The organism is Flavobacterium sp. GQ95, assembly GCF_059758655.1.
Genome location: NZ_JCAXEB010000014.1, coordinates 1 through 115,343 on the forward strand (window position 1 = coordinate 1; position 115,343 = coordinate 115,343).

Consider the following 115,343-nt stretch of genomic DNA (forward strand, 5'->3'; position numbering starts at 1 on the left):
AACCACAACTGTACTGGTTGTAGCCAAACATGTAACGGCACTTGGAACAATACTTGCAATTGTTGGTGGGTTTAATTTTGCCAATGATACTGAACCATTGAACACACATAAATTCTTATCGCGAACAGAATAGTTAATTACCTGATCTGTTCCGTTATCATTTACTGTTAAAGTATTTGCTGTTAAAGAATAACCACCTCCATTGAAGCTGTATTCGTATGGCGCTGTTCCTGTAGTCGGCAGCGCTATAGTTACAATAGTTGATTGTTTTGTATTTGTTGTACTACATGTAAATGCCGGAGCACTTGCTGTAGTAGTTAGAGTCGATGGTTGTAAAATAGTAACACCAATGCTTCCTGTACATCCTTTACTGTCTTTTACATAGAAAGTATGAAGACCAGGAGTTAATCCTGTGAATGTATCTGTAGTTGAAAATCCTGTTGTTGCATTATTACTATAAGTATAGCCACCAGAACCTCCGGCTCCTTTTAACTTCACTGAACCGTTTGCCGCTCCATTACAAGTTACATCAACCTGAGTAACAACGCTAACCGTTGGATTAGAAATAGAAAGTATATCAGTTGTTGTAACAAATGTACAACCGTTAGCATCTGTAACCTTAATTAAAAATGTCCCTGCCGTTGCTGTTGTATAAACATTTGAAGCCATTAAAGTATATGTAGTTCCTCCGTTCGTTGAAACTTCATATTTATAAGCAGTTTTTCCTCCATTAGCAGTAACTGTAATAGTAGCATCCTTAGAAGCTGAACAATCTAATTCTTTTACAAGAGTTGTTGCTGTAAGTTGTGGATAAACTGTTATTGGTGTAGCTGAAGCTGTACATAAGTTAGCATCTTTTACCCAAACTGTATATGGAGTTACACTTGCAGTAACATCAAATATATTACTTGTAGAAAATGCTCCTGTAGGACCATTAATACCATATTGTAATGTTCCAACACCTCCAGTACCCGTTGCAGTAATTCTGAATTTATTTCCAGAACCTGTACATTGATTGTCTAGAGTTGCTGTAACGCTTGGTACCTGATCTTTTAAAATTTCAATTGTAACAAAATCAGTACATCCGTTAGCATCTTTAATGTAAACATCCCATTTTGTAACAGTACCATTAACCGTGTTTACGGACATTTTTGGATCTGGTTGGAATGTTGTTGGAGCAGTTGCACCTTGAGTTACTACAGCATAAGAATAGCTTGTTGTTCCTCCAGCACCAACTGCGGTGATAATAGTGGTACCATTATTACAGTTGATATTTGGAGCTGTTGCAGTAACATCTAATGCGTTAGCTGGTTGTGTTAAACTAACAGTATAAACAGCATTACACTTTGTCAATCTGTCTGTTACCGTAATAGTATAATCACCCGCAGGCACAGCAGAGGTAACTGTTATAGTAGTTGTGGCTGCAGCAACGCCTGTAGCTTGTTGAATAGTTGTTCCACCAGCATTTTTAATAATATAATCGTATCCGTTAGCTTTTGCTCCATTTACAGTAAACTGAATATTTCCTGTTGCGGCATTACATTTAATTGTTGTAGTGATAGATCCACCAGCTACAATATCTGACGTTCCTTTTACATCATGGCTTATAGTTAGAGAACAACCTGTTTGACTGTCTGTGGCTTGAAAAGTATAAAGTCCAGGTGCTAATGGTTTAAAATCTCCTGTAGTATTACTCGCATTGTTATAACCTGCAGGTCCAGCAATAATTTGATAAGAAACGTTTGTTAAGCTACCTGCTTTTACAGCTGTTATTGTCACATGTCCTCCTTGAGGAGTTGTTGAACAATCATAACCACTATCAACTAAATTAATTGCTGTTATTGGTTGTAAAGCACCAATTGTTATAGAAAATGGTCCTGCCTGACATCCATTGGCATCTTTCACATAAGCTGTTACTGGTCCTGCAGTACTTGTAGGATAAGTATTAGTACTTGTAAAGTTGGCCGTGCCGTTAAAGCTATAAGTGTAAGCTCCTGTTCCTCCTGAACCAACAATTGTAACTACAGCAGGAGTAGTTCCTGTTGCGCCACATTTAATATCAGTCGCAGAAATAGTTCCTCCGACAGCAGTTGGTTCTGTTAATGTAATAGATCCGATAGCTGATTTACAGCCTTTACTGTCCATTACCTGATAAGGATAAGGAATGCCTGCTTTTAATCCTGTGTATTTTACAGTATTGGTAAATCCACTATTATTAAAACTATAAGTATAACTTAAAGAACCTCCTAAGGCAGACAAAGTTACTTCACCTGTTGATCCACCATAACAGGCAACCTGCACTGGTGTAGCATTAACAGTTGGATTCGTAAGTGCATCAACAGTTGCCGTAATTTCAACCTTACAAGCTGTTGGGCTGTTAGAATCTGAAATTTCAAAAGTGTAAAATCCAGCACCTGGAGCTGCATAATTAAATGTGTTTCCTGTCACAGGTATACTTGATCCATACAAATTAGAACCTTCTTTAACTTTATATGTAAATGCTGCTTTACCACCTGTAATGTCAACTTTAATAGTTGCACCTGCGGTATTACAGTCTAATGTTTTAGTTATTTGCGGCGTCGCTTTAATCTCTGTACCCACTACAATATTAGCAACTGTTGCCGTACAACTATTACTATCTGTTACTACAACAATATGCGTTCCTACTCCAACATTAGTGAAAGTATTATTTGTAACACCAGGTGCACCATCTAAACTATAAGATAATGTTCCTGTTCCGGTAGCTGTTACCACAATGGTAGCTTTATCAACAGAATCAAAACATAAATCTGATGTAGCGGCTAAACTTGCCGTAGGTGCCGTTGGATCATCTACGATTACAACAGTAGAAGCTCCTGACGGGCAATTATTAATATCTTTGGCAACCACAGTATAACTTCCTTTACTAATGTTTGGAAATACTGCTAAATCCTGGAATGGAACTAAAACTGTTGTACCATTAGCTCCCCTAAGTTCATATTTATATGGACTTGTTCCTCCACCAGCAACGGCAGTAATTGTTGCTTTAGCAGAACAAGTTGGAGGTGTTGTAACTGATGCTGTAACCGTTACAGGACTTCCTGCACCAATTGTTTTGCTAAATGATTTAGAGCAAGTACCTGTTGCATCACTACGTACGTCAACAGTATAATTACCTGCTATTAATCCACCTTCAGTTACAGGTGATACCGTTGAAGTTTTCCACGTTCCACCATTGATAGAATATTGGAAACTTCCATTAAAGTTTTGAGCTGTAATAGTAATAGAACCTGTATTACCTCCACTACATGCAACATTTTGAATGGTTGGTTCTAAAACTGTAAATGCTTTATCAGTTCCTACTTCAAAATCAAATTCTTTTGACGACAAACATGATTTAGGCAATTGATAAACTGAAATATCATCAATTAATAAATCATTACCATCATATTCTAAACTTCCTGAACGAATTACAAATGTTAAATTTGTATTAGGCCCTGGATTTAGAGAGATCGTTGGAATATTAATCCATTTTGTTCTATTTGGATCATTTGATGCCTCAGCAATTTTTCCGGTATCAACACGTGCTACAACAACTCCTAACGGGTTAACTAATTCAAATCGAACAATTGGAGCTGCTCCGCCCTTACCAGCATTTAATAAATTGGCAACCGCCAAATCTACTTGTACTGGTTGATTAGGAATAACATCTGCAATTGGTTTACTATATAAAATACCATAATCTCCAGCTGCAGAACCAATATTTACTAATAAATATCTTCCGTCAGCTACGGTACCATTTGAAGTATGATCTTTAAATGGATACCATGATGTATCATTTCTCCAGAAGAAACTTGCTACAGAATATTGATTATCCTCTACAGATCGTGTTCCACATTGATAAGGTGAATTTACTCTTTGATCATTAAAACAATATGCCGAAGCAATACCCGGACTGGTTGTTGGAAGTCCCCTTCCAAAATCTTCTTTTAATAAATTACTATAAGTAGCAGCTGCTACCAAATTATATTTTACAACAATTTTATGTGGACCTGATACAATATTATTAAAAACATTATTCGTAATAGGCGTATTAGCAACACCATCCAAATAATACTCATAAGTATAATTTGTTCCACCAGTATTAGTTACTGTCGCCGAAGTTTTTCCGGTACCATCACAATTATAGACTACAGGAGCTATGTCAATAGTTGGATCTGCTGGTTTTGGATCAAGCTTAACGGTATAAGGAATTATAAAAGTACATCCTAAATTGTCTTTTACTACTAAAGTATAACTTCCGTTCAAAACATCTTTTTCAGGAGATGTCTGCCAGGTTGATCCGCCATCAAAACTATATTGATAAGGAGCCGTTCCTCCAGTTACGTTGGTGATTCTTAATTTACCTCCAAGGCCTGCTAATGTACAACCCGCTAATTCAGCAACACCTCCGGAAGCTGTTAATTCTGAAGTTGGCGAAGCAATTACTTTAACCTGAGCTGGTTCTGTACAAGTATTTCCAGATAAAGTATATCTAACAACTACATTATAAGTTCCTCCAGCCAAATTAGAGAAAGTTGGATTAGTACTCCATGATCCTCCATTATTGATACTGTATTCTAAAGTGTATCCGTTTTGTGCTGTAACATTAATTTTGATCTCACCTTTGTCAGAGTAACACTTAATATCTGTCGTGCTAATGGTATATTCTGGTTTTGGATTTGCCGTAACCGTAATAGAATTAGTCACTTTACAACCATTTGCATCTGAAACAATAATATTATAAATACCGCCTGCAGGTAAAGTTGCAAAAGTTACCGGTATAGTTGATGTTGTTGTGTGTAGGACATAATCTGCACCATTAACAGAATAATAATACGGTGAGACTCCTCCTCCTATTGTTAATTTAATGGCTCCATCCTGACAGGCTGTTAATGCTGGAGAAAGAGATGGTGTAAGGGTAAGTTTTGCAACACTATTAATTGTTATATCTTCTGTCGCTTTACAACCATCGTCAGTAATTACTTCTACTGTATAGGTTCTACCTGTTGTTAATTGTTCGTATAAATATTGGTTAGGTGTAATTTTTCCAGAAGTATTTACAAGATTACCGTTCGATTTTCTATAAATATTAAAAGTATATTGAGCATCAGCGTCATTTGCCACAATTAATACCTTACCCAGATCTCCATTACATAAAGGCTGAGATGCAGTAACAGTAATACTGAAAGCTCTTTTTCTAATTACGATATCTTTAATATTAAAAATACAAGGATTAGTGTTTACTCCAACTTGTTTAATAAAAATGATATATGTTTTTTGTGTTACCCCTGCACCCCATCCAGCTCCTGTAATTGGAAATACTGGACTTGATTGGTAAGCACCTGGTACCGGATTAGCAGTTTGTTCTGCAATTGCATATTGATATTGCGCAGATCCACCGCCAACAGTAATACTTCCCGCTTTTCCACACATAATATCTTTATGTGTTTCAGTTGGGTTAAAGACATTCTTATATACATTAAAGTAAAAACGGTTAAAACAGCCGCCAGTATAGTTTAATGTTAAACGGAATTGTCCAGACTGATCAGCTCTATAATCAGGTCCTTCACCAACTTTAGTCCATGTACAAGAAGTTCCTTCATTTGCACAATTCTGACTAGTCGATGCCGTACAGCTTGACTCATTTAATTTTTCCCAAATAATAACGGAGCTATCATTAATTCCAGTTAGGATATCTTTATAATCATTAGCACCGCACAAGAAAATATTTGGCAACATTTTACCATTGCTTGTACATTGTACAACTTGGCTAGCGTAAGGAATAACAGGATTTGTTGCAATTCCTCCAAAAGGAACAACAGTAATTTCCTCGACATAATCTGTACAAGGCTTATTACCAATTCCAGCTACTTTATAAACTCCAGGCTGTGTTACTGTAACAGATTGACCTGTTGCTGTAAAATTCCCAGGACCTGTCCAGCTATAGCTGGCATATCCGTCAGAAGCTTTAATAACCTGGCTTGCGCTACATAAAACTACGTTTTGTGTAAACTTACAATCCTTAACTCCAACTAAGAAGTTTGTAGATTGTGGTGTTCCAAGATTACAAGAAGTATAAGAAGATAAACTTGGGTCATCTGTAATTTGTGTTTTATTTATATCTCCTTTATAAGTAGCGTAAGCTGAATTTTGAATAATAGGATCGCAAGCGTCACTTAACTCATTACAGGTAGGAACAACTTTAACACTAAATCTAATTAAACTACGAACAAAAGGAGGTCCGGGAATTAAGTTCTTTTTAACTAATGCGTCAGGAATTTTGAAAAGAAGTGTTCTGGTTGCTGCATCGTAAATTACATCATTTGCAATAGTCATTCCTGCAGGTAATGAAGTAATATCACCCGGGAAATTGAAATTAATGTTTTTTGGCAGAATGTCTTTAATTACAAATTCTTTGGTATCATCGTTACCTTGATTTTCAAATCCAATTACATAGTTTAGTTGCTCGCCTAAGGTTACATCTTTTAAACTTGCATCTGCACCATTAGCATCAAAAACCTGTTTAGTCAATAATATAGTAGGCTCAATAATTTCAACTGCAAAAGTTGAAAGAAAAGCACCATAACCATCACTGGAAGTCGTTAGTCTTAACGTCGCACCTTTTTCATCATTAGGAACAACACTGTTAAGAGCACCTGAACTTGATGGTGGATTTGGTATAATAACGTGATCAATATCAAATCCCATAGTATTAGTACTATTAGGAGTTCTTGAAAGATAATCTGCACCATTATCTGAAATGGTCGCGTTAAAAAAGTTTCCTACTGGGTTAACAGCATCATTTATTATTGTAAATGCAGTTGCTTTATCTGCTTTAAATTGTAGATTATCACCTGTTTTAAGGTTATCTCCCTCAAGAGCACCAACTCCAATTTTTGCATTTACAGGAAACGGCGCTGGCAAAGTTTGAAAACCATTAACTGTATAATCTACTTGTGTTACTGCACCTGCATCTGGGTTAACACCAACATATCCGTCAAAAACAGATATAAATTTACTTGGCATTGTAGGGCTTTCATAAATCACAACCAAAGACCATCCTCCTGCTCCACCACCATCACGTTTTCCTAATGCAGCACGTACATTAGCAACGGTGTAAACACCATCGGCATTTGTTAAAGCTTGTAATGTGGTCGTTACATTTTTATAACAAACGTATGGCGAGTCTTTAAATGAGTTTTGAACATTGGTATAATTGTATCCATCAAAAATAACCTCGTCTGCTGTTACATTTTGATAGGTCCCTCCCGGAACTTTAAGCTTAATGGTTTTCCAACTATTAAGAGGTCTTAATGTACCATCGTATTTTTTACCCGTATTTGTACTTCTCTCATACGGATAAATAGCAGACCAATATAAACCCGCATAAACAACTTTTTTACAGCTGTTATTAATCTTTAATTCTGCAGAAGAAGAACTAAACACCCCTGTTGCAGGATCAACATTGATATATTCAACATTATAATCATTGTTATCTCCAAGAACATTAAAAGGTGTATTTGCCTCAGCAGTCAGAGTGGCTAAATTGCTAACAGTTCCTGTAAAAGTAACTCCTGTTGTAGGTGTACCGCCAGAAAAAGTAGGAGCAGTATCAACTTTGCTAATTACAGTGTTACCAATTAAAACAACATCTCCTTTAACTTTTATGTTTCCACCAGTAAGTCGCGGAGCAAAAGCTTTTCCAATCTGAGCATTTACGGAAGTAAAACTTAAAAATAAGAACAGAATAAGCGTCGCATAATGCGATGCTTTCTTTCTATTTAAACTCATCATTTTTTCTAAATCAAAATCAGAAAAATTGCGCTTTAAATCCTCCAATCGGCCTTTGGCATATGAACCTAAGTTCGAACCAAAAGTAATCACAGTTTTTACACTTTTAAAGATAGTAGGTTTTTTCATGGTCTTCATTTTGTTTTTAGCTTCTGCCTATTTCTTAAGGGGCATTAAAAAATAAATTTTAGCAATCTGAAACATTTATTATTAGGTTCTTCTCAATTTTTAAGAAGGACAAACTTTCTTTTTTTATTCTATTAGTTCTCCACTTTTACGATGGCCATTTTGCCATTATACGGTTTATTCCCTTTTGCCTCTAATGCCTTAGTTGCTTCAGATAAACCATCAAATTTCTCGTAATAGATATAATATTTACTTGTTGCTATGTTGTAGAAGAAATTAACATCTGAACGTCCTGAGGCAACTGCCTTGGTCAGGAACTCATCTCTTTTTTCAACACTGCTATGAACGGCAATAATCATATAATATCCGCTATCAGAGTTTTTAATATTCTTGATAATCTGCATATTTGACTGGTCTTCACCAAAATCAAAATCACTTGCTGTTAATGGTGTACTACTCACTTTTGTAGTTTCCTTAATACGTTTAAGAGCTGCAAGATCCTGGCTATATCTTCCCTGATCATTTTCATAAGCTGCACGCTTGATTCTACGTCTTTTCTCAATTTCAGTTTCAGCCTTAATACGCTCTAAATTTGCTAATAACGCTGCACTGTCTTGTTCCATTTTTAATTGAGCTGCTTTTAACTCATTTATTTTTTCAAGATAAGCTTTGTTTAAAGCGTCATTTTTATTTGGCACTTTTCTAAGTCTCTCATTATATAAACCTGTAAGCTTAGCAAGTTCCTCTTTTGATGTTTTATTTGCATCCGCAAGCTGCACTTTGAAAGCTTCTAACTGACTGTTTTCTGCTGCAACACTTTTAAATGGCTTAGGCTCTCTATAGATTCCTTTTTCACTTAAATCATTTTCTTCTCTTAAGTCATCTAAGTCTTTTTGCTTATTGGCCACTGTTGCAGTAAACTGGGCAAACAATTCTTTTTGTGTTTTAATAGCTGTTTCAATAGCTTTAGATAGCGCCTCTATTTCTTTTGCTGAATCATCTTTTGGTGTCGCAGCCAATTTCGCTGCTGCATCAGCATCGGCTTTCGCTTTAGCATCTGCCGCCAATTTTGCTTTTAACTCAGCTTCTTCAGCAAGTCTTGCCTGTAAGGCATCGGCTTTCGCTTTGGCATCGGCATCTAATTTCGCTTGACGTGCTTCTTCATCTGCTTTAATTTTTGCATCAGCAGCTAGTTTAGCCTGCAATGCTTCTGCATCGGCTTTTGCTTTGGCATCGGCAGCTAATTTTGCCTTTAAAGCTTCTGCATCAGCTTTCGCCTTGGCATCTGCTGCAAGTTTAGCTTTTAGAGCATCGGCGTCTGCTTTTACTTTAGCATCAGCGTCAAGTTTAGCCTGTAAAGCTTCCGCATCGGCTTTCGCTTTTGCATCGGCAGCTAATTTTGCTTTTAAAGCTTCTGCATCAGCTTTTGCTTTGGCATCGGCGGCTAGTTTAGCTTTTAAAGCATCAGCGTCTGCTTTTGTTTTAGCATCTGCAGCAAGTTTTGCCTGTAAAGCTTCCGCATCGGCTTTCGCTTTAGTATCTGCAGCAAGTTTTGCCAATCGGGCTTCTTCCGCTAATTGTAATTGTTTTGCTTCGGCTTCAGCTTTCAATTTGGCAGTTGCTTCAGCATCAGCTTTCACTTTAGCATCAGCTAATAATTTTGCCTGCAATGCTTCCATATCTGCTTTTGCTTTAGCATCAGCAGCTAATTTCGCTTGTTGTGCTTCTGCATCGGCTTTTGCTTTTGCATCTGCAGCTAATTTTGCTTGTTGTGCTTCTGCATCAGCTTTTGCTTTCGCGTCAGCAGCAAGTTTTGCCTGTTGTGCTTCTGCATCAGCTTTTGCTTTCGCGTCAGCAGCTAATTTTGCTTGTTGTGCTTCTGCATCGGCTTTTGCTTTTGCATCAGCAGCTAATTTTGCCTGTTGCGCTTCTGCATCAGCTTTTGCTTTCGCATCAGCAGCTAGTTTTGCTTGTAGAGCTTCTGCGTCAGCTTTCGCTTTTGTCTCGGCAGCTAATTTTGCTACACGTGCTTCTTCAGCTAATTGTATTTTTTTTGCTTCAGCTTCAGCTTTCAATTTGGCAGTAGCTTCAGCATCGGCTTTTACTCTTGCATCAGCAATTAATTTTGCTTGTAACGCCTCCATGTCTGCTTTTGCTTTGGCATCAGCAGCAAGTTTTGCTTGTTGTGCCTCAGCATCTGCTTTTGCTTTAGCGTCAGCAGCAAGTTTTGCCTGTTGTGCTTCTGCATCAGCTTTTGCTTTAGCATCGGCAACAAGTTTTGCTTGTAGTGCCTCTGCGTCCGCTTTTGCTTTAGCATCTGCAGCTAATTTTACTTGTAATGCTTCTGCATCTGCTTTCGCTTTAGCATCTGCAGCTAATTTTATTTTCAATGCTTCTGCATCAGCTTTTGCTTTTGCTTCTGCAGCGATTAACGCTTGTCTTGCTTCAGCATCGGCTTTCGTTTTAGCATCAGCAGCTAATTTTTCTTTTAAGGCAGCTTCCTGAGCCGCTTTTGCTTTAGCATCAGCAGCTAATTTTGCCTTGTTTGCAGCATCAATATTTGCTTTAGTTTTTGAGTCAGCAGCAGCTTTGGCTTTTGCTTCAGCAGCTAATTTCGCCTGATATGCATCTGAGTCAGCTTTAGCTTTTGCATCCGCAGCTAATATTGATTGTAAATCCGCAGCTTCAGCTTTAGCTTTTGCATCGGCTTTTCTTTTCGCTTCAACAGCATCGGCTTTTGCTTTCGCATCGGCAGCTAACTTAACTTGTAATGCTTCAGCATCTGCCTTAGCTTTTTCAGCAGTTAATTGTGCTTGTGTTTTTTGAGGTGCAGCTGGTGTGTTGGCTGTTTTCACTTTAGCAGCATTTTCAGCATCGGCCTTAGCCTTCGCATCAGCAGCTAATTTTATTTTTAATGCTTCTGCATCAGCTCTTGATTTGTCTGCAGCTAATTGTGCCGCTGTTTTTTGTGGTGCAGGTTTAGCTGTAGCAACTGTTTTTCTGGCAGCAGCTTCAGCATCAGCTCTTGATTTATCCGCAGCTAATTGTGCCGCCGTTTTTTGTGGTGCCGGTTTAGCAGCAATAGCTGTTTTTCTGGCAGCAGCTTCAGCATCGGCTTTTGCTTTTGCATCAGCAGCTAATTTTAATCTTTGTGCTTGTGCTGCATCGGCTTTAGCCTTATTATCAGCTAGTAATTTTACCCTTGCAGATTCAGCGTCTGCTTTTGCTTTTTCTGCAGCCGCTAACCTTGCTTGTTGTGCTTCTGCATCAGCTTTTGCTTTAGCATCAGCAGCTAATTTTGCTTTTTCAGCACCATCAACTCTGGTAACTGGTGTCGTTGTTTTTTTAGCTATTACAGCTTTTGGTTTAGATGGATCTATAAGAGAACCTTCGTCATCATCTCCGTAATAGTAATTTTTGTTTTTGAATTTATAAGCAATTACAAATTCGTGCGAACCACCCAAATTAGAGAAATTACCCATTCCTCTTTCGTAGTTATATTCAATAGCAATACTTGGTGAAATATTTACACCAAGTCCCGCTGATACTCCATATAAAGTATTGTATCCTGCCTGTGCCCAAACTCCCTGTGGAATAGCAAGCATCGCAAGACCAGAAATAACTGTTTTATCCTGTTTTATTTCCGTTTTTACAATTCCTGAGAATTTACTTCTGTCAAAAAAACCATAACTATCAAGATATCCAGTATACATTGCATGAAGTTCAATTGCTCTTTCCGGGTCTTCTTTTATCATTCCGCCACCGAAATTGTACAGAATAAGATTGTTTACCGATACTCCAAAATCAAGGAATGCAGTACCGTAGTTAATACCCGGATTTACTGTAAGCATTGTGTTTGAAGGATAATCTCCATTCAAAATATTTGGGTCATCAGAAATTATTTTTCCTTTGTCTAAACCACTTTGATAAGCGCCTACATTTAAACCAAAAGTTAAATTACTGTCTTGCTCTAAAACAATGTTATGAGCAAAATTGACTACTCCGCCAAAAACGGTCATTAGACCATAATTTTGTTGAAACAGTCCAATAGCAAAAGCTTCATTCTCTCTGAAACGGCCTGAGTAATTAAATAAATAAGTATTTGGTGCATCATCAAATTGTACAAATTGTCTTTTATTATAAAAACTTATGTATGGATTTGATTCGCGAACAAAACTAAATGTTGGGTTAATTAAATATCTATTAAACTTTAATGAATTTCTGATAGGTAACGAAAACGAAACAACTCCATTCTCAGTAGTTTCCTGGGAATAGAGTAAATTTGAAAAACCGTAAAATAAAGTTATGAATAGTAGGATTTTCTTCATATTATTTTATCACAGTTATTGATCCTTTTTTTTCACCTGTGTCTGATTGAATGACGTAGTAATAAACTGGATTGACATTTTTAAAATCTTTAATAAACGAATTGACCTGGGGGTCATAATTACTTCCAACATCATCAAACATAATTTCTCCGTTTGAACTTATAATGATGACTTTAGTACTTGCGGTTTTGTATGCCTCGGGGATGTTCCAATACGGATAACTACTTAAGCTTACTATGTTTGGAATTACTGTAGTTGGAAGTGACTCTCCGGTAACTTTAAAAAGAAACTCTTTTGTTGCAATACAACCCGCAGCTTGTGAAATTTTAACTTTATAATTACCGATTGTCGCTACCAGATAAGTATTTGAGGTTGCGCCTGAAATTAAATTATCGTTTAAAAACCATTCAAAAGATGGACTTGTAGCATCGGTTGTTACGCTAACATTTATAGTTTCTCCTTGCTGAAGTTCAACGGTATCAGCAACATCAATACTTGCATTAAAACCATTACTTTTAAGATCAATTGTTCCTGTCGCAGCACATCCTCCAAAATCTACATCTACTGTGTAAACTCCAGATTCATTTGTTGCATAAGTACGGTTAGTTGCACCTTCAATTACAGCTCCGCCTTTTTTCCATTGATATTTATTTCCAGATGTAGCTGTTAGTATAGTTCCGCTTCCTGTTGCACAAAATGGATTTCCTAAACTTGAATTAATAGTTACGGAAGAACCAGATGTAGAAGTGGTTACTGTAACACGATTCGAGCTTAAATTATCTTCAGAACATAAGCCATAATCTAATTTTGCAAAATAAACACCTGTAGTACTTACTAATAACGTTGTACCGCTTTGTCCTGCAATTAATACATCATCTTTATACCACTTGTATTTTAGATTTGGATAATTTGCTGGCGATGAAGGCTGATCGGTAGGTGTTGGATTATAAATAGAAAGAGAAATATTTCCACCCGAACAAATTGTTGCTGTTGGAGATTTTTCATTAATATAAAACGAACTTACATAAGTACTGTAATAGGCTGGAAAAGAAGTATTATTTGCAAGATTTTTAAATCTCACACTATATACCGGTACTGTTGTAACGCTTTTTACACGAAGACTATAAATGTCTGATCCTTTTAAATTAGTTGGGACAGCAAATCTAATTGTTTGCTGTTTTAAAGTTGGATCATCGGTAAACGAAATTTTTGTAGTTGCCGTGGGAGTCGTAAAGTTTCCGGCATCATCAGAAAGTTCTACTTCAAAAGCAGTTCCTGCAGGGAAATCTACATAACTAAAAGTGGCCGAATATTGATTAAAAGGCGCACCATCAACAATAAGGCCAGCACAAATTCTATCAAAATTAAGCTGCTGAGGCACTATTGTCTGGGCATAGGTATTCATTTTAGTACAAAGTATTATACTAAAAAAAAGGAAAAAACGAATTAAAGATAAAGTAGTTTTTCGAATCATATAGTACGAGTTCTGGCAAGATCTATATTTTCAAAAAACAAAATATCAATAAATGTTTCAGAAAAGTCATATTTATAGTTCTCAATAATATCCTTTGCAAGGACAGAATAAGAACCAGATAGTAATGAATTTTCCTGACAGTTTGCAGAAGTCTGACTATTCGTTTCAGCTGCCATAGAAAGGCTATCCTTGGGGATGGATAGCCCTGCTATTAACTGATTAGAATTATCATCTAATTTACTGATACGGTTATCAGCTATATCATTCTTTTGGTTCAAGGTTGTTGACGAAGTTTTCCCGCAATTTGCAGTACAAGAAACAGTTTTGTTTGCTTCAGTACTTTGTGCATGTAAACTTAACGCAATAGGAGAAACCAAAAATATTGTATAAATAAAATACTTTTTTATAGTTGGGGCCATTATGTTTTGATCTTTATTTAGTCCGATGTAAGACGATACATAAATTGTGTCTGGGGACTTTATTAATAAAATTTACGCTGTAAAATAAAAATCTAAATCAATCTTATTTGCCGCTTGACGCTGTGATTTTTCCTAATTGTAATCTGAAATCCGGCTTTTTAGCATTGAAAATATCAATGAATGTTTCTTTGTTATCACTTTGTGAATAAACATTGAAAAACACACTGTTTCCGTACCAGCTTTCTAAATCTTCATTGTTAGAATTGTACTCTGTAAAGATGTTTCCGTTACATAGGTTAAAGTACATTTCTTCAAATTTGATTTTCTTTAGGTTAGCATCATTAATCTCTGTTTTGCTGTCTAATAATACAGCAGGATTAAATCCAGAGATTACACTTCTTTTCATTTCTAGTGAAGCAGTTTCAGCAACATAAATTGCCTCTTTTACTAAACCAGCCTGAATATCAGCTTTGATGTTCTCACTGTCGTTAAGCATTGTAATATTTGTAGCTACAACTAAAGTTTGTTTTTTAGTAAAATCAGTTTCATTTTTTCTTTCAAATGATTTCACTTCCATGCAACGAGACCCGTCTTTATTACTAGATAAATAAGAAGATCTTACTGCTAATGAGTTATATAAACGACATTGTACACCTTGAGTAAATTTGTAATCGTCGTTAATTGATTTATAAGAAACTAATTTAGTAGCGTTTAAGTCACCACCAAAGAAAGCAAATGAGTCACCACCTGAGTAGCTTACCATAACGTTTTCTAATATAGTTTTGTTTCCAACTGCTGCAAGAGTTAATCCGTTGAAAGTATCAGCTCCTTTAACTTTTTTTCCAGCAAATTCGATTCTTACATATCTTAAAACTCCAGAGTTTCCAGCAGCATTGTCACCACCATAAGTAGTAAGCGTTGGATCAAGATCTAAGTTATAAGAACCTACATTTCCAAATTTATTGATCGGAGCATCACCAAGAATTACAACTCCACCCCAGTCTCCAGCTTTTTTCTGGCTGCGGTTTGAAGTAAATACAATTGGGTCAGTTTCTAAACCGTCTGCAACAAGTTGTGCACCTTTTGTAACTACCAATGTTCCTTTTGTTTCGAAATCACCAATAATTAAAGTTCCAGGCTCGATTGTTAAAACAGCATTGTTTGTAACATAAACATTTCCTTGCAAAACATAAATATTCCTCTTAAGCAGCTTAGTATTAACAGAAATGTTTCCTGCTAAAATTTGATTTGCTTCTCCATACTCTACTTTGTTAGGCTTAAATTCGGTCCAGTTATTCAACCAATTAGTGTAGCCCATAATTCCTTTCTCTTGTTGAGCATTCATACTCGTAACCGTCAAAAGAACGCAGATAATTTGAGTAATTTTTTTCATGATAAGGGGGTATTAGGGTTAATAATAATAAATTTGGGTATGCGTAAATGAAAAAACTCATCTCGGTTTTCTGATAATTTCAGAATACATCAAGAACGAGTTCTTTTTTATATCTTTTTCAAATGACGTTATGAAGTCTAGTTCATCTACGTAAACATTCTAAAAAAGGTTTTAAAAAATATTCTGTTTATTACATTTCGTTCAAATCGTTGAACTCATGTAGTGATTTCAATGTGCTTTCGTAGAATAAAATTGCAGCGATTAAGTTACCCTTATCAGAATAAGGCATCATTTTACGCTGAAAGTCTACAGTAGTATCCAGAAAAGTTGTAGTACCAACCGCCTGAGCGTCTAACACTTTTTTGTGTTCAGAATCGTCCGGAATACCTAAGTCTGCCATTGTAACACCTGGTTTAGTAACCAATGCAATGTAAGGAAGGGTTTTCACTAAAACTTTAATACGCTCAATGTATAATTCCAAAAGTTCTCCCTTTTGCATACCACTCAATTCTTTTTGATCATGGTATTTACGGATTAGAGCTGTTGTACTAATAATACTTCTAGGAGCATTTTTCGCCTGTGCTGAAATAGCACCAGTGGTCAAGAAAAAAAGTGCGCTTAATAAAATAATTTTCCCTTTCATAGATTCTTATTTATAATTGGTTGTTATGAAAACAAAAATATATAAATTAACTTAAATTGCAACTTTATTGATTTCTTTTTTCAAAAAAAAATCTTAAAAAAATCTTAAAAGCGAGTCCTATGTCGAGAAAATCTGCGTTTTAACGGGGTTTTTGTTAAAATTGTTAAAACAAATTCTGTAAGATATTACACAATAAAAAAGAAGATTTCTACAAAATAATAGCCAAAAAAAAACAACGATTATCGCTTTTTCAAAAAAACTATTAACAAAATCTTCTTAATATCTCTCCCGAATAATCCCTTTATTAACAAAAGCTGACATCAAAAACGAAAAAAATTAAGTTAAAAACCTTCTTAAAAAACAAAAATAAAAAGTACTCATATAAACTTTTTCACGAAAATTTTTGACTACATCATTTTCTTATATCTTTGCTTCATGCAATTTTCACAAATTTTAGGTCAGGATTACATCAAAAGTCACTTGATAAAAAGTGCTGCTTCAGGACGAATTCCGCATGCACAATTATTCATTGGACCAGAAGGAAGTGGTACATTATCTACCGCCATTGCTTACGCGCAATATATTTTATGCAACAATACCGGTAAAGAAAATGAAAACGGAAATGATTCCTGCAATCTGAAGTTTCAAAACCTTTCGCATCCCGACCTGCACTTTATATATCCGACAGTTACTACCGAGGATGTAAAAACAAAACCAAAGAGTTTAGATTTCATTCAGGACTGGCGCACTTTTATTCAGGAAATGCCTTACGGAGGTTTATTTGACTGGTATAAATTACTTGGCGTTCAAAACAAACAAGGGGAAATTCGTGTCGAAGATGCTCAGGAAGTTTTAAAATCACTATCATTAAAATCATATGAAGGTGGTTATAAAATTATGATTATCTGGATGGCCGATAAAATGAATATTGCCGCGTCAAATAAATTATTAAAACTTCTAGAAGAACCTTCAGATAAAACTATCTTTATTCTGATTTCTGAAAATGAAGAAGACATTATACAAACCATACGATCACGTTGTCAGGTAATTCACTTTAATGGTTTACCTGAAAAAGTAATTGCTGAAGCATTGGTTTCAAAAGAAAACATCGATTCGAACTTAGCAAAAAAAATCGCACATCAGGCTCAGGGAAATTTCAATAAGGCACTTTCTTTATTAAAAGAAGATGATACTGAATTTCCTTTTGAACAATGGTTTGTCAATTGGGTTCGTGCCGCTTTTAGAGCAAAAGGAAACGCCGCCGCCATTCAGGATTTAATTTCCTGGAGTGAAGAAATTGCCGGACTTGGTCGCGAAAGCCAGAAAAAATTCATTCAGTTTTGTATCGAAATGTTCCGACAAGCACTTTTACTCAATTATGAAGCACCGACATTGGTTTATATTGAACCAAAGGTTGAGAAATTCAAATTAGAAAATTTTGCACCTTTTGTAAACGGAAATAACATTCACGAAATCTTCAAAGAACTTTCGGATGCGATGTACCATATTGAAAGAAACGGAAATGCAAAAATAATTTTAACTGATTTATCTATAAAACTGACTCGTTTAATTCATAAAAAATAGTTTTCAATGAATAATGTTGCCTCCATTTTACTGTTAGCTTTTTTAGCCTTAACTTTTTTACAATCAGGCTATGAGAAAATTTTTTACTGGAAAGATAATGTCGAATGGCTAAAAGGACATTTCGCCAAAACACCATTAAAAAATCAGGTATCTCTGGCCTTATTTCATCTTTTAATTTTAGAGTTAATTTCTGGAATTTTATCCGTCGTTGGTGCCATACAATTATTAACAAACAGCGGTCGCGAATTTGGTTTTTATGGCGCTATTTTTTCTTGTATTTCTTTGTTAATGATGCTTTTCGGACAACGATTGGCTAAAGATTATGATGGCGCGAGAACCATTGTAATTTATTTTATTCCAGCTGTTATGGCTGTTTATTGGTTAAATTAAAAATATACCACAATTTCACAGATTGGAAGGATTAGAAAAAATCTGTGAGAATCTGTGAAATCTGTGGCAAAAATAAATTGTTCGCTTAGCGGGCAACATATAAAATTTTATTATTAAAAAAATGAATCCAAAACATCCTTCAGAATCTCTGACAATTTTAACAGATTTAGTTTTACCGAGCGAAACAAATCCTTTAAATAACCTTTTTGGTGGCGAATTATTAGCCCGTATGGATCGCGCCGCCAGTATTGCGGCCCGCAGACATTCACGCCGAATTGTAGTGACAGCTTCTGTAAATCACGTTGCTTTTAACAGGGCCATTCCACTTGGAGCAGTAGTAACAATAGAAGCAAAGGTTTCCAGGTCTTTTAAAAGTTCTATGGAAGTTTTCATTGATGTTTGGGTAGAAGACCGTGAATCCGGAAGCAGAACCAAAGCCAACGAAGCCATTTATACTTTTGTTGCAGTGGATGATAGTGGAAGACCTGTTGAAGTACCCGCAATCATTCCGGAAACTGATTTAGAAATACAACGTTTTGATGCTGCACTTCGTCGTAAACAACTAAGTTTACTACTTGCCGGAAAAATAAAACCAGCTGAAGCCACAGAATTAAAGGCTTTGTTTTTATAGTACAATTTTGATACAATTTGGGACAATCAAACTTCAAAAAAAGAAGTATTTTTACAAAATTACAAGCCTGATACAAATCTAAATCAGTAAGTTATTTAATTTCTGGTTTGTTTTGAGAATGAAAGAATTATAAAGATATAGATGAAAGAAAAAGAAAAAAAAGAGATGAGTTCAGAAAAAGAAGCCAAATTAAAAGCGTTACAACTTACGCTTGACAAACTAGACAAGACTTACGGAAAAGGAACCGTAATGAAAATGGGTGACAAAGCCATCGTAGAAGTTGAAACTATTTCTTCTGGTTCTCTTGGTGTTGATTTAGCGCTTGGAGTAAACGGTTATCCAAAAGGAAGAATTATCGAAATATACGGACCGGAATCTTCTGGTAAAACGACTTTAACATTACATGCAATTGCTGAAGCTCAAAAAGCGGGAGGAATTGCCGCTTTTATAGATGCTGAACATGCTTTTGATAGAAATTATGCCGAAAAATTAGGCGTTGATATCGAAAACCTGATCATCTCTCAACCAGACAACGGAGAGCAAGCTCTTGAAATTGCTGAAAACTTAATTCGTTCAGGAGCAATTGATATTGTAGTTATTGACTCGGTTGCTGCTTTGACTCCAAAAAGTGAGATTGAAGGTGAAATGGGAGATTCAAAAATGGGTCTTCATGCACGTTTGATGTCTCAGGCTTTGAGAAAATTAACAGGGACAATTAGCAAAACAAATTGTACTGTTTTCTTCATCAACCAGTTGAGAGAGAAAATTGGTGTTATGTTTGGAAATCCTGAAACTACAACGGGTGGTAACGCCTTAAAATTCTACGCTTCAGTACGTTTAGATATTCGTCGTTCTTCTCAAATTAAAGATGGAGAAAACGTAATTGGAAACAGAACTAAAGTAAAAGTGGTCAAAAATAAAGTAGCTCCACCTTTTAAAACTGCCGAATTCGACATTATGTACGGAGAAGGAGTTTCTAAAACTGGAGAAATTTTGGACTTAGCAGTTGAATTTGAGATCGTTAAAAAAGCAGGATCCTGGTTTAGCTATGGCGACACCAAATTAGGACAAGGTCGTGATGCTGTTAAAGCTTTAATCAAAGATAATCCGGAATTAGCTGATGAATTAGAAGCTAAAATTAAAGCACACATTAAAGAATTAGCTAACGCTTAAACTTATATAAGTCTATTTAAAACAAGACTTTACATATCTACCCGACAAGATTTAAATCTCGTCGGGTTTTTTATTTTAAAAATAAAATTAAAAATGACGCAACCTTTTTAAAACAATTCCATCTTATAAAAAGACATAAGATTTGGTACCGCCATAGGTGTCCAATTCGAATGGTTTTTAGAATAAATTTGGTTCATTTGTTTTTAATAAAAATCCGTTGGTTTATTTGGTGCTAACGGGTTTTTATTGTTTTTAAAGAAAATAATTTTCGTTTCAACGCAACCTTTTTCATTTTTAGCTCTCTATAGTATTGTGACGTTAACTTGAGTTTGACCAAACTCTTTATTATCAACCTTAAGATTTTTACCATGAAAGAGAAACTAGAAGTGTTGTTGAATAAAAACCGTAAAAAAACCAGATTAAAATTTAAAAAAGTATTACGCTTTATTTCAGAAAAAATTATCCACAGATAAGTTTTTGAATATAAAATGGGGGGTTTTAATTCAAAAGGAAAGCCGACTAATTAATGTAATTAGTCGGCTTTTATATTTTAAACTATGCTTTCTTTTTTGGTTTGTGAAATTCAATTAAACTATTATAAATCAATAGTCTGACTTTGTCCCGAAGTTCCTTTCGGTTTTCTCCGGTTAATCCTTGGGTTTCAATAAAAGGCAATACTTTTACACGCATTTTTCCGGGACTTCCACTTAAAAAAGTATAGGAGAAACGTTCTTTATTATCAGCAAAAACAATCGGAACAATAGGAATTTGATGTTCAATTGCCAGGCGGAAAGCACCATCTTTAAACTCGTCCAGCAAAACAGTTTCGTCGTCCGGAACACCGCCTTCCGGGAAAATACAAATACTAAGCCCCTGGTTAAGTCTACTTTGTGCTCTCTTGAAAACTTCGTTTTTACTTCGTGAAGAATTTCTATCCACCAAAATACAAGTTCTTTTATAGAAAAATCCAAATAAAGGAATCTTAACTAATTCTTTTTTGCCCACAAAAACAAAAGGATTTCTAACAATCGCCAGCGTTAGCATAATATCTGTCATCGATGTATGATTGGCTACTATCATATAGCTTTTTCCCTTTTCCAGTTTCTGCTCACGTTTAACTATATAATAAAAACCCATTCCGAAAAGGATAAATTTAGCCCAAATGCGGGCCATTTTAAAGAAATAGGGGTATCCGCTTTCTGTTATAATAGAAATAAGCAAAAACGGCAGCATAATCAATATCGGAATAGCCATTACGATGTAAAACCAAATGCGCCACAAAACCCAAAAAACAATCTTAATTCCTTTCATAGTTTCAAATGTAAGAAAACAGAAGAGAATTTAGATTTTTAGACTGTTAGATTTTTAGAATATTAGACTTTTCTGAAAATAAAACTTCAAATGCTCTGCGAACTTTGCGTAAAACTTTGCGAACTTTGCGGTTAAGAATAAATTAAACTTTTCGGATATTGTAAAAACTTTGCAATCTTTGCGATTAGAAATAAAAAACTAGAATGGCAAAAATACTAACTGGTGTTCAGAGTACTGGAACGCCACACTTGGGAAATTTATTAGGGGCAATTATTCCTGCGATAGAATTATCGAATAATCCAGCAAACGAATCTTATTTGTTTATCGCTGATTTACATTCGATTACACAAATTAAAGATGGTAAAACATTAAGAGAAAATACTTATAGCACTGCAGCAGCCTGGCTTGCCTGCGGTTTAAATCCAGATAAAGTTACTTTTTACAGACAATCGGATGTGACTCAAACAGCAGAATTAACCTGGTATTTAAGTTGCTTTTTTCCATTTCAAAGATTGACTTTAGCACATTCTTTTAAAGATAAATCAGATCGTTTAGACGATGTTAATGCCGGACTTTTCACGTATCCGATGTTAATGGCTGCGGATATTTTATTGTATGATGCTGAATTTGTACCAGTTGGAAAAGATCAATTACAGCATTTAGAAATTACCCGTGATGTTGCTTCCCGTTTCAACCATCAGATGGGAGAAACTTTTGTAATTCCAGAAGCTAAAATTCAGGAGGACAGTATGTTGATTCCGGGAACTAACGGTGGAAAAATGAGTAAATCGGCCAATAATATTATCAATATTTTTCTTGATGATAAAGTTTTACGCAAGCAGGTAATGAGTATTGAAACGGATAGCACACCGCTTGAAGAACCAAAAAATCCAGATACCTGTAACGCTTTTGCGATCTATTCTTTATTAGCAAACGAAGAACAAATTGCCGAAATGAGAGCTAATTATTTAGGTGGAAATTACGGTTACGGACATGCAAAACAAGCTTTGTTTGAGTTAATTACGGAGAAATTTAAAACCGAAAGAGAAAAATACAATTACTATATCAACAACCTTGAAGAAGTAGATGCCCTTTTGAAAAAGGGTGCCGAAAAAGCTTCAGTAGTTGCGGATGGTGTTTTAGCCAAAGTTCGAGAAGTTCTTGGATTTGGAAAATAGTTTTTTGCCACGAATTACGCGAATTTTCACAAATTAAATTAGTGGAAATTCGAGTAATTTGTGGCAACTTATTTTAAATTAAATCGCCTCAAACAGTTTCCCTGGTAAAGGCCGAATTACTCCTTTAAGTTCCATATTTAAAAGGATACCTGAGATTTTATAAATAGGAAAATCACATTGAAGCGCAATAACATCCAGCAATTCTTTTCCATTTTTCAGTAAGAAATCATAGATTTTCTGCTCCTCCAATTCTAATTCTACAAACAATTGTTTCTGTACTGGTTTCGACTTCTTTTCAATGTCCCAATTCAACACATAAACCAAATCAGCCGCGCTTGTCAGAACGTTTGCTTTTTGTGTTTTGATCAAATCATTACAGCCTTGGCTATATTTGTCTGTAACACGCCCGGGAACGGCAAAAACGTCACGATTATAGTCGTTAGCTAAATTGGCAGTGATTAGCGAACCTCCTTTATCTGCAGATTCGATTACAATGGTTGCTTCAGTCATTCCGGCGACAATTCTGTTTCGGCGTACAAACTTTTCTTTGTCCGGGTTTGATGAGCTCCAAAACTCCGTTATAAATCCGCCATTTTCTTCCATTCTGGCGATATATTTTTTATGCGTTTTGGGATAAATCTGATTCAAACCATGTGCTAAAACACCAATGGTTTGCAAGTTATTATCCATCGCCAATTGATGTGCGACAATATCGACTCCGTAAGCAAAACCACTAACAATTACCGGATCAAGCGGTGCCAGATCTTCAATAAATTTTTTGCAGAATTCCATTCCATACGAGGTAATCTGCCGCGTTCCTACAATACTGATTAATTTTTTGTTTTTTAAATTAATATTTCCGGAAGTAAAAATCAAAACGGGCGAATCGATACAATGTTTGAGACGATCCGGATAACTTTCATCCTGAAAAAAAGAAATATTGATAGCATTTGATTTAATGAATTCTAATTCGTTATTGGCTTTTTCAAAAACAGTTTTATCTTTTAGATTCCGCAACAAAACCGAACCAACACCATCAATTCCAGATATTTGATTGCTTTTCGTTTTAAAAATAGTCTCAGGGTTTCCAAAATGTGTCAATAGTTTTTTGGCCATAATATCACCAATGCCATCTACTTTTAATAAGGCTAATAAATAAAATAATTCTTGATCTGACATGGCTTCGAAAAACAGTTTATTGAGAGAATAAAAATATCTTTTAAAACAAATCTTTATGAAATTAAAAGAACGCAAATATATAAATTAGAAGTAAATTCTTATAAAAATAAAAGATTAAAGATTTTGCATGACTTTTTACGAAAAGCTAATTTTATTTAACTATCTGGAAACGAATTGTCTATAAAATTATAAGAATTGTTAATAAAAATTGTGAATAAAATTTTGATAACTATATTGGATGTATAACTTTGTTACTATGAAAATCGAAACTTATATAGCACAGTTATTGTATCGTTATCAGTGTGTAACGGTTCCAGGGTTTGGAGCATTTTTAACCGAAATTCAATCGGCGCAGCTTAATTCTAACACAAATTCGTTTTCTCCACCGCGAAAAACGATTGCATTTAATAGTCTTTTAAAAAACAATGATGGTTTGTTGGCAAATCATATTGCGCAAACAGAAAAAACATCATATGGATTTGCTGTAAGTGCTATTGCCTTTGAAGTTTTAAGCTGGAAAAAAACATTAGAAGAATATGGTGTTTTAAATATAAAAAACATCGGTGATATTCGTCTAAATGCCGATAATAATATGGTTTTCACTCCAAGTGATCAAACTAATTATCTAACGAGTTCTTTCGGCCTTAGTCCGTTTGTTGCTCCAATGGTAAAAAGAGAAATTTTTGAGAAAAAATTACAGGAAATCGAAGAGTCGAAGGTATTTGAATTGCAAGATGCTGAAGAAGAATCAAGGTCTTCAGGTTCATTTTTGAAATACGCTGCTATTTTTGTTTTAGGTCTTGGAATTACCGGAAGTATCGGTTATCCTTTATACCAAAATCAAATTACTACAAAAACGCTTGTAGTAGAAAATGCGGTTCAGAAAAAAGTAGAGAACAAAATTCAGGAAGCTACATTCTTTATTGAAAACCCATTACCTGCTGTAACTTTATCTGTCGATTCAGCAAAAACTGAAGTTATAAAAGTGATGCCTTATCATATAATGGCAGGTGCATACAGAAGCGAAGAAAATGCAAGAAAAGCCTATAATCAATTAATTAAAGATGGCTATGAGGCCAGAATGCTAGGCGAAAACAAGCATGGTTTATTTCCGGTTTTATACGGAAGTTATGCAACAATGTCTGAAGCTCAAAAAGCACAAAAAGAAATACAAAAAGGCGAAAATCCGGATGCCTGGATTCTGGTCCAAAATCTATAAAACTTAAAAGCCTAATCTTGCGATTAGGCTTTTTTTTATTTGGCAATTATCTTAGCGTTTTGCGAAAGAATCACTTTATCACCCTGATAAATAGTTAGTTTCGCTGCAGGCGGATTTTTTTCGCCAGCTACTATAAATGCACATTCATAAGTATAATTTTCCTTTTTAAATTCATATTGGTGGTTGCCTCCGCTTCCTTCGACTACGAAATTACCTCTGTATATGATCAAATCAGGTTTTTCACTCATGGCTTTATCAATTGACCAAGAGACATATCGATAATTTTTATTGCCTAAATTATCAATTCTGATTTTGAATTTATCGGTCTCCAAAATGCAAATGGGTTTCTGAAAAAAGGCAATGCTGGAATCCAGTTCCTTTTTTTGAGCCTCAATCAGTTTCTTTTTAAGGTCAATCTCTGCTTTTGATTGGTAATTTACACTGGTCAAACGTCCGTCAAAGTCCATCCAGACAATTCCCTGATTCAGCATCATACCACGCCAACCCATATCAGACCAGTCTTTTGCAGGATTAGATTTTGCAATTTCATTTTTTAAGGTTGTATCGAAAATTTCATCATAACGTTTGATAAAATCCGATTTGTCGACAACATCCGGTATTGGATATTCACGTTTTAGAGGATAAGCAACCATCTCTGCGATGGCGTCTTTTTTGTCACTTTTCAAAGTATCAATAAAGCTTTTGATACATTTTTGATACTCGGGTTTTACAGTTTGAGCCGAAACGAAAACGCTCAAAAACAGTACTAAAACCAGAAACAGATTTACTTTTTTCATATTAAAAACACTTTAATTGATTATTAATCTGATTATTAAGTTCCAAATATAAAAGTAATTAATTTATAGTTTCGTTGTGCATTTTTACTTCATTACAAGCAAATTCAACCTCAGTATTATTTCTTTTAAAAACCAAAAATCCTGTTCCATGTGGAACAGGATTTGCTTATTTAGTCACTATTTTCGCGTCCTCACTAAGTATCTCTTTATCATTCTGAGAAATTGTTAATTGCGCCGGTGGAGAATCAGATGTGCCAATTACAATGATGTAACATTCATACAAATAAGCACCTTTTTTGAATTCGTAATGGCTGTTTCCTCCACTTCCATCTGAGATCCATTTTCCATTAGTTATTATCAAATCAGGTTTTTCACTCATTGGTTTTTTAATAGACCAGGAAGCATATCTGTAGTTGTCATTTCCTAAATCATCAATTCTTATTCTGAATTTTGAAGTTTCCAAAACGTAAACGGGAGCTTTAAACGTAGCAATTGAAGGATGAAGTTTTCTTTTTTCGCTGGAAATCAATTTATTCTTAAGATCTTTTTCTGCCTGCGATTGATAATTTACGGTAGTTATTTTTCCGGTTGTATCTATCCAAATATCGCCCTGACCCAACATTATGCCGCGCCAACCCATTTCGGACCAATCTTTTGCTGGATTTGAGTTTATGATTTCCTTCCTCAGCGTTGCATCAAAAATTTGATCGTATCGTTTTATAAAATCGGCTTTATTTTTAACAGCAGGAATTGGATATTCTCTTCCAAGCGGAAAAGAAATAAAAGCCGCCACTCCATCTTTATTGTTACTTTTTACATTGGCAATAAAGCTTTTGACGAATTTTTGATACTCAGGTTTCAAATCCTGACCTGAAGTATTTTGAATGCAAAAGACAATAAATATGACGTAAATTAACTTTCTCATAATTTTCTATTTTACATAATGTTTAATTGGTTAATTCCAATTATCTAACACTAAGTTACAAAATAGAAAATCAATTAATACTGGCTTTAAACATTTTAAGTTCATCCCACGTAAATTCGTCGCCGTGTTTTTCTTTCAAACCATTCAGAGATTCTTCCTGGTAAAATTCAAAAGCTTCACGCAACGCCAGGATTTTGTCGTACGGTAACACATCAGAAATATCAACTTTCTTCGCCTGAATTAATTTAACCAAATGCAATTCAATAGTTTGAACATTAAGTTTTCTAATTCTGGCAATATCCTGAATCGAATTTTTTTCCACCCACAAATCATGCGTTTCTTCCACCGTAGTTTTCTTTACTTCTTTTGGCGCACTTTTATCTAATTTTCTGGCTGTATAACGAACTGCAGGCTCATCCAATCTAAAAATATCGGTATTCGACATATTAAATTCCTCTCGGATCTTATTAACCTTATCTGTTTTATAGTTTTTAATCGCTGTAGACGTCAATTTCTCTTTACAGATGGTTTCACCTGCCACGACAATTTCTATGAGCAATTTGGCTTTCATTAAGCGTAAAACAGCTTTGGTCTGCAAATCGTCTAAAAGAGCCAGTTCTTCGTAAAATTCCTTTACTTTTTTAAACTTCTGAATTTCAGCCATTTTCTGTAAAAGATCTGTTACCAGCTTGTCCATCGATTTGAAAAAGTAATCATAGGCTGCCACTACCCTTTCCTGTACAAAAGTTAAATCAACCGTTTCTTTACTGAAAATTTTATTGAGTTGCTGAACAAATTTTTGAGAAGGATCAACCAGCGAATCAATTGTTTCCAAACGTTTATGCGCCCAGACTGAATGTTTTGCTTTTTCTGAATTTACCGCATTCTCGTTATAGCTAAAACGATGATTTCGCCATTCCTGAGCCAAATCAGCCCAATTAAAACTGTTAATCAAATAGTTATGAATAAAATTTTTAGTTTCGAAGTGCAATGAATTTTTCAGGACCTCTTCTGTCGCTTTATTCAAAGCATAGTCCATTACATCCTGATCGTTCGAAATACCATTCATTTGTAGCGGAGAAAGCAAAATAAGCCCGTTTAAGGACGTTAAACGCGACAATGCCACATATGCCTGTCCGGGAACAAAAACTTGCGATACATCAAGCGCAGCTTTCTCAAAAGTTAATCCCTGACTTTTATGCACCGTAATTGCCCACGCCAATTTAAGCGGATAATGCGCAAATGTCCCTAAAACTTCCTCTTCGATTTCTTTTGTCAGCTCATTTACTTTGTAACGAATGTTTTTCCATTCGTATTTCTCGACTTCAATAGTTTTATTTTCTTCCGGAAAGTGTACGAAAATTTCTTCGGGCGAAAGGGATTTGATGACGCCCATTTTTCCATTAAAATAGCGTTTCTCAAAAGACAAATCATTCTTGACAAACATCACTTGTGCGCCAACCTTTAGCTTCAGATTTTCTTCAACCGGAAAGATTTTTTCAGGGAAATCTCCCACCACAAAGGGCTGATAAGCGTGTTCATTTCCTGCCAAATCGCCTATAGCCTGTTCATTCATCGAGTCGGCTTTAGCATTATGTGTGGTTAATGTTATATAACCAGGATTATTTTTTAGATCAAAATCAGGCTTAACATATTCGTTCAAAATCTGAATATCCTGTGGTGTAATCTGATTATTTCGAAGATTGTTCAAAACCGAAATGAACTTATCATCACTCTGACGATAAATCTTAGATAATTCAATATATAAAGGCGGATTTTGCTGAATTACATGCGAATGAAAGAAGAATTTTCCTTTGTAATAATTGCGCAAAGTTCGCCACTCTTCATCGCGAATTACAGGTGGCAATTGCAGTAAATCTCCAATAAAAAGTACCTGAACACCCCCAAAAGCGCGAGTATTTCTACGAATCGTCTGCATCATAAAATCAATAGCATCAAGCAAATCCGCACGAAGCATACTAACTTCATCAATAATCAGCAATTCCATGTTTCTGATCACATTACGCTTTACATTATTCATTTTGAAATGCCTGCGCAGCGATTCCTTATTCTCGAATTTTACCGTTTCCGTAAATTGTGAACTCTCTTCATAAGTCGGTAAAAAGGCCGAAAATGGCAGCTGAAACATCGAATGAATCGTCACTCCGCCTGCATTCAGTGCGGCAATACCAGTTGGGGCCACAACAACGGTATTTTTGTGTGTGGTAGCAATGATTTCGCGCAATAAAGTCGTCTTTCCAGTCCCGGCTTTACCAGTTAGAAATATAGATTTTTGCGTTTGATTGATGAATTGTAAGGTGTAAGCAGCAGCTTCTGAAACGTTTTGCATTGGGCGTGTATTGAAATACCAAAAGTATCGCCTTTTTATAAAAGAAAAAACCCAAATCTTTACAGATTTAGGTTTTTAATTTAGTTAGTTAGTTTTGGTATTATTTTTTAGCTTCTTCTTTAACCGGAGCTTCTGTTTTAGGCTCAGCTTTATATTTATCGTTCAAAGCTTTAATAATATCTTTTGTGATATCATATTTCTCTTCAGCGTATAAAATTGATGCCGCATCTCCTGTTCCGTAGATATAAGAATAACCGTTTTTCTTACCGTAATCTTTGATGAATTTTTTAACTCCGCTTATAAGAGAATCCATTTCAACACCACTTTCTTGTTGCAATTGTTGAGATAATGCTTGTTGAGCATAACCCAATTGTTGCTCTCTTTTTTGCAACTCAGCTCCTCTTTGTTGAGCCCATGCCTGTCCATTAGCTTGTGCCTGACTTTGAAAATTAGCAGCGTCTTGTTTAAAACGAGTAATTTCCGCTTGTAGCTGTCTTCCTTTTTCTTCTGCCTGAGCTTTGTATTTAGCTTCAAGATCTTTTGCTTCAGTGTACTCTTTCATTAAAACCGAAGTATCAACGTAAGCTGTTTTTACTTCCTTAACCTCTGTTGCTTTATTACACGAAACAACCAAAATTGAAAGTGCGATAATTACTAATGCTTTTTTCATTTTCTAAATTTCTATTTTTTTTAATGTATTGAAGACAAAAATATAAAAAAATAAATAGCATCGACGTAAAGTTTAAAAAATGCTATAATTTTATGATATTGTTTTTATTTATGGAAAGAAAAATGTCAATAATTTAACACTATTAAAACCGGCCTTAATAGCTTTTATTAGAAACATTATCTCAAAAAAGACATAAATTCCCTTCGGTTAGACTAAAAAAACGCCAGAAACGCGCTTAAATTGCGTTTTAGTTGTTTTTTAAGACATAAATGTGGGATGAGTACTCTTTTGTACTGCTCGCTTTTAAATTTGATTTTAATCCGACGAAAAATGCACTGATATAATTCATTTTTCCTGTTTTGTATTTTTCGGATAATAAACTCACATAAAAAGAATCAAATTTCATTGGAAGCACTTTTTCCAATTTCATATCTACTTTTTCAAAAAGCGATTGTATGGCTTTTTTTGAGAAATGCCAAAAATGAATTGGCACATCATAAGCTGCCCAAAATTCATTATAATATTTTGCGTCGTATGATTTGAAATTTGGAACCGCAACAATTAATGTTCCAGTTGGTTTTAACAAACGCTTCAATTCCTGAATTTGAAGTTCCAAATTTGGAACGTGTTCCAAAACATGCCACATTGTAATTACGTCAAAAGAATTATTTTTAAGCGCATCAATTTCGTTCACAAAAGAAATTCCTTTTTGTATCGCAATATTTTTTGCTCTCTCGCTTGGTTCCACTCCAACAGTTTCCCAACCGTCATTTTTTGCAGTCAATAAAAAATCTCCTGTTCCGGCACCAATGTCTAAAATTCTTCCTTTATGAGATTGTTCAGAATTGATTAAATTCAGTTTGTTTTTCAGCGCTATATTTTTTACAAAATGATATGCTTTTTCAAATAAGGAACGTTTATTGTCCGTATGCGAAATGTAATCTTCACTTTCGTAATATCTTCCCAGATTTTCCAAAGCGGGTTGTGGAGATGTAATCAGCATGTCTAAAGTTTGATCATGATACAACTCAAAAATTTCTTTCGAAACAGAATGGTCTTTTACAGTAAGAAAATGTTTTTTGTTTAAAACGTCCATTTTATAATTAGTAGGTATTTGGTTTAATTTTATGGCAAAACCTAAAAGTGAAAAATTCATTTTTAGGATCTATTTTTTTAATATATTCTTTAGTGTTTCCAATTTATCTTTACACCCGACATCTTTTCATTTTCAATTCTTATTTCTGTCAAAATTGTAAAGCCGTTTTTAATATAAAACGGCATTGGAGATCTATAATGTTTTGCATTTTGTTTCACTTCATTTTCACGATCAATAACCCAACCATTCAAACTCGTATTATTCTTTTTTAATTTATTTATCAAAAGTGAACCATTTCCCTTTCCTTGTATTTGATGATCCAAAATTATAGCAAACCAATCTTCGCCTTCCCTCAAAAAAGTAAATGCCCAGCCGTTAATTTTATTTGCATTATCAAACAGCAAATAATGTTTTGTATTAGAAAGTCCTTTTAAGTACAATTCAAAATCTTCACTATTTTTCAAATGCAATCTCGCTGGATATTCCTCGTTCCAAAGTTCACGCAAAACTTCTTTTTCTTCTAAAGAGAGAATTTCTTTTTCTACAATCTTCATAAATAAAAAATCAAATTTAGAGTTTAAATCAGGATTTACAGAAATAGTTTCACGTGGAACAAAAATGATTTTAGATTTATCAAAAAACAAAAAAAATTATAATTCGTTTCACGTGGAACAATTATAGTTTCCAAATAATTTAAAATCTAAAGTCAGAAATCTAAAATCCTTAACGACCCATGTAAATCAAAAGCACAGAAATATCACTAGGAGAAACTCCGCTGATTCTTGAAGCTTGTGAAATTGTAACAGGGCGAATTTTACTTAATTTCTGTTTGGCTTCAATCGACATCGATTTGATTTTGTTGTAGTCGAAATTTTCCGGAATTTTCACATCTTCTAAACGGGTAAGTTTGTCAGCGTTGTTTCTTTCCTTTTCGATATAACCAGAATATTTAACCTGAATTTCGGCTTGCTCTAAAATTTCCTGATCTACATCATTTGCCTCGATATACTCTTTTACTTTTTCAAATTTCATCATATCCTCTAAATCAATTTGTGGACGAGAAAAAACTTTGAACATTTTATCACCTTGTGTAATTGGAGCTGTTTCTTTCGCTTCTAAAATTGGATTCGTTTCTACAACTGAAACACTTGTTTCTTTAAAGAAAGCAACCATCTTTTCAGACTCGTTTAATTTCTTTTCCATTCGACGCAAACGAGCTTCAGAAGCCAAACCAATTTCATGTGACATTGGCGTCAATCTGAAATCTGCATTATCCTGACGCAACAATGTTCTGTATTCTGCTCTTGATGTAAACATACGATAAGGCTCTTCTGTACCTTTCGTAATTAAGTCGTCAATCAATACTCCAATATAAGCTTCATCACGTTTTAAAATCAATGGCGCTTTTTCGTGCACTTTTAAATGCGCATTTATTCCGGCCATCAAACCTTGCGAGGCTGCTTCTTCATATCCTGTCGTTCCATTTATTTGTCCGGCGAAATACAAACCTTCAACTAACTTTGTTTCTAAAGTATGTTTCAATTGTGTTGGTGGGAAATAATCATATTCGATTGCATAACCTGGACGAAAGAATTTCACTTTCTCAAATCCTGCAACAGAACTCAAAGCTTTAAACTGAATATCCTCCGGAAGCGAAGTTGAAAATCCGTTCACGTAAACTTCACAAGTATTCCATCCTTCCGGCTCAACAAAAAGTTGATGACGTTCCTTATCAGCAAAACGATTTATCTTGTCTTCAATCGAAGGACAATATCTTGGCCCAAGACTTTTGATTCTTCCGTTGAACATTGGCGAACGATCAAAACCTTCTCTCAAAATATCATGAACATCCAAAGACGTGTATGTCATGTGACAAGATCTTTGATGCGTCAATGGCGTTGTCAAATCAGAATAAGAAAACTTATCTGGTTTTGCATCTCCTTTTTCTTCGTTCATTTTAGAATAATCCAAAGAACGACCATCCACTCTTGGAGGCGTTCCAGTTTTCATTCTTCCAGATTCAAAACCTGCTTTCACCAAATCTTCCGTAATTCCGGTTGCGGCACTTTCGCCTGCTCTTCCCCCTCCAAATTGTTTTTCTCCAATATGAATCAAACCATTCAAAAAAGTTCCGTTTGTCAACACAACAGATTTAGATCGAATCTCTACTCCTAACGAAGTTCTGATTCCTTTTATCTTTCCATCCTCGATAATCAAACCTTTTACCATCTCCTGGTAGAAATCCAAATTTTGAGTTCCCTCCAACATCATTCTCCATTCTTCAGCAAAACGCATACGGTCACTTTGAACTCTCGGCGACCACATTGCAGGTCCCTTTGACTTATTCAACATCTTAAATTGAATTGCAGTTCGGTCTGAAACAATTCCAGAGTATCCTCCAAGCGCATCAATCTCACGCACAATTTGTCCTTTTGCAATTCCACCCATCGCTGGGTTGCAAGACATCTGTGCAATGTTCTGTAGGCTCATCGTAACCAATAAGGTTTTTGATCCTAAATTTGCGGCCGCTGCCGCGGCTTCAGATCCAGCATGACCTGCACCAACTACTATAACATCGTATTCTTCTAAAAACATTTTATTTTTTATTCTCTGGGAAACCGTTTAAGTCGGTTCTCAGAATTAACTTCTTTCTTCTTTTGTTCCACGTGGAACAGTTAAAAAGATTTCAGGTTTCAGGTTCTCATTTTAACAAAAGTTCCACGTGGAACATCTAACGATTCCTTTCTAAAACTTCAAATCAAAACTTCAAATCTAATGTTCCACGTGGAACGTTCTGAATCATCATTAAAAATTAAATATGTTTCACGTGGAACGTTTAACTCATTTCTTAACCTGAAACTTGAAACCAAAAAAACCTGAAACAAATCTTCTACTGTTCCACGTGAAACATTGCAATCTTTTCGTCTTCTTTTGAACGCATTAATTCAGCGTCTTTATCTGATTTATCTTTGTATCCACAGTAATGTAATATACCGTGCGCTAAAACGCGTTTCAATTCTTCTTCAAAAGAAACATTAAAATCCTTTGCGTTGTCTTCTACTCTTTCAACAGAAACAAATATATCTCCGTTTAGTTCGTTACCAACTGTATAATCAAAACTGATAATATCTGTTAGCGTATCGTGATCAAGATATTCTACATTTATTTTATGAAGATATTCATCATCACAAAAAATATAATTTATCTCTCCTTCGTTTTTATTTTCAGAAACTATTACAGCACTCAACCAATCAGAAAAGGCTTGTTCGTTGTCTAAAGTAAATTCGGTTTCGTAATTAAAATTGATCATTTTGTATTAAAATATTCTTGAACCTTTTGATTAAAATTCGAGCGCAAAGGTAGTGATTGTCTATTTAAAATCTCTACACTGTTTAAATATTCCAAAAGTGAACTTGGTAAAGCATTCGAACGATTAGAAAATTCAGCTTTGTTTGTTTCAGATTGTCGCTTTGTATCCTGACCTTGTTGCTGAACTGCATTGTTTAATTTTAATAATTCTTGTTGAATATTTAAAATCCTTTGAAGGTTTTCATTCTTAAAACCTTTATTCAAAAGTTGTTTTTCAGATTGTTTCATTTGATCAATTACAGATTTTCCCTGAGAATCTAAACCTTGTTTAGCCAATTCCTTTTGCAAAGCTTCGCGAAGTTTTACCTGCTCTTTGTATATTTCCATAATAGCTTCGGCATCTCCTTCTCCATCATTTCCTTCTTTATTTTCATTTCCTTTTCCACCAGATTGATTTCCCTTTCCATCTTTGCCCTGTCCGTCTTTTCCCTGACCTTGTTTTCCTTCTCCACTTTGACCTTGTCCTTGTTGTCCTTCACCAGGCTTATTGCCTTCCTTCATTCCCTGCTTCATTTTATCAGCTAAACCTTTTTGCTTTTGAATAATATCTGGCAATTGCATTCCCTGTCCGTCTCCCGGTTTTGGTTTTCCAGATCCTGGTTTCGACATTGACATTTGCATATTGTTTAATAAATCACTTAAAAAGTCAGCCAATTTATTTGCAGATGAAACAGCATATTGTTGATGCGAAACTCCTTTCGGAACCTGAACGTCTGTCAAAGATTCGATAGCTTTATCTATATTGTATTGTACATTCCCAATTTCCTTTGTTACATCTTCCGCTACTTTTGGATTTCTCAAAGACAAAGCAAACAAACTATCATCTACATGTTTGAACTGTTGTTTCAAATTCTGCTGTACTTTAATGTTTTTGGTATAAGCAGAAGAACCTAATTTCATCGATTTAAATTGTTTCATCACATCTTCCTGAGATAAAGAGTAAGCTAAAAGATTATCCAGAACTTGTCGAAGCATTGCAACATCTTCTTCTAATTGCTCCTGATCACCACCCTCCATACTAGACTCCATTTGTTTCGCCATGCTTTTCATTTTTTGAGCAGCGCTTTTTTGTTTTGGCTTAGCCGAAGAAGTATTTTTTTTAGCTAATTCTTCAGAAGCTTTTTGTAAATCAGAATCAACATCTTTTTCCTTTGAAGCATCAGAAGGAATATCCAAAGGTGCTTTTAAGGTTTTATTTTCTTCTTTCAAATCCTTCAAATCTTCCTGAATTTTATCAAAAGATTTATTGATTTCATCTTGTTTGTCTTTTGTGTTTTCACTTTCTTTATTTGAAAGCTTCTCTTGTTGCTCTGCTAACTTATTTAATTTTTCAGCAACCTGATCTGCTTTCTTCTCAACATAAAAACGTTTTGTCAACTCCACCAATTGTTCTAAGTTGCGAGATTGGTTCTTACTGATCTGTTTGAATTTTTCCATCTTGTCAAACAAATCTTCACTATTCAGTTTATCGTTAAGATTCTTTAATTCATCTAAAAGTTTTTGGTTTTTCTCCAAATCTCTCTCTGCATTGTCTAAACGCTTTTGTAAATCCTCAGCCGTTTTGTCTTTCTTGTCGTCTTTGAATTTATCTAAATTCTGGTTCATTTTCTCCGCAAACTGTTTCATCAATTCGTCTTGTTGTTTTTGACGTTTGATAAAATCATTGATTTTCTGCTGATCTTTAAACTCTAAATTATCCTTTTCTTTTCCGGTATTTTGAATCTTATCCATTTCAGAAAATTGCTTGTTCTGATTTTTTAAAGATTTTTCAAGACTATTGATGTTTTGGTTTTGCTGTTGCAATTCCATATCCTGAACTTCATCTGTAGTAGAAACTCGGTCTGAAAAAACAGAAGACTTTGTACTCTTAAAACGATGAGGGGCATCATTATCGAAAACCTCAAAATAGTATTCATAAGATATTCCTTCTTCTACAGCAAGATTACTTGGAAAGTTAAAAACGAACTGATCAAATACTGCTTGCTTTACAGGAATGGTTCCACGCTTCGCTGTGTTTGGTTTGTTACGTTCGTAGTATACAATTTGCAGTTTTGATAATCCATAATCATCGCCCAGTCTTCCCAAGACATAATTCTTATCCAATTTTAAACTGTCCGGTGCAGGCGAAACTGTGATGGTTGGATGCTGATCTTTGATTACTGACAGCTGATAATCCAGTTTTTCGTAGTTTTTGACCTTATTATTTGAAGTAAGAATTTGATATTCTGTATTTTGACTGATATTTTTAGCCAATTTAAAATCGTTTTCGGCTTTATTAAACTTAAAAGTCGCATTCTCATCTTTCCAAACAATCTCCTGAGTCGATTGTGTATTCATTTTCCAGGTTACCAAAGTTCCTTCTGGCACAATTGCATTTCCGGTTCCCTGAATAGTTTCTGATTTCTTTTTTAAATAAGATGGAAAATTCAATACCATTTCGAAGTTGGCAATTGATGGAACTGTAATAACTTTTAATTCGTATTCCTCAGATGAAACCGAATTTCCTTCAAACGAAAACGAAACATTTTCAACTGGTTTTTCAATTTTGAATTCAAACTTTCCTGGCTGAAAAGATTCCATAAAATAACTTTCATTTCCAATATGGATCATCACATTCCCCGGAACTACCTTCCCAACCGATTCCATTTTGATAACGAAATCTTTGTTTTGTTCTGTTTGTAAATTCGAATTTAAAACCACGAACTTGAATGGAGCCGGTGGTAAAAATGTTGCATTGAAATGCACTACTCTATTAAAACTTTGTGAAATAATAGTACTGTTTCCAGAAATATAAAACACGGCAAAAAGCAAAATGGGAATCAATGCTAATGGTAAATATTTTTTATTTGCTTTAAAATTGATGGCATTCCCAAACGGAATTGGCTGCAACGAGTTCGCTTTTTGTTCTATTGAAGCCAACATTAATTCGGAACTTTCTGCTGAATTTTCAGAAGATGATAATTGCAAAAAGTTTGTTAGTTTATCACTTACTTCTGTAAAATGGTTTCCAATAATTTTGGAAGCTTCATTATAATCAATTCCTTTTTGAAGTTTGAACAACTTGAAAACTGGAAACAAGATAAATCGGAATAAAAGGAAAACTTCTACTCCAATAAATAGCCAAAATAAAACTGTTCTTCCTACTGGTTTTAACCAAAGAAAATATTCAATAAAAAGCGTAAAAAGAAAATACAATAATCCAAAACCAATAAAAAGAAGTCCTCCTTTTATCAATTCATTGGTGTAATATTTCTTTATAAAAGCTTCTAACTTTTGATATATAGCAGATGTCGTTTTCAAAATAAAATCTCTTTTGATTATAACCTATAAAAGTACTAATTTTAATTAGATAATTCTCAATGAGAAAATTAGTCAATTGAGCTACAAGCAAGGCATTATCTAATTAAAACTCATTTTCTAATTCTCTAATTAGAATTGTATCTTTGCATCAAAATTTAAACAAATGTCAAAGCAAGTTCGCGTGCGTTTTGCACCAAGTCCGACTGGACCATTACATATTGGCGGAGTTCGTACTGCCCTATTTAATTATTTATTTGCCAAAAAAAACAATGGTGTTTTCTACTTAAGAATTGAAGATACAGATCAGACTCGTTTTGTTCCTGGTGCCGAAGCTTATATTATGGAAGCATTAGAATGGTTGGGAATTGCTCCTGAAGAAACCGTTGGGAAAAATGAAAAATTTGGTCCGTACAGACAAAGTGATCGTAAAGATTTATATCAATCTTATGCCGATCAATTGATCAATTCAGGTTGGGCGTATTATGCTTTTGATACTCCGGAAGCTTTAGATGCACATAGAAAACAACACGAAGCAGAAGGAAAAACATTTATTTACAACCATCATAATCGTGAAAAATTAGATACCTCTTTGGTAATTTCTGCAGAAGAAGTTGCTAAAAGAATTGCTAACGGAGAACATTATGTAATTCGTTTTAAAACTCCGGTTGATGAAACTTTACATTTGAAAGACATCATTCGTGGCAATGTAAAATTTGAAACGAATCTACTTGACGATAAAGTATTATTCAAAAGTGACGGAATGCCAACGTATCACTTGGCCAATATTGTTGATGATCATTTGATGGAAACTTCACACGTAATTCGTGGAGAAGAATGGTTGCCATCGATGCCTCTTCACGTTTTATTGTACAGAGCTTTTGGTTGGGATGCACCGGAATTTGCACATTTACCTTTGATATTAAAACCGGTTGGAAACGGAAAATTATCAAAAAGAGATGGAGACAAATTAGGTTTTCCTGTGTTTCCATTAGAATGGAAAACAGAAGAAGGTGTTTCATCTGGTTATAGAGAAAAAGGATTTTTTCCTGAAGCGGTTATAAACTTCCTTGCCTTATTAGGTTGGAATGACGGAACTGATAAAGAATTATTTTCTTTGGAAGAATTAGTAGAGTCTTTTGACCTGAACAGAGTTCATAAATCGGGAGCAAAATTTGATCCGGAGAAAAACAAATGGTTCAATCATCAATATTTAATCAAACAAAATGATGCAGATTTAGCAAAGGACTTCACTCCTATTCTTATTGAAAAAGGCGTTGATGTTTCTAAATATGATGTTACAAGAATTGTTTCCTTGATTAAAGAAAGAGCACATTTCGTTTCTGAATTTTGGGATTTAACTGATTTCTTTTTCCAGGCTCCAACATCTTATGATGAAAAAGCAAGCAAAAACTGGAAGGAAGAAACACCAGCTCTAATGCAGGAACTGATTTCGACTCTTGAATATATTGATGGTTTTGATTCAGCAAATATTGAAGCAATCGTAAAAGATTGGTTAACGAAAAACGAAATTGGAATGGGTAAAGTAATGCAGCCTTTCCGTCTGAGTTTGGTTGGAGCTTTGAAAGGCCCTCACCTATTTGACATAGTTGAAATCATCGGAAAACAAGAAACAATTTCGAGAATTCAGAAATCTATAAGTACTTTATAATATAATTTACTTTAAAATGTCAAACGCTAAGAAACATCTATAAAATGTTCTTAGCGTTTTTTTAATGTTTAAAAATTGGAATTGGAAGAATATTCGTAATTTACCCATTCATAAAAACTAAACTATATCACCATGAACACAGCATTAATTATCCTTTTAGTCTTCGGATTATTCATTTTTATGTCTTCATTTTTTACCGTGAAACAACAATCTTCTGTTGTAATCGAAAGATTCGGTAAATTTTTGAGCGTTAGAAATTCAGGTTTACAACTTAAAATTCCGATTGTCGACAGAATTGCCGGGCGTGTAAATCTAAAGATTCAACAGTTAGATGTTATCATTGAGACGAAAACCAAAGACAACGTTTTTATCAAAATGAAAGTTTCGGTTCAGTTTAAAGTGATTCAGGAAAAAGTATACGATGCTTTTTACAAACTGGAATATCCACACGATCAGATTACCGCTTATGTATTTGATGTTGTTCGTGCTGAAGTTCCTAAACTAAAATTGGATGATGTTTTTGAAAGAAAAGATGATATCGCCATTGCAGTAAAAAGAGAATTAAACGAAGCAATGACTACTTATGGTTATGATATTATTAATACTTTGGTAACCGATATTGATCCGGACATCCAGGTAAAAAATGCCATGAATAGAATCAACGCCGCCGATAGAGAAAAAACTGCTGCCGAATTTGAAGCTGAAAGTTCAAGAATCAGAATCGTGGCAAAAGCAAAAGCTGAAGCTGAAAGCAAACGTTTACAAGGTCAAGGTATTGCAGATCAGCGTCGTGAAATTGCAAGAGGTTTAGTAGAAAGTGTTGAAGTTTTAAACAATGTTGGAATCAATTCTCAGGAAGCTTCTGCCCTAATTGTTGTAACTCAACATTATGATACTTTACAAGCAATTGGTGCTGATGCCAATTCCAATTTAATCCTGCTACCCAATTCTCCACAAGCCGGAAGTGATATGCTGAACAATATGGTTGCTTCATTCACTGCCTCAAATCAGGTTGGTGAAATGATGAAAAAGAACAATAAAAAAGTAGAAAAACCAAAACCTATTCAGCCACAATCTGGTTATGAAGATGATATTCAACCCGAAGTAAAAGAATAATACAAATAAAAAAGAGGCTTAATTGCCTCTTTTTTTATTTATAAACCAACTAATAATGTGTGGTAAAATGGATTGTAAAATCTTAGGATAGTTATTGGAGAAATAATCTTTATAAGAAGAAAAGAATCCATTCACAATTTTCTGCGGTGTAATTCCTTCCTTGGTTCTCTGAAAACTTAAAACTAATTTCTGATAATTAATCTCTTTTTCTAATTTCAGAACTTCTAGATCTCTTTCAATTTCAGCATAGGATGAGTATTTTTTAGGTTCCATAATTAATCGTTAAAAAAGATTTCTGAGAATTTTTCCAAAATAGGTCCTTCCACAAACTTGTCTTTTATAAAGAAAAGTAAAATGGTAAATACAAGATAGATCCCTCCTACCGCCAAAAAACCAAGTGCTGTACTTTCAAATAAAGAACCAAAAGCGTAGGCTGCAGCGAAAGATCCAAAAATCAAAACCATACTAAAACACAATAAAATCAAAGTAAACTTGAAAATCAAAGTGGTCGATTTCATGGCAACTTTAAAGCCCCAGAGTTTATAATAAGCTAAATGACTGTCCAGATATACTTTAGCCTGATCCTGGATATTTTCGGTATTTTCTTTTAATTCTTCAAAAGCCATAGTAGTAGTTTGAATAAAAAAGCACAAAACTTGCTTAAAAATTAAGCAAGCTTTGCGCTTTGTGCATTAATATTATTTCTGAAGTTTAGCGTTCTGTGCTTTTAAATCAGCCAACTTAGATTCTAAAAAAGTAATAACCTCTTCTGTTTTATGACTTACATTTGAAAGTAAATCATCTAAAGTTCCATCAAGATTTTGTGTGGCACCTTTAAATTTTTCTCGCAGTACTTCAGAACTGGCTGCAAATGAATCTTTCAAATTATGTTTTGTATCATCCAAACCTTCCTTAAGTTTAGCACGAGTTTTTGATCCTTTATCCGGAGCAAACAAAATTCCGATCGCTGCTCCTATCGCAGCGCCAGCTATAACAGCCGCAATTGCATTTGATTTATTTGACATGATAGTTTTATTTTAAATGATGAATAAAGATACTTCTTTTTTAAATTATAAAATATTGGTTAAAAAATATTTAACAATACAATTAATACACATAAGCAACTGCTTCATATTTGCCGTCATTTTCAACAATGCTTACAAACGGATAACCCTTTGAAGCTGAATGTGTTTTGATTCTAATAGCAGTATGATTTTGGTTCGCCATTGGCGGCTCCCCTTTTGTCTTCGTCGATATTCCTGTAAAATTAGCTGCTTGTTTTAAACCTATTGTCTTCTCCTGAGGTAAAACTGTTACCATTTTATAATCTGATTTTGAATCAACTATAACTTTATCTGATATTTTTTGAGTTTGATTTGTTTGTTTATTGGTAATTTTTGAAACAGCATACTTCGTAATTTTGTGTTCTTCGAAACTTCCGTTTACAGAATAATGAATTAAATCATTTTCATGTTTGATAAAATTGACATCCAATTCTTCTCCGTTGTGTTTTGAGATTTGATGTGTCTGAGAAATTGCAATGTTTGCAAATAAAATAGCCAGAGTAAAAAATACATTTTTCATGATAATTAAATTTAAGGATTAAAAAAATTTCTTTGATCAAAAATGAAAATCAAAATTTATAAATCACAAAACCAATTTCATGAAATTTGAAAATTATGAAATGTATTGAAAAATACTTTTAGTTAAGAATTATCAAAAACATCAACACAATTAGAATTGACCATAAAACCAATTTCCGGAATCAGACTTGGAATAAGTTCTAAAAACAAAAACTAATTTTTGAATTGTAGAAAAACTCAGATTCGATTCCTAAAGTGTCCTTTTTAAAATTAAAAAATTTCAGATTTGACCTTTGGATAAAAATAGCAACTTTATAAACAATTGTGTGTTAATAACCCGTTAAACTCACAAAAACCATGTCTAAAACTAAAATAAAGCTCAAAAATCAACAATTATTCAAAAGATGAGTTAAGAGATGGAAGAAGTAAAAAAGGGTCTTAAAATTAAATTATGAAGGTCACTTTTAGTTTAAAATATCTATTAAAATTAAAAACTAAATAGATTTTATATATAATAATTATAATCTTTTAAATTTATACAAATGATCATTTTTATTTATATAATAAAACTTCATTTTCTATTTTGAACAAATTGACAGAGTTTTTAAAAAGTAGATATCAAATAACAACTTTATAAACATTCCGTTGTTAATAAGCTCTAAAGACGGCTAAAATGAGACCTAAAATTAAAATAAAGCCTTAGTTTTAATTATTTTATGAAAGATGAATTCTATATCGGAAGAATTGAAAAAATCGTTTAAAATCAATTTATACAAGTCACTTTTAATATAAAATATTTATAAAAATTTTATTTTCTATAGAAAATATAAATAATAAAAAAAGCGCTTATAAAAAGCGCTTTTCAATAGATTTTAATTATATTATTTCTTTACCATTTCAGAAAGAATTTCAATTTCTCTTTCTGAAGCATTTTTTGAAGGATTTGAATATAATTTTAAAATTTCATCTTCAAATTGAGTTTTGAAACTTTCATTTTCTAAATCTCTTAAATTCAAAAGTGCTTTTGATCGAACATAAGTTGATTCACTTCTAAGAGACATGGTATATAATTTTTTAATATCCTCTTCTTCAAAATCTGCAGATTGCAAATGAGAATACTTCAAAATAAATTGTGCAAATAACAACGAAGCTTTATTATTGTTGATATTCTTCTTTAATGAATTTTGTAACAATGAAAAGGTAGAAATAGTTGCGATGCTAGCTCCTATCGCACTTTCAATTGCGATACGTTCTGGTTTAGTTTCAACTTTAAAATATTTATTAATATCTTTTAAAGAATTATTGATGCTGTTTTCTTCTTTTTTACCTTTTTCTTCCCAGGCATCTTTCAACCCAACCGTTTTGTTAAATACTAATTTTGAAGCAGTTGAGTCTTTATCAACAGTAAAATAACCTAAACGTTGAAACTGAAACTTATCTTCATTTTGAGCAGTTGCTAAACTTGGCTCCACAAATCCTTTGATAATTTCTAACGAATTTGGATTCACAAAATCTAAGAAATTTTTCTCTTTATAACTGTCCGGAGCTTCATCTGTAAACAAACGATCGTACATACGAACTTCTGCTTCAACGGCATGCTGAATAGAAACCCAATGCAATGTTCCGGATACTTTCCTTTGGCTTGCTTCTGTTCCGCTTCCACTTAAAGAATCGGTATCATAAGTAACATGAATTTCTGTAATATTCCCTGCTGCGTCTTTTATAACACTTTCTCCTTTAATGATATATGCATTTTTAAGACGTACTTCTTTTCCTAAAGTCAAACGGAAAAACTTTGCTGGAGCTTCTTCTAAAAAGTCTTCTCTTTCAATGTATAATTCACGTGAAAAAGGTACTTTTCTAAAACCGGCGTTTTCATCTTCCTGATTATTCTCTGCTTCTAACCACTCTTCTTTTCCTTCAGGATAATTTGTAATTATCAATTTTACAGGATCTAAAACAGCCATTACACGAGGTGCAATTTTGTTCAAATCTTCACGAATACAGAATTCTAAAACCGATACATTGATCAAATTATCACGTTTTGCAATACCAATTGTATTGGCAAAATTTCGCAGTGAAGCAGCTGTATAACCACGTCTTCTTAACCCTGAAATGGTAGACATTCTTGGATCATCCCAACCGTTAACATGCTTTTCTTTAACTAGTTGCTGTAATTTTCTTTTACTCACAACAGTATGCGATAAGTTACGTCTTGCAAATTCTCTTTGCTTTGGACGAATCTGATTTTCATCAATAATCTGGTCTAAAAACCAATCGTATAATTCACGGTGAGGCAGGAATTCAAGTGTACAAAAAGAGTGTGAAATCCCTTCTAAATAATCACTTTGTCCATGGGCCCAATCGTACATTGGATAAATTTTCCAATCGTCTCTTGTTCTATGGTGATGTCTGTGCAAAATCCTGTACATGATAGGATCACGCATCAGCATATTGGTAGATTTCATGTCTATTTTGGCACGAAGAATATGAGTTCCAGCCTCAAATTCACCGTTTTTCATTCTTTCGAACAAATCTAAATTTTCTTCAACAGAACGATTTCTGTACGGACTATCAGTTCCAACAGTAGACGGAGTTCCTTTTTGAATCGCCATATCTTCAGAAGATTGACTATCAACATATGCTTTATCTTTTTTAATTAATAAAACAGCCCAATCGTACAATTGTTGAAAATAATCAGAAGCATAACGTTCTTCTGCCCAGGTATAACCCAGCCATTCCACATCTTTTTTAATAGCGTCAACAAATTCCTGTTCTTCTTTCTCTGGATTGGTATCGTCAAAACGTAAATTTACAGGAGACTGATAATCAATTCCTAAACCAAAATTTAATGCAATAGAACTAGCGTGTCCGATGTGCAAATAACCGTTTGGTTCTGGTGGAAAACGAAAATGAAGTTTGTTTTGTGAAAGACCTGATTTTAAATCTTCCTCTATGATTTGTTCAATAAAATTGAGTGATTTCTCTTCTGATGCCATTATTTTATAGTAATTTTAGCAAAGATAAAAAAAAGGTTTCAGGTTTCAGGTTTAAAGTTACTTAAGTGGCGTTAAACGTGAAACTTTAGACTTTAAACAATTAGAAAATGGGAGTTATAAAACTAAAAAATATCCGTACTTTTTCCTACCATGGATGTTTAATTGAAGAAGGAAAAATTGGATCAGATTACACTGTTGATCTAAAAATTAAAACCAATTTACAAAAATCAGCACAAACAGATCATCTTCTTGACACGGTTGATTATGTACATTTGAACAAAATTGTTACCGAAGAAATGGCAATTCGTTCGCATTTATTGGAACATGTGGCGAAAAGAATCAATATCCGCGTACTTGCAGAAATAGAATCTATAGAAAAAACAACTGTTTGTGTTTCTAAAATAAATCCGCCTATTGGTGGTGATGTTGAATCAGTTACTATAAAAATGACGGAAACGAGAAAGTAATTATTTCTCGTAGAAAAACTAATTTTTTAAAATAGTTACTTTTAAAGTTTTGAATTTTAAAGATTTTAGTTACTTTTGCCATCCGTTCAAGCAATGGCGTCGTGGCCGAGCGGCTAGGCTGGGCTCTGCAAAAGCTCCTACTCCGGTTCGAATCCGGACGATGCCTCAAGAAGAGATACAGCAATGTATCTCTTTTTTTTGTTCTTTACTTTTCGTATTTGTTGTCTTTGCGAGGAACGAAGCAATCTCACTAATATTTGACATACGTAATGTGATTGCTTCGTTCCTCGCAAAGACAAAGCACAGGCTTATAAGCACAAAAAAACCTCTGAAATTCAGAGGCTTTAATTTATATCTTCAGTTATTAACAACTACTTATCAATCTTCTCAAAAGCATTTCTCACCATTTCTTTTTCTTTTGGAAACCATCCCTGAGTTATTAACACCACTCCAAAAACCATTAAAACAATACTAATCGCTTTTTTAATTTTTAGAATATTAGTTGGTGTCATTTTAGATTTTAATTGTTTGGCTAATAGTATTTTAATACAATCTACTAATAAATACGTAATAATAACGGATGCAAAAAAAGTAATCATTCTGGAGTTTTGCATTTCTAATTTTGGTCCAACCGAAATGATTACAGCTAACCAAAAACCAAGAACTCCAATGTTGATAACGTTCAATAAAAAGCCTTTTATAAACAAGCTTCCGTAATTTCTTTTGATTATATCACGATCAATTTCTTCATCATCAATTTTTTCTTCATTCCTTAATCTTACAAAAGAAATAATGCCGTAAGCCAGCATAATTATTCCACCAAAAATAAATAAGGCCGGTTTATCTTTTAAGCTCTGAATCAATCTGTAACTACCTAAATAGGCGACTGCTATAAAAAAAATATCACCTAATACCACACCAAAATCAAAGACAATTGCAGCTCTGAATCCTTTTGTAATACTGGTTTCTAGTAATATAAAAAATACTGGACCTACCATAAAACTTAAAAAAAGTCCCCATGGCAGTCCAGCTAAAATATCATTTATCATTCAAATAGAATTATTATTTCACTTCTTCGATTTTACCTCCAAAAACCGTTTTTTGATTAATTTGTTTTGGTTTTCCATAAATGTAAATAGAGCCACCTGCGCTAACTTTTGCTTCAACAAGGGTCGATGCATTAACATCTGCTTTTCCTCCCGCAGAAACGCTTACTGTAGTTTGTGAGGTAACTAATTTACTTGCTAACAAGTAACCACCAGCTCCCAGACTTGCATCTTGATTTGTAGCTTTTCCTGTCAAAGTAATTTCTCCACCTGAAACAGAACTAACTTTTAGTTTATCAACATCCAAATCTACATTAATTTTACCGCCTTCCTGAGCACTTACTTTAAATGAAGTTGCTTTTACAGTTTCTTTGCTTGAAACCATAGCACCTTCATTAACGTCAATAAGTTCTATGTGTTTGTAATACAACGTAATATCTAAATCATCTCCAGATAAAAGCTTTGGAAAAGGCATTCTTAATTTAAGTATTCCTTTTTTATTAACAACTTCAACTTCTGATTCACGAGCTCCTTTTATAACAACTTTATTGTCTGAAGATGCTACTAATTTAACATGAAGTTTATCAAAAACTTTTACTTCATCAAAATCTCCAACTTCTTTCGTTACCTGTGCAAATGTCATTTGAACAAACAAAATTGCAACACCAATTAATAACTTTTTCATATCTCTCTTTTTTTAATTAACAACTATTCTGCTCTTCTTAAAAAATGAAAATCCAATTGTTTTTTAACTAAATCCGCATTTTTTACTTTAACATAAATTTCGTCTCCTAATTGCAATATACTGTTTGAAGTAGCTCCAACCAATGCATATTGTTTTTCATCGAAAGTATAATAATCATCTTTTATTTCTCTGATTCTCACCATTCCTTCACATTTATTAGAAACAATTTCAACATAAATTCCCCATTCTGTAACTCCTGAAATAACTCCCAAAAATTCCTCGTCCTGGTGGTCCTGCATGTATTTAACTTGCATGTATTTGATACTGTCACGTTCAGCATTAGTCGCTAAACTTTCCATATTGGAGCAATGCTGGCATTTTGTTTCGTAAACTTCTTCATCAACAGATTTTCCTCCATCAAGATAATACTGCAGCAATCTATGTACCATAACGTCCGGATAACGACGAATTGGCGAAGTAAAATGGCTGTAATAATCAAAAGCTAATCCGTAATGACCAATATTTTCCGTAGAATATTTGGCCTTACTCATACTTCTAATCGCAAGAGTATCAATTAAATTCTGCTCTTTTTTACCATTTACTTCTTCCATCAAAGCGTTCAATGATTTTGAAATATCACCTTTGTTTCTGAAATCTATTTTATAGCCAAATTTAGCAATTACTGTTGCCATTGCAATTAATTTGTCTTCGTTTGGTTCATCGTGAATTCGATAGACAAATGTTTTCTTTTGTTTTCCAATGTATTCAGCTACTTTTCTGTTTGCCAATAGCATGAATTCTTCAATCAGATGATTCGCATCTTTTGAGACTTTAAAGTATACTCCTTCTGGTTCTCCTTCAGCATCCAGGTTAAATTTTACTTCTACCTTATCAAAAGAAATTGCACCATTGGCCATTCTTTTCTTTCTCAAAATCTTCGCTAATTCATCTAATTTTAAAGTAGCTTCCACAATTTCATCAGAAACTACATAAGATTCTCCTGTAATTGAAATATCAACCGGAATTGTATTGTCTTTTGTTTCAATGATATATTGTGCTTCTTCGTAAGCAAATCGCTGATCTGAATAAATTACTGTTCTGCCAAACCATTGGTTAATAACCTGCGATGTTGGAGAAACTTCAAAAACGGCAGAGAATGTATATTTCTCTTCATTTGGACGCAATGAACAAGCAAAATTTGATAAAACCTCCGGAAGCATTGGCACTACTCTATCGACCAAATAAACCGAAGTTGCTCGTTGATAAGCTTCGTCATCTAAGATTGTTCCTTCTTCCAAATAATAGGAAACATCGGCAATATGAATTCCAATTTCATAATTTCCGTTTTCTAACTTTTTGAAAGACAAAGCATCATCAAAATCTTTTGCATCTTTTGGATCTATCGTAAACGTAAGCGTATCACGCATATCACGACGTTTTGCAATTTCAGCTTCCTGAATTGAAGTATCTATTTTTTGTGCATATACCTCTACTTCTACCGGAAAATCTGCCGGTAAACCATATTCAGCTAAAATGGCATGAATCTCTGTATTGTGTTCTCCAGGTTTTCCTAAAACTTTAATCACAGATCCAAACGGGCTATCCGCCCTTTTTGGCCAATCTTCAATTGTAACCAAAACAACATCTCCATTTTCTGCTTCACCAATTTTATCTTTCGGAATAAAAATATCCGTATACATTTTAGGATTTGCTGTTGATACGAAAGCAAAATTGGCCTGAATATCTATTACACCAACAAACTCTGTTTTATTTCTTTCTATAACTTCAATTACTTCGCCTTCAGGTCTTTTCCCTTTTCTTCTGTTATAAACGTAAACTTTTACTTTGTCTTTATCTAAAGCACGATTCAAATTATTGGTCGGAATAAAGACATCTTCAGCAAAATCTGGACAAACAAAATAAGCTGTTTTCCTGCTGGTCATATCAATTGTTCCTTCGTAATAATCCTGACTTTCTACTTTTACTAAATATTTTCCTGGTTCTGACTCTATAATTTTCTTTGAAGAAGCCAGTATTTTTAAATCTTTTATAATCTGATTTCTGCTTTTTGTATCGTCAAGTTCAAGCTTTGCTCCTATCTGTTTATAATTAAATGCTTTATTTGGGCTTTGCGATAAAATTTTTAAAATCTTACTTGAGAAATCACTCTCATTTTTTATCGGCTTTCTAATTTTCTTATTCATATATCTTTTCTTAAAAAGTTAAAATTACAAATAAGATATCAGATTATAGATTTTAACAAATAAATTATTAAAAAAATAACGTTCAAAAGCAGATATTTATTGATTCAAAAGCTCATTTTGTACTTCGAATTTAAAATTAATTATGGCGACATTTAGTGATACCCATTTCGTATCTTTACGAAAAGACCTTGTATGGAAAGCTTTAAAACCATCGCCATATTCAATTACCTGCACGAAACTGTTGTTTTGAAACATTTATTGGAACAAGAAGAGATTCCTTATTTTTTTGAAAACGAAATGACACTCTCTGTTGTTCCGATGTACACGACAGCGCTCGGTGGAATCAAACTCAAAGTTCATCCGGACGATTTCGAAGAAGTTCAACAAATTCTGGACAATCTCAACAGTCCACTCAAAATCGTTTAAACCGTTCTATTTTTTCAATTTCAAATTTTTTTTTCTTTTTAAACTTTCAAAGTTGTCAACATATATTAAATACGACAAAAAGAAAAATTTAATTTAAATTAATTTATGGTTGTTATTATAGCTTGTTAATATGTGCAATAATTTTATTTTTAAATGTATTGAAATGAAGTTTTAGTTAGTTATATAGAGTTATCAACATACTTATATTTAGCTAAAAGATTAATTTATAAGACTTTTTGTATTTTAATTAACAACGGTTGACAACCAAAAACAGATTCATTTTGTAGATAAGTTCATATGTTGATATTTGTTGAAAATGGCATTTTTGATATTGATAACTTTTCTAAAAATTCATCAAACTTTATTAGGATTTTTGATTCCGGTTTTGGATTAGGTTTTTTTATGACACAACCAAAAAAAACTTCTAATTTTCTATCTGAACTTATTAACAAATAATGTTAATTTAAAGTTAACTGAATATCAACGAATTAGCTTTTAGTATTAACATTCTAAAATTTTAACAAAATATATATTTATTTCTAATTGATCTTCAGCTAATTATAGAAATACTAAAATTGTTCATAACGCTAAGTTTTTGATATAAAGTGACTTAAAAATAAGGTGTATTTAACCGCAAAGTACGCTAAGATTTACGCAAAGTTAACAAAGTCTTACTCTGCATATTTCTATATATTTTAGATAAAAAGGTCGCAAAGTTTTGGCCACGAATTACACTAATTTTCACGAATTAAAATTGATCCGGCAAATTAGTGGAGATTAGTGTAATTCGTGGCGAACTTTTCCCTTCAAATAGAATTACTTCAAAATTCTTTGGTTAAATTTGCAGTACACAACTAAATAGTATTACAATGAAAATTTCGATAGGAAACGACCACGCAGGACCAGATTATAAAAAAGCAATTGTTGCCATGCTTAAAGCAAAAGGATATGAAGTAACCAATTATGGAACAGATTCTGAAGATTCTGTTGATTATCCGGATTTTGGTCATCCGGTTGCAAATGATGTATCTGAAGGAAAAGCAGATTTTGGAATTGTTATTTGCGGAAGCGGAAATGGAATCGCAATGACGGTTAACAAACATCCAAAAGTAAGAGCTGGTTTATGCTGGACTAAAGAAATTGCTTATTTAACACGTTTGCATAATGATGCAAATATTGTGAGTATTCCGGCGCGTTTTACTTCTATTCCGCAAGCAGTAGAAATTGTTGAGACGTTTTTAACAACTGCATTTGAAGGGGGAAGACACCAAAATAGAGTGAATAAAATCGCCTGTTCGTAAAAAGTCAAAAAAATCGGGTGCTTCGCACCAATAAAAATAAACACACCGGGCGGATTTTTAAATTCATCCGGTTTTTTATTTGATGTTCTTAAAATTTATTAATAACTATTTGATAAATAGACTTTTGTGTAGTTATTAACAATGTAAATGTTTAAATCTTATTTGTGAATTTAAGATAAACTAATATTATCTGAATTAAAAAAATCCCGGAAAACTTCACAATAAAAGAGGTTTTACTCGTTTTATGTCTAAAGAACAACATGGCAAGTAATAAACCAATTGTTCCACCGACAGCTTCCAGGAAAAACAAGGTGTTTTCAGGAATTCTTCGTTTATTTTTTCTTGCTTGATGTTTATCATATGCCGCCAGAATAAAAACGAAGATGTTTATAAATAAAAAATACAATAATAAAATTTCCATTGTCTTAAAATTAGAAACAAAGATATTATTTTGGCTGTATAGAAGAAATCATTAATTTCAACAAAGGATTAAATAATATAATTCCTAAATAATATGAGCCCAGTACAACTATTTGAACAAAAGAAAGTAAGAAGTCATTATGATGCCGAGAAAGAAATTTGGTATTTCTCGGTAATTGATGTTATTCAGATTTTAACTGGAAGTACAATTCCTAAGAGGTATTGGACTGATTTAAAAAAGAAGTTAAAAGCAGAAGGAAGTGAAGCGTACGATAAAATCGTACAGTTGAAAATGCTTGCAGATGATGGAAAAAACAGACTTACAGACACTGCAGATACTGAAATATTATTACGGTTAATTCAATCTATTCCTTCTCCAAAAGCAGAACCTTTCAAACAATGGTTGGCGAAGGTTGGTTATGAGCGAATCCAGGAATTGGCAGATCCATCTCAAAGTTTAGATCGAGCTCGCGAAAATTGGCAAAATTTGGGTCGCAGTGAGAAATGGATTCAGCAACGAATGACAGGGCAGGAGACTCGCAATAAATTGACAGATTATTGGAAAGAATCTGGAGTAGAGAAAAAAGATGAATTTGCACTTCTTACCAATATTATTCATCAAGAATGGACGGGATTATCTGTAAAGAAACATAAAGAAGTAAAAGGATTAAAATCTCAAAACTTGAGAGATCATATGTCTGAAGCCGAATTAATTTTTACAGCTTTAGCAGAACTATCTACGAGACAAATTGCTGAAAGTGATGAAGCAAAAGGACTGTTAGAAAATGCAAAAGCAAGTAAAAAAGGTGGATCAATTGCAAAAAATGCACGAATAGCTTTGGAAGACAAAACGGGGAAAAGCGTTGTAACAGGAGAAAATTTTCTAGCTCCGGATAAAAAGAAAATAGAATAAATTAGAATTAAAAATTTAGTTTATTTTTGGCCAAGTTAAACTAACAAATAACACAAACCCTTTACAAATTTTGCAACACATTGCATCTTTGCGGTTAAAATAAAAGAAGAATGACTAACATACAATTCATTGCAAAGACTGTTCAAACAGCAGCGATTAACATTCAAAACACGGTAAAATTATTAGAGGAAGATTGTACGATTCCGTTTATTTCCCGTTACCGAAAAGATACAACCGGAAACCTGGATGAAGTTCAAATTGAACAAATTGCAAAACTTCAAAAGGAATACGAAACGATTGTAAAACGTAAAGAAGCCGTTTTAAAATCGATTGAAGAGCAGAAAGCGCTTACACCAGATTTGAAACAAAAAATCGAACAAAGTTTTGATTTGCAGGAAATTGAAGATTTTTACCTTCCCTACAAAAAGAAGAAAAAAACAAAAGCCGATGTGGCGCGCGAATTTGGTTTAGAACCATTGGCGAAAATTATCATGTCGGAAAGTAATGTTGATGTTGATTTTATTTCGACACAATATATAAATGAAAATGTAATTAATGAAGAAGCCGCCATGCAAGGCGCGCGCGATATTGTTGCCGAATGGATCAATGAGAATATTTATGTTCGTAAACAATTGAGAAGATTATTCCAAAGAAAAGCAACAATAGGAACTAAAGTTGTAAAAAAGAAAGCTGAAGAAGAAGGAGCACAAAAATTCAGTCAATATTTTGATTGGGAAGAGCCTCTGACAAAAGCACCATCGCACCGTTTATTAGCTATGCTTCGCGCAGAAAATGAAGGTTTTGTGAAGATGAAAATAGATGTTGATTTGGATGAAGCTTATGATGTTATTGATGAAATCATTATTAAAAAACAAAACAGCACAACGGCACATTTGCAATTAGCGATTGAAGACAGTTATAAACGATTATTGAATCCGGCAATTGGAAATGAAACGTTGCAGGAAGCAAAAGCAAAAGCTGATGCCAACTCAATTCAGGTTTTTGCTAATAATTTAGGACAGTTATTATTAGCTCCGCCGTTGGGAGAAAAAAGAATTTTAGCGATCGATCCAGGATTCAGAAGCGGTTGTAAAGTAGTTTGTCTGGATGAAAAAGGAGATTTACTATACAATGAAACGATTTATCCGCATGCACCTCAAAATGAGGAAGCAATGGCGATCAAGAAAATCCGTTCGATGGTAAATGCGTATCAAATTGATGCGATTTCTATTGGAAACGGAACCGCTTCGAGAGAAACTGAATTCTTCATCAAAAAAATAGCATTCGACAAACCGTTGCAGGTTTTTATTGTTTCTGAGGCCGGAGCTTCGGTTTATTCAGCATCAAAAATTGCGCGCGAAGAATTTCCAAATTATGATGTTACGGTTCGTGGATCAGTTTCGATTGGAAGACGACTTTCAGATCCTTTGGCCGAATTGGTTAAAATTGATCCAAAAGCAATCGGCGTAGGCCAATATCAGCATGATGTTGATCAAACGAAATTAAAAGAAGAATTAGATAATACGGTAATTCGCTGCGTAAACTCGGTTGGAATTAATATTAACACAGCAAGTAAACATTTGCTAAGCTACGTAAGTGGAATAGGAGAGAAGCTGGCCGAAAATATTGTTCAGTATCGCTCAGAAAACGGTCCGTTTGAAGACAGAAAGCAATTGAAAAAAGTGCCGCGTTTAGGCGATAAGGCATATCAGCAAGGTGCGGCTTTTATTAGAATTTCGAATGCTAAAAATCCGCTGGATAATTCGGCAGTACATCCGGAAGCTTATCCGGTTGTGGAGAAAATGGCAAAAGATTTGAAATTATCTGTAAACGACTTAATTGCAAACAAAGAAAAAACAGCGCTTATTAAAGCCGAAAACTATATTACACCTGAAATCGGTTTACTGACGCTAAAAGATATCATTAAAGAGCTTGAAAAGCCTGGATTAGACCCGAGAAAGTCTGCGAAGGTTTTTGAATTTGATGCAAATGTAAAGTCGATCAAAGATTTAAGAACAGGAATGATTTTACCGGGAATTGTGAATAACATTACCAACTTCGGTTGTTTTGTTGATATCGGAATCAAAGAAAGTGGCTTAGTTCATATTTCGCAGTTAAAAGCTGGTTTTGTGAGCGATGTAAATGAGGTTGTGAAATTGCACCAACATGTTGATGTGAAAGTGACAGAAGTTGATGAAGATAGAAAGAGAATTCAGTTGACGATGGTATTATAAAATTCTAAAAAAGAAATTGCTTCGCCTGTTCGCTATCGCTCGATTCCAAATTTCAAATAGAAAAGTCTCTATAAAAATAAAATCCCAAGCTACAATTGTAACTTGGGATTTCTAATTTTTTATAAAGTTGTAAATTTATTTTACTTCTTCCTCTTCTTTTTTGGCAGCAGTAGTTTGGTCGTCTTTGGCTGCGTTTTTAAATTCCTTAATTCCGCTTCCTAAACCTTTCATTAATTCTGGAATTTTTTTACCTCCAAAAAGTAATAACACAATACCTACTATTACAAGGATTTCTGTAAGACCTAATCTTCCCATGATTGTATATTTAATGCCGAAGCAAATTGTTTTCTAAATTGTACCGCAAAGGTATATAGAAATATACGAACAAGAAGTGTTTTTGGATTAAAATATTTAGCCTTAGCCACGTTAAATATTTTATAAAATCGTAAATTAAGCAGATTTGGTCAAATTTGGGTCGCATCAACACAACTATTAATTATTATATTTGCTCATATTAAAGAACCGAAATGGCTAAAAAAAAACGAAATTTCAGAAAAAAATTATTCATCAAAAACCGATTGGTAATTTTGAATGAAGATACTTTTGAAGAAATTTTTTCGCTGAAACTCACCTTAATGAATGTCTTTGTCGTTCTTTCATTAGGCAGTATATTTTTAATTTTAATCACCACTTTCATTATTGCTTTTACGCCATTGCGGGAATTTATCCCAGGCTATTCTTCATCACAATTAAAAAAGAATGCAACTGAATTAGCGATAAAATCAGATTCTTTGGAAAGAGCTTTAAAGAAAAACGAAGCCTATATTCATGGTGTTCAAAAAGTATTGAGAGGCGAATTAGAATATGCCAAATTCAATAAAGATTCTATTTTAGCAGAAGTGGACGAACCTTCAGAAGTAAACATGAAAGCTACTGAAGAAGAAATAAAATTAAGAGAAGAGGTTAACAAAACAGAGAAGGAGTCAGGCGAAAAAACGCGGAGTAAAAACAAAAGTGACAAGAAATAATAGTATAAGAAATGTCGATTAAATCTGTAGCAGCAAAATTATTTGCCAGCAAAGTATATTATCAAACGAAGGCTTGGGCCAATAAACCAGTCGAAACGCAACAAGAAGTTTTTAAGGGTTTAATAAATAGTGCAAAGGAAACCCAGTTTGGTATTGACCATCATTTTGATAAAATAAAAACGGTTCATGATTTCAGGAAACGTGTTCCGATTCGTGATTATGAAGATTTAAAACCCTATATCGACAAAGTTCGAATGGGTGAAAAAGACATTCTTTGGAAAGGAAAACCGCTTTATTTTGCTAAAACTTCAGGAACAACTTCTGGCGCAAAGTATATTCCGCTAACGAAAGAATCAATGCCATTTCATATTGAAGCTTCGCGGAATGCGATTCTTCATTATATATATGAAACTGGAAATGCCGATTTTGTAGATGGAAAAATGATTTTCCTGCAGGGAAGCCCTATTTTAGTTGAAAAATACGGAATAAAATTTGGAAGACTTTCCGGAATTGGAGCCCATTTTGTTCCGAAGTATCTTCAAAAGAATCGAATGCCTTCCTGGGAAACCAATTGTATCGAAGATTGGGAAACCAAAATTGATGCTATCGTTGAAGAAACAATAGAACAGGATATGACCATTATTTCTGGGATTCCTTCCTGGGTTCAAATGTATTTTGAGCGTTTACAGGAGAAAAGCGGGGGCAAGAAAATTAGTGAAGTATTCAAGAATTTTAATTTGTTCATTTACGGTGGTGTGAATTATGAGCCGTATCGAGCCAAGTTTGAAAACATGATCGGACGAAAAGTCGACAGCATTGAATTGTTTCCTGCCTCTGAAGGATTTTTTGCGTATCAGGATTCTCAAAAAGCAAAAGGAATGCTGTTGTTATTGAATTCCGGAATTTTCTACGAATTCATTAAAGCCGATGAATTTTTCGAATCAAATCCAAAAAGTTATACTATCGGAGAAGTTGAGGTTGGAGTGAATTATGCGTTGATCGTTTCGACAAATGCCGGACTTTGGCGTTATAATATTGGTGATACGGTGCAGTTTACCTCTTTATTTCCTCATCGTGTGATAGTTTCGGGCCGAATCAAACATTTTATTTCTGCTTTTGGAGAGCACGTAATTGCAAATGAGGTCGAGAATGCGATGAAAGAAGCTACAGCAGGAACTAAAGTCGTTATCAACGAATTTACAGTAGCACCACAAATTAATCCGTCAAGCGGATTGCCTTATCATGAATGGTTTGTTGAATTTGAAAATGAACCGGAAAATATGGAGGCTTTCGCCGAAGCAATTGATGCTTCAATGCGAAAACAAAATATTTATTATGATGATTTGATTACCGGAAATGTTTTAAGAAAAGTGATTGTTACCAAAGTTTCTAAAAATGGTTTTCAGGAGTATATGAAATCGCAAGGGAAATTAGGAGGACAGAATAAAACACCAAGATTATCTAATGATAGAAAGATTGCGGATAATTTGACAAAACTTTAGATAATTATTTCCAAGGTTAAAGCATTATCATCCTTATGAATAGGATGCAGAATTATTAAAAATAATGAGTCAAGGAAAGTTTCAAAATAAATACCGTATTTCTTCAATAAGAGCTCAATGGTGGGATTATGGTTGGAATGGAGCCTATTTTATAACAATTTGTACACAAGACAGAGAACATTATTTTGGAGAAATTCAAAATGATAAAATGGTTTTGTCAGAGGTCGGTATTATTGCCGATATATTGTGGCATCAAATCCCAATACACCATAAGAATGTTGAATTAGGTGATTTTGTGGTCATGCCAAATCATATTCACGGAATTTTAATTATCGATAAAAAATTGCATGATATAGATGTTGATAATGTAGAGACAGGGCATGCCCTGTCTCTACCATCGTTACCATTATCACCTACAGACACATTTAAAAAACCAGGTTTACAGCGTTTTCAAAACATTGGAAAAAATACCATTTCGTCAATTGTTGGGTCATATAAATCTGCGGTAACCAAACATGCTAATAGATTAGGATATCCACATCAATGGCAAAAATTATTTTATGACAATATCATCAGAAACAATAATGATTATCAAAGAATTTCGGATTATATTGTTTCAAATCCGGAAAATTGGGCAAAGGATAAGTTTAAAAGAGAAGATAAATAAAAATGATTTTTTAAAAAATTATGTGGTAGATACAAGGTATGCCTTGTATTTGCTTAAATTTGAGTTTACAAAGTAAAAAAGAATGAAAGAAACCAAACATATATCAAGATCAAGAGCGCAGGAATCATCTGCAGCGATAGAAAAAATGTACATTACAATGCGTCACCTGTTCAACCGTGGTTTTTATAAACCAATGGGAGTTTCCGGCGATAGTTTACGCGAATCATTATTGGCATTACGCCCTGAAATTTACGGAAATATAGGCGAAGAAAAAGTAGAACTAAACGGGCTTTTATACGTTATAGAACGTCTTCCGATAGGAATTGAGCAATGCCGTTTTATCAACTTAACTTCAGATGAAGGGTATTCAAAATCGCATTTTCAGGCCATTGTTCCTCCAAAAAGAAGAAGAAATTGCTACAGAATCGACGAAGAACAAATGAATGTTGAAATCACACGTGGACGTTCAGACATCTACGATATTTTGACGCACTTGACTTTTATTTTCATCGAATCGCATAAAATTAAAAACAGAGTTTTATTAGATGATGGAGGAGAGGTTTCACGCGATTGGCTGAAATTGGAACAAGCGGTAACGCAAACTAAAAAACTGGCTTTAATAGAAAAAGAAAAAGCGATTTCTCATGTTGCCAATATTTTAGGAAGAACTTTTGAAGAGGTTTTAGATATTTACGACGCCTTCGGATCTGAAAATGCTCCTGATCGTTTCCTGCATGTTATTTATTGGTTAGGGAAATTAGCAATAGAAGAAGTCATTGAAAACAATAAAAGAACAATTACGTTCAGTCCGGTATTAAGAGAACGTTTAGGACACCACATTCACGGAGAAATCTGGGCGACCAATATCAAGGAAGTTCTAAAGGCTAATAATCTTTTAAAAAGACCAATTCACGTAATTAGTGCGAACATGCATAGCGTTATGAATTCGATTTTTGCAACTCCGTTGTTGAAAACGAAATTCAAAGACAAATCAGATTTCTTTATTTATGAAGAATTAAGCAAATCTGGCGCAAAAGAAGTTAGAGCTCACGTTGAAGAATTGGCTTTGAAAAACGGAATGATTTCGTTACCGGATACTTCAGGAACTAACATCGATGTTCAGATCTTTGATACGGCCAAAATTGACTGGACAAAAACCGCTTTTACATATGCGAATGTTGACGAAGAAAAACCGGTTATTATTGTAATGGATTATGCGTTTGGTGAGCAGGCATACGAAACCATCGACGAGCTTTTAAAACCCTATAAAAAAGACACTTTATTAAATGTTCAGTCGGTTTCGATTATGGGAAAAGCCGGAATTTTGGAAGGCGGAAAAGGAGATATTATGATTCCAACGGCACATATAAACGAAGGAACGGCTGATAATTATTTTTTCGAAAATGAATTAACAGGCGCTATGTTTGAAGGAAACGACATTGCTGTCTTTGAAGGCGCAATGGTTACTGTTTTAGGAACATCATTACAAAACAGAGATTTGTTGAAATTTTTCCATGAATCAACCTGGGGAGTAATTGGTCTTGAAATGGAAGGCTCCTATTATCAAAAAGCGATTCAGTCGGCATCAAAAATTAGAAAAAGCGTACCACACGATATAAAGGTTCGTTATGCGTATTATGCCTCGGATAATCCATTGGAAACCGGAAGTACACTGGCTTCAGGCGGATTAGGAACTACGGGTGTAAAACCAACTTATTTGATTACCATTAAAATTTTGGAACAAATTTTCAACGTAAAATAAAAGATAAATGAGTACAAAAGTACCCCAAAATAGTTCTGATCAGGAAATAGATATTTTTCAACTTTCAAGAAGCATTAACAGTTTTTTTGATCGTGTGAACAGGTCTGTTTTTAGAGTGATTCAGTTTTTTATTCGAAACTGGATTGTGGTGCTGGTTTTGGTGGTGCTTGGAGCTGCACTCGGGTTTTATTTAGACTCGAATAAAAAATCATACAATAATCAGGTTGTTGTAACGCCAAACTTTGAAAGTGTTGATTATTTGTACGCAAAAGTAGATTTGATTCAATCTAAAATTGCTGCCGGAGATTTGGATTTCCTGAAAAACACAGTTGGAATGCCGAATCCGCAGACAATTCGAAAAATTGAAATTAAACCGATTGCAGATGTTTATAAATTTATTGAAGACAAGGAACAAAACTTTGAACTCATAAAATTAATGGCTGAGGTTGGCGAAGTAAAAAAGGTTTTAGAAGACAATGTTACCAGTAAAAACTATACGTATCATACAATTTCATTTGTTTCAAGTGGAACGACAAATGAAAAGGAAGTTGTGGAACCTTTGTTGAAATACCTGAATAATTCTGCTTATTTTAATTCCATTCAGAAAATCGGATATAAAAATCTGGAACGTGAAATTGCTCAAAACGATACTATAATTGCGCAAATAGATCATGTTTTAGACGGCCTATCAAGTACATCAAAGAACAGTTCGAAAAACGAAAAATTGGTTTATTACAGTGAAAATTTACAACTAAACGACATTATAAAAACCAAACAGAAGTTAGTTACAGAACAGGGAAAAAACAGATTTAGACTTATTAGTTTTGATAAAACAATCAAAGAAATTAATGCAACTCTCAACATAAATGAAAGCAAAACGGTAAATGGCCATTTTAAAATATGGCTGCCACTTTTCTTTATTTTTATTTTTGTTTTGGTCAGCATGTTCAAAAAATTCTATCGCAGACAGCTTGCAATATTAAAAGCGAATCAACTTTAAAGCAATTGAAAACCAATCCTATTTATGAACGCCTTTCGCAAAATCCATTTTTAAGACAAAGTTTCGGTACCTTGTTTTTAAGAATTTTGGGAGTTCTTTTATTATTTGGTTTTACAGTATTTTTGACAAAATCCTACAGTCCGAAATTGGTAGGGCAATATGATTTTGCCAGATCCTTTCTCTTAGCTGTTGGAACCATTTGTTTATTGGGATTCGATTTGTCGATTTTATATTTTAAAGGAAAATTAGCAAGTCTGGATGCTCTCGACGAGTTAAAAAAAATATACCTCAAAATGGTTGCAATGTTTTTTGCGACTTCGGTTATTGCTTTAGTTATAATTTTGTTGATAAATGCAAAAACAATCAATAGTTATTTTGGAGATCCGGAGGTCTATTCCATTTTTTTAAAAGGTGCTGCAACCTTATTTTTTTACGGATTAGCGACTTTAAATATTGAAGTTATCAGAGCTTTGGATAAACTGTATATTGCAGAGTTATTTAGAAATGTAATTAAATATATTCCACTAATTATTGGTTCAATCGTTTTATTTTATTGGCATAAAGAAACCTATTTAGTTGATGTTTTTTTAATTGGATTTGTATTTCTTGCTTTAATTAGCACCATTTTGGTTTTTAGTTATTTCAATAAAACAAAGCCGCTAAAAACAACAACTTTTTTCTCGCATAAAGATATTTTTTTAAAGTCCTATCCAATGGCAATCAGTGGTATGGCTATATTTTTATTAATGTGTTTTGATATCATGTTTCTAAAAAAATATCGAAACGACGAAACAGTAGCCTTTTATTCAGTTGGAGTTAAAATAATGACGATTATTTCGGTTGTTATTTTAACCATAAATATTACGGTTTCGGCTAAAATTTCAGAATATTTTGCCAGTCAAAATAAGTCAGAATTAACAAAAATAGTGCAGAACTGCGCCCGCTTAATTTTCGGAATAACATTTCCGATAATCGTTATGATTAGTATTTTTTCTGAATATATTTTGTCTTTTTTCGGACACCAATATGTTGCAGCAAAAGAAGCATTTCTGATTTTAATAATTGGTCAGGGAATTTGTTCTGCCTTTGGATCTGCTTCCGTTTATTTGAATATGACAGGAAGACAACATACTTTTCAGGTAATTTTAATTTTGGCTGTTGTACTTAATTTTGTTTTAAACCGATTTTTAATTCCGGAATACGGAATGACAGGCGCGGCAATTGCGTTTGTTTCAAGTTCTTTTTTCTGGAATCTTGTTGTGGCAATTGTTATTTATCAAAAAGATAAAATAAAAGTTTTTCTGAATTAGGATGAAAGAAGATACCATTAAAAGAGGAGCTATTTTTTTTAGCATTATTGTACCGGTTTATAATGTTGAAGATTATTTAAGACAATGTTTAGATAGTATTTTATCTCAAACTTTTTCTAATTATGAAATTGTTTTGGTTAATGATGGCTCAACAGATTCTTCCTTTAAAATATGTCAGGAATATAAGCAAAAACACAGCTCTGTTTTATTGATTGATAAAGAAAATGGAGGTTTATCTGATGCAAGAAACACGGGATTAATTGCAGCAAAAGGTGATTATGTTATTTTTACAGATAGCGATGATTATTGGGTGGGCCAGGACGCTTTACAAGATATCAATGATTTAATTAAAGACTCAAATGCTGATTTGATCCTACATGAAGAGACTCGTTTTTTTTCGGAGAAGGATGCAAAATGCAAATACAATCAAAAATTTCTAAAAAATAAAAAAGGTGATTTTGAAGATGAAATTAATGATTTGGTTTACTATGATTTATATGTTGCATCAGCTTGGGACAAAGTAATCAGAAGGCCAATTTTGCTAGACAACCAACTGTTTTTTAAAGTAGGAAGAAAATCAGAAGATATTGAGTGGTGCGGAAAACTAATGCATCATATAGAAACTTTTAGTATTTATTCAAAATCCTTTTATACTTATCGCCAAGTACGAAAAGACTCGATAACAACAACAGTAGACGCGAAGCATATTGAGGATGTTTATGAAATGGTAAAAGAGGGTTTAAATTCTGAAAAGACAGTTTCTGAAACACTAAACAAAGCCATCGAAAATTATTGGGCTTGCAATTATGTTGTAATTTTAAAAGACTTTTATGTTTTGTCTTCCAGAACCCGAAAACAAATATGGGATGATTTAATTTCCTGGAAATATTTGCTTCAAAAAGGAAGAAATATTAAGGTTGATAAAGTCGTGAAATTTTATTCATTTCTGTCTTTTAAAGCTTTGATTTTCTTTTTGAATGGCTACAGAATAAAAACCATTTTATTTAAAAAATACAGAACATTAAAATAACAGATCAAATCTTATGCAGATTTTAATCAAAAAAAGTACAGCGGCATTTTTGCTTATTGCCTCAGCTAATTTAGTTGTGGCATTTTTGGCTTTTTTTGTTTTGCCTCCAAAGTTTTTCTACGATACTGCCATAATTATTTACGACAAGTATAATGAAATAGGCTATTTTGGAAGTTATCCACTTACTATTTTATTCTATAAAATTATAGGTTTCCGGCATTTACCTTTTCCGGTAATTGCGCTTATACAGTTTCCTATTTTAATGTATATTTTGTATAAAATTGGAGTTCCGGACAATTTCGAAAAAGTAAATATTAAAAACCTGATTGTGTATTTGAGCATTTTTATGATTGCAATTTTCATATCAATGCCTTCAAAAGAATTTATTACGTATTTGTTTATTACGCTAATTGTTTTGGTGTGTAGAAACAAGCGGTTTCCATTCCGAAAAACCATAATTATTAGTGTTGTGCTTTTAATTGTTTTTGGGGCGCTGTATCGTCCTTATTTTGCCTTAATTCCAATTATTGGCGGAGGAATGTATTTGGTCAGTTTTATAAATTTTAAAAACAAAACCGTAACAACAATTTTTTATGGTTTGCTCATTGCCGTTTTTCTGTCATTAAGTTACGGTGTTTTAAAAGGCAAATACTTTTCTGAGATAAGCAGGGAAGTGGTAAACAGTACCAGATTAGTTTCCGGAGATGCCAACTCAATCATTACATCACCAGTAAAAACAGATACCTGGTATGGAGAAACCATTAGTGTTTTTTATGGTTTTTTTACGGTAAATCTTCCTTTAAACGGTTTAAAACATATACTTTCGCCCCAAATTATTGTTTTTGTAATTTGGCAGCTTTTGCTGTTTTATATTTTATTAGTTCGCTTTTCTAAATGTCTTAAAGAAAGAAAAAAATACCGTTATGAACTTTTAATCATGTTTATTTTATTTTCTTTTTTCATTCTTCAGGGTGTTTTTGAACCCGATTTAGGTTCGGCAATTCGACATAAAATCGGCATTTTTCCTTTAATCTATTTTGCATTATACTATGAACATTTCCGAAAAGAACTTCAATAAAGTATTTCATGTTTTTTTGTGTTTAATCGCCGTTGCGATGATTTTCAGAAAACCATGTTCGTTGCTGATTATTTTGTTTGCCGCTTTTAATTTGATTTTCGTTAAAAAATTAAAATTTACCAGACCAGCGTTGATTTTAATAGCTTGTATTGCTTCTCCAATTTTATTGGAATTGCTTTTATTTTGGAATAATGATTCTTTTGCAAAAGGGTTAAAAGCGATTGAAAAGAGCACTTCATTATTGATTTTTCCGCTGTTTATAATTGGAAATTATCATCATGTCCATTTTTTAAAAATAGCAAAGACATATACGATTGTTACAACACTAATTATATTGTTTTTCTTTCTAAGATTTCTAATTGTTTATCCAGAATTAATGGATAAATATTTGAATGGAATTGATTTATGGGAAATGGGTTATCAATTTGCAGACAGCATTGGTATTCATGCTCCGGCTTTAAATATGCATTTGGCTTTTGTATCGGTTTGTGCGTTGTATTTTGTTTTTGAAAGCTTCAGGAATCATGAAAAAAACCTGTTTAAAATGGTAACTTTAATTGTTTTTGTGTTTTCTTTTTTCTTCGTTCTTTTTGTAAATACCAGAATGGCATTGATCAATGTTTTCTTCGGATTTTTGATTGTTTTCTTTTTTGAATTGAGATCGAAATTCAACACAAAAAAAATTGTCCTGACAGCTACAACTGTTCTTGTTTTGTTAGGAGGAATTACATTTTTCTTTGTTCAGAATAATCCTTACATGAAAGAAAAATATTCTTCGGTAACTTTTGCTTACATGGATAAAGTAGGTAAATTGGATGAAATTGATCATCCTGAAATTAAGGTCTTTAATTCGCTGGTAACACGAGTATCAATCTGGAAATCAGCATGGGAATTGTCCGTAAAAAATCTTCCTTTTGGTGTTGGGGCTGCAGACGGAAAATCGGAATTAAACAAATATTATGCAGTGACGAACCAACAATTTTTGGCTAAATATGAATTTCCGACACACAATCAGTTTCTTGATTTCTTATTGAAGTTTGGTATTCTTGGGCCTTTGGTAGTAACACTATATATTTTCACCTTTGGCTATTTAGGTTATGATTTGAAAAACGGAATGATACTTTCTTTTTTCCTTATTTTCTTCACCTCAAATTTAACAGATGATTTTTTACTCCGCTTCGACGGAATTGCCTTTAGCGGATTATGGTTGTCGATTTTTGGTAGCTACTGGCTGCAACAAAAAGTTACTCTTGATAAAGTGCCAGAAGCTGTTTAAAATTTTGATTTTTATCAAATAAATTGTGACATCTTGCCAATGCATTTTCGCCAAATTCTGATCTTGTGTTTGGATCTTTTAAAATTTCAAAAAAGTTCTCCAACTCAGAAATATCACTAAAAAGAAATCCTGTTTTGTTGTGCAGAACAGCATCTTTATTTCCAATAATATTAGTCGCAATAACGGGTTTTTGCAGTGCCATAGCTTCAAGTACAGCAATTGGCAATCCTTCCCAAAGAGAGATCTGCATATAAATATCAATATTATTTAGTTCTTTCAAAACCGTTTTTCTATCTAATATCCAACCTGTAATTCTGATATTTGGAGCTGTAATTAAAGGTCTTAATTCACCGTCGCCAATCCATACAAAATTAAAATCAGGAAATTTTAAAGCTATTTGATTAAACATTTCCGGGTTTCTGGCAGCTGTAATTCTGGCCATAATACCAATCGTAAGTTTTTCATTTTGATGAGCTGCAAAATGTTCCTGAACATTTGCAATATCAATACCATTTCGAACTAATTTGGCATTGCCAATTTCCTTTGCGATTTCAAGTTCTGTATCACCACAAGCGACAATTGTTCCTCCAAAAAAGCGCTGAAAACTTTTTTCGATTCTCCAATATATGTTTTTAACCGTTTTTGAAATATCGGTTCTTAGAAAAGAATATCCGTGGGGAGTATAAAAGAGTTTCTTTTTTTTGAATAAGAAAAAATAAGCTACCCGACCCAAAACACCCGCTTTTGAAGAGTGAAGGTGAATAACATCAGGATTAATTTTTTTAAGTTCTTTCGCTAATTGATAAGCAGATTTTAAATCCTGAACAGGAGAAAATTCCCGAATCATATTGACCTGGATCAGTTTAACCCCATCTGAAAATTCAGATTTAATTTTTTGAGCGTCAATTTCTTTTCGATTACCACTATAAATAATAGTGGTTTCTATGTTTTTGTTTATTTCATCATCTCCAAAGAAAGTCGATAAATCTCTAAAATATGTATAAACGCCGCCACCTAGAGCTTCAATAATGTGTACAACTTTCAAAACAATGAATTTAATTGTGGGTAAAAATAGATAAATGAGTTTAATAATTTTCTGAAAAGACAAAACTTCTTTTAACATATGATTTAAGAGGTAATTTAAAAGGCCGGATATTTTATTACATTTGTGCATCTATCTTGGGCTTATGACAGTGAAACTCAAAAATGTTCAATAAAATCAATTATGAAAAGAATACTTATTACCGGAGCAGCAGGATTTTTAGGGTCACATTTGTGTGATCGTTTTATTAAAGAAGGCTATTTTGTTATTGGAATGGACAACCTGATTACGGGAGATCTTAAAAATATTGAGCATTTATTCAAGTTAGAAAATTTTGAATTTTACCATCACGACATCACCAAGTTTGTTCATATTCCCGGTGATTTAGATTATATTTTGCATTTTGCTTCGCCAGCAAGTCCAATTGATTATTTAAAAATCCCGATTCAGACTTTAAAAGTTGGATCTTTAGGAACACATAATTTGTTAGGTTTAGCAAGAGTTAAAAAAGCAAGAATTCTAATTGCATCAACTTCTGAAGTTTATGGAGATCCATTGGTTCATCCGCAAACAGAAGAATATTACGGAAATGTAAATACAATTGGTCCGCGTGGTGTTTATGACGAAGCCAAACGTTTTCAGGAATCTATCACAATGGCATACCATACTTTTCATGGTGTAGAAACCAGAATCGTTCGTATTTTTAATACGTATGGCCCAAGAATGCGACTGAACGACGGACGTGTAATTCCAGCTTTTATTGGACAAGCTTTGCGTGGAGAAGATTTAACGATTTTTGGAGACGGAATGCAAACACGCTCTTTTTGTTACGTAGACGATCAGGTTGAAGGTATTTTCAGATTATTACATTCAGATTATGTTTATCCGGTAAACATTGGAAATCCTGACGAAATCACGATTAAGGATTTTGCAGAGGAAATTATTAAACTGACTGGAACCAACCAGAAAGTAGTGTATCATCCCTTGCCAGTAAATGACCCTTTACAACGTCAGCCAGACACTACAAAGGCCAAAGAATTATTAGGTTGGGAAGCCAAAGTAAGTCGTTCTGAAGGAATGAAAATTACGTATGATTATTTCAGATCGCTTTCTAAAGCAGAACTTTCAAAAGAAGAACACAAAGATTTTTCAAGTTATATAAAATAATCGCAAGCGTTAATGAGTGAATTAGTTTCTATTATAACGCCAACTTACAATGCTGAAAAGTTTATTACAGAAACTTTAAAATCAGTTCAAAATCAAACGTATCAGAATTGGGAAATGATTTTGGTTGATGACGCTTCAACGGATGAAACCGTAAAAAACATTTCTGATTTTGCCGAAAAAGACAGCAGAATAAAACTGTTTAAATTAGAAAAAAATTCAGGAAATGGTTTTGCTAGAAATATAGCTTTAGAAAAAGCAGTAGGAAAGTATATTGCTTATTTAGACGCTGATGATTTATGGTTTCCGAATAAATTAGAAAAACAGATCGAGTTTTTAGAAGAGAATAATTTACATTTTACGTTCAGTTTTTACGACTGTATTGATGAAGAAGGAAATTCATTAAACAGAAGAGTAGAAGCACCAATAAATTTAACTTACGACGAACTCTTTTTTTGTAATTATGTTGGCAATTTAACCGCCATTTACGATGCTGATTATTTTGGTAAAATTGTAATTGAAGCCACACAAAAAAGACAGGATTGGCGTTTGTGGCTCACGATTTTAAAACAAATTCAGGTTACAAAACCCGTTCCGGAACCTTTAGCCTTTTATAGAATTAGAAAAGATTCTATTTCATCATCAAAATTCAAATTAATCAAACACAACTTTGGTGTTTATAGAGAATTTCATGGTTTTAATTTTATGTTTTCTGTTTTGTTGATGACACGATTTTTGTTCACGCAGTTGATTATAAAACCTCGATATATAAAAAAGCTTTAGTGTTTTTCAAGGTCACAATTTGTGACCTTGACGAAATCACTCAATTTTATTTCTGAATCTTGATGTCGCAATTTGCGATATCAAGATTGCGGTTTAATTCTTTAAGGTCACAAATTGTTACCTTAAAGAATCGTCTTAAAATTGGAGGTCGCAATTTGCGACCTCCAATTATTTTTTATATCCAATTTTCACTCTCTCGCTTTCGTTTTCCTTTTTCTCAGTCAATTCATCCAAATAAGAGAAAACCAATTCAATATTTTTATCATGATTCTCCAATTTTTTTTGAATCTGAAGAATGTCAACTTTAATTTCTGTTGTATCCAAAAGCATTTGTCTCACTTTCGTGAAAATACGCATAATTTGAATATTGGTTTGAATTGCTTTGTCGCTTTTTAAAACACTAGATAACATTAAAACACCATGCTCAGTGAATGCCATTGGATTGTAACGCAAACCCATCTTGTCAGAATTGGAGGTCACAAATTGTGACCTCCAATTTTCAAACTCTGGTTTATTAAGTTCAAACATGAAATCTTCCGGAAATCTTGATATATTTCTTTTGATTGCTTGTTTTAAAACTTTTGTTTCAATTCCATAAAGCATGGCCAAATCACGATCAAGCATCACTTTTTGACCGCGGATAAAATATATTTTGTTTGAAATAGTTTCTTCTGAAAGTAGAGATTGATCGTCCATAAGTTTTTATAAGCAAAAACAAATGTAAGATTTTATCTGTATTAAAGATAAGATTTGAATTGCTTTAATTTTCCACGACTGGTTCTTTCTAAAACTTTTTTTCGGGTAAAAGTGAAGTTTAAATTGGGTTCAAGATATAAGGAAATTGCTTCTTTTATTTTTTGAATTTGATCTAAATTTAGTTCATTGTCAGAAACATACTCGATTTCAAAAGTATCTAATTTAGTTTGTTTGATGATAAATTCTTTGACATTTCCATCATCTTCAATGATGCTTTTGGTTACATAATAAAACGTCAATCCCGGCGATTTTTTTCCGCTTGGCAAAATGGCAACGTCGTTTGTTCTCCCAATTAATTTCTTTAGAATTGGTTTTTGTGGCGTACTTTTTTCATCTAAAATTCCGATATCGCCAATTTCATATCTGATAAAAGGATGGGCTTTATTAAATAAAGAAGTAATCACAATTCGGCCTTCTTCCCCGTAAGGGAGAACTTTATAGTTTTCATCTAAAATTTCTACAAACAGCGTTTCAGCATTCACTTGCCATTCGCCTTTTGGATTTTCAAAAGCAATTAAATCCAATTCTGAAGCACCATATTCATTGATTACCGGAATGCCGAATTGTTTTTTAAGGAGTTTTCTATCTGATTCAAAAAGCATTTCCGAAGTAACAAAACAAGCTTTTAGAGTCGGACAGGTTTCTTTTAAAATAATGTTTTTCTGTTCTAAATATTTGGCAAACAAAACAATAGAACTGGTATAACCGTTGAGGTAATCGAATTTTTTGGTTTTGAATTTCTGCAGAAATTTTTCTAAAACTTCATCAGATAAATCGAAAACCGGAAAACGAAAACGTCGGCTCAAAAAATCTTTAAAACGTTCTTTTTGATATCCAACAAAATCCATCGGAATGCCATAGAAACGTGCTTGATACGAATGATTAAAATCAATTCCGAACCAACCAAAACGCATAATATTAGAAGCCCAGGTTAAGGCATGCGAATATTTATCTTTGGCAAAAACAAAAGGTGTTCCACTGGATCCGGAAGTTTTGTTGAGGTAAACATTCTTTAAAGTATATCCTTTTGAAAGTCTTTCTTCGAGTGGTTTCTGTAGATTTTGCTTGTTCAAAATAGGCAAATCTTCCCATTTTGGAGCCGTTTTGTTTCCAATTAATTGCTGATAAAACAAATTGTTTTGCAAATGAAAATCAACAATTTCTTCTTTTTTATTTTGAAGGAAAATAAGATAATCTTCTTCAGATAAATTTGCGATTTCGTTCAATTTAGCTTTAGCTTTCTTTATCGGAAAGCCATTTAATTGAAGCGAAATATCGAAAAGAGAAATCATTTTTTGAAGATTAATTTTCATCAAAAATAATATTATCCAACTACTAACAGAGAAGAATCACGAACTTTTTAAGATTTAATTATTTTTTACGTGTAAAAGCAATTATTTTTGCACCACAACTAAATACAACTATACCATGACAATTTTACTATTGGGATCAGGCGGAAGAGAGCATGCTTTTGCGTGGAAAATGATTCAGAGTCCGCTTTGCGAAAAACTTTTTGTTGCACCAGGAAATGCAGGAACAGCTGGAATTGCTACAAACGTTGCAATGTCTCCAACCGATTTTGATGCCATAAAAGCATTTGTACTAAAAGAAAATGTAAAAATGGTAGTCGTTGGACCTGAAGACCCGTTGGTAAAAGGTATTTATGATTATTTTAAAAACGACGAAAGTTTAAATCATATTCCGGTAATCGGGCCATCAAAATTGGGTGCTCAATTAGAAGGAAGTAAAGAATTTGCTAAAGAATTCCTGATGAAACACAATATTCCAACTGCTGCTTATGACAGTTTTACTGCCGAAACAGTTGAAAAAGGGTGTGCATTTCTTGAAACTTTGCAACCACCTTATGTTTTAAAAGCAGATGGTTTAGCCGCAGGAAAAGGAGTTTTGATTATTCAGGATCTTGAGGAAGCTAAAACGGAATTAAGAAATATGTTGGTTCACGAAAAATTTGGCGCAGCAAGTTCAAAAGTAGTTATCGAAGAATTTTTGGACGGAATCGAGTTAAGCTGTTTTGTATTAACAGATGGTAAGAGCTATAAAATCCTTCCAACAGCAAAAGATTACAAACGTATTGGCGAAGGCGACACAGGGTTAAATACAGGCGGAATGGGAGCAGTTTCTCCAGTTCCTTATGTTGATGCTGTTTTGATGGAAAAAATCGAAACACGTATCGTTAAACCAACCATTGAAGGTTTTCAAAAAGACGGAATCGAATATAAAGGATTTGTTTTCATTGGTTTGATCAATGTAAAAAACGAACCAATTGTTATTGAATACAATGTGAGAATGGGCGATCCCGAAACTGAAGTTGTAGTGCCAAGATTAAAATCTGATTTAGTAGAATTGTTCTTGTCGGTTGCCAATCAGGAATTAGATAGTTTCGAATTAGAAGTTGACCCAAGAAGCGCGACTACAATTATGGTCGTTTCTGGCGGATATCCTGAAGAATTTGAAAAAGGAAAAGTAATTACAGGATTAGAAAATATTACAGATTCTATTGTTTTTCACGCGGGAACAAAATTAGATGGCGAAAATGTCGTTAGTAATGGAGGACGTGTATTGACTGTAACTTCTTATGGAGACGATTTCCAACAGGCCATAAAAAAATCTTACCAAAACATAGATAAACTAAATTTTGATAAGATGTATTTTAGAAAAGATATCGGCTTCGACTTACTTTAAGAAAGAGTGAGCTGTAGTATCTTGGTTTTCTGTTCCGGCGTCATCAAATATGCGTAATTGTTTAATCCAATAAACGATTGCGCATGCGCAGATGGTCATAAAAATCCAGTTGATAAAATTTGCACCAAACCATGAATCTAATTCCCAACGACGTAAAAGGTCAAGAGGAGCAAACAAAATGTTAACGAATAAGTATTGTATTCCTTCGAAAAAAGCTGTCATAATTTATAAATTATATGTTATTTATTGTTTTGTAACGCATTGAAGACAAAATTCAGATAATAGAATCTTTTTTCAACTTGTTGGGTTTTCCTTTTTAAACAAGTATTATATTTACAATCACAAAAGTATAAAATATCCTTATGATAACAAGTGTTTTTAAAAAATCTACGCCATTAAATTATTCTTTGGTCGTAATTTTAATACTGGTTTTCTTTTTTCTGTTTCAAATTCAGGAACCATCATGGATGGCTTCTTATTTTTTGGCGTTTCAAAAATTAAGTTTATTGTGCTTTATTTTCGCTTCTTTTTTCCTGATAAATTTTATAGTCAAAAAGAACGGACTCAGTAAAGACAATGGATATTCGATATTTTTCTACTTGTTGTTTATCTTGTTTTTCCCCACGATATTTAACAATCCGAATGTTATATATGCCAACTTTTTTCTATTGTTGGCGCTTCGAAGATTGATTTCTCTGCAATCCTTAAAAGCTTCCAAAGAAAAAATATTTGACGCTTCTTTTTGGATTTTAGTAGCTTCTTTATTTCAATTTTGGTGTATTCTCTTTCTGATTCTCGTTTTTATTTCAATTGTTTTTCACGTTTCAAGAGATTATAGAAACTGGGTTTTACCATTTATAGCACTGCTAGCCGTAACAATTATGTTTTTTTTGATATCGTTAATTTTTCATTTTGATGCCATTTCATTTTTTGAAAAACGAGCCGTAATCGATTTAGATATAAATTATTTTAAGAATAATTATGAAAATGGGGCACTTTCAATTTATGTTGCAGTAGCTTTATTTTTTGTAGTTTCAATTGTAACAACGTTATCAAACAGACCTCAAATTGTACATACTTCCTATAAAAAAGTAGTAGCCTGTTTTTTTATTGCAGCGTTTGTTTTCATTCTTTCACCAAACAAAAGCAATGATTTGCTACTGTTTAGTATTACACCTTTAACGATTATGGCGTCGAGTCATATTGAATATATGCAACAGAAATTAAACAACGAAATTGTATTTTATGTACTTATTTGCTGCAGTTTGTTTACGTTTTTCTCGCAATTATAATTTGCTTCCATAAGCAAGATCGCCGGCATCACCAAGTCCGGGAACAATGTAGTTTTTCTCGTTTAATTTTTCGTCTAAGGAAGCAACCCACAAATGACAGTTGTCAGGAAGATTTTTTTCAAGGTGTGCAACTCCTTCAGGTGCGGCAATAACGACTACAATATGAATTTCTTTTGGAACTGCGTTCTGAATTAATTTTTCATGAACTGCAACTATAGATTGTCCAGTAGCCAACATTGGATCAAGAAGTAGAACCGTTTTATCATTTAAGTCCGAAAGCGCTTGATATTCAACTCTAATTTCAAACTCATGATCGTTGTTCGGATGATATCTGCAGGCCGAAACAAAGCTATTTTCAGCATGATCAAAATAATTTAAAAAGCCATTATGAAGCGGTAAGCCAGCTCTTAAAATGGAACATAAAACCAAATCACTTTCTATTTCTGTCGTTTTTTTAATACCAAGAGGGGTCTGGATTTCAACATCTTTATAAGACAAATCTTTGCTTAATTCATAGGCCATAATTTCGCCAATTCGTTCGATATTTCTGCGAAAACGCATACTGTCGTTCTGAACATTTACATTTCTGATTTGACCCAAAAAGTGATTTAATACGCTATTATTCTCAGATATATAATGAATTTTCATGTGGAGTTTTTAGAATTATCAATGATTTGTGATACTAAAATGAAAAAACAATCGTTTTTTTCACACTATAAAAGTATAAAAAGTATCTTTGTATCTCTAATAAATAAAGACATGTTTTCAAAATTAGCTTATTCTGTTTTCGAACAAAGTATCAAAGATTATCACCAGTTTGATAATGTTGATCAGCCTATAAATAATCCTTATCCAAAAGATAAATTTGAGCATTTATTATATCTAAAAAACTGGATTGACACTGTTCAATGGCATTTTGAAGATATTATTCGTGATCCACAAATTGATCCGGTTGCAGCTTTGACTTTAAAAAGAAGAATCGATGCTTCAAACCAGGAACGTACTGATATGGTGGAATATATTGACAGCTACTTTTTGCAAAAATACAGCGATGTAAAAGCAAAGGATGGTGCAAAAATAAATTCTGAAAGTCCAGCCTGGGCTTTTGACAGATTGTCGATTTTAGCTTTGAAAATTTATCACATGCAGGAAGAAGCTAATCGTGCAGAGGCTTCGCAAGAACACAGAGATAAATGTCAGGAAAAACTAAACATTCTTTTAGAGCAAAGAAGTGATTTGTCTACCGCAATTGATGATTTATTGTCAGACATTGAAAAAGGAGAAAAATTCATGAAAGTGTACAAACAAATGAAAATGTACAACGATGATGATTTGAATCCTGTTCTATATCAAAATAAAAAATAATTGGCAGAATTGTCCAATAAAATTAAGCATATAGCCGTCATGAGACTATCCGCAATGGGAGATGTCGCCATGACGGTTCCTGTTTTACGCGCTTTTGTAAAACAATATCCAGACGTTAAACTGACGGTAATTTCCCGTCCGTTTTTCAAACCTTTTTTTGACGGAATTCCGAATCTGGAATTTTTTGCTTTTGATGAAAAAGAAAGACACAAAGGTTTTCCGGGACTTTTGCAATTATATAAGGATGTAAAAAAGTTTAAAATTGACGCTTTCGCCGATCTTCATAACGTTTTAAGGTCTAAAGTTGTGAGCTTACTTTTCGCTTTAAGCGGAAAAAAAAGAGCAACAGTCGATAAAGGAAGAGAAGGCAAAAAAGAATTAACCCGAGCAGAAAATAAGATTTTCAGGCAATTGCCAACCATGTTTGAAAGACATGCAAAAGTGTTTGAAGAACTGGGTTTTCCTTTAGATTTATCAAAGCCTGTTTTTCCTGAAAAAGCGAAATTAGATTCAGCTATTTTGGAAATTATCGGAAACCAAAACCAAAAACTTATCGGAATTGCCCCTTTTGCTCAGTATGATTCTAAAGTTTATCCGATCGATTTAATGGCAGAAGTTATTTCGAAATTAGCAGAAAATCAGTCGAATAAAATTTTACTTTTTGGCGGAGGAAAAAAAGAAATCGAAATTTTAGATTCACTTTCAAAACCATTTGAAAATGTAATTAATATGGCTGGAAAAATTAAATTTCAACAGGAATTGCAATTGATCAGCAATCTCGATGTAATGCTTTCTATGGATTCCGGAAATGCACATATTGCGGCAATGTTGGGTGTAAAAGTGATTACGCTTTGGGGTGCAACGCATCCATACGCAGGATTTTTGCCATTCAATCAAAATTTAGAAAATGCTTTAACTTCAGATAGAAATCAATATCCAAAACTACCAACATCCGTTTATGGAAATAAAATCGTTGAAGGTTATGAGGATGCGATGAGAAGTATTTCTCCGGAGAAAATAATTGCTAAAATAGAAAATCAGCTTTTAAAATAAAGTTTAAATAAATTCCAAAAAAAATCCAAATTCCAACTTTACAATTGGGATTTGGATTTTTTTTGGAATTTAATTTTCTCATAACTCAAGAAAAAGATACCCCATTGGTTTCTTTTTGTTTCTATCAATCACAACTTTAATAAAATGATTTTCTTTTTCAGTAGCTAGTAAAATGTGTTCAAAATCTTCGGTTGAATTTCTGTACACTTTATGTATCAATTCAGATTCCTTAATTTTATTCGATAAAATTTTAGCTGCTTTTAATTCACTTACGTAGGGCCAAATATTGAACAAACTATCATTAGAGGCTGGTATTTCTGCCATTCCCTCGCTCATTGATGAACTGTACTTTTCTTTTGAAAGTAGTTTTGGACCTTTCCTGTTTCTTCTTTTTTTAATTATAAAGTAGATACAGATAAAAGATGTTATTACAAATAGTAAGATAAAAGACAGACGGAGGTAGTGATGCATTGCCATAATATTTAATGTTTTAAACGTGTTGACAAATAGATATAGCTTTACAACTTATTTTAAAATGAAAAAGGTGTAACAGCCTTAATTACACTACTAATATAGTAAATTTTAGCCATGTTTTTTAGAAAATAGCTAAAATTCGATATGTTTTTTTAAGTTTTATTTAGATGGCAAAAAAGTAATTCGCAAAAAAATTCCAAGCTCCAATTGTGAAGTTGGAATTTGGAATTTAATCCCGTCCCGAAGTTTCGGGATCGGGATTGGAATTTTACGCTCTACACATCATCATAATCTACATAAATAGATTCTGAAGTTGGATGTGCCTGACAAGTTAAAATTAAGCCGGAAGCAATTTCTTTATCCGTTAAAATTGAATTTTTAGTCATCTCCGCAGTTCCGGAAGTTACGCGGGCTAAACAGCTGCTGCAAATTCCGCCCTGGCAAGAATAAGGAGCATCAATTCCTTGTTTTAAGGCTGCATCCAGAATTGTCTGTTTTTGAGACATTTCGAAAGAAACTTCGTCATCATCAACTAAAACTGTAATTTTTGTATGTCCTTCAAGCGAAGCTTTTATTTCATGTTCTTGCGATGAAGTAGTAAAAAGTTCAAATTTAATAGCTGATTCTTTTACATTTTTCTCTTTCAAAATATCAGAAACCGTATTGATCATTTCCTCAGGTCCGCACAGATAGAACTTGTCAAATTGAAGTTCTTTGTGTTTGTTGTTCAGAACAAAATTCACTGCTGATTTCTCGATTCTTCCAAACAATGCATTTTCGGCTTTTGCCTGACTAAATACATAATGCACGAAAAAACGGCCAACATATTTTAATTGCAAATCGTGAAGTTCCTGGTGAAAAATAGTTTCTTCAGGAGTTCTATTTCCGTAAACCAATACAAATGAACTTTTTGGCTCGCTTTTTAAAACTGATTTTATGATAGAAAGTACAGGAGTAATTCCGCTTCCTGCTACAAAAGCAGCATAATTTTTTTGTCTTTCAGCATCTGGTTCAAAAGTAAATTTTCCTTCCGGATGACCTACTTCCAGAACATCTCCAGCTTTCAGTTTTGTATTGGCAAATTGGGAGAACAACCCGTTTTTGACTGCTTTTACAGCAATTCGCAATTCACCGCTTTCTGGTGCAGAACAAATGGAGTAAGCACGGCGAATTTCTTGATTATCAAGAGTTAATTTTAAATTTATATATTGTCCTGCAATAAATTTATAGTCTGGTTTTAGTTCCTCTGGAACATTAAAAAGTATAGAAACGGCATCGGTAGTTTCACGTTTTACCTCTTTAATTATCAGTTTTAAGAATGAAGGCATGATTGTATATTTTATGCAAAAGTAGCAAACGGAGATTAATTCGCAGGCACTAAACTATTATTTTTAACTTTTTTTGTAACGTTTTCTTACATTTGATCTCTTACTACAAAACTCAAAACCAATTAACCATGATTAAAAAGTTTATTTATCTCGAATGGAAGGCCTTTACCAGATCGGCATCATTTGGAGCAAACCTGGCAATGAAAATTTTGTTAGGGTTTTTAATGATTTATTTTTCACTACTTTTTATTGGGGCAGGTGTTGGAGCATTTTATTTATTGAAAAAAATGAACTTCGAACCATTAATAACAATCAATCGATTTTTGATCTATTATTTTCTGTTTGATTTGGTGATTCGTTTGTTGATGCAGGCAATCCCAGTTTTAAACATCAAACCATTATTAGTTTTACCTTTTAAAAAACCAACGATTGTTCATTTTTCATTAGGAAAAACAGCATTGTCTTTTTTTAACTGGGTTCACGCCCTTTTCTTTGTTCCTTTTTCGATCGTACTGATATTAGAAGGCTACGATATTATCGGAATCACAATGTGGCTTCTGGCAATATTCTCTTTAATATATATCAACAATTTTTTAAATATTATTTTAACTAATATTGATAAATTATTTGTTGTTTTTGTCGCAATTTCAATTGGTTTAGGAGCAGCGCAGTATTATAAATTATTTGATATTACTGTTTATACAACTCCATTTTTTCAGGGGTTATATTCTCAAAAGGGACTGTTTTTAATTCCGGTTTTAGTATTGATTGGGTTATATCAATTTACATTTAAGTACTTTAAAAACAATCTATTTTTGGATGCCGGGCTTTCTAAAAAGGAAGATATTGCAACAACAGAAAATCTGGCCTGGCTGAATCAATTTGGGACGTTAGGAACATTTCTTAAAAATGATATTAAATTAATCCGAAGAAATAAAAGATCAAAAACGACATTAATCATGAGTTTTTTCTTTTTGTTCTATGGATTGATTTTTTTCGGGAATACGCATCAACCGGCGGTGATGTATATTTTTGCCGGAATCTTTGTTTCGGGCGGATTTTTATTTGTCTTCGGACAGTTTGTACCAAGTTGGGATAGCTCGTATTATCAATTAATGATGACACAAAATATTCCGTATAGGGGTTATATTACTTCAAAATGGTGGCTTATTGTTATTGCCACTTTTATCTCGACAATACTAGCCTCGTTTTATCTATTTTACGGATGGGAAGTTTACCTTACAATTGTTGTTGGTGCAATTTATAATATTGGGGTTAATTCGCATTTGGTGCTTTTGGGCGGTGCATTTACCAAAACGCCAATCGATTTAAGTAATGCCAGCGGTGCTTTTGGAGATAAAAAAGCATTCAACGTGAGCGCCATGTTATTGACATTGCCAAAATTATTATTGCCATTAGGACTTTACGGAATCGGACTTTATTTGGGAGACAAAACCCTCGGATTATTATTGGTTGCAGGAGCAGGAGTTTTAGGTTTTGTATTTAGAAATTCGGTTTTCTCCTTAATCGAAAAAAGATATAAGATCGAAAAATACAGTACGATAAGTGCCTATAAACAAAAGAATTAATTAGTCAATTTGAAAATGTGTCAATTAGATAATTAGCATCAATTGACTTAATCTTAAATCAATCCCGAGACTTCGGGACAAAAATCTAAAATTACAATGATACAAGTAAATCAACTTTCAAAAAAATATAACGGAACCACAGTTTTAAACATCAATAATCTTGAAATTCCAAAAGGACAAAGTTTTGGATTAGTAGGGAATAACGGAGCAGGAAAAACCACTTTTTTTAGTTTGTTATTAGATTTGATTCAGCCTTCAACGGGGCATATTACGAGCAATAACATTCAGGTAAATACAAATGAAAACTGGAAATCTTTTACAGGATCATTTTTAGACGAAAGTTTCCTTATTGGCTATTTAACTCCTGAAGAATACTTTTATTTTATTGGCGATTTACGCCATCAGAATAAAGCAGATATCGATGCATTGTTAGGGCAACATGAAGAGTTTTTTAATGGAGAAATTCTGAACAACAAAAAATACCTGCGTGATTTATCTAAAGGAAACCAGAAGAAAGTCGGCATAATTGCTACACTAATAGGAAATCCGGAAGTCGTTATTTTAGATGAACCTTTTGCAAATTTAGATCCAACAACAGTTAGCCGCCTAAAAAAGATTATTAAAGATTTGGCAGAAAATCCGAATGTTACGGTTTTGGTTTCGAGTCATGATTTGCAGCATACTGTCGAGGTTTGTGACCGAATTGTAGCATTAAATAAAGGGGAAATAGTGAAAGATATTCAAACCTCAAAAGAGACACTTCAGGAACTGGAATCGTTTTTTGCTGTTTAAGTTTCTATATTTCAAAAAGAAGCGTATTTTTACCAGTCATTATACTAAAAAGCCTTTTTAGAAGTTAATGGATTTAAACTCTTTTCTATTGAAAAAGAATACTCTAAAATATTGTTTTCCGTTCGTGTTTTTATTCTTTTTGATAGCTTGTTCTACCAAAAAAAACACGTTTTTGTCTAGAAATTCCCATGCTTTAAGTACAAAATATAATATTTTGTACAATGGAGGCATTGGCCTTGATAAAGGTTTGAAATCTATTCAGGCAAATGATCAGGATAATTTTTGGAAGATGCTGCCTATCGAAAAAATGCAGGTTGACGAAAATTATTCGGGAGAAGAAAAAGCTAAAAACCCTGATTTTGAATTAGCTGAAACAAAAGCTACAAAAGCGATTCAGAAACACTCGATGAATATTGGCGGAAGGGAAAAAAACACTCAAATAGATGAAGCATATTTAATGCTCGGGAAAGCCCGTTATTATGATCAGCGTTTTATTCCGGCTCTGGAGGCATTCAATTATATTTTATATAAATATCCAAATAGCAGTAATATTTACACAGCAAAAATCTGGCGTGAAAAAACCAACATGCGTCTGGGAAATGATGCTATTGTTGTAAAAAATATTAGGCTGTTATTAAAAAATACGGACTTAAATAAGCAAACGTTTTCAGATGCAAATGCGTTATTGGCCGAAGCTTTTTTACATTTAGAACAAAAAGATAGTGCTGTAGCGAAACTTAGAATTGCAGAAGATTTCTCGAGAATAAATGAAGACAAAGCACGTTATCGTTTTATTTTAGGGCAGATGTATCAGGAAGCCGGGAAAAAAGACAGTGCCATTTATTTTTATAATGGCGTAATCGACATGAACCGCAAAGCGGATCGAAAATACATGATGCATGCTTACGCGAGAAAAGCTCAGATGTTCGACTATGAAAATGGCGATCAGGATATGTTTGTTGAAGCTTATAACAAATTGGTAGACGATCGCGAAAACAGACCTTATTACGATATCCTTTTTTATGAAATGGGTGTTTTTTTCGACAACTATAAAGAACAGGAAAACGCGCTGGAATTTTATAACAAATCGTTAGCCAGAAAATCGAAAGACCCTTATTTGGTAGCTTCGACTTATAGAAATATCGGAAACATGTATTTTAAAAATACAGATTATACAATGGCTGCCAAATATTATGACAGTACATTGGTGAAATTAGATCCTAAAAGCAGGGAATTTGCTTTTATTGAAAAAAACCGAAAAAATTTAGACAATGTTATAAAATACGAAGGAATTGCAAAGCGCAATGATAGTATTATAAAGGTTTATGGTTTACCAGAAGTAGAAAGAAAAGCCTATTTTGAAAATTATATTGCTGAACTTAAAAAGAAAGATGAGGCAAAACGTATTTTTGAAGAAAAGGAAAAAGAAAAACTGGAAAATGTGGAGCGTAATTCAAAAGCCGGCAACTTACCAACGGCTGTAAACCCACAAGCACCAGTGCCAACTGATTTGGCAGCAGGAGGGGCATTTAATCCTCCAGGTGCAAATGACCAGGCGAGTACATTTTATTTTTACAATCCAACAACGGTTGCTTACGGGAAAGTGCAATTTAGAAAAATGTGGGGAAACCGATCTTTAACCGGAAATTGGCGTCTGGGTTCAAAAACTATTTTTAATCCTGCGATCAAAGATTCACTAAGTATTCGTCAGGATTCGATTAATGCATTAAAGGATTCTGTAGTAGTTGAAAAATATACGACGGCGTTTTACGAAAAACAACTTCCAACAAGTCAGGTTGTTATGGATAGTATTGGTAAAGAACGAAATTTTGCCTATTATCAGTTAGGACTTATTTATAAGGAAAAATTCAAGGAGTATAATTTAGCCAGCGATAAATTAGAACAATTGTTAAGAAACAATCCTGAAGAAAAACTGGTGTTGCCATCGATGTATAATTTGTATAAAATATATCAAATTACAAATCCGGCTAAAGCCGAGAAAGTAAAATCTGATATTACAGGAAATTATCCAACTTCCAGATATGCTCAAATTTTAAATAATACAAATGCTGGTGATTTGGCTTCGCCTGATAAAGAATATAAAAAGTGGTATAAATTATATGAAGAAGAGCAATTTGATGTTGTTTTAGATAATATTGATAATTTAATTAATCAATATGCCGGCGATGAAATTGTTTCTAAATATGAATTATTGAAAGCCAACACATTAGGAAAGGTAAATGGTCTGGCTGCTTATAAAAAAGGGTTAGAAAACGTTGCAGATAATTACCCAAACAGTGAGGAAGGAAAAAATGCACGTGAAATTTTAGAGAAACAAATTCCGAGTTTGGAAAAACTTGATTTCACCGCAGTAGACGGTAAAAGCTGGAAGATTTTATATTTAGTTGCTAATAATGATTCTCAAACGCTTAAAAAAATTGAAGAAGCGATTAGGGTATTTTTGTTAGTTGAAAATTTTGAGCGCCTAACAACTTCTTTAGACAAATACAATAAAACCCAAAGTTTTGTAGTTATTCATGGAGTAAAATCTGAGGCTTATGCCAGAGATGTTTCAGGAGTTTTGAGAGAAGACAAAAAATATAAAATTACACATCCGTCAATTATTATTTCGAGTGATAATTACAAGGTGATTCAAATCAAAAAAAATCTTGACACTTATTTAGCGCCTAAAAATCCATAAAACATGTTTGAGAAAGCAAAAAAAAACGGCACAGAACTTTTAGGTAAAACAAATAGAATAGTTGAAGGAACTTCTATTTTAGGAGATATTGTTTCTAAAGCCGATTTTCGATTAGATGGAGAATTGATAGGAAATTTTACTTCGCAGGGAAAACTGGTTATAGGGCCATCAGGAATTGTAAAAGGCGAAATTATTTGCCACAACGCTGATATTGAAGGCGAGTTTCAAGGGAAATTAAAAGTTTTGGAAATCCTAAATATAAAAGCCACAGCCCATATTCAGGGAGAAGTTGCCGTTGGAAAATTATCTATAGAACCTGGAGCTGAATTTACTGCTACTTGTACTATGCTAACAAATTCTAAAGAAGTATCTTTAAAAGATGGAAAAGGAGCCGAACAAAAATCAAAGGAATAAATGGATTGCATTAATTAATATACCTATTCAAATGGGTGTTATTATTTTCTTGTTTTCTTATTTAGGAACCTGGTTAGATGAAAATCATCCAAGCCCAAAAGTATATTATAATAAGATATTAGTAATGGTTGGTGTTGCTCTGGCACTGTATAATGTTATTCGTCAGGTAAACGAAATCAATAAAACAAAGTAATTTTACTTTTCAAAGAGCTTTAAATAAATGTTGCATATTTGCATAAAATTATTTGAAATGCTTTTAAAAACGTACAAACCGATTTTACATTTATTCTTTTTTGCTTTAGCATGCTACATTTTGCACAAAGCAGTTTTTATATTTTTTGATATCCCAAATCAAAATTTTCATTACAGTATCGAATCCTTGTATTTGATTTTTTTTGCATTTACAACAGTATTCTTTATGGTATTATTGAAAATTACTATTAAAAATTTTGACAGTATAGGAATGATGTTCATGATGGGAACTTTAATTCAAATGTTTTTTTCTTATTTAGTTTTGAGACCGATTTTATCTGATAAAATTCATAACGTGTCTGTTGAAAAAACTAATTTTTTTATAACATTTATTTTGTTTTTGTTATTTGAAACGCTTTTAACTGTCCGATTATTAAACAAAAAGCGTTAAAATAGGGATTCTGTAAAACAAGGTTCAAAAATAATTTTTCATATCCTTTTGAATATTAATAAAAAATGTACCTTTGCACCAAATTTTAGAAACGTAAAAAAATAAGATTTTCAACAGATATGGTGATTTCAAACAAACCACTCAGATTTATTCTTGTAGCTTTATTAGCTTGTCTTCCTGTAATTAGTTTTGCTAATGCAGAAAAAGACACTGCACATCCACAAACTGAAGCGGCTCATGAAGCTGTTGCAGAAGGACATCATTCGGAACCAACAGATGTAAAATCTAAAATCAAAGCTTTCGTGAATCATCACGTTTTAGATTCTCATGATTTTACTTTGACTCAGGATGATGAGACAGGAAAGTATTATGGTTTTTCTTTACCAGTTATTATCTGGGATAATGGCCTACATGTTTTCTCTTCATCAAAATTTAATCATGGTCATTCGGTAGCTGAATCTAATGGAAATTATTACGTGATTAATCATCATGATGGTAAAATCTACAGAACAGATGCGACAGGAACAATTACTGAAGATGAAAAGAGCGGGCACCCAACAAATGTTCGTCCTTTAGATTTTTCAATTACTAAAACAGTAGTTTCTATTTTTGCAGCAGCGTTACTAATGTTGTGGTTGTTTTCCAGCTTAGCAAAATCTTATGCTAAAAATGGAGGAATCGCTTCTGGAGCAGGAAGAATTTTTGAACCATTAGTAGTTTACATCCGTGATGAAATTGCAATTCCAAATATTGGTGAAAAGCATTACAGAAAATATATGAGTTATTTATTGACTATCTTTTTCTTTGTATTGTTTTTAAATATTTTCGGATTAACTCCACTAGGAATTAATGCTACAGGTAACTTAACAATTACATTCTCGTTAGCAATCCTAACTTTCTTAATTACAAACCTTACAGCAAATAGAAATTATTGGGGTCACATTTTTTGGATGCCAGGTGTACCAAAACCAATGAGAATTATTTTAGCACCAATTGAATTGTTGGGAGTTTTTATCAAACCATTCTCATTAATGATTCGTTTGTATGCTAATATTTTTGCTGGTCACATTGTTTTAATGAGTATCATCGGATTAATGTTTATCTTTAAAAGCTGGATTGGAAGCAGTTTATCTTTTGGATTGTCATTTGTACTTTCTATACTTGAAATTTTAGTTGCCTTTTTACAAGCCTATATTTTTACAATGCTGTCTGCACTTTATTTTGGTTCAGCAGTAGAAGAGCATCATCACGAAGAAGAAGCTCATCATTAAAACTTAGATTCAAGATCCCGGATTTAGGTATTATTCTAAAATCCAGATTCAAAAATCTATAACAAAATTGAATGTTTAATTTTTAATATATTTATTATGGAAATTCCAAATATCGTTGGAGCAGGATTAATCGTAATCGGAGCAGCATTAGGAATTGGTAGAATCGGTGGTTCAGCAATGGACGCTATCGCTCGTCAACCAGAAGCTTCTGGAAAAATCCAAACAGCTATGCTTATCGCTGCTGCACTTATTGAAGGTATTGGTTTCGCTGCGTTATTCGCATCTTAGTTAAAACCCAAAAAACAATAGTTGCAACGGTTGGTTGTAACTATTGTTTTAAAATTAAAACATTCAAATTGCCTGGTGGTAATTTTAAAAAAGACATAATTTAAAATTTATAATTATATATAATGGATAAGTTAATAAATCAGTTTGAGTTCGGTTTGTTTTTCTGGCAAATACTAATATTTGTTGGATTAATTCTTTTGTTGAAAAAATTCGCGTGGAAACCAATTCTTGATGCAGTAAATGATAGAGAGCAAGGCATTAAAGATGCATTACTTTCTGCAGAAAATGCAAGAAAAGAAATGGAAAACCTTCAGGCTGATAATCTAAGAATTTTGAACGAAGCTCGTGCAGAACGTGACGCGATGTTGAAAGAAGCTCGTGAAATGAAAGAGAAAATGATTGCTGATTCTAAAAACGAAGCACAAGCGCAAGGTCAAAAAATGATCGAGCAGGCTAAAGCGGCTATCGAAGGTGAAAAAAATGCTGCTATGGCTGAATTGAAATCACAAGTTTCAACTTTATCATTAAGCATTGCTGAAAAATTATTGAAAGATGAATTATCTAACAAAGAATCTCAAACTAAATTAGTAGAGAAAATGTTAGGTGACGTAAAGTTAAACTAAGATTATGGCAAGTACAAGAGCAGCAATTCGTTATGCAAAAGCAATTCTAGACTTAGCAAACTCTAAAGGTGTTGCCGAAGCTGTAAATAACGATATGAAATCTATTGCTTCTACAATTGAAAGCAATTTAGAATTGAGCACATTTATTCAAAATCCAACTACAAAAGTGGAGGTTAAGGAAAGTGCTCTTTTGGAAGTTTTTGCTAATGTAAATGGTGTAACTAAAGGTTTGTTTCATTTATTATTCGAAAACAAAAGATTCGAAATTCTAGAGGCAATCGCAGTAGAATACAGCAGAGTTTTTGACGAAAGTAATGGAATTGAAGTAGCGAAAGTTACCACTGCTATTCCTATGGATGCGGCTTTGGAGGCTAAAGTTTTAGCAAAAGTTTCAACTTTGTCAGATAAAAAAATAACAATTGAAAATATAGTAGATCCATCAATCATTGGAGGATTTATTTTAAGAATAGGTGATCAACAATACAACGCTTCTGTTGCAAACAGATTACAAGTATTAAAAAGAGAGTTAAGTAATTAGTTTTATTACACATAAAAGTGTCTAAATTATAAATTAAGATGGCGGAAATCAAACCTGCTGAAATTTCAGCAATATTAAGAAAGCAAGTAGAAGGTTTTGAATCTGGTGCTACGCTAGAGGAAGTAGGAACGGTACTTCAAGTTGGAGATGGTATTGCTCGTATTTACGGGCTATCGAATGTACAATATGGTGAGTTAGTTGAGTTTGAAAACGGACTTGAAGCTATTGTATTGAACCTTGAAGAAGACAATGTTGGTGTGGTACTTTTAGGGCCATCAACTGGAATCAAAGAAGGATCAACAGCAAAAAGAACACAACGTATTGCTTCTCTTAAAGTAGGTGAGCAAATGGTAGGACGTGTAGTAAACACTCTTGGTTTTCCAATTGATGGAAAAGGACCAATTGGTGGAGACTTATACGAAATGCCTTTGGAAAGAAAAGCTCCTGGAGTTATCTTCCGTCAGCCAGTAACTGAGCCATTACAAACAGGAGTAAAAGCAGTAGATGCTATGATCCCGGTTGGTCGTGGACAACGTGAGCTTGTAATCGGTGACCGTCAAACAGGTAAATCAACTGTTTGTATCGATACAATCTTAAATCAAAAAGAATTTTATGATGCAGGAAAACCTGTATTCTGTATATATGTTGCAATTGGGCAAAAAGCTTCAACTGTAGCAGGAATCGCTAAAATGTTAGAAGAAAAAGGTGCAATGGCTTATACCGTTATTGTTGCAGCTAACGCTTCTGATCCGGCTCCAATGCAAGTTTACGCTCCTTTCGCAGGTGCTGCAATTGGAGAGTACTTTAGAGATTCAGGTCGTCCAGCTTTAATTGTTTATGATGATTTATCTAAACAAGCTGTTGCTTACCGTGAGGTTTCTCTTTTATTAAGAAGACCACCGGGACGTGAGGCATATCCTGGAGACGTTTTCTACTTACACTCTCGTTTATTAGAGCGTGCATGTAAAGTAATTGCTGATGATGGAATTGCTAAAAACATGAACGATTTACCAGATTCTATCAAGTCTATCGTAAAAGGTGGTGGTTCATTAACTGCATTGCCAATTATCGAAACTCAGGCTGGTGACGTTTCTGCATATATCCCAACAAACGTAATTTCGATTACAGATGGTCAGATTTTCCTTGATGGAGATTTGTTCAACTCTGGAGTTCGTCCTGCGATCAACGTAGGTATCTCTGTATCTCGTGTTGGAGGTAATGCTCAGATTAAATCAATGAAAAAAGTTTCCGGAACTTTAAAATTAGACCAGGCTCAATTCCGTGAATTAGAGGCTTTCGCTAAATTTGGTTCTGATTTAGATTCTGTTACCTTAAACGTAATTGAAAAAGGAAGAAGAAACGTTGAAATCTTGAAACAAGGTTTGAATGATCCTTATCCTGTTGAAAATCAAGTAGCTATTATTTACGCTGGTTCTAAAAACTTGTTAAAAAGTGTTCCTGTAAATAAAGTAAAAGAATTTGAAGCTGATTTCTTAGCTTACTTAAACAGTAAACATAAAGACACGCTTAACGCGTTGAAAGCTGGTAAATTAGATGACAACATTACTGATGTTATCGAAAAAGCAGCAAAAGAAATTTCAGCAAAATATATCTAATTAGATAATTAGTCAATTAGGTAATTAGAAAATATCTTCGGAAACTTTCTAATTATCTAATTTTCAAATTGTCACATTTTTTTAATCGACAAATGGCAAATTTAAAGGAAATCCGTAATAGAATTACTTCCGTTTCATCGACGATGCAAATTACATCGGCTATGAAAATGGTTTCTGCTGCAAAGCTTAAGAAAGCACAAGATGCAATCACTGCAATGCGCCCTTATGCCGAGAAATTAACGGAGTTGTTGCAAAACCTTTCTGCTACACTTGAGGGTGAAGTTGGAGGTGATTATACAACACAACGTGAAGTAAAAAAAGTATTGCTTGTAGCTATAACTTCTAACAGAGGTTTATGTGGTGCATTCAATTCAAATGTAATTAAAGAGATTAAGAATCGTTCTGCGTTTTACGCTGGAAAACAAGTTGATGTTTTTCCTATTGGTAAAAAAGGAAATGATGTACTAAGTAAAACTTTTAAAGTTCACGGTCATCATAATGCAATTTTTGACCATTTAACTTTTGAAAATGTTGCCGGAATTGCAGATAATTTGACTGAAAAATTCTTATCTGGAGAATATGACAGAATCGAATTGATCTACAATCAGTTTAAAAATGCTGCTACTCAAATCGTTCAAACTGAACAATTTTTACCATTAGCACCAATTAAATCTGATGTACCGGTTTCAGCTGCAGATTATATTTTCGAACCTTCAAAAGAGGAAATTGTATTGACTTTGATTCCAAAATCACTGAAAACACAATTATACAAAGGTATTCGTGATTCATTTGCTTCAGAACACGGAGCACGTATGACAGCAATGCACAAAGCAACTGACAACGCAACTGAATTAAGAAACCAATTGAAATTGACTTACAATAAAGCACGTCAGGCAGCTATTACTAATGAGATCTTGGAGATCGTTGGTGGAGCAGAAGCATTGAACGGATAAAATAGCATTTTAATAGAATATTTAAAAGAGCCAACTATTAGTTGGCTCTTTTTTTGTGCATTATTTTTTACAATAAATTAATAAAATCATTGAAAATTTTTTTTCGTTTTTTGATAATTTATGAGGATTAACTGATTTGGTAATTAAATAGTTACAATTTGATTTTAAAAATATATATATTTATGCCTTTATAATTAGTAACTTTTTAACACTTTCTGCGTATAACATTTAACAACCAAAAAGTTATTAAAAATAGTTTAACCAAAAACAATGGCAAAAGAAAGTTTCAATTGGAAGAGTCTCTTCATTAATGATGAGACAAATAATTCAGAGGGTGCATCAGCAACTCAACCATCGGCACCCATTTCAACAACTACTGACAAGAAGTTTCCGAATCAAGCTACAGAAGCATTTCCAGCAAATTCGTTGACAAACCCTTTTTTAAACGAAATTTTTGAAGTTTACGATAAAGGTTTTGAGTCATTGAATGAGTCTGGTTTTGATTTTTTTGAGCTTTATAAATCTGTGGTGGCAGTTGGAGTAACGAATCCGCAAAGCTATCAGATGGCTTTTACTATGGGTAAATCGATCAAATCTGATTTGACAAAAGAATTTCTTTTACAAAAAGGTAGTTTTTATATCGCAGAAATCGAAAAGGTTTATACCAAATACGATACAATTGGGAAAACAAAAAAAGCCGACTTAGATAATACGATAACTAAAGAAAAGTATAATTTATCTAAAAGTATTTCTGATCTGGAAGCGAAAATTATTGAACTTCAAAAAGAATTAGAAGCCAAGAAAATTGAACTTCAAAAAATTGATCCTGTTAATATGGAACAGCTTTCAGAAATTCAATTAAAGATGGATGCCAACAATTTAGCAAAACAAAAAATATTAACCTCAATCAATACTGTAATAACAGGAATTAATCAATATTTATAATGGATAAATACGAACAAGAAAGAAGTACTCTTTTGACATTGCCAATTTTAAAACACTTTGACGAGTCTAAAGGAGAAATTGCTTTAAAATCAGGCGCGCTTAAAAAAGGTGAAAAGTCATTGTTTTTGGCTTTAGCACTTGGTTTATTAGGAGTTGGTGGTTATTTAATCTGGACTTATATTATTCCGCCATTATTTACAATGTTGGGTCAGGCTATTGCTTTATCAGCGACGGGAGTATTCTTAGTTTTTTTGGTTATGATGGCTCCTGTTATTATGAAGGGACTTCGTTTTGCTACAAAAAATATTCACAAAGCGTTAATTCAAAGTAATCCTTTTAATGAGTTGGAAGAGCAGAAGCAAAAAATGATTAAAAATCGTGAAGTTTTTAAGAACACAAAAGCGAAGCTAAAAGGTCTTAAAAATGAAATGGAAATTGAAGCCAATAAATCTGAAAAAGAAGCGAAAGAATTTCAGGAAGATGTTTTAAGCTTACAACGTCAGTCAGAAAAATTAAAATCAGCGATGGACGAAATGGTGAAACAAAATGGTGTTGCTGCAAAAGATACTGACGAGTATGTGGTCCTGCAAAGTGAATTAGCCAGAAAGCTAAGCGATTCTCAAAGGGTTTCAACTCAATATGAGCAAAGCAAAAGTTTCATCCAAAAATACGGCGTTCGTGCCAATGTATTAGGGAAGATGGATCGTAAACTGACTTTAGCAGGAACAGCAATCGACATTAAAATTGCTGATTTTGATGTGACAGTTAAGATGCTTCAAAAAGAATATGAGTTTGCCAAAAATGCTAAAGAAGCAACAGAAAGTGCAAAAAGCGCCATGTTATTCACGAAAGATTGGGAATTAGAATATGCTCTTGAAGTTGTAACGTCTACAATTGCGCAGGATATTGCTAAGACTTCTGAAAACTTAATTGATATTGATGCGTTGACTTCTAAATATTCTGTTGATAATGATGAGCTTTATTCAAGGTTAGATTCATTGGCAGATGAAATTAAAACAGGCGACAATACAATTCCGGATTCAACAAAATATACAAATCCAAATTATAAAATGACCAAAGAAGATAAAATGTCTGGTGGTGGTTTTGGGGATATTTTTTAATACAATTAAATTTAATTTTTAAATAAAAATGGGAAAAATTTTAAGAACAGAAAAGTTAACTACTCTTTCTGAATTATTGATCGTTATTGTTGGAATTGGAGTAATTTTAGGTGGAGTTTATTATTTATCTCCTGGAATTAAAACAGCTGTTTCTAAGCAATTAGACGGTATGGAGCTAAACTCGACAGATGTTAATAATGTTACGAATGCCGAAAAAATAGCACTTCCTTCAAAAGAAATATCTACAGAAGTTGCAGACAAACCTTTAGTAAAAATTGGTGCTTATGCCTGGAATGCTCAATCAGGAATTATTGTTTCTAATGGTGGTCCAAAAACAACAAAAGGATCATTGATGGAAAAAAACGGAGTTAATTTGGAAATTATCCGTCAGGACTGGTTGTCAGAATTGCGTAATATGCAAATGAAATTTATCGAAGAATTTGATAAAGGTGAAGCTTTTCCATCTTCAGATAAAAGTGTTTTTGCCGTTATGATCATGGGTGACGGTGCGCCATTTTATATTAGCTCTGTTCAAAAATCATTAGACGAAAAATACGGAAAAGACAAATACCACTTACAAGTTATGGGTGTTGTAGGTATGAGTTATGGTGAAGATAAATTGATTGGACCTCCAAGCTGGAAATCTGACCCAAAAACGATGAAAGGTTCTGTTATCTCTGCCGTTCTTGGAGATGGTGACTGGGTTACTACTGTAAATTATTGCTTTGCAAACGGATTAAAAGTAAATCCAGATCCAACAACTTACGATGCAGATGCTGTAAATATTTATCCATCTGAAAATGATGATTATATTAAATCGGCAGAAGAATTAATTAAATCTCAGACAACTGGATGGACTGTTACGTTGAAAGAAGTAGTAAATGGAAAATTAACTGGAAAATCTGTGAACAGAAAAATCGACGGTTGTGCTACCTGGACACCTGGAGATAAAACAGTTTTTGATAAATTGACTGGTTTTGTTGATATTGTTTCTACAAGAGAATTCAATAACCAAATGCCAACAGCTCTTATTGGAGTTAAAGAATGGGCGGAAAAAAATCCTGCTATCGTTTCTAATATTTTGAAATCGGCATTGACGGCTTCAAATCAAATGAAAAATTATGAAGATTGGAAAGTAAGAGCTTCAGAAGCAGTTGCTGATACCTATAAACTTGAAACTCCTGAATATTGGTACAAAATGTTCAAAGGACAACAAGGAACAAAAGCTGGATTGACTTATAACATGGGTGGATCTAAAGTATTTAACTATGCTGATGCAATGCAATACTTTGGTTTATCAGATGGTGTTAACAGATATAAATCGGTTTACAACCAGGTTTCCGGATATTTGACTGAGTTGAATCCTTTTGGATTTAATGAAAACGTAGGAGCGGTTGTTCCTTACGATCAGGCAGTAAACTTGTTCTTCCTGAAAAACATCAACGATATCGAGTCTACTTCTGCAGATAAAGCAGATTATAGTGCTGAAGCAAAAGAAGTTGTGGCTTCTGGAGAATGGAAAATTAATTTTAATACAGGAAGTGCTGAAATTTCAAATTCATCTAGTAAAGAAGTAGAAAAAATCTACAATCTTTTGGTGCAGGCTGAAAACACAAAATTAACTATTGTGGGTCATACTGATAATGTTGGAAATGCAGATGCTAACTTAGCTTTGTCAAAAAGCAGAGCAGAAGCAGTTGTAAATTACCTGAAACAAAAAGGTATTCCTGCAAGTCGTTTCCAAGTAGTTGACGGAAAAGGTCAAAGTGATCCGGTTGCAGATAATAATACTGCTTCAGGGAAAGCATCAAACAGACGTGTGGTTATCACTTTATTAAAATAAAAAATACTAAAAGGCTATCTTAACGGATAGCCTTTTACAATAACTATGGTAAAATTTTTAACTCCCTTTGAAAAAATATCAAAAATGAACAAAACCCTTATTTTATTGGGTTGGTTAGTTCTTTTGATTATTATTTGGTTTGCGACAACAGCTGGCGAAAAACATCTTTTTCCTTCTCCTTCTCAGGTTTTAAAAGGTTTTGAGGATTTGTATAGAGAAGGTTTGGTAGTGCATATTTTCAATTCATTGTCTTTATGTTTTATCTCGATTTTTTTAGCCACGATTATTTCGTTACTATTTGCTTATTCGTGGCCAATTCCGTTATTGAAACCAATTGCTGAATTTGTTACAAAATTTAGATTTTTACCGTTTACCGGACTTTCATTTTATATTACAATGGTGGTGCACGATGCAAGAGCAATGCAAGTTTGGATCTTGGTAATTTTCCTGACTACTTTCTTAACAACCTCATTAATTGCAGTTATCAAAGATATACCGCAAGAAGAATTTGATCATGCAAAAATGCTGAAATGTACTCGATTAGAAGTGCTTTGGCAGGTTATTATTTTAGGAAGAGTAGATTATGTAATTGATGTCATCAGACAAAATCTTGCCATAACATGGATGATGCTGGTAACAGTTGAATCGATTGTGGTAGCCTCTGGAGGATTAGGGTTTTTAATAAAAAATTCTGATAAGTTTATGAATACCGGAAGAATCATTGCACTTCAAATTATCATTTTATTAATAGGTCTTGGCTTAGATGCAGGAATAAATTTCTTAAGAAAAGCACTATTTAGATATTCAAAAATATAGTCATGAAACACGAATATAAAGAGACGCTTTTATACGTAGAGAATCTTAGTGTTGCCTACGATGATACCGTTATTATAAAAGATATAAGTCTGATAGAAAAAGACGTAGTCAGAGACGGAGTACATTGTACAGGACAAGTTGTAGCTTTTGTTGGAAGATCGGGCAGAGGAAAATCAACCTTCTTTAAAGCATTGACTGGTTTGATTCCGACAAATTCCGGAAAAATACTAATTAGAGATTTTGAAAACAAAGAACCTAATGCTGCCAAATCTGTAAACGAAGGCGATATTGGCTTTGTAGATCAAAAATATACTTTGTTCAGACATAAAACAGTTACTCAGGCTTTGAAATTTTCGTTAAGAAAAACAACACTTTCAAATACTGAAAAAGAGGAAAAGATAAAAAAATACCTGAAAGAATGGGGATTAGAAAATTGTGCAGACAAATATCCTAACGAACTTTCTGGCGGACAAAGACAAAGAACGGCGATTATAGAGCAATTGTTTTCATCGGATCAATTTATTGTTTTAGATGAACCTTTCTCTGGATTGGATGTTGGAAATATTGAAGAAGTAAAAAAGTCCTTTGAACTGCTTGGGCAATCTTCAGATTTTAATACGGTCATTTTTTCTACGCACGATATTGAATTGGCAATTGAATTGGCGCAGACTATTTACGTTATTGGTTATCCAACTATAAATGGAAAAAAGGAGCATTACGGGACAATAGTAGCCAAGTATGATTTGAGAGATATGGGCTTAGCCTGGAAAGATTATTGTGACGATCACTTAAAATTATCAAAAGAAATCATTCACCAAATGATGATTTCTTAAATTTAAATATGTCAAAAAAGAACAATCCGATATCGATTATTGAGGAATCATTTTTGTCTCTAAAAAAATATTTAGAAACGAATATAAATTCTAATGAAGCCGTTTTTACGGCTTCATTTATTAGTGATCTAAAAAAAGAAACAACGAGTATTCTTGAAATTTGCAATGTACTAAATCAAGACACAGATTTTATTCAGAAAATAAATCAAGCAATAAATCCTGTTTTTTCAAAAGGTTTATTGTTTAAAGCAGAGCATTTTTTTCTTTCGGATATTATTGATCTTTACGAAAGAGAACCAGAGAAAAAAAATGAAAAGCAGGAGTTTGTCTTAGCTTATTATTACGATGCTTTACGCAACAAACATTTTGCAGATGAAACTTCTGTAAACGAACTGAATCAATTGGTTTTTACAGAGAATTTTAAAAGTCTTCTTATAAAAATAAAAAAAGAGAATAAGATCATAACTTCAAATTCACAACAAAACCAATATTTACTACCTGAAATATTATCTGAAAAAAAGCATAATAAACTAGACAAGATTTTAGTAAAATATCAAAATTTCATTCAGTTTGCATTTGATAAAAAATTTGAAAACGGAACAGTTTTCAATAATTATCTTGGTTTGAATTTCAATAAATCAAAAACAGATAAAAAGGAAATTGACCAACTTCCGGAAGAAGATACATTAGAAAAAGTGCTGAAAGAGTTAAATAAATTAGTTGGTTTAGCCGAAGTAAAAAAAGACGTTTCTGAACTTATTAATTTATTAGAGATACAAAAGAAAAGATCGAAGCAGGGATTAAAGAATGTTGAAATAACCTTGCATACCGTTTTCCTTGGACCTCCCGGAACCGGAAAAACTTCTGTAGCAAGACTTCTGAGCCGAATTTTTAAACATTTGGGTTTCTTATCCAAAGGTCAGATGTATGAAACAGACAGAGAAGGATTAGTTGCAGGTTATGTTGGACAAACAGCAACAAAAGTTGATACTGCGGTGGAATCTAGTCTTGGAGGTGTTTTATTTGTTGATGAAGCCTATGCTTTAACCCAAAATGCATTTGGAAATGATTATGGAGCCGAAGCTGTAAATACATTGCTAAAGAGAATGGAAGACCATCGGGAAGACTTGGCAGTTGTAGTAGCAGGCTATACAGAACCAATGAAGATTTTTATAGAATCTAATCCTGGACTACGTTCCCGCTTTAATCGATATTTTCATTTTAGCCATTTTACTCCACAAGAATTATTTCAAATTTTTGAATCCTTTTGCTTGAAGTCTGATTTTATAATTGCTGATGATGCCAAAGAAAAATTAACGGATACTTTTGAACTACTTTATGAAAGTAAAAATGAAAGTTTTGGAAATGCCAGAGTGGTTAGAAATCTATTCGAAAAATGTGTTCAGAATCAGGCGAACCGAATTGTGAAATTGAAAAAAATCACAAATAAAATTTTAAAAACGTTTACGGAAGAAGATATTCCGGAACCAAAAGAAACAGAGCAAAAAGTTAATTTCGAAGTAAAAGATACAGAATCAAAATAAAAAGAGCCGACATCCCCAATTGTCGGCTCTTTTGTTCTGTAAGGAAATTAGTTTGGTTTTGTAAATTGTTATAAAATGGTGATTCTCAATTATCCAGAACTGAGAATCAGTACCATTTTATAAAATTACTTAAACAGATGTATCACCTGTCTAGTGCTTTGTCTTTCATGGGAACAAACTAGCTTTATTAATCCCAATGCTCTGTTTTTTTGAGGGTTACATTTCAGCAGAATCAATCCCTTGTGCTTTGTCTTTTGTGGGAACAAACTAGCTTTATTAGTCCCAATGCTTTTCTTTTTTATAAGGGTTGTATTTCTAGCTTTTCTCAATCCCTATGAAGCAAATTTAAGAAGAGACTGTTAAAAAAATGTTACATAATTTTTGCCGACAATTTATATATTTCACATGTGTAAGTTTTTTGCTATAATTACGATTGAAAAAAAATCAGTATTTTTGAAACCTATTTTTATTACAATGAAACTACAAATTCAGGAACTGACTACAATAGAAGAAATGCTGGCACAAATTGATACGATGCGATTTCTTTATCCAAAACTTTCTATTGAAAAATACAAATCATTTCTTTCAGAGATGATCCCACACAATTATATTCAGATTGGCGTTTTTGAAGAGGATGTTTGTCTGGGAATAACAGGCTGTTGGTCTGCTACTAAATTATGGACCGGCAAATATCTTGAAATTGATAATTTTGTGGTTAATCCGGAACATCGCTCAAAAGGAATCGGAAAAGTATTGACCGATTATATTGAACAAAAAGCTAAAGACTTAAACTGCAGCAGTATTGTTTTGGATGCTTTCACAGGAAATTTTGCAGCACATCGTTTTTACTACAATCAGGGTTACGGCCCGAAAGGTTTTCATTTCGTTAAAATTTTGGATGAAGATAAACTGACACAATAAAAAAGCACTGAAGTTTTTTTATTGAACCTGCAAAATCGGTATTAAACCAAAGAATTGGTTATTTTTGTTTCACGAACTTTATTATTAAATTATTTTGGGATTATATAAAAATCTATTCAAGCAAACTGCAATTTACGGACTAGCAACAGTATTACCACGAATGCTGAGCTTTTTATTGGTAAGATTGTATACAGGTATTTTACCAACTGCAGAATATGGCGAGGTTTCGATTGTTTTATCCTGGATGGTTTTCTTTAATGTAGTTCTTTCTTACGGAATGGAAACTGCTTTTTTTAGATTCTATAGTGCCGAAGAAGATAAGAAGAATGTAATAGCAACTTCTACAATATCAATATTTTGGTCGTCGATAATTTTCCTGTTTGTAGCCTTAATTTTTAGAAACACCTTAGCAAGCCTTGCTGAAGTAGATGCACAGTATGTTACTTATTCGGTTTGGATTTTAGTTTTAGATGCTTTGGTGTTAGTACCATTCTCCAAACTTAGGGCGAATCAGAGACCAATGGTCTACGCTGCGATTAAAATTGGAAACGTAATAATCAATTTATTGCTGAATATTTTCTTTTTAATGTATTTACCAAAATTGGCAGCTTCAAATCCTAATTCGGTTTGGGATAATTTATATGTTGAGAATTTCCAGATTGCCTATATTTTCATTGCAAATTTATTGGCGAGTTTAGCCACTTTTGTTGTGCTTTCTCCAAATTATCTTTCGCTGGGACGAAAATTCGATCCGGTACTTTGGAAAAAAATGATGAAATACGGTTTGCCAATTTTGGTTGCCGGACTTGCATTTGCTGTTAACGAACATTTCGATAAAATTCTACTAGGTTATTTATTACCTGAAAACCTGGCTAAATCCGAAGTAGGAGCATATTCCGCTTGTTATAAGCTTGGATTATTTATGGTTTTATTTGCAACTGCTTTTAGATTAGGAATTGAACCTTTCTTTTTCAGTCATGCAAAAAATGAAAATGCACCTCAGACTTACGCGGTTATCACCAAATATTTTGTGATTTTAGGATCCTTAATTTTATTGGGAGTAATTGTTTTTGCAGATATTTTAAAATTTCTGCTATTGGATAATAAATCATATTGGGAAGCGATGAAAGTAGTACCATTAATTATTCTGGCAAATTTCTTTTTAGGAATTTATAATAATTTATCCGTTTGGTATAAACTGACAGACAAAACAAAAATTGGGGCTTATATTTCAATTGTTGGCGCAATAGTAACTTTGGTTTTAAACTATTTTTTAATTCCAAAATACAGTTATTATGGTTCTGCAATTGCAACTATTTCTGCTTATGGAAGCATGATGCTGATTTCTTATATTTTAGGGAATAAATATTACCCAATACCTTATGATATGAATAAAATTGGAGCTTATTTGGGAATTTCAATTGTGTTTTCAGCTATTTCTTTTTATGGATTTAGGGAAAATTATTTTGTTGGAATTCCGTTATTATTAGGCTTTATGTATTTTGTTTATCATAACGAAAAAGATACAATAAAAGGAATTATGAATAGAAAGTAGTCCTACTTTTTAATGCTTTAAATAAAAAAATGAAAATACAAATTATCAATAAATCACAACACGCTTTACCAAACTACGAAACAATTGCTTCGGCAGGAATGGATTTGCGTGCCAATTTAACAGAATCTATCATACTAAAACCTTTAGAAAGAACCATTGTAAAAACAGGTCTTTTTATTGAATTGCCAATTGGCTACGAAGCACAGGTAAGACCAAGAAGCGGCTTGGCTGCAAAAAAAGGTGTAACCGTTTTAAATTCACCAGGAACTGTCGATGCTGATTATAGAGGTGAAATAGGGGTAATTTTAGTAAATTTATCAAATGAAGAATTCGTAATCGAAAACGGAGAACGAATTGCGCAATTGATTATCGCCAAACACGAAAGAGCCGAATGGATCGAAGTTGAAGGATTATCAGAAACTTCAAGAGGTGAAGGCGGTTTTGGAAGTACAGGCGTAAAATAGTTTTCAGTCGCAGTTCACCATTAAGTTTCGGACTTTGCGATCTTAAAAAAACTAAGCAAACTTTGTATAAACTCTTTGCGAACTTTGCGGTAAAAAAAGAAGCAACTCAAGAAGATTTTTGCAATCTTCCCATAAAAAATAAATACAAAAATGAAAATAATCGTTCCAATGGCGGGCCGTGGCTCGAGGCTTAGACCACATACTTTAACGGTTCCTAAACCATTAATTCCTGTTGCAGGAAAATCAATTGTACACCGTTTAGTCGAAGATATTGCTAAAATATTAAAAGAACCAATTGAAGAAGTTGCTTTTATTTTGGGTGATGAAGCTTTTTTTGGAGCTGATCTTGTAACAAGTTTGGAGGATCTTGCAAAAGGTTTAGGCGCAAAAGCATCAATCTATCGTCAGGATTTGCCTTTGGGAACAGGTCATGCGATTATGTGTGCAAAAGAATCTTTGTCTGGACCTGCTGTAATAGCTTATGCGGATACTTTAATCAGAGCTGATTTTGAGTTAGATCCCGCTGCAGATGCTGTAATTTGGGTAAAACAGGTTGATCAGCCTGAAGCATTTGGTGTGGTAAAGTTAAATTCCAATAATGAAATTATAGAATTGGTTGAAAAACCAAAAGAATTCGTTAGCGATTTAGCCGTTATCGGAATCTATTATTTTAAAGAAGTTGGTGATTTGAAAAAAGAACTTCAAGGCGTTTTGGATAATAATATTCAGAATGGTGGAGAATATCAAATTAATGACGGAATCAAAGCAATGATGGCAGACGGAAAAGTTTTCAAAACCGGAAGTGTAGATGAATGGATGGACTGCGGAAACAAAGACGTTACGGTTGAAACTAACACCAGAATGTTAGGATTTTTACATAACGACGGAGAACATCTGGTTGATTATAATGTGACATTAGAAAACGCAACTATTATTCCACCTTGTTATATTGGTGAAAATGTAGTGTTGAAAAACGCAACAGTTGGACCAAACGTATCTTTAGGAAAAGGATGCCATGTAATCGACAGTACAATCAAAAACAGTTTAGTTCAGACGTTTTCTCAAATAAAAAATGCTAACTTAGATAATGCGATGATCGGAAACCATGTTAGTTATGATGGTAAATTTACGAGCATCAGCATTGGAGATTATTCTGTTTTAGAATAATAATAATTTAAAATAAAATTATGTAAATGATGAAAAAAGGAGTTTTTGTAATTTTATTTTTCGTTTTGCTTTGCAATTCAACTTCGGTTTTAGCTCAGACTGAACCGGAAGATATTGCTATGGCAACCGATGAATATCAGGACTCTTTTTATGAATCATTAAAACAAAAAGGGATTGAAAATTATGACAAGGCTATCGTATCATTAGAAAAATGTATAAAACTAAAACCTAATGATGCTGTTGCTTATTTTGAATTGGGGAAGAATTATTTTGCTCTAAAAGAATATAGCAATGCTCAAACTTCTTTTGAAAAAGCAACACAATTAGATCCAAAGAACAAATGGTATTGGCTTGGAATTTATGATGTAAGTTATGAAACTAAGAATTATCCTCTGGCAATCGAAACGATTCAGAAAATTATTCCGTTTGACGAAGAATACAAGGATGATTTGATTTCGCTATACATGTTGACAAATCAGTATGATAAAGCGCTTTCGACGATCAATGAAATGAACGATAAATTCGGAAAATCTGAAGATCGCGAAAGATATAAATTGCAGATTTTATCCCAAGGGAAATATCAAAATTCTGAGATTGCTAATTTGATTGATCAGATTAAACAAAATCCGAAAGAAGAATCAAATTATGTTAACCTGATTTTTTTATATTCAAAATCAGAAGAAACAGATAAAGCTTTGGATGTTGCAAAACAATTGGCAAAGGAAATTCCGAATTCTGAATGGGCTCAGGTAAGTTTGTTTAAGGTATATTTAGATGGCAATAAAGTAGATCAGGCTATTAAATCGATGAATGTGATTTTATCAAGTTCGAAAATTGATTCAAAAATAAAGCATCGTACGTTAAATGAGTTTTTGATTTATGTGAATAAAAATCCGCAATATGCTCCAGATTTAGAAAAAGCAATTGCTTATTTTGACAACGATCCAAATGTTGATGTTGCAAAAGAAATCGGGAAATTCTATCACAGTAAAGGCCAATTTGAAAATGCAATTAAGTTTTATGAAAAAGATTTAAAGGCAAATTCAGATACAGATCGTGAAACTAACTTGCTTTTGCTTGAAGCATATACGCAGGCAAAACAGTTTGAGCCGATGACAAAGAGAGCTATGAATATGATTGAAGTGTATCCGAGTCAGCCTCAATTTTATTATTATGCAGGCTTGGGAAGCAATAAGTTACAACAATTTAAGAATGCAAAAACCGTTTTAGAAATGGGACTTGATTATGTGGTCGATGATAAAACGCTTGAGGCAAATTTTAATATTCAGCTTGGAGAGGCATATAATGGGTTAGGAGACGCTAAGAAAAAAGAGGAATACTTTTTGAAGGCGAATGAGTTATTAAAACAAAAAAAGTAAAAGATGAAAAAATATATAGTATTAGTATTGCTATCGGTTTTTGTGATTTCATGTAAATCAAAAGCTGTGGCAGTACAAAACACAGACAAACCTGCAGGAACGCCAAAAGAAGATAAAAAAGCAATAGCAAAACATTACGACAATAAATTAGATTTCAAAACATTAAATATAAGAGCAAGCGCTAAATATGAAGATGAAAAACAAAGTCAGAATGTAACTGCCGAAATCAAAATTGAGAAAGACAAGCAAATTTTGGTAAGTGTTCGTTTTCTTGGAATCACAATGGCAAAGGCATTGATCACACCTACTACAGTAAGTTATTACGAAAAAATAAAAGGTACTTATTACGAAGGTGATTTTACAAGTTTAAGCAAATGGCTTGGAACTGAATTAGACTACAGCAAAGTTCAAAATTTATTGGTTGGAGAAGCTTTGGATGATTTAAGAAAAGGAAAATATACACAGACGATTGTAGAAAATCTTTTTAAGTTGGAAGATGAAAAAGAAGCTAAAATAAAAAAGACATTCTATTTAGATTCAGAAAAATATTTGCTGCAAAAAGAGGAAATTTCACAACCTGCAGAAAACAGAATGTTAGCAATAAAATATTCTGATAGTAAAACTTTTGATCAGGGAATACTCCCAACCAAAATCGAAATTAATGCTGTTCAGCCAAAAGGGAAGACCGATATTAATTTAGAATATAATAATATTACATTTAATGAAGAACTTTCTTTCCCATATAGTGTTCCAAGTGGGTATAAAAAAGTTATAATTAACTAAATTTGCAAAAAGAAAAAAGAAACATGCCAAAATTTCTCCTAAGCCTAATTTTTATTTGTGCCACAACTTTCATGTGGGCGCAGGATTCGCAACAAGAAAAACTGGAGCAGCGTAAAGCTCAGATTCAGCAGGAAATTAGAGACAATGAAAAAATGCTGCAGTCTGTAAAGAAAAAAGAAAAATCGGCTGTAAATGTATTTTTGATTCAGGCGAATAAAATTAAACTGAAAGAAAAACTGATCAATACGACTGCCCGACAAGAGAAGATTTTAAACAATGATATGTACATTAACCAGCTTAAGGTTAATAAGCTGAAGCGAGAATTAGCAGTTTTGAAAGAAGATTATGCAAAGATGATCCTGAAATCATACAAAAGTCGTTCGGAGCAAAGCAGAGCAATGTTTATTTTATCTTCTGAAAGTTTTTTACAGGCCTATAAAAGAGCGCAATATTTAAAACAATATACTAATTTCAGAAAAAATCAAGGTCTGGAGATTCAATCAAAAACCGCTCAATTAGTAGATTTCAACGCAAAATTAGATGGTCAAAGAAAAGTAAAGAAAAAGATTATTGCTGAAAATCAAAAGGAAAAGCAAAGTTTAGAAGTTGAAAAGAAGGAGCAGCAAAAATTGGTTAATGCTATTAAAAAAGATAAAAATAAAATTATTGCTGATACCAGAAGCAAACAAGCAGAAGCGAAAAGAATCGACAGACAAATTGATCGTTTGATTCGTGAAGCGATTGCTGAAGCGAATAGAAAAGCTGCCGCAGAAAGAGCAAAAGACAATCCTGGATCAACCGTATCTACTGCTCCGGTTTCATCATCTAAAATTGCTTTAACACCAGAAGGAAAAATCCTGGCTGCCGACTTTAAAGCAAATCGTGGAAAACTACCTTGGCCTGTCGAAAAAGGATTTATTTCATTAGGATATGGTGATCAGCAGCATCCGCTTTATCCTGGCGTAACCGTTCATAATTCGGGAGTAGAGATTACAACAGAATCCGGAGCTACAGCACGCGCCGTATTTGAAGGTACAGTTTCAAGCGTTATCGTTTTATCTCCGATCAACAGGGCTGTTATGATTCAGCATGGAGATTATTTCACCGTTTATCAAAATTTAAGTCAGGTATTTGTAGAAAAAGGAGATAAGGTAAATATCAAACAAAGTATTGGAAAAGTAAGAACTAGTGGCGATACCGGAAAAACAATTATTAAGTTTTTGATTCTTCAAAACACATCAAATAACAATCCGGAAGGATGGTTGCAAAATAGATAAAAAACAAAGGGAGCTAATTTTAAGCTCCCTTTGTTTATGGTTATATTCGATTATTCATATTGTTCTAAAAAATATTTCACAACATCGGTTGTCGTTACAATTCCTTTTAGTTCTCCATTGTCAACAACAGGTAAAGCGTGAAAATCTTCCTTGGCAAAAATTTCAGCCAGATCCCTTATTATAGTATCAGATGAAACGGTTTTGGGTTTTGAAGTCATGACCTGAGAAACAGTCAACATATCCAAAATCGCTTCGTCAGCTCCTTCCTGTCCTTCAAACAAAGCGCCAAAAGTCAAACGGTTAATATCTGTTCTGCTAATAATACCTATAACTTCTTTTCCTTTAACAATCGGAATGTGGCGAATCGTGTTTTTCTTCAGCTTCTCAACAACTTTTTTAAGGTCATCATTTTCGTTTGCAGTCACTACAGTTTTAGTCATAATATGACTGATTGGTTCTCTTTTTTTCATAATTGATTTGTTATTAGGTTCTGTCAAATATGTAGAATAATTCTGATAAATAGTATGATTTTTATCATCGTTGAAATTTTATATAGAGGAACTCATATTTTAGGTTTTCATCAAAAAAAGAATCAAAATCGCAGTAAAAGGAGGTAAGAATGTAAAAATCATTCTATTGTTCAATTGAAATTGTATCGAGTGAAATTTAAAAATAGTATTTTTGCACTATGGAAACAAATAGACAGAAAAAAATAGGCGGTGTCATCCAAAAAGATTTGGTTGATATTTTGCAAGGTGAAGTGCGAAAAAACGGAATTAATAATTTGGTAATTTCGGTGTCCAAAGTTAGCGTAACATCAGATTTATCTGTGGCAACAGTATATTTAAGCATTTTTCCACAAGAAAAAGCAAAAGAAACTTTAGAAGGTATAAAATCAAACACTACCTTAATCAAACACGATTTGTCGCAACGTGTTCGTTTGCAATTGCGTCGCGTACCAAACCTGGTATTTTTTATCGATGACTCATTAGATTATATCGAAAAAATTGACAATGCTTTATCAAACAGAGAAAACCCAATTGAAAATCGTGATCTTTTAGAAAAAAGAAGAAAATCATAAGTTGAATTTCCCCCTTTACATAGCCAAACGTTACATTTTTAGCAGAAGTAAAAATAATGCTATCAATATCATTAACCGCATTGCCAGCATGGGAATTATTGTTGGCACAATGGCTTTGTTTGTAGTTTTGTCTGTTTTTAGCGGACTAAAAGTATTCAGTCTTTCCTTCACTAATGAAATTGATCCCGATTTAAAAATTACAAGTACGCTGGGAAAATCATTTTTAATTACACCCGATCAGGAGAGTGAAATTAAAAAAATACAAGGCGTTGCTTCGTATACCAAAATTATCGAAGAACGTGTTTTGTTTTTGTTTAAAGACAAACAGCAGGTTACCTACCTAAAAGGAGTTGATAGTTTGTATCCAGTCGTAAACGATATCAGAAAGAAATTGTTTAATGGCCAATGGGTGAAACCAGATACGTATCAGGTAGTTGTCGGTTACGGAATTGCAAGAGATTTTTCGATGGGAATTTTGGATTTTGAAAATCCGTTGCAAATATTCGCACCGAAACCTGGAAAAGGAGCATTTGAAAATCCTGAAGAAGCTTTTAATAAAACGGATGTTTTGCCTGTCGGAATTTATTCGATCAGCGAAGATTTAGATTCGAAATATGTGTTTGCAGATTTAAGTTTGGCACAGGAATTATTGATGTACAAACCGAATCAGATTTCGGGAGTTGAATTCAAATTAAAAGAAAATGTAAATGAAGATGCTGTCAGGTCTCAACTGGAAAGCATTTTTAAAAATAAAATCACAATCAAAAACAGAGCGCAACTTAATGAGTCTTTGTATAAAATGCTAAACACCGAAAATATTGCTGTTTATCTGATTTTTACGTTGGTAATTATTGTGGCACTTTTTAATTTGGTTGGCGCTTTAATCATGATGATTTTAGATAAAAAAGGAAATCTGAAAACCCTTTTCAATTTGGGAACAGAAATCAAAAGTCTTCGAAAAATATTTATGCTTCAGGGAACTTTATTAAGTGTTTTTGGAGGAATTATAGGTCTTGCCCTTGGGATTATTATGGTTGTTTTGCAACAAAAATATAATCTGATTATGCTAACACCAACTTTGGCCTATCCGGTCGTTTTTACTTTAGAAAACGTACTTATCGTAATGGGAACAATTGTTTCACTTGGTTTTGTGGCTTCCCTAATTGCCAGTAGCCGAGTGAGTAAAAAGCTGTTAGATTAATATTTCTTGTTAAAAAATATTACCTATATTTATCGTCTTAAAAATCTACAGCATATGATTGTTTCTGTCTAATCCTATTTTTATTTTTTAATAATTAGGATACTTACGTTTTTTTTCTCGTGTTCAGATAATTCAATCTGGACCAATTTTATCATTTATCCTATATATCATGACAGAAACAACAATACAAAAAAGTTTATTTTCTAAAATTTTTACCACTTTAAAACAAGCACTCAAAGGCGACGAATCGTTTGACTATACTGCCGGAAGCATTAAAAAAGCCGTTATTTTATTAGCTATTCCGATGGTCTTGGAAATGATGATGGAATCGGTTTTTGCTTTAGTCGATTTATATTTCGTTGGACATTTAGAGCACAGCAGTTTTGCAATTCAGACTGTTGGTTTAACCGAATCGGTACTGATGATTATCTATTCTTTGGCAATCGGAATGAGTATGGCAGCAACGGCTGTTGTGGCGCGACGCATTGGAGAAAAAGATCCAGTCGCTGCTGCGAAGGCTGGAATGCAGGCCATCATTATTGCTTTTGCAGTCAATAGCATAATGAGTATTTTGGGCGTTATTTATGCTAAAGATATTTTAATTTTGATGGGAGCATCCGTTGAAGCTGCAGAACATGGTTTCCGATTTACTCAAATCATGATTGGAAGCAGTTTATGTATCATGCTTTTATTCTTAATCAACGGAATATTTCGTGGGGCCGGAAATGCTGCAATTGCTATGAAAAGTTTATGGCTGGCGAATATCTGCAATATTATTTTATGTCCAATTTTGATTAACGGGTTAGGACCTATTCCGGCTTTTGGATTAGTGGGTGCTGCTTTGGCAACCACTTTAGGAAGAAGTATCGGCGTATTATACCAAGTGTATCATTTATTTTTTGGGAATGGAGTTTTAAGAATTTTTATCTCGTATTTTATCCCAGATTTTAAGCAGATAAAAGCCTTGGTAAAAATCGCAGCCCCAGGAATTTTACAATTCGTTATTGCCTCTTGTAGCTGGATTTTTCTGGCGCAACTAGTTGCTACAACTGGTGGTGATCACGGTTCTGCAGGTTATCAGACCGCATTGAGAATTATGATGTTTTTTATACTTCCAGCTTGGGGACTGAGTAATGCAGCGGCAACTTTGGTTGGACAGAATTTAGGTGCGAAACAAATTGAACGTGCTGAAAAATCAGTATATACAACAGCAAGATACAATGTCATTTTTATGGCGACGATCATGGTCATTACATTGGTTTTTGGAAAATACATCATTTCATTTTTTACAAATGACGAAATGGTTAGAATAGTCGCTGTTGAAGCATTACAAATTATGAGCGTTGGATTTGTTTTCTACGGAATCGGAATGGTTTTGATCAATACTTTCAATGGTGCTGGTGATACCTGGACGCCAACCGGAATTAATTTCTTCGGATTTTGGCTATTCCAAATTCCTTTAGCTTATGTATTGGCAAAACATTTTAATATGGGACCTACTGGAGTTTTTATTGCGATTCCGGTTGCTGAAACTGCGATAACTTTAGCAGGAATTGTGCTTTATAAAAGAGGAAAGTGGAAACGTATTCAGGTTTAAGCTTTTGTTTTGTACAATATTTCTTAAATATCATCGTTGGTAATTTATAACCAAAAACAAATTGATATGAAAACTAAGATTAAAGTTCTGGTAATTTTGAGTGCGGCCGTGTTTGGACTTTTTGCTTTTAAGTCATTAGAGACTAAAAAGATAATCGTTATTGATGCCGGTCACGGTGGAGATGACTTTGGTGCAGCCTTGAATGGTTTGCAGGAAAAAACAATTGTAGAAACAATTGCTAAAAAGATTAAAGCTCAGAATAAAAATGAAAATTTAGAAATTGTCTTACTTCGTGAAGGTGATCATTTTATGGAATTAAGCGAACGAGTTTCTATGATCAATAATCTAAATCCGAACTTAGTAATTTCATTGCATATTAATGCTTCTGAGAATTTAAACAAGAATGGTGTTCAGGCATATGTTTCTTCTAAATCTAAATTTTACAACGAATCTAAAACAAATGCTGAGATTCTGGTTGATAAAGTGGCAGGAGATTATTTTTCAAAAGGTGAAGTGAAAGAAGCTTCCTTTTATATATTGAAAAATTCAAATTGTCCGGCAATGACTTTAGAAGTGGGTTATTTATCAAATGTTAATGACAGAACCTACATTACCAGTGAAAAAGGGCAAAATGAAATTGCCGCAAAAATATTAGAAGCTGTAAAGTAAAGAGATAATTAAAATAAAAAGGACCTTCAATCGAAGGTCTTTTTTTATGTTTTAAGCAAACTCATATCCTGCATAAACCTGTTCGATTTCTTTCATAACTGCAAATAAATCTTCAGGTGCATCAGTTGTAACTAATTTTTGTTTGTATTCTTTAAACGAATGAATTCCTTTGAAATAATTAGTGTAATGGCGTCGCATTTCAACGATTCCCAATCTTTCACCTTTCCATTCCATTGACCACATTAAATGGTTTCTGGCAGCTTCAACGCGATCGATAACGGTTGGAGCAGGTAAGTGTTCTCCCGTTTTAAAGAAATGTTTGATTTCATTAAAAATCCACGGATAACCAATCGCAGCACGACCAATCATGATTCCGTCGATTCCGTATTCATTTTTATATTTTAATGCTTTTTCAGGACTATCGATATCTCCATTTCCAAAAATGGGCATTGTAATTCTCGGGTTGTTTTTTACACGTGCAATATGCGACCAATCGGCGTGGCCTTTGTACATTTGTGCACGGGTTCTGGCGTGAATGGTCAAAGCCTGAACACCAATATCCTGAAGTCTTTCGGCAACTTCATCAATATTAATAGAGCTTTCGTCCCAGCCTAAACGCGTTTTTACAGTTACAGGTAAATCGGTACTTCTGATAACAGCTTTCGTTAAACGAACCATCAAATCGACATCTTTTAAAACGCCGGCTCCTGCACCTTTACAAACTACTTTTTTTACCGGACAACCAAAATTGATATCCACTAAATCTGGTTTTACAGTAGAAACAATTTTAGACGAAAGTGCCATTGCTTCTTCATCTCCGCCAAAAATCTGAATTCCCACCGGACGTTCGTAATCAAAAATATCCAGCTTCATTCTACTTTTGATAGCATCACGAATCAATCCTTCCGATGAAATAAATTCAGAATACATCATGTCAGCCCCGTGTGTTTTGCATAATCTGCGAAACGGCGGATCGCTCACATCTTCCATCGGTGCGAGTAATAAAGGAAATTCGGGTAATTCTATGTTGCCAATCTTGACCATCTTCAATATTTTGTGCAAAATTACAACTTTTTAATCGAATTTGTGCAATTAGAGGTACAAAGGGGCAGAGCGACAATCCCGAAGTTTCGGGATAAAGGTTTTTTTATAATGGTGATTATCAATATCTCTGGTAAAAATATCTTTTTATTTGGGTTGTGTTTTTAATAGTTTTCCGTTTTTCCAGGTCTCAATTTTAGAGACACTTCCATCTTCATTATAGAAATATTGTTTTTTTACTGGAATATTTTTATCGAATATACCTTCATATTTTATATTTCCATTTTCAAAATACTCTCTGTAAACACCAACTTTCTCATTATTTATGGTGTTTTTTTCAAGTTTTAAAAATCCATTATAAAAGTATTCCTTATAAGTTTCGATATCTTTTTTATTACTTTCTTCAAGTGTATTTTCACTTTTTAAATCTCCATTATCGTAGAATTGAAATATGTGAACTTTTTTAAAATTTTCATTTTTACCAACTTCATATTTGTAATCTGAAGTTTCAACGACTATTCCATTTTCATTAAATTCCTGGGCATACATTAATTTTCCTTCGTTGTAAAACTCTATTGTTTCCAGTTTTCCATCTTTATTATATGAAAAATTATTGCCTTGCATTATATTACAATGATAATTAGCAGTATAACTTAAAGTTCCGTTCTCATAATAATTTTTCCAAATTCCGTGTTTTTTTCCGACTTGAATGGTGTCTTTTTCTTTACCAACTCCGCAACCTGCAATATAAATTCCTTTACGATTTGTTTTATATTCGCAATCTTTATAAAAGCCTTCTGTTTTTAAATTTCCATTTTGATAGTACTCTTTATATATACTATCTAAAGTGTTTTTGTTTATGAAACTTTCTGTTTTAGTTTTACCATTTTCATACTTAGTGATATACTTTTGTTGTGAATAAATTTTCACAATAAAAATTAAAAGTAAAATTGTCTTTAGTTTTGAAAATGCCATTTTGATTTTGAAATTTCTGGGTTAACAATAAAACTTAAAATTAAAAGATTTTTTCTAAAATATGGATTCACAGCTTTCCAGTTTAGGGTCTATGCAGTTCGGTAATCAAAAAACCGAATTGGTTTTCTGCTCATCGGATTAAAAACTAACGGATTTAAAGTTTCTTTTGAAGCGAATTCTATTTTTGGAGTGACTCTTAATTTAGCCCTGAAATGATCTTTGATTTCCTGAAGAAATTCTGGTGTTTGATTTTTTACGGCAATTTTTATCAGAATTTCATCCGTTCCTAAATCGTTGGTGGAAATTTCAATAAGATGATTTTCGATATTGTCAAAACCACTCAAAACATCATTCATCGCTGGCGGATACAGTGTTGTTCCTTTGTATTTAATCATTTGTTTTTTGCGTCCAATTACTGGCCCAACGCGTAAAGTATTTCTTCCACAAGCACAAGGTTCATCATGAAGTTGTACAATATCGCCGGTTTTAAAACGTAATAACGGCATGGCTTCAATTCCTAAAGTGGTAAAAGTCAATTCGCCAACTTCGCCATTTTTTACAGGAATGTTATTTTCATCCAAAACTTCTACAATAATTAATTCCGGATGATGATGTCCGCCAATTCCGTGTTCACATTCGGTAAAAGCGGTACTCATTTCAGTTGAAGCATAAGTCGAAAACAACTTAATATTCCATTTTTCTGCAATTTTTTTAGATAAGGTATTCATCGAAAAATCTTCATTTCTCAAAGATTCTCCAATACAGATGGCTCCTTTTATGCTCGAATTGTTATAATCAATTCCGTGTATTTCTGCATATTCAATCAGTTTCAAAAGAAAAGAAGGAACCGTAATTAAATAGGAAGGTTTGTATTTTAAAATCGAATCCCATTGCAATTCCGGAATTCCTGCACCAACGCGTATGACTCCAACTTTCAGTTTTCTTAAACCTAAAAAGTAAGCCAAACCAGCCATAAATTTTCTGTCGATTGTCGTCATTAATTGAACCACATCGCCTTCTGCAATTCCGGCGCAGGCAAACGAAATAGCTTCATTATAAGCCAATCGATCCAAATCAGAATCAGTTAAACCAAAAGTTACCGGATCACCTAAAGTCCCTGAAGTAGAGGCGTAGTCAATAATTTTATGTTGCGGCACGCACAAAAAATCATCATTATATTGCTGTAAATCTTCTTTTGTGGTTACGGGTAAATATTGTAAATCCTCGAGTGTTTTAACCTTCCTAATATCAATATTTCTTCCGGCAAAAAGACGTTTATAAAAAGGAGAATTCTCATTGATATACGTTAAAAGCTCAGCTAATTTTTGTTCCTGAAAAATTTTAATTTGGTCTAAAGAATCTTTTTCTATTGCTGGAATCATGGTCATTTTCTCTTGATTTTTTTTAAATATTTTTCAATTGTTTCTTTTTCAGGAACAGTTGTAATTTCTTTGGTTAATGCTTTCTCAAAGTTAATCTGAGCAAGTTGGAAATATTTTTTTTGATAAAAATACAATCCTGCTTTATAATATACAACCCAGTAATCAGGGTTTAAAGATTGGTAATGCTGAATAAATTCTAAAGGAATCTCCTTTTTATTTTTCAAATATAAATCTATTTTATCGTCTTCGATTCTAAATTTCTGATAGTTTTGAAATGCTTTTGTATCTAAAAATGGATCTTTGGCAATATTCAAATTTTCTTCTTCAAAAGAAACTATAGATTTTGTTTTTCTATCTTTAAAAACAGAATCTAAATTATAACATACAAATTCGCCCAATTGATATGGATTTGTAGAAACCCAAACTAATTTTTCCTTTGGTTTAAAAATAATTCCGTGATGCGCCATCAATTGATTCAATGCTTTTTCGTTTCCATAACCTAAAGCTATATCATGTAATCCTTCTTTATTTCTCAGAATTTTTGATGCAATTTGAGGATTTATTTGAGGATTTTCAGTAAAAAGTTCCTGCATTCTGTCAAAACGATATTTAGAATGACTATTAGAAATTTGCGTCTGATTTCGCTCCTCATTTTTTAAAGCATCGCTCTGAAAATGATTCGAACAAATCAATTGTTTACTATTTGGAACATCGTAGATGCCCATTTTTTTAGGTGAAACCTCGATTAAAACGGCTTTATTATCCTGAGCACTTCCAACCATTATAGACTCAGAAACAAATACTTTTCTCTTTTTAGCAATAGCAATTGCTTCGTCTATGTTTTGCGCATATTGCAAAATTTCACGAGTTAGAATAGAAATAGGTGTTTTGGCACTTAACGGAATTTTAGATTTTGATGCATTTATCGTAACCGTCAAACCTTCTTTATTCATTCCGGAAACGGCACCAATCATTCCGGGCCAGGTAACCATCATAAACGGGTGACCTTCTTTGGGTTTTATAAAAGCAACTATTTTATTTTCTGCGAAAGCATCATTTACATAAAAGTCAAAATTACGGCCAAGAATTAAATTGCCACTTTCAGATTTTTCACCCCAGGCAGCAAAAGAGGAACAACCAACCAAAGCCAAATCTTGTAAGGCGTGGCCAATATCGTGCGCGGCATGCAAATATAAACTACGCTGATATTGTGGTGCTATGTCATTAAAATTTCTAGAATTGTATTGAGAAACACCATAGATTTCTGTTTGATATTCGCTTGGAACATTCTGATATAATTTTCGGTTGTACCATTTTAGAAAATTCCGAAGTAGATTTTGCTGGAATGTGGAAGGAACAATATCTTCAATCCTGGAAAAAAATATTTGTTCCTGCTTTTTTAAAAGTGAATCTGATAAAGCGCCATTTGAAAGACCAATTTCGAGAGGATCACCTTCAACATATAATTCCCACAGACCTTGTTTGTTCTTTAAAAGCGAATTTTTACCTGAGAAAAACACAGTATCAGATTGTTTGGTTACAACAGGTTTAGTGGCATTATAATGCGCAATATCAGGTAAATGTTTTTTTGACTTTGATGTTCCGCAAGCAAGAAACATCAATGTAAAACTGATAAAGAAAAGTAATGGAATTCGACTCTTCATATTCTTTTTTATTCAGATGCCTGATTGATTTTGGTTACTAAATATTCTTTTCCAAGAATTTCAGAACAGGTTACGATAGCTCCAATAGTTACCCCCAAAACGCCGTGCATATTGATGCTTTGTCCGGTAAGATAAAGATTGTCTAATTTAGTTTTTGATGGAATAAGGGTTTTCATCGGATTGCCGGAATCTTTGACATATCCATACATATTACCATTGTGTCCGCCAATATAATCCCGATAAGAAAGTGGTGTCGAAGTATGAATCGACTGAATACAATCTTTTATTCCTGGAAATTTTAGTTCAATTTCATCAAGAAATTTAGCTGTTTTTCTGTCTTTAAATTCTTCATAACTTTCGCCACGATTATTTTCTTCTACAGTTGTGTTAAAAGTATTCATCCAGGGAGCCACATCGTCATACTTCATATACGTGATGAAAGTCATCCCTTCTGCCCATTCTTCTTGTTTTTTTGAAGCATTCATAGAAGCCATAAAAGCTTTTGGCCATGAATTTTCGTCGTAATCATGGGCATTCCAGACTTCAGAGCTTTTCTTAAAATGATAATGATTATGATTGATGTATTTGAAAGTTTCAGGCTTAAAAACAAGGTATAAACTAAAAGCCGAAATAACGCCTTCAAGACTCTGAATTCGACTAAAAAATGCTTTTCTGAAATGCTCTTCGCCAACTAGTTTCAGTGTAATTTTAGGATCTATATTAGAGATAAAACGAGTAGCAGAAACCTGAGTCCCGTCTTTCATTTCAACAGCCGTTACTTTGTTGTTCTCAACATTAAAACGAGTAACTTCCTTATATTTATAAAATTCGCCACCATGTTTTTTGAGTTGTTTTAAAAGTTGTTTTGTAATCTGGCTTCCGCCATTAATACAGCGCCAGGAACTTTGTATATAGGAATTTACTGAAAGTGCATGAACATAAAACGGTGATTTATCAATACCCGCATACAGAAAATTGGTACCGGCGAGAACAGCTTTTAGTTTTTCATTTTGAGTACTATTGTCGATTATTTCTTTTGCGTTTAATTCTAAAATAGCATTGTCGTATTTGCCTTCCCATTTTAAATTGTATAGTGGAAATGAGTCGCAAATTGTTCGTAGTTTGGTGCAGTATTCCTCAATATTTTCTTTTTCTTCAGGGAAAAAATGCTCTAATTGTTTTACAAAATTTTCATAACCTTGTGCATGTGGATATTCGTTTTGATCGTCTTCAAAAGAGATCATATCAAAACCATTTTCATCTAATTTTTTTAGATTTAATTTGTCGATAATCCCTAAATATTTAAAATATTTATAGAGATTTTGCCCTTCACTTAAACCTCCGATATAATGAATTCCGGTATCAAAAATGGTTTTATCGCGTACAAAAGTTTGTAGATTTCCTCCGTATTGATTGTTTTTTTCGAGCACACAAACGCTATAGCCTTCTTTCGCCAAAATAATTGCCGAGACTAAACCGCCTAGTCCACTGCCTACAATTACAACATCGTATTGTTCTTTCATCTAATTTTTCTTTAATACGATTATCGAATTTTCTTCTAAAACACATTCAAAACCAAAGTTAATCAAAGTGGTTTTTAAAGTGAAATTATCAATCAAAATAATGCAAGAAGTTAGAGCAACGATTTTTTTAATAGTATTACTGTAGTTTTCATCCGAAATTAAAACGGCATCAAATTGATTTTCTGAAATGCTTTCAAGATTTTCCAGATAAGATATTTTTCTCTTTTTAAGGAAATAATTGGTTTTCGCTACTAACGATTTTTCTTCGTCAGCAATATGAGAATGTATTTTTCGCTGTGGTTCCTGCAAGGTCAATAAAACATCCAGTTGCCCATAATCATTTGCTAAATGCAATATTTTGGCTTTCGCGGAAAGATGCCTGTTTAAGCGATAATAGATTTCGAAATGTGTTTTTAAATTGCTTTTAACACTGTTGATGATTTCAATTTCTTTATAATCATAACTATGAATAAGCATTTTTTTGAAATATTCCGGCCCTTCCAATTCCTGACGAACTTTAGCAAATTCAGCTTTAAAATACGAACTTAACTGTTTGCTTCTTTCAGCATAATTATTCCCAAAAGAAAGATTATCTGGTGAAATTCTTTCTAAAATAGAAACGGTTAGAGAACTGTCATGAATTACAAAATCACCTTTCGGAATTGCTTCTGAAGCACCGTGAATTAAAACAGGCAGAATATCTATATTGAATTCTTCGGCAAGATAGAAAGCGCCTTTATGAAAACGCTTAATCTGATTGCTTTCAGAGCGGGTTCCTTCAGGAAAAATCATTAACGAATAGCCTTCGTTTACTTTTTGACGCAAATGTTCAACGCCGCCTTCAATTCCTTCTGAAACAGGATAAAAACCAGCTTTTCTTACTGTGCCGCCAAAAATAGGAGAGTTGTATACCCAGTCATTCACTAAAAATATGATTTTCGGACTCAACATTCCCATTGCCAGAATATCGATAAACGAAGAATGATTGGCAATAATAATGGCTGGTTTTTCGAAATTTTCATCAAATTTATTAATGACTTTTTTATGAAGATACGGACTCGAATATAAAACTGATTTCATGAATTTTGAAA

97 protein-coding genes and 1 tRNA gene (1 of these 98 running past the window's edge) are annotated in these 115,343 nt (G+C 33.3%); 57 read left to right on the forward strand and 41 right to left on the reverse strand.

The window, feature by feature from the left end:
• From AC6CH4_RS21690 to AC6CH4_RS21715, 6 genes are all read right to left on the reverse strand, one after another.
• Window positions 1-7,941: hypothetical protein (locus tag AC6CH4_RS21690; protein ID WP_498106693.1), on the reverse strand; the 7,941-nt coding region annotated here is incomplete at its 3' end.
• Between the two features lie 131 nt (window positions 7,942-8,072).
• Window positions 8,073-12,266, reverse strand: a complete 4,194-nt coding sequence (locus tag AC6CH4_RS21695) for a PorP/SprF family type IX secretion system membrane protein (RefSeq protein ID WP_498106695.1) — start codon at window positions 12,264-12,266, stop codon at window positions 8,073-8,075.
• 1 nt (window position 12,267) lies between these two features.
• Window positions 12,268-13,671: a gliding motility protein SprC gene (gene sprC / locus AC6CH4_RS21700; protein WP_498106697.1), complete on the reverse strand. Its 1,404-nt coding sequence runs from the start codon at window positions 13,669-13,671 to the stop codon at window positions 12,268-12,270.
• Window positions 13,672-13,736: 65 nt separating this feature from the next.
• Complete coding sequence (locus AC6CH4_RS21705; protein ID WP_498106699.1) at window positions 13,737-14,159, reverse strand: hypothetical protein; 423 nt, start codon at window positions 14,157-14,159, stop codon at window positions 13,737-13,739.
• A gap of 103 nt (window positions 14,160-14,262) precedes the next feature.
• The gene (locus tag AC6CH4_RS21710) at window positions 14,263-15,552 is read right to left on the reverse strand and encodes a beta-helix domain-containing protein (protein WP_192186568.1); all 1,290 of its coding nucleotides are present in this window, start codon (window positions 15,550-15,552) and stop codon (window positions 14,263-14,265) included.
• Window positions 15,553-15,742: 190 nt separating this feature from the next.
• Complete coding sequence (locus AC6CH4_RS21715; RefSeq protein WP_192186567.1) at window positions 15,743-16,195, reverse strand: hypothetical protein; 453 nt, start codon at window positions 16,193-16,195, stop codon at window positions 15,743-15,745.
• Between the two features lie 435 nt (window positions 16,196-16,630).
• On the opposite strand from AC6CH4_RS21715, the gene AC6CH4_RS21720 reads away from it, so the two are divergent.
• From AC6CH4_RS21720 to recA, 4 genes are all read left to right on the forward strand, one after another.
• On the forward strand, window positions 16,631-17,779 hold the full coding sequence (locus AC6CH4_RS21720) for a DNA polymerase III subunit (protein WP_498106701.1): 1,149 nt from the start codon (window positions 16,631-16,633) through the stop codon (window positions 17,777-17,779).
• Window positions 17,780-17,785: 6 nt separating this feature from the next.
• Window positions 17,786-18,169, forward strand: coding sequence for a DoxX family protein (locus AC6CH4_RS21725; RefSeq protein ID WP_498106703.1), 384 nt, complete (start codon window positions 17,786-17,788; stop codon window positions 18,167-18,169).
• 121 nt (window positions 18,170-18,290) lie between these two features.
• On the forward strand, window positions 18,291-18,800 hold the full coding sequence (locus AC6CH4_RS21730; protein WP_498106705.1) for an acyl-CoA thioesterase: 510 nt from the start codon (window positions 18,291-18,293) through the stop codon (window positions 18,798-18,800).
• Window positions 18,801-18,965: 165 nt separating this feature from the next.
• Window positions 18,966-19,973, forward strand: coding sequence for a recombinase RecA (gene recA, locus AC6CH4_RS21735; protein ID WP_089069626.1), 1,008 nt, complete (start codon window positions 18,966-18,968; stop codon window positions 19,971-19,973).
• 555 nt (window positions 19,974-20,528) lie between these two features.
• Here recA and AC6CH4_RS21740 read toward each other — a convergent pair.
• Window positions 20,529-21,284, reverse strand: coding sequence for a lysophospholipid acyltransferase family protein (locus AC6CH4_RS21740; protein ID WP_498106707.1), 756 nt, complete (start codon window positions 21,282-21,284; stop codon window positions 20,529-20,531).
• Between the two features lie 203 nt (window positions 21,285-21,487).
• On the opposite strand from AC6CH4_RS21740, the gene trpS reads away from it, so the two are divergent.
• Window positions 21,488-22,462, forward strand: coding sequence for a tryptophan--tRNA ligase (trpS, locus tag AC6CH4_RS21745; protein WP_498106709.1), 975 nt, complete (start codon window positions 21,488-21,490; stop codon window positions 22,460-22,462).
• A gap of 78 nt (window positions 22,463-22,540) precedes the next feature.
• Here the strand turns inward: trpS and dprA are convergent, their stop codons facing one another.
• The gene (gene dprA, locus AC6CH4_RS21750) at window positions 22,541-23,641 is read right to left on the reverse strand and encodes a DNA-processing protein DprA (protein ID WP_498106711.1); all 1,101 of its coding nucleotides are present in this window, start codon (window positions 23,639-23,641) and stop codon (window positions 22,541-22,543) included.
• Between the two features lie 256 nt (window positions 23,642-23,897).
• On the opposite strand from dprA, the gene AC6CH4_RS21755 reads away from it, so the two are divergent.
• Complete coding sequence (locus AC6CH4_RS21755; RefSeq protein ID WP_498106713.1) at window positions 23,898-24,860, forward strand: HU domain-containing protein; 963 nt, start codon at window positions 23,898-23,900, stop codon at window positions 24,858-24,860.
• Between the two features lie 35 nt (window positions 24,861-24,895).
• On the opposite strand, the gene AC6CH4_RS21760 is transcribed toward AC6CH4_RS21755, so the two are convergent.
• The 9 genes from AC6CH4_RS21760 to AC6CH4_RS21800 all read right to left on the reverse strand — a co-directional run bounded on the left by AC6CH4_RS21760 (window position 24,896) and on the right by AC6CH4_RS21800 (window position 37,367).
• Window positions 24,896-25,657: a hypothetical protein gene (locus AC6CH4_RS21760; RefSeq protein ID WP_498106715.1), complete on the reverse strand. Its 762-nt coding sequence runs from the start codon at window positions 25,655-25,657 to the stop codon at window positions 24,896-24,898.
• Between the two features lie 166 nt (window positions 25,658-25,823).
• Complete coding sequence (locus AC6CH4_RS21765) at window positions 25,824-26,582, reverse strand: hypothetical protein (protein ID WP_498106717.1); 759 nt, start codon at window positions 26,580-26,582, stop codon at window positions 25,824-25,826.
• 70 nt (window positions 26,583-26,652) lie between these two features.
• On the reverse strand, window positions 26,653-28,932 hold the full coding sequence (locus tag AC6CH4_RS21770; protein WP_498106719.1) for a helix-turn-helix domain-containing protein: 2,280 nt from the start codon (window positions 28,930-28,932) through the stop codon (window positions 26,653-26,655).
• 100 nt (window positions 28,933-29,032) lie between these two features.
• The gene (locus AC6CH4_RS21775) at window positions 29,033-29,602 is read right to left on the reverse strand and encodes an OmpH/Skp family outer membrane protein (protein WP_498106721.1); all 570 of its coding nucleotides are present in this window, start codon (window positions 29,600-29,602) and stop codon (window positions 29,033-29,035) included.
• Window positions 29,603-29,849: 247 nt separating this feature from the next.
• Window positions 29,850-30,698, reverse strand: a complete 849-nt coding sequence (locus AC6CH4_RS21780; RefSeq protein WP_498106911.1) for a class I SAM-dependent methyltransferase — start codon at window positions 30,696-30,698, stop codon at window positions 29,850-29,852.
• Window positions 30,699-30,787: 89 nt separating this feature from the next.
• Complete coding sequence (locus tag AC6CH4_RS21785; RefSeq protein WP_498106723.1) at window positions 30,788-31,252, reverse strand: hypothetical protein; 465 nt, start codon at window positions 31,250-31,252, stop codon at window positions 30,788-30,790.
• A gap of 169 nt (window positions 31,253-31,421) precedes the next feature.
• Complete coding sequence (mnmG, locus tag AC6CH4_RS21790; protein ID WP_498106725.1) at window positions 31,422-33,293, reverse strand: tRNA uridine-5-carboxymethylaminomethyl(34) synthesis enzyme MnmG; 1,872 nt, start codon at window positions 33,291-33,293, stop codon at window positions 31,422-31,424.
• A 295-nt stretch (window positions 33,294-33,588) separates the two neighbouring features.
• Window positions 33,589-34,008, reverse strand: a complete 420-nt coding sequence (ybeY, locus tag AC6CH4_RS21795; RefSeq protein ID WP_072970009.1) for an rRNA maturation RNase YbeY — start codon at window positions 34,006-34,008, stop codon at window positions 33,589-33,591.
• Window positions 34,005-37,367: a coiled-coil domain-containing protein gene (locus tag AC6CH4_RS21800; RefSeq protein ID WP_498106727.1), complete on the reverse strand. Its 3,363-nt coding sequence runs from the start codon at window positions 37,365-37,367 to the stop codon at window positions 34,005-34,007. The genes ybeY and AC6CH4_RS21800 overlap by 4 nt, the downstream gene beginning before the upstream one ends.
• Before the next feature lie 163 nt (window positions 37,368-37,530).
• Between AC6CH4_RS21800 and gltX the strand changes: the two genes are divergently transcribed.
• Both gltX and AC6CH4_RS21810 read left to right on the forward strand, forming a co-directional pair.
• Window positions 37,531-39,036 (forward strand): glutamate--tRNA ligase, encoded by a 1,506-nt coding sequence (gene gltX, locus AC6CH4_RS21805; RefSeq protein WP_498106729.1) that lies wholly within the window; start codon window positions 37,531-37,533, stop codon window positions 39,034-39,036.
• A gap of 132 nt (window positions 39,037-39,168) precedes the next feature.
• On the forward strand, window positions 39,169-40,152 hold the full coding sequence (locus AC6CH4_RS21810) for an SPFH domain-containing protein (RefSeq protein ID WP_498106731.1): 984 nt from the start codon (window positions 39,169-39,171) through the stop codon (window positions 40,150-40,152).
• An 18-nt stretch (window positions 40,153-40,170) separates the two neighbouring features.
• Here the strand turns inward: AC6CH4_RS21810 and AC6CH4_RS21815 are convergent, their stop codons facing one another.
• The 5 genes from AC6CH4_RS21815 to AC6CH4_RS21835 form a co-directional block, all read right to left on the reverse strand.
• A complete protein-coding gene (locus AC6CH4_RS21815) occupies window positions 40,171-40,425 on the reverse strand; it encodes a DUF6327 family protein (RefSeq protein ID WP_498106733.1) in 255 nt (84 codons plus the stop codon).
• 2 nt (window positions 40,426-40,427) lie between these two features.
• Window positions 40,428-40,778 (reverse strand): hypothetical protein, encoded by a 351-nt coding sequence (locus tag AC6CH4_RS21820; RefSeq protein WP_056196687.1) that lies wholly within the window; start codon window positions 40,776-40,778, stop codon window positions 40,428-40,430.
• A gap of 72 nt (window positions 40,779-40,850) precedes the next feature.
• A complete protein-coding gene (locus tag AC6CH4_RS21825) occupies window positions 40,851-41,177 on the reverse strand; it encodes a YtxH domain-containing protein (RefSeq protein ID WP_498106735.1) in 327 nt (108 codons plus the stop codon).
• Window positions 41,178-41,259: 82 nt separating this feature from the next.
• Window positions 41,260-41,736, reverse strand: coding sequence for a hypothetical protein (locus AC6CH4_RS21830; protein ID WP_498106737.1), 477 nt, complete (start codon window positions 41,734-41,736; stop codon window positions 41,260-41,262).
• Window positions 41,737-42,616: 880 nt separating this feature from the next.
• Window positions 42,617-44,734, reverse strand: a complete 2,118-nt coding sequence (locus AC6CH4_RS21835; protein ID WP_498106739.1) for a glutamine--tRNA ligase/YqeY domain fusion protein — start codon at window positions 44,732-44,734, stop codon at window positions 42,617-42,619.
• 107 nt (window positions 44,735-44,841) lie between these two features.
• On the opposite strand from AC6CH4_RS21835, the gene folB reads away from it, so the two are divergent.
• Together folB and AC6CH4_RS21845 are read left to right on the forward strand one after the other, a co-directional pair.
• Window positions 44,842-45,201: a dihydroneopterin aldolase gene (folB, locus tag AC6CH4_RS21840; protein WP_498106741.1), complete on the forward strand. Its 360-nt coding sequence runs from the start codon at window positions 44,842-44,844 to the stop codon at window positions 45,199-45,201.
• A 95-nt stretch (window positions 45,202-45,296) separates the two neighbouring features.
• Window positions 45,297-45,367, forward strand: a tRNA-Cys gene (locus AC6CH4_RS21845).
• Between the two features lie 205 nt (window positions 45,368-45,572).
• Here AC6CH4_RS21845 and AC6CH4_RS21850 read toward each other — a convergent pair.
• Genes AC6CH4_RS21850 through rnr form a run of 3 tightly spaced genes read right to left on the reverse strand, consistent with a single transcriptional unit; the run spans window position 45,573 to window position 49,136 of the window.
• The gene (locus tag AC6CH4_RS21850; protein WP_498106743.1) at window positions 45,573-46,250 is read right to left on the reverse strand and encodes a LysE family translocator; all 678 of its coding nucleotides are present in this window, start codon (window positions 46,248-46,250) and stop codon (window positions 45,573-45,575) included.
• Window positions 46,251-46,263: 13 nt separating this feature from the next.
• Window positions 46,264-46,932: a head GIN domain-containing protein gene (locus AC6CH4_RS21855; RefSeq protein ID WP_498106745.1), complete on the reverse strand. Its 669-nt coding sequence runs from the start codon at window positions 46,930-46,932 to the stop codon at window positions 46,264-46,266.
• Between the two features lie 23 nt (window positions 46,933-46,955).
• Entirely contained in the window at window positions 46,956-49,136 is a 2,181-nt protein-coding gene (gene rnr / locus AC6CH4_RS21860) for a ribonuclease R (RefSeq protein ID WP_498106747.1), read from the reverse strand.
• A 192-nt stretch (window positions 49,137-49,328) separates the two neighbouring features.
• Here rnr and AC6CH4_RS21865 point away from each other — a divergent pair, with 192 nt between their 5' ends.
• Window positions 49,329-49,562 (forward strand): putative signal transducing protein, encoded by a 234-nt coding sequence (locus AC6CH4_RS21865; RefSeq protein WP_498106749.1) that lies wholly within the window; start codon window positions 49,329-49,331, stop codon window positions 49,560-49,562.
• Between the two features lie 869 nt (window positions 49,563-50,431).
• On the forward strand, window positions 50,432-50,863 hold the full coding sequence (gene rpiB / locus AC6CH4_RS21870) for a ribose 5-phosphate isomerase B (RefSeq protein ID WP_029271350.1): 432 nt from the start codon (window positions 50,432-50,434) through the stop codon (window positions 50,861-50,863).
• A gap of 151 nt (window positions 50,864-51,014) precedes the next feature.
• Here rpiB and AC6CH4_RS21875 read toward each other — a convergent pair whose 3' ends face one another.
• Complete coding sequence (locus tag AC6CH4_RS21875; protein WP_498106751.1) at window positions 51,015-51,284, reverse strand: DUF1294 domain-containing protein; 270 nt, start codon at window positions 51,282-51,284, stop codon at window positions 51,015-51,017.
• A 93-nt stretch (window positions 51,285-51,377) separates the two neighbouring features.
• On the opposite strand from AC6CH4_RS21875, the gene AC6CH4_RS21880 reads away from it, so the two are divergent.
• Together AC6CH4_RS21880 and AC6CH4_RS21885 are read left to right on the forward strand one after the other, a co-directional pair.
• Window positions 51,378-52,196 (forward strand): BRO family protein, encoded by an 819-nt coding sequence (locus AC6CH4_RS21880; protein ID WP_498106753.1) that lies wholly within the window; start codon window positions 51,378-51,380, stop codon window positions 52,194-52,196.
• Between the two features lie 110 nt (window positions 52,197-52,306).
• On the forward strand, window positions 52,307-54,430 hold the full coding sequence (locus AC6CH4_RS21885) for a Tex family protein (protein ID WP_498106755.1): 2,124 nt from the start codon (window positions 52,307-52,309) through the stop codon (window positions 54,428-54,430).
• A 135-nt stretch (window positions 54,431-54,565) separates the two neighbouring features.
• Here the strand turns inward: AC6CH4_RS21885 and AC6CH4_RS21890 are convergent, their stop codons facing one another.
• The gene (locus AC6CH4_RS21890) at window positions 54,566-54,745 is read right to left on the reverse strand and encodes a Sec-independent protein translocase subunit TatA/TatB (RefSeq protein ID WP_056196724.1); all 180 of its coding nucleotides are present in this window, start codon (window positions 54,743-54,745) and stop codon (window positions 54,566-54,568) included.
• A gap of 212 nt (window positions 54,746-54,957) precedes the next feature.
• On the opposite strand from AC6CH4_RS21890, the gene AC6CH4_RS21895 reads away from it, so the two are divergent.
• From AC6CH4_RS21895 to AC6CH4_RS21935, 9 genes are all read left to right on the forward strand, one after another.
• A complete protein-coding gene (locus AC6CH4_RS21895) occupies window positions 54,958-55,458 on the forward strand; it encodes a peptidase (protein ID WP_498106757.1) in 501 nt (166 codons plus the stop codon).
• A gap of 11 nt (window positions 55,459-55,469) precedes the next feature.
• Complete coding sequence (locus AC6CH4_RS21900) at window positions 55,470-56,960, forward strand: GH3 auxin-responsive promoter family protein (RefSeq protein WP_498106759.1); 1,491 nt, start codon at window positions 55,470-55,472, stop codon at window positions 56,958-56,960.
• A gap of 64 nt (window positions 56,961-57,024) precedes the next feature.
• The gene (locus AC6CH4_RS21905; protein ID WP_498106761.1) at window positions 57,025-57,627 is read left to right on the forward strand and encodes a transposase; all 603 of its coding nucleotides are present in this window, start codon (window positions 57,025-57,027) and stop codon (window positions 57,625-57,627) included.
• A gap of 82 nt (window positions 57,628-57,709) precedes the next feature.
• Window positions 57,710-59,389 (forward strand): DUF6909 family protein, encoded by a 1,680-nt coding sequence (locus AC6CH4_RS21910; protein ID WP_498106763.1) that lies wholly within the window; start codon window positions 57,710-57,712, stop codon window positions 59,387-59,389.
• Between the two features lie 7 nt (window positions 59,390-59,396).
• Window positions 59,397-60,389 carry a hypothetical protein gene (locus AC6CH4_RS21915; RefSeq protein WP_498106765.1) on the forward strand — a complete coding sequence of 331 codons (993 nt, stop codon included), beginning with the start codon at window positions 59,397-59,399 and terminating at the stop codon, window positions 60,387-60,389.
• Between the two features lie 5 nt (window positions 60,390-60,394).
• Complete coding sequence (locus AC6CH4_RS21920; RefSeq protein WP_498106767.1) at window positions 60,395-61,699, forward strand: MATE family efflux transporter; 1,305 nt, start codon at window positions 60,395-60,397, stop codon at window positions 61,697-61,699.
• A 1-nt stretch (window position 61,700) separates the two neighbouring features.
• Window positions 61,701-62,729: a glycosyltransferase family 2 protein gene (locus tag AC6CH4_RS21925; protein ID WP_498106769.1), complete on the forward strand. Its 1,029-nt coding sequence runs from the start codon at window positions 61,701-61,703 to the stop codon at window positions 62,727-62,729.
• A gap of 13 nt (window positions 62,730-62,742) precedes the next feature.
• Window positions 62,743-63,807 carry a hypothetical protein gene (locus tag AC6CH4_RS21930; RefSeq protein ID WP_498106771.1) on the forward strand — a complete coding sequence of 355 codons (1,065 nt, stop codon included), beginning with the start codon at window positions 62,743-62,745 and terminating at the stop codon, window positions 63,805-63,807.
• On the forward strand, window positions 63,779-65,083 hold the full coding sequence (locus AC6CH4_RS21935; protein ID WP_498106773.1) for an O-antigen ligase family protein: 1,305 nt from the start codon (window positions 63,779-63,781) through the stop codon (window positions 65,081-65,083). Before AC6CH4_RS21930 ends, AC6CH4_RS21935 begins: the two co-directional genes overlap by 29 nt.
• Here AC6CH4_RS21935 and AC6CH4_RS21940 read toward each other — a convergent pair.
• Window positions 65,052-66,128 (reverse strand): glycosyltransferase, encoded by a 1,077-nt coding sequence (locus tag AC6CH4_RS21940; protein WP_498106775.1) that lies wholly within the window; start codon window positions 66,126-66,128, stop codon window positions 65,052-65,054. The two genes, AC6CH4_RS21935 and AC6CH4_RS21940, sit on opposite strands and share 32 nt — an antisense overlap.
• Before the next feature lie 180 nt (window positions 66,129-66,308).
• On the opposite strand from AC6CH4_RS21940, the gene AC6CH4_RS21945 reads away from it, so the two are divergent.
• Window positions 66,309-67,292, forward strand: a complete 984-nt coding sequence (locus AC6CH4_RS21945) for a UDP-glucuronic acid decarboxylase family protein (RefSeq protein WP_498106777.1) — start codon at window positions 66,309-66,311, stop codon at window positions 67,290-67,292.
• Between the two features lie 12 nt (window positions 67,293-67,304).
• Window positions 67,305-68,072 (forward strand): glycosyltransferase family 2 protein, encoded by a 768-nt coding sequence (locus AC6CH4_RS21950; RefSeq protein ID WP_498106779.1) that lies wholly within the window; start codon window positions 67,305-67,307, stop codon window positions 68,070-68,072.
• A 168-nt stretch (window positions 68,073-68,240) separates the two neighbouring features.
• Here AC6CH4_RS21950 and AC6CH4_RS21955 read toward each other — a convergent pair whose 3' ends face one another.
• Together AC6CH4_RS21955 and AC6CH4_RS21960 are read right to left on the reverse strand one after the other, a co-directional pair.
• On the reverse strand, window positions 68,241-68,768 hold the full coding sequence (locus AC6CH4_RS21955) for an ORF6N domain-containing protein (RefSeq protein ID WP_498106781.1): 528 nt from the start codon (window positions 68,766-68,768) through the stop codon (window positions 68,241-68,243).
• 41 nt (window positions 68,769-68,809) lie between these two features.
• Entirely contained in the window at window positions 68,810-70,120 is a 1,311-nt protein-coding gene (locus AC6CH4_RS21960; RefSeq protein WP_498106913.1) for a phenylacetate--CoA ligase family protein, read from the reverse strand.
• Between the two features lie 136 nt (window positions 70,121-70,256).
• On the opposite strand from AC6CH4_RS21960, the gene purD reads away from it, so the two are divergent.
• Entirely contained in the window at window positions 70,257-71,531 is a 1,275-nt protein-coding gene (purD, locus tag AC6CH4_RS21965) for a phosphoribosylamine--glycine ligase (protein ID WP_498106783.1), read from the forward strand.
• On the opposite strand, the gene AC6CH4_RS21970 is transcribed toward purD, so the two are convergent.
• A complete protein-coding gene (locus AC6CH4_RS21970) occupies window positions 71,523-71,753 on the reverse strand; it encodes a DUF6341 family protein (protein WP_110837168.1) in 231 nt (76 codons plus the stop codon). The two genes, purD and AC6CH4_RS21970, sit on opposite strands and share 9 nt — an antisense overlap.
• Window positions 71,754-71,893: 140 nt before the next feature.
• Here AC6CH4_RS21970 and AC6CH4_RS21975 point away from each other — a divergent pair, with 140 nt between their 5' ends.
• Window positions 71,894-72,823, forward strand: coding sequence for a DUF6427 family protein (locus tag AC6CH4_RS21975; RefSeq protein ID WP_498106785.1), 930 nt, complete (start codon window positions 71,894-71,896; stop codon window positions 72,821-72,823).
• Here the strand turns inward: AC6CH4_RS21975 and upp are convergent.
• On the reverse strand, window positions 72,818-73,471 hold the full coding sequence (gene upp, locus AC6CH4_RS21980; protein ID WP_498106787.1) for a uracil phosphoribosyltransferase: 654 nt from the start codon (window positions 73,469-73,471) through the stop codon (window positions 72,818-72,820). The genes AC6CH4_RS21975 and upp overlap by 6 nt on opposite strands.
• A 111-nt stretch (window positions 73,472-73,582) precedes the next feature.
• Between upp and AC6CH4_RS21985 the strand changes: the two genes are divergently transcribed.
• Window positions 73,583-74,188: a DUF4254 domain-containing protein gene (locus AC6CH4_RS21985; RefSeq protein WP_498106789.1), complete on the forward strand. Its 606-nt coding sequence runs from the start codon at window positions 73,583-73,585 to the stop codon at window positions 74,186-74,188.
• 39 nt (window positions 74,189-74,227) lie between these two features.
• Window positions 74,228-75,241 (forward strand): glycosyltransferase family 9 protein, encoded by a 1,014-nt coding sequence (locus AC6CH4_RS21990; protein ID WP_498106791.1) that lies wholly within the window; start codon window positions 74,228-74,230, stop codon window positions 75,239-75,241.
• A 78-nt stretch (window positions 75,242-75,319) separates the two neighbouring features.
• On the opposite strand, the gene AC6CH4_RS21995 is transcribed toward AC6CH4_RS21990, so the two are convergent.
• Window positions 75,320-75,565, reverse strand: coding sequence for a hypothetical protein (locus AC6CH4_RS21995; RefSeq protein WP_498106793.1), 246 nt, complete (start codon window positions 75,563-75,565; stop codon window positions 75,320-75,322).
• Between the two features lie 425 nt (window positions 75,566-75,990).
• Window positions 75,991-77,043, reverse strand: a complete 1,053-nt coding sequence (locus AC6CH4_RS22000; protein ID WP_498106795.1) for a 2Fe-2S iron-sulfur cluster-binding protein — start codon at window positions 77,041-77,043, stop codon at window positions 75,991-75,993.
• 128 nt (window positions 77,044-77,171) lie between these two features.
• Here AC6CH4_RS22000 and AC6CH4_RS22005 point away from each other — a divergent pair, with 128 nt between their 5' ends.
• From AC6CH4_RS22005 to AC6CH4_RS22120, 24 genes are all read left to right on the forward strand, one after another.
• On the forward strand, window positions 77,172-78,632 hold the full coding sequence (locus AC6CH4_RS22005; RefSeq protein ID WP_498106797.1) for a DUF5687 family protein: 1,461 nt from the start codon (window positions 77,172-77,174) through the stop codon (window positions 78,630-78,632).
• A 96-nt stretch (window positions 78,633-78,728) separates the two neighbouring features.
• Complete coding sequence (locus AC6CH4_RS22010; RefSeq protein WP_498106799.1) at window positions 78,729-79,424, forward strand: ABC transporter ATP-binding protein; 696 nt, start codon at window positions 78,729-78,731, stop codon at window positions 79,422-79,424.
• A gap of 88 nt (window positions 79,425-79,512) precedes the next feature.
• Window positions 79,513-82,125 (forward strand): type IX secretion system periplasmic lipoprotein PorW/SprE, encoded by a 2,613-nt coding sequence (porW, locus tag AC6CH4_RS22015; protein WP_498106801.1) that lies wholly within the window; start codon window positions 79,513-79,515, stop codon window positions 82,123-82,125.
• 3 nt (window positions 82,126-82,128) lie between these two features.
• A complete protein-coding gene (locus tag AC6CH4_RS22020; protein ID WP_498106803.1) occupies window positions 82,129-82,539 on the forward strand; it encodes a bactofilin family protein in 411 nt (136 codons plus the stop codon).
• The gene (locus tag AC6CH4_RS22025; RefSeq protein ID WP_498106805.1) at window positions 82,505-82,732 is read left to right on the forward strand and encodes an AtpZ/AtpI family protein; all 228 of its coding nucleotides are present in this window, start codon (window positions 82,505-82,507) and stop codon (window positions 82,730-82,732) included. The genes AC6CH4_RS22020 and AC6CH4_RS22025 overlap by 35 nt, the downstream gene beginning before the upstream one ends.
• 569 nt (window positions 82,733-83,301) lie before the next feature.
• Window positions 83,302-84,453 (forward strand): F0F1 ATP synthase subunit A, encoded by a 1,152-nt coding sequence (atpB, locus tag AC6CH4_RS22030; protein ID WP_498106807.1) that lies wholly within the window; start codon window positions 83,302-83,304, stop codon window positions 84,451-84,453.
• Window positions 84,454-84,549: 96 nt separating this feature from the next.
• Window positions 84,550-84,741 (forward strand): ATP synthase F0 subunit C, encoded by a 192-nt coding sequence (gene atpE, locus AC6CH4_RS22035; protein WP_165828897.1) that lies wholly within the window; start codon window positions 84,550-84,552, stop codon window positions 84,739-84,741.
• A gap of 122 nt (window positions 84,742-84,863) precedes the next feature.
• Entirely contained in the window at window positions 84,864-85,364 is a 501-nt protein-coding gene (locus AC6CH4_RS22040; RefSeq protein WP_192186512.1) for a F0F1 ATP synthase subunit B, read from the forward strand.
• Window positions 85,365-85,368: 4 nt separating this feature from the next.
• Entirely contained in the window at window positions 85,369-85,902 is a 534-nt protein-coding gene (atpH, locus tag AC6CH4_RS22045; protein ID WP_375030916.1) for an ATP synthase F1 subunit delta, read from the forward strand.
• A 38-nt stretch (window positions 85,903-85,940) separates the two neighbouring features.
• Complete coding sequence (atpA, locus tag AC6CH4_RS22050) at window positions 85,941-87,518, forward strand: F0F1 ATP synthase subunit alpha (protein ID WP_074660092.1); 1,578 nt, start codon at window positions 85,941-85,943, stop codon at window positions 87,516-87,518.
• Window positions 87,519-87,610: 92 nt separating this feature from the next.
• Complete coding sequence (gene atpG / locus AC6CH4_RS22055; RefSeq protein WP_498106809.1) at window positions 87,611-88,471, forward strand: ATP synthase F1 subunit gamma; 861 nt, start codon at window positions 87,611-87,613, stop codon at window positions 88,469-88,471.
• A 270-nt stretch (window positions 88,472-88,741) separates the two neighbouring features.
• Complete coding sequence (locus AC6CH4_RS22060) at window positions 88,742-89,416, forward strand: hypothetical protein (RefSeq protein ID WP_498106811.1); 675 nt, start codon at window positions 88,742-88,744, stop codon at window positions 89,414-89,416.
• Window positions 89,416-90,537, forward strand: coding sequence for a hypothetical protein (locus AC6CH4_RS22065; protein WP_498106813.1), 1,122 nt, complete (start codon window positions 89,416-89,418; stop codon window positions 90,535-90,537). The genes AC6CH4_RS22060 and AC6CH4_RS22065 overlap by 1 nt, the downstream gene beginning before the upstream one ends.
• 28 nt (window positions 90,538-90,565) lie before the next feature.
• Window positions 90,566-92,380, forward strand: a complete 1,815-nt coding sequence (locus tag AC6CH4_RS22070) for an OmpA family protein (protein WP_498106815.1) — start codon at window positions 90,566-90,568, stop codon at window positions 92,378-92,380.
• A gap of 84 nt (window positions 92,381-92,464) precedes the next feature.
• Complete coding sequence (locus AC6CH4_RS22075; protein ID WP_498106817.1) at window positions 92,465-93,196, forward strand: ABC transporter permease; 732 nt, start codon at window positions 92,465-92,467, stop codon at window positions 93,194-93,196.
• A 2-nt stretch (window positions 93,197-93,198) separates the two neighbouring features.
• Entirely contained in the window at window positions 93,199-94,029 is an 831-nt protein-coding gene (locus AC6CH4_RS22080) for an ATP-binding cassette domain-containing protein (RefSeq protein ID WP_498106819.1), read from the forward strand.
• Between the two features lie 8 nt (window positions 94,030-94,037).
• Window positions 94,038-95,573, forward strand: coding sequence for an AAA family ATPase (locus AC6CH4_RS22085; RefSeq protein ID WP_498106821.1), 1,536 nt, complete (start codon window positions 94,038-94,040; stop codon window positions 95,571-95,573).
• A gap of 474 nt (window positions 95,574-96,047) precedes the next feature.
• Entirely contained in the window at window positions 96,048-96,494 is a 447-nt protein-coding gene (locus AC6CH4_RS22090) for a GNAT family N-acetyltransferase (protein WP_498106823.1), read from the forward strand.
• A 94-nt stretch (window positions 96,495-96,588) separates the two neighbouring features.
• Complete coding sequence (locus tag AC6CH4_RS22095; protein ID WP_498106825.1) at window positions 96,589-98,049, forward strand: lipopolysaccharide biosynthesis protein; 1,461 nt, start codon at window positions 96,589-96,591, stop codon at window positions 98,047-98,049.
• Between the two features lie 29 nt (window positions 98,050-98,078).
• Entirely contained in the window at window positions 98,079-98,513 is a 435-nt protein-coding gene (dut, locus tag AC6CH4_RS22100; RefSeq protein WP_498106827.1) for a dUTP diphosphatase, read from the forward strand.
• Between the two features lie 150 nt (window positions 98,514-98,663).
• Complete coding sequence (locus tag AC6CH4_RS22105) at window positions 98,664-99,680, forward strand: sugar phosphate nucleotidyltransferase (protein WP_498106829.1); 1,017 nt, start codon at window positions 98,664-98,666, stop codon at window positions 99,678-99,680.
• Window positions 99,681-99,709: 29 nt separating this feature from the next.
• Window positions 99,710-101,059 (forward strand): tetratricopeptide repeat protein, encoded by a 1,350-nt coding sequence (locus AC6CH4_RS22110; RefSeq protein WP_498106915.1) that lies wholly within the window; start codon window positions 99,710-99,712, stop codon window positions 101,057-101,059.
• 3 nt (window positions 101,060-101,062) lie between these two features.
• The gene (gene lolB1 / locus AC6CH4_RS22115; protein ID WP_498106831.1) at window positions 101,063-101,842 is read left to right on the forward strand and encodes a lipoprotein insertase outer membrane protein LolB1; all 780 of its coding nucleotides are present in this window, start codon (window positions 101,063-101,065) and stop codon (window positions 101,840-101,842) included.
• A gap of 23 nt (window positions 101,843-101,865) precedes the next feature.
• Window positions 101,866-103,119 (forward strand): murein hydrolase activator EnvC family protein, encoded by a 1,254-nt coding sequence (locus AC6CH4_RS22120; RefSeq protein WP_498106833.1) that lies wholly within the window; start codon window positions 101,866-101,868, stop codon window positions 103,117-103,119.
• A gap of 50 nt (window positions 103,120-103,169) precedes the next feature.
• Here the strand turns inward: AC6CH4_RS22120 and AC6CH4_RS22125 are convergent, their stop codons facing one another.
• On the reverse strand, window positions 103,170-103,589 hold the full coding sequence (locus AC6CH4_RS22125) for a CBS domain-containing protein (RefSeq protein ID WP_498106835.1): 420 nt from the start codon (window positions 103,587-103,589) through the stop codon (window positions 103,170-103,172).
• 218 nt (window positions 103,590-103,807) lie between these two features.
• Between AC6CH4_RS22125 and rbfA the strand changes: the two genes are divergently transcribed.
• The 4 genes from rbfA (at window position 103,808) to AC6CH4_RS22145 (ending at window position 107,667) form a co-directional block, all read left to right on the forward strand.
• Window positions 103,808-104,200 carry a 30S ribosome-binding factor RbfA gene (gene rbfA, locus AC6CH4_RS22130; protein WP_007808467.1) on the forward strand — a complete coding sequence of 131 codons (393 nt, stop codon included), beginning with the start codon at window positions 103,808-103,810 and terminating at the stop codon, window positions 104,198-104,200.
• A gap of 1 nt (window position 104,201) precedes the next feature.
• Complete coding sequence (locus tag AC6CH4_RS22135; RefSeq protein WP_498106837.1) at window positions 104,202-105,401, forward strand: ABC transporter permease; 1,200 nt, start codon at window positions 104,202-104,204, stop codon at window positions 105,399-105,401.
• Window positions 105,402-105,570: 169 nt separating this feature from the next.
• Window positions 105,571-106,998: an MATE family efflux transporter gene (locus AC6CH4_RS22140; RefSeq protein WP_498106839.1), complete on the forward strand. Its 1,428-nt coding sequence runs from the start codon at window positions 105,571-105,573 to the stop codon at window positions 106,996-106,998.
• A gap of 66 nt (window positions 106,999-107,064) precedes the next feature.
• Window positions 107,065-107,667, forward strand: coding sequence for an N-acetylmuramoyl-L-alanine amidase family protein (locus tag AC6CH4_RS22145; protein WP_498106841.1), 603 nt, complete (start codon window positions 107,065-107,067; stop codon window positions 107,665-107,667).
• 51 nt (window positions 107,668-107,718) lie between these two features.
• On the opposite strand, the gene dusB is transcribed toward AC6CH4_RS22145, so the two are convergent.
• The 6 genes from dusB to AC6CH4_RS22175 all read right to left on the reverse strand — a co-directional run.
• Complete coding sequence (gene dusB, locus AC6CH4_RS22150; RefSeq protein ID WP_498106843.1) at window positions 107,719-108,711, reverse strand: tRNA dihydrouridine synthase DusB; 993 nt, start codon at window positions 108,709-108,711, stop codon at window positions 107,719-107,721.
• A 144-nt stretch (window positions 108,712-108,855) separates the two neighbouring features.
• Window positions 108,856-109,683: a toxin-antitoxin system YwqK family antitoxin gene (locus AC6CH4_RS22155; RefSeq protein ID WP_498106845.1), complete on the reverse strand. Its 828-nt coding sequence runs from the start codon at window positions 109,681-109,683 to the stop codon at window positions 108,856-108,858.
• A gap of 89 nt (window positions 109,684-109,772) precedes the next feature.
• Window positions 109,773-111,065: a flexirubin biosynthesis putative acyl-CoA ligase FlxY gene (gene flxY / locus AC6CH4_RS22160; RefSeq protein WP_498106847.1), complete on the reverse strand. Its 1,293-nt coding sequence runs from the start codon at window positions 111,063-111,065 to the stop codon at window positions 109,773-109,775.
• A 2-nt stretch (window positions 111,066-111,067) separates the two neighbouring features.
• Window positions 111,068-112,729: a C45 family autoproteolytic acyltransferase/hydrolase gene (locus AC6CH4_RS22165; RefSeq protein WP_498106849.1), complete on the reverse strand. Its 1,662-nt coding sequence runs from the start codon at window positions 112,727-112,729 to the stop codon at window positions 111,068-111,070.
• Between the two features lie 8 nt (window positions 112,730-112,737).
• Window positions 112,738-114,252, reverse strand: a complete 1,515-nt coding sequence (locus AC6CH4_RS22170) for a phytoene desaturase family protein (RefSeq protein ID WP_498106851.1) — start codon at window positions 114,250-114,252, stop codon at window positions 112,738-112,740.
• Window positions 114,253-115,343, reverse strand: the end of a protein-coding gene (locus tag AC6CH4_RS22175) for a 1-acyl-sn-glycerol-3-phosphate acyltransferase (RefSeq protein WP_498106853.1). Its footprint extends 2,590 nt past the window's final position; the window shows 1,091 of its 3,681 coding nt (coding positions 2,591-3,681); its start codon lies beyond the right edge, outside the window — the gene reads right to left on this strand; it ends in the stop codon at window positions 114,253-114,255. It abuts the gene before it with no gap.

Excerpts from the sequence above, each read along its gene's own strand:
- AC6CH4_RS21695 (WP_498106695.1), bottom strand. The coding sequence starts at position 12,266 with ATGAAGAAAATCCTACTATTCATAACTTTATTTTACGGTTTTTCAAAT.
- sprC (WP_498106697.1), bottom strand. The coding sequence starts at position 13,671 with ATGAATACCTATGCCCAGACAATAGTGCCTCAGCAGCTTAATTTTGAT.
- AC6CH4_RS21705 (WP_498106699.1), bottom strand. The coding sequence starts at position 14,159 with ATGGCCCCAACTATAAAAAAGTATTTTATTTATACAATATTTTTGGTT.
- AC6CH4_RS21710 (WP_192186568.1), bottom strand. The coding sequence starts at position 15,552 with ATGAAAAAAATTACTCAAATTATCTGCGTTCTTTTGACGGTTACGAGT.
- AC6CH4_RS21715 (WP_192186567.1), bottom strand. The coding sequence starts at position 16,195 with ATGAAAGGGAAAATTATTTTATTAAGCGCACTTTTTTTCTTGACCACT.
- AC6CH4_RS21720 (WP_498106701.1), top strand. The coding sequence starts at position 16,631 with ATGCAATTTTCACAAATTTTAGGTCAGGATTACATCAAAAGTCACTTG.
- AC6CH4_RS21725 (WP_498106703.1), top strand. The coding sequence starts at position 17,786 with ATGAATAATGTTGCCTCCATTTTACTGTTAGCTTTTTTAGCCTTAACT.
- AC6CH4_RS21730 (WP_498106705.1), top strand. The coding sequence starts at position 18,291 with ATGAATCCAAAACATCCTTCAGAATCTCTGACAATTTTAACAGATTTA.
- recA (WP_089069626.1), top strand. The coding sequence starts at position 18,966 with ATGAGTTCAGAAAAAGAAGCCAAATTAAAAGCGTTACAACTTACGCTT.
- AC6CH4_RS21740 (WP_498106707.1), bottom strand. The coding sequence starts at position 21,284 with ATGAAAGGAATTAAGATTGTTTTTTGGGTTTTGTGGCGCATTTGGTTT.
- trpS (WP_498106709.1), top strand. The coding sequence starts at position 21,488 with ATGGCAAAAATACTAACTGGTGTTCAGAGTACTGGAACGCCACACTTG.
- dprA (WP_498106711.1), bottom strand. The coding sequence starts at position 23,641 with ATGTCAGATCAAGAATTATTTTATTTATTAGCCTTATTAAAAGTAGAT.
- AC6CH4_RS21755 (WP_498106713.1), top strand. The coding sequence starts at position 23,898 with ATGAAAATCGAAACTTATATAGCACAGTTATTGTATCGTTATCAGTGT.
- AC6CH4_RS21760 (WP_498106715.1), bottom strand. The coding sequence starts at position 25,657 with ATGAAAAAAGTAAATCTGTTTCTGGTTTTAGTACTGTTTTTGAGCGTT.
- AC6CH4_RS21765 (WP_498106717.1), bottom strand. The coding sequence starts at position 26,582 with ATGAGAAAGTTAATTTACGTCATATTTATTGTCTTTTGCATTCAAAAT.
- AC6CH4_RS21770 (WP_498106719.1), bottom strand. The coding sequence starts at position 28,932 with ATGCAAAACGTTTCAGAAGCTGCTGCTTACACCTTACAATTCATCAAT.
- AC6CH4_RS21775 (WP_498106721.1), bottom strand. The coding sequence starts at position 29,602 with ATGAAAAAAGCATTAGTAATTATCGCACTTTCAATTTTGGTTGTTTCG.
- AC6CH4_RS21780 (WP_498106911.1), bottom strand. The coding sequence starts at position 30,698 with ATGGACGTTTTAAACAAAAAACATTTTCTTACTGTAAAAGACCATTCT.
- AC6CH4_RS21785 (WP_498106723.1), bottom strand. The coding sequence starts at position 31,252 with ATGAAGATTGTAGAAAAAGAAATTCTCTCTTTAGAAGAAAAAGAAGTT.
- mnmG (WP_498106725.1), bottom strand. The coding sequence starts at position 33,293 with ATGTTTTTAGAAGAATACGATGTTATAGTAGTTGGTGCAGGTCATGCT.
- ybeY (WP_072970009.1), bottom strand. The coding sequence starts at position 34,008 with ATGATCAATTTTAATTACGAAACCGAATTTACTTTAGACAACGAACAA.
- gltX (WP_498106729.1), top strand. The coding sequence starts at position 37,531 with ATGTCAAAGCAAGTTCGCGTGCGTTTTGCACCAAGTCCGACTGGACCA.
- AC6CH4_RS21810 (WP_498106731.1), top strand. The coding sequence starts at position 39,169 with ATGAACACAGCATTAATTATCCTTTTAGTCTTCGGATTATTCATTTTT.
- AC6CH4_RS21815 (WP_498106733.1), bottom strand. The coding sequence starts at position 40,425 with ATGGAACCTAAAAAATACTCATCCTATGCTGAAATTGAAAGAGATCTA.
- AC6CH4_RS21820 (WP_056196687.1), bottom strand. The coding sequence starts at position 40,778 with ATGGCTTTTGAAGAATTAAAAGAAAATACCGAAAATATCCAGGATCAG.
- AC6CH4_RS21825 (WP_498106735.1), bottom strand. The coding sequence starts at position 41,177 with ATGTCAAATAAATCAAATGCAATTGCGGCTGTTATAGCTGGCGCTGCG.
- AC6CH4_RS21830 (WP_498106737.1), bottom strand. The coding sequence starts at position 41,736 with ATGAAAAATGTATTTTTTACTCTGGCTATTTTATTTGCAAACATTGCA.
- AC6CH4_RS21835 (WP_498106739.1), bottom strand. The coding sequence starts at position 44,734 with ATGGCATCAGAAGAGAAATCACTCAATTTTATTGAACAAATCATAGAG.
- folB (WP_498106741.1), top strand. The coding sequence starts at position 44,842 with ATGGGAGTTATAAAACTAAAAAATATCCGTACTTTTTCCTACCATGGA.
- AC6CH4_RS21850 (WP_498106743.1), bottom strand. The coding sequence starts at position 46,250 with ATGATAAATGATATTTTAGCTGGACTGCCATGGGGACTTTTTTTAAGT.
- AC6CH4_RS21855 (WP_498106745.1), bottom strand. The coding sequence starts at position 46,932 with ATGAAAAAGTTATTAATTGGTGTTGCAATTTTGTTTGTTCAAATGACA.
- rnr (WP_498106747.1), bottom strand. The coding sequence starts at position 49,136 with ATGAATAAGAAAATTAGAAAGCCGATAAAAAATGAGAGTGATTTCTCA.
- AC6CH4_RS21865 (WP_498106749.1), top strand. The coding sequence starts at position 49,329 with ATGGAAAGCTTTAAAACCATCGCCATATTCAATTACCTGCACGAAACT.
- rpiB (WP_029271350.1), top strand. The coding sequence starts at position 50,432 with ATGAAAATTTCGATAGGAAACGACCACGCAGGACCAGATTATAAAAAA.
- AC6CH4_RS21875 (WP_498106751.1), bottom strand. The coding sequence starts at position 51,284 with ATGGAAATTTTATTATTGTATTTTTTATTTATAAACATCTTCGTTTTT.
- AC6CH4_RS21880 (WP_498106753.1), top strand. The coding sequence starts at position 51,378 with ATGAGCCCAGTACAACTATTTGAACAAAAGAAAGTAAGAAGTCATTAT.
- AC6CH4_RS21885 (WP_498106755.1), top strand. The coding sequence starts at position 52,307 with ATGACTAACATACAATTCATTGCAAAGACTGTTCAAACAGCAGCGATT.
- AC6CH4_RS21890 (WP_056196724.1), bottom strand. The coding sequence starts at position 54,745 with ATGGGAAGATTAGGTCTTACAGAAATCCTTGTAATAGTAGGTATTGTG.
- AC6CH4_RS21895 (WP_498106757.1), top strand. The coding sequence starts at position 54,958 with ATGGCTAAAAAAAAACGAAATTTCAGAAAAAAATTATTCATCAAAAAC.
- AC6CH4_RS21900 (WP_498106759.1), top strand. The coding sequence starts at position 55,470 with ATGTCGATTAAATCTGTAGCAGCAAAATTATTTGCCAGCAAAGTATAT.
- AC6CH4_RS21905 (WP_498106761.1), top strand. The coding sequence starts at position 57,025 with ATGAGTCAAGGAAAGTTTCAAAATAAATACCGTATTTCTTCAATAAGA.
- AC6CH4_RS21910 (WP_498106763.1), top strand. The coding sequence starts at position 57,710 with ATGAAAGAAACCAAACATATATCAAGATCAAGAGCGCAGGAATCATCT.
- AC6CH4_RS21915 (WP_498106765.1), top strand. The coding sequence starts at position 59,397 with ATGAGTACAAAAGTACCCCAAAATAGTTCTGATCAGGAAATAGATATT.
- AC6CH4_RS21925 (WP_498106769.1), top strand. The coding sequence starts at position 61,701 with ATGAAAGAAGATACCATTAAAAGAGGAGCTATTTTTTTTAGCATTATT.
- AC6CH4_RS21930 (WP_498106771.1), top strand. The coding sequence starts at position 62,743 with ATGCAGATTTTAATCAAAAAAAGTACAGCGGCATTTTTGCTTATTGCC.
- AC6CH4_RS21935 (WP_498106773.1), top strand. The coding sequence starts at position 63,779 with ATGAACATTTCCGAAAAGAACTTCAATAAAGTATTTCATGTTTTTTTG.
- AC6CH4_RS21945 (WP_498106777.1), top strand. The coding sequence starts at position 66,309 with ATGAAAAGAATACTTATTACCGGAGCAGCAGGATTTTTAGGGTCACAT.
- AC6CH4_RS21950 (WP_498106779.1), top strand. The coding sequence starts at position 67,305 with ATGAGTGAATTAGTTTCTATTATAACGCCAACTTACAATGCTGAAAAG.
- AC6CH4_RS21955 (WP_498106781.1), bottom strand. The coding sequence starts at position 68,768 with ATGGACGATCAATCTCTACTTTCAGAAGAAACTATTTCAAACAAAATA.
- AC6CH4_RS21960 (WP_498106913.1), bottom strand. The coding sequence starts at position 70,120 with ATGATTTCTCTTTTCGATATTTCGCTTCAATTAAATGGCTTTCCGATA.
- purD (WP_498106783.1), top strand. The coding sequence starts at position 70,257 with ATGACAATTTTACTATTGGGATCAGGCGGAAGAGAGCATGCTTTTGCG.
- AC6CH4_RS21970 (WP_110837168.1), bottom strand. The coding sequence starts at position 71,753 with ATGACAGCTTTTTTCGAAGGAATACAATACTTATTCGTTAACATTTTG.
- AC6CH4_RS21975 (WP_498106785.1), top strand. The coding sequence starts at position 71,894 with ATGATAACAAGTGTTTTTAAAAAATCTACGCCATTAAATTATTCTTTG.
- upp (WP_498106787.1), bottom strand. The coding sequence starts at position 73,471 with ATGAAAATTCATTATATATCTGAGAATAATAGCGTATTAAATCACTTT.
- AC6CH4_RS21985 (WP_498106789.1), top strand. The coding sequence starts at position 73,583 with ATGTTTTCAAAATTAGCTTATTCTGTTTTCGAACAAAGTATCAAAGAT.
- AC6CH4_RS21990 (WP_498106791.1), top strand. The coding sequence starts at position 74,228 with ATGAGACTATCCGCAATGGGAGATGTCGCCATGACGGTTCCTGTTTTA.
- AC6CH4_RS21995 (WP_498106793.1), bottom strand. The coding sequence starts at position 75,565 with ATGGCAGAAATACCAGCCTCTAATGATAGTTTGTTCAATATTTGGCCC.
- AC6CH4_RS22000 (WP_498106795.1), bottom strand. The coding sequence starts at position 77,043 with ATGCCTTCATTCTTAAAACTGATAATTAAAGAGGTAAAACGTGAAACT.
- AC6CH4_RS22005 (WP_498106797.1), top strand. The coding sequence starts at position 77,172 with ATGATTAAAAAGTTTATTTATCTCGAATGGAAGGCCTTTACCAGATCG.
- AC6CH4_RS22010 (WP_498106799.1), top strand. The coding sequence starts at position 78,729 with ATGATACAAGTAAATCAACTTTCAAAAAAATATAACGGAACCACAGTT.
- AC6CH4_RS22020 (WP_498106803.1), top strand. The coding sequence starts at position 82,129 with ATGTTTGAGAAAGCAAAAAAAAACGGCACAGAACTTTTAGGTAAAACA.
- AC6CH4_RS22025 (WP_498106805.1), top strand. The coding sequence starts at position 82,505 with ATGGAAAAGGAGCCGAACAAAAATCAAAGGAATAAATGGATTGCATTA.
- atpB (WP_498106807.1), top strand. The coding sequence starts at position 83,302 with ATGGTGATTTCAAACAAACCACTCAGATTTATTCTTGTAGCTTTATTA.
- atpE (WP_165828897.1), top strand. The coding sequence starts at position 84,550 with ATGGAAATTCCAAATATCGTTGGAGCAGGATTAATCGTAATCGGAGCA.
- AC6CH4_RS22040 (WP_192186512.1), top strand. The coding sequence starts at position 84,864 with ATGGATAAGTTAATAAATCAGTTTGAGTTCGGTTTGTTTTTCTGGCAA.
- atpH (WP_375030916.1), top strand. The coding sequence starts at position 85,369 with ATGGCAAGTACAAGAGCAGCAATTCGTTATGCAAAAGCAATTCTAGAC.
- atpA (WP_074660092.1), top strand. The coding sequence starts at position 85,941 with ATGGCGGAAATCAAACCTGCTGAAATTTCAGCAATATTAAGAAAGCAA.
- atpG (WP_498106809.1), top strand. The coding sequence starts at position 87,611 with ATGGCAAATTTAAAGGAAATCCGTAATAGAATTACTTCCGTTTCATCG.
- AC6CH4_RS22060 (WP_498106811.1), top strand. The coding sequence starts at position 88,742 with ATGGCAAAAGAAAGTTTCAATTGGAAGAGTCTCTTCATTAATGATGAG.
- AC6CH4_RS22065 (WP_498106813.1), top strand. The coding sequence starts at position 89,416 with ATGGATAAATACGAACAAGAAAGAAGTACTCTTTTGACATTGCCAATT.
- AC6CH4_RS22070 (WP_498106815.1), top strand. The coding sequence starts at position 90,566 with ATGGGAAAAATTTTAAGAACAGAAAAGTTAACTACTCTTTCTGAATTA.
- AC6CH4_RS22075 (WP_498106817.1), top strand. The coding sequence starts at position 92,465 with ATGAACAAAACCCTTATTTTATTGGGTTGGTTAGTTCTTTTGATTATT.
- AC6CH4_RS22080 (WP_498106819.1), top strand. The coding sequence starts at position 93,199 with ATGAAACACGAATATAAAGAGACGCTTTTATACGTAGAGAATCTTAGT.
- AC6CH4_RS22085 (WP_498106821.1), top strand. The coding sequence starts at position 94,038 with ATGTCAAAAAAGAACAATCCGATATCGATTATTGAGGAATCATTTTTG.
- AC6CH4_RS22090 (WP_498106823.1), top strand. The coding sequence starts at position 96,048 with ATGAAACTACAAATTCAGGAACTGACTACAATAGAAGAAATGCTGGCA.
- dut (WP_498106827.1), top strand. The coding sequence starts at position 98,079 with ATGAAAATACAAATTATCAATAAATCACAACACGCTTTACCAAACTAC.
- AC6CH4_RS22105 (WP_498106829.1), top strand. The coding sequence starts at position 98,664 with ATGAAAATAATCGTTCCAATGGCGGGCCGTGGCTCGAGGCTTAGACCA.
- AC6CH4_RS22110 (WP_498106915.1), top strand. The coding sequence starts at position 99,710 with ATGAAAAAAGGAGTTTTTGTAATTTTATTTTTCGTTTTGCTTTGCAAT.
- lolB1 (WP_498106831.1), top strand. The coding sequence starts at position 101,063 with ATGAAAAAATATATAGTATTAGTATTGCTATCGGTTTTTGTGATTTCA.
- AC6CH4_RS22120 (WP_498106833.1), top strand. The coding sequence starts at position 101,866 with ATGCCAAAATTTCTCCTAAGCCTAATTTTTATTTGTGCCACAACTTTC.
- AC6CH4_RS22125 (WP_498106835.1), bottom strand. The coding sequence starts at position 103,589 with ATGAAAAAAAGAGAACCAATCAGTCATATTATGACTAAAACTGTAGTG.
- rbfA (WP_007808467.1), top strand. The coding sequence starts at position 103,808 with ATGGAAACAAATAGACAGAAAAAAATAGGCGGTGTCATCCAAAAAGAT.
- AC6CH4_RS22140 (WP_498106839.1), top strand. The coding sequence starts at position 105,571 with ATGACAGAAACAACAATACAAAAAAGTTTATTTTCTAAAATTTTTACC.
- AC6CH4_RS22145 (WP_498106841.1), top strand. The coding sequence starts at position 107,065 with ATGAAAACTAAGATTAAAGTTCTGGTAATTTTGAGTGCGGCCGTGTTT.
- dusB (WP_498106843.1), bottom strand. The coding sequence starts at position 108,711 with ATGGTCAAGATTGGCAACATAGAATTACCCGAATTTCCTTTATTACTC.
- AC6CH4_RS22155 (WP_498106845.1), bottom strand. The coding sequence starts at position 109,683 with ATGGCATTTTCAAAACTAAAGACAATTTTACTTTTAATTTTTATTGTG.
- flxY (WP_498106847.1), bottom strand. The coding sequence starts at position 111,065 with ATGATTCCAGCAATAGAAAAAGATTCTTTAGACCAAATTAAAATTTTT.
- AC6CH4_RS22165 (WP_498106849.1), bottom strand. The coding sequence starts at position 112,729 with ATGAAGAGTCGAATTCCATTACTTTTCTTTATCAGTTTTACATTGATG.
- AC6CH4_RS22170 (WP_498106851.1), bottom strand. The coding sequence starts at position 114,252 with ATGAAAGAACAATACGATGTTGTAATTGTAGGCAGTGGACTAGGCGGT.